The sequence below is a fragment of the Leptothrix sp. (in: b-proteobacteria) genome (assembly GCF_965250675.1).
Classification (GTDB): Bacteria; Pseudomonadota; Gammaproteobacteria; order Burkholderiales; family Burkholderiaceae_C; genus Sphaerotilus.
In genome coordinates, this window is sequence record NZ_CBDFPH010000008.1 from 55,770 (window position 1) to 168,760 (window position 112,991).

At 68.3% G+C, this 112,991-nt stretch carries 105 protein-coding genes and 1 riboswitch (2 of these 106 cut by a window edge); of the genes, 65 read left to right on the plus strand and 40 right to left on the minus strand.

The genetic code is table 11. The features are described from left to right. The 4 genes in view from AC5IG3_RS09395 to AC5IG3_RS09410 are tightly spaced (at most 17 nt apart) and all read right to left on the minus strand, a layout consistent with a single transcriptional unit that may run on beyond the window. On the minus strand, positions 1–287 hold the 5' end (the start) of the coding sequence (locus AC5IG3_RS09395; RefSeq protein ID WP_491906033.1) for a winged helix-turn-helix domain-containing protein. Its footprint begins 385 nt before the window's first position; 287 of the gene's 672 nt are visible here — the first part of the coding sequence; the start codon lies at positions 285–287; its stop codon lies off the left edge, out of view. Positions 288–304: 17 nt separating this feature from the next. Continuing rightward, positions 305–1,048, minus strand: a complete 744-nt coding sequence (locus AC5IG3_RS09400; RefSeq protein ID WP_491906034.1) for a cytochrome b/b6 domain-containing protein — start codon at positions 1,046–1,048, stop codon at positions 305–307. Then, positions 1,020–1,499, minus strand: coding sequence for a diheme cytochrome c (locus AC5IG3_RS09405; protein WP_491906035.1), 480 nt, complete (start codon positions 1,497–1,499; stop codon positions 1,020–1,022). The genes AC5IG3_RS09400 and AC5IG3_RS09405 overlap by 29 nt, the downstream gene beginning before the upstream one ends. Positions 1,500–1,503: 4 nt before the next feature. Further along, entirely contained in the window at positions 1,504–1,950 is a 447-nt protein-coding gene (locus tag AC5IG3_RS09410) for a DUF1924 domain-containing protein (RefSeq protein ID WP_491906036.1), read from the minus strand. Between the two features lie 98 nt (positions 1,951–2,048). Here AC5IG3_RS09410 and AC5IG3_RS09415 point away from each other — a divergent pair, with 98 nt between their 5' ends. Continuing rightward, positions 2,049–2,462, plus strand: coding sequence for a DUF2442 domain-containing protein (locus tag AC5IG3_RS09415; RefSeq protein WP_491906037.1), 414 nt, complete (start codon positions 2,049–2,051; stop codon positions 2,460–2,462). Here the strand turns inward: AC5IG3_RS09415 and AC5IG3_RS09420 are convergent. Beyond that, positions 2,448–3,650, minus strand: coding sequence for a multidrug effflux MFS transporter (locus AC5IG3_RS09420; protein ID WP_491906038.1), 1,203 nt, complete (start codon positions 3,648–3,650; stop codon positions 2,448–2,450). The genes AC5IG3_RS09415 and AC5IG3_RS09420 overlap by 15 nt on opposite strands. A 150-nt stretch (positions 3,651–3,800) precedes the next feature. On the opposite strand from AC5IG3_RS09420, the gene AC5IG3_RS09425 reads away from it, so the two are divergent. The 5 genes from AC5IG3_RS09425 (at position 3,801) to AC5IG3_RS09445 (ending at position 7,566) form a co-directional block, all read left to right on the plus strand. Continuing rightward, positions 3,801–4,334: a CAP domain-containing protein gene (locus AC5IG3_RS09425; RefSeq protein ID WP_491906039.1), complete on the plus strand. Its 534-nt coding sequence runs from the start codon at positions 3,801–3,803 to the stop codon at positions 4,332–4,334. 22 nt (positions 4,335–4,356) lie between these two features. Beyond that, a complete protein-coding gene (locus AC5IG3_RS09430; protein ID WP_491906040.1) occupies positions 4,357–4,740 on the plus strand; it encodes a hypothetical protein in 384 nt (127 codons plus the stop codon). Further along, positions 4,737–5,894, plus strand: coding sequence for an HD domain-containing phosphohydrolase (locus AC5IG3_RS09435; RefSeq protein WP_491906041.1), 1,158 nt, complete (start codon positions 4,737–4,739; stop codon positions 5,892–5,894). The genes AC5IG3_RS09430 and AC5IG3_RS09435 overlap by 4 nt, the downstream gene beginning before the upstream one ends. Then, on the plus strand, positions 5,891–7,108 hold the full coding sequence (locus AC5IG3_RS09440) for an HD-GYP domain-containing protein (protein ID WP_491906042.1): 1,218 nt from the start codon (positions 5,891–5,893) through the stop codon (positions 7,106–7,108). The genes AC5IG3_RS09435 and AC5IG3_RS09440 overlap by 4 nt, the downstream gene beginning before the upstream one ends. A 77-nt stretch (positions 7,109–7,185) precedes the next feature. After that, entirely contained in the window at positions 7,186–7,566 is a 381-nt protein-coding gene (locus tag AC5IG3_RS09445; RefSeq protein WP_491906043.1) for a hypothetical protein, read from the plus strand. A 74-nt stretch (positions 7,567–7,640) separates the two neighbouring features. Here AC5IG3_RS09445 and AC5IG3_RS09450 read toward each other — a convergent pair whose 3' ends face one another. Then, on the minus strand, positions 7,641–9,842 hold the full coding sequence (locus AC5IG3_RS09450; RefSeq protein WP_491906044.1) for a malate synthase G: 2,202 nt from the start codon (positions 9,840–9,842) through the stop codon (positions 7,641–7,643). 25 nt (positions 9,843–9,867) lie between these two features. Then, positions 9,868–10,272 carry a heme-binding protein gene (locus AC5IG3_RS09455; protein ID WP_491906045.1) on the minus strand — a complete coding sequence of 135 codons (405 nt, stop codon included), beginning with the start codon at positions 10,270–10,272 and terminating at the stop codon, positions 9,868–9,870. A gap of 129 nt (positions 10,273–10,401) precedes the next feature. Here AC5IG3_RS09455 and AC5IG3_RS09460 point away from each other — a divergent pair, with 129 nt between their 5' ends. Then, positions 10,402–11,337, plus strand: a complete 936-nt coding sequence (locus AC5IG3_RS09460; RefSeq protein WP_491906046.1) for a LysR family transcriptional regulator — start codon at positions 10,402–10,404, stop codon at positions 11,335–11,337. 26 nt (positions 11,338–11,363) lie between these two features. Here the strand turns inward: AC5IG3_RS09460 and AC5IG3_RS09465 are convergent, their stop codons facing one another. The 4 genes from AC5IG3_RS09465 to AC5IG3_RS09480 form a co-directional block, all read right to left on the minus strand. Further along, the gene (locus AC5IG3_RS09465) at positions 11,364–12,278 is read right to left on the minus strand and encodes a metal ABC transporter solute-binding protein, Zn/Mn family (protein ID WP_491906047.1); all 915 of its coding nucleotides are present in this window, start codon (positions 12,276–12,278) and stop codon (positions 11,364–11,366) included. A 17-nt stretch (positions 12,279–12,295) separates the two neighbouring features. Further along, on the minus strand, positions 12,296–13,171 hold the full coding sequence (locus tag AC5IG3_RS09470; RefSeq protein ID WP_491906048.1) for a metal ABC transporter permease: 876 nt from the start codon (positions 13,169–13,171) through the stop codon (positions 12,296–12,298). Between the two features lie 39 nt (positions 13,172–13,210). After that, entirely contained in the window at positions 13,211–14,065 is an 855-nt protein-coding gene (gene aztA, locus AC5IG3_RS09475) for a zinc ABC transporter ATP-binding protein AztA (protein WP_491906049.1), read from the minus strand. Positions 14,066–14,147: 82 nt separating this feature from the next. Further along, positions 14,148–14,567: a Fur family transcriptional regulator gene (locus AC5IG3_RS09480; protein ID WP_491906050.1), complete on the minus strand. Its 420-nt coding sequence runs from the start codon at positions 14,565–14,567 to the stop codon at positions 14,148–14,150. Between the two features lie 227 nt (positions 14,568–14,794). Between AC5IG3_RS09480 and AC5IG3_RS09485 the strand changes: the two genes are divergently transcribed. From AC5IG3_RS09485 to AC5IG3_RS09560, 16 genes are all read left to right on the plus strand, one after another. Further along, positions 14,795–15,955: a methyl-accepting chemotaxis protein gene (locus AC5IG3_RS09485; protein ID WP_491906051.1), complete on the plus strand. Its 1,161-nt coding sequence runs from the start codon at positions 14,795–14,797 to the stop codon at positions 15,953–15,955. A gap of 13 nt (positions 15,956–15,968) precedes the next feature. Further along, positions 15,969–16,337, plus strand: a complete 369-nt coding sequence (locus tag AC5IG3_RS09490; protein ID WP_491906052.1) for a response regulator — start codon at positions 15,969–15,971, stop codon at positions 16,335–16,337. 9 nt (positions 16,338–16,346) lie between these two features. After that, entirely contained in the window at positions 16,347–16,652 is a 306-nt protein-coding gene (locus tag AC5IG3_RS09495) for an STAS domain-containing protein (protein ID WP_491906053.1), read from the plus strand. Beyond that, on the plus strand, positions 16,649–18,886 hold the full coding sequence (locus AC5IG3_RS09500) for a chemotaxis protein CheA (protein WP_491906054.1): 2,238 nt from the start codon (positions 16,649–16,651) through the stop codon (positions 18,884–18,886). Before AC5IG3_RS09495 ends, AC5IG3_RS09500 begins: the two co-directional genes overlap by 4 nt. Further along, positions 18,883–21,405, plus strand: a complete 2,523-nt coding sequence (locus AC5IG3_RS09505) for a methyl-accepting chemotaxis protein (protein WP_491906055.1) — start codon at positions 18,883–18,885, stop codon at positions 21,403–21,405. Before AC5IG3_RS09500 ends, AC5IG3_RS09505 begins: the two co-directional genes overlap by 4 nt. A gap of 10 nt (positions 21,406–21,415) precedes the next feature. After that, positions 21,416–21,928 carry a chemotaxis protein CheW gene (locus AC5IG3_RS09510; protein ID WP_491906056.1) on the plus strand — a complete coding sequence of 171 codons (513 nt, stop codon included), beginning with the start codon at positions 21,416–21,418 and terminating at the stop codon, positions 21,926–21,928. 7 nt (positions 21,929–21,935) lie between these two features. Further along, positions 21,936–22,772 (plus strand): CheR family methyltransferase, encoded by an 837-nt coding sequence (locus tag AC5IG3_RS09515; RefSeq protein ID WP_491906057.1) that lies wholly within the window; start codon positions 21,936–21,938, stop codon positions 22,770–22,772. A 20-nt stretch (positions 22,773–22,792) separates the two neighbouring features. Beyond that, on the plus strand, positions 22,793–23,293 hold the full coding sequence (locus AC5IG3_RS09520) for a chemotaxis protein CheD (RefSeq protein ID WP_491906058.1): 501 nt from the start codon (positions 22,793–22,795) through the stop codon (positions 23,291–23,293). Between the two features lie 14 nt (positions 23,294–23,307). After that, the gene (locus tag AC5IG3_RS09525) at positions 23,308–24,378 is read left to right on the plus strand and encodes a protein-glutamate methylesterase/protein-glutamine glutaminase (RefSeq protein WP_491906059.1); all 1,071 of its coding nucleotides are present in this window, start codon (positions 23,308–23,310) and stop codon (positions 24,376–24,378) included. A gap of 55 nt (positions 24,379–24,433) precedes the next feature. Further along, entirely contained in the window at positions 24,434–25,018 is a 585-nt protein-coding gene (locus tag AC5IG3_RS09530) for an NnrU family protein (RefSeq protein ID WP_491906060.1), read from the plus strand. Between the two features lie 13 nt (positions 25,019–25,031). After that, positions 25,032–27,095: an ATP-dependent helicase gene (locus tag AC5IG3_RS09535; protein ID WP_491906061.1), complete on the plus strand. Its 2,064-nt coding sequence runs from the start codon at positions 25,032–25,034 to the stop codon at positions 27,093–27,095. Positions 27,096–27,217: 122 nt separating this feature from the next. Further along, a complete protein-coding gene (locus AC5IG3_RS09540) occupies positions 27,218–29,080 on the plus strand; it encodes a S8 family peptidase (RefSeq protein WP_491906062.1) in 1,863 nt (620 codons plus the stop codon). Positions 29,081–29,199: 119 nt separating this feature from the next. Further along, a complete protein-coding gene (gene yajC, locus AC5IG3_RS09545) occupies positions 29,200–29,523 on the plus strand; it encodes a preprotein translocase subunit YajC (protein WP_491906063.1) in 324 nt (107 codons plus the stop codon). A 102-nt stretch (positions 29,524–29,625) separates the two neighbouring features. Further along, positions 29,626–31,530 carry a protein translocase subunit SecD gene (gene secD, locus AC5IG3_RS09550; RefSeq protein WP_491906064.1) on the plus strand — a complete coding sequence of 635 codons (1,905 nt, stop codon included), beginning with the start codon at positions 29,626–29,628 and terminating at the stop codon, positions 31,528–31,530. A gap of 37 nt (positions 31,531–31,567) precedes the next feature. After that, positions 31,568–32,611, plus strand: coding sequence for a protein translocase subunit SecF (gene secF / locus AC5IG3_RS09555; protein ID WP_491906065.1), 1,044 nt, complete (start codon positions 31,568–31,570; stop codon positions 32,609–32,611). A 22-nt stretch (positions 32,612–32,633) separates the two neighbouring features. Continuing rightward, positions 32,634–35,225 (plus strand): DUF1631 family protein, encoded by a 2,592-nt coding sequence (locus AC5IG3_RS09560; RefSeq protein WP_491906066.1) that lies wholly within the window; start codon positions 32,634–32,636, stop codon positions 35,223–35,225. Between the two features lie 36 nt (positions 35,226–35,261). On the opposite strand, the gene AC5IG3_RS09565 is transcribed toward AC5IG3_RS09560, so the two are convergent. Genes AC5IG3_RS09565 through AC5IG3_RS09575 form a run of 3 tightly spaced genes read right to left on the minus strand, consistent with a single transcriptional unit; the run spans position 35,262 to position 38,131 of the window. Next, entirely contained in the window at positions 35,262–35,714 is a 453-nt protein-coding gene (locus AC5IG3_RS09565; RefSeq protein ID WP_491906067.1) for a Smg family protein, read from the minus strand. Positions 35,715–35,765: 51 nt separating this feature from the next. After that, positions 35,766–36,932 (minus strand): DNA-processing protein DprA, encoded by a 1,167-nt coding sequence (gene dprA / locus AC5IG3_RS09570; protein ID WP_491906068.1) that lies wholly within the window; start codon positions 36,930–36,932, stop codon positions 35,766–35,768. 17 nt (positions 36,933–36,949) lie between these two features. Then, complete coding sequence (locus tag AC5IG3_RS09575) at positions 36,950–38,131, minus strand: LysM peptidoglycan-binding domain-containing protein (protein ID WP_491906069.1); 1,182 nt, start codon at positions 38,129–38,131, stop codon at positions 36,950–36,952. Between the two features lie 140 nt (positions 38,132–38,271). On the opposite strand from AC5IG3_RS09575, the gene def reads away from it, so the two are divergent. The 14 genes from def to AC5IG3_RS09645 all read left to right on the plus strand — a co-directional run bounded on the left by def (position 38,272) and on the right by AC5IG3_RS09645 (position 52,288). Further along, positions 38,272–38,784, plus strand: a complete 513-nt coding sequence (gene def / locus AC5IG3_RS09580) for a peptide deformylase (protein WP_491906070.1) — start codon at positions 38,272–38,274, stop codon at positions 38,782–38,784. A 5-nt stretch (positions 38,785–38,789) separates the two neighbouring features. Then, positions 38,790–39,764, plus strand: coding sequence for a methionyl-tRNA formyltransferase (gene fmt, locus AC5IG3_RS09585; RefSeq protein WP_491906772.1), 975 nt, complete (start codon positions 38,790–38,792; stop codon positions 39,762–39,764). Between the two features lie 79 nt (positions 39,765–39,843). Beyond that, a complete protein-coding gene (locus AC5IG3_RS09590; protein WP_491906071.1) occupies positions 39,844–40,287 on the plus strand; it encodes a hypothetical protein in 444 nt (147 codons plus the stop codon). 57 nt (positions 40,288–40,344) lie between these two features. Then, the gene (locus AC5IG3_RS09595; protein WP_491906072.1) at positions 40,345–41,097 is read left to right on the plus strand and encodes an AzlC family ABC transporter permease; all 753 of its coding nucleotides are present in this window, start codon (positions 40,345–40,347) and stop codon (positions 41,095–41,097) included. Beyond that, a complete protein-coding gene (locus AC5IG3_RS09600; RefSeq protein WP_491906073.1) occupies positions 41,094–41,423 on the plus strand; it encodes an AzlD domain-containing protein in 330 nt (109 codons plus the stop codon). Before AC5IG3_RS09595 ends, AC5IG3_RS09600 begins: the two co-directional genes overlap by 4 nt. Before the next feature lie 48 nt (positions 41,424–41,471). Next, entirely contained in the window at positions 41,472–42,665 is a 1,194-nt protein-coding gene (locus AC5IG3_RS09605) for a phosphoglycerate kinase (protein ID WP_491906074.1), read from the plus strand. A gap of 194 nt (positions 42,666–42,859) precedes the next feature. Further along, a complete protein-coding gene (locus tag AC5IG3_RS09610) occupies positions 42,860–45,169 on the plus strand; it encodes an NADP-dependent malic enzyme (RefSeq protein WP_491906075.1) in 2,310 nt (769 codons plus the stop codon). Positions 45,170–45,338: 169 nt separating this feature from the next. After that, positions 45,339–46,772 (plus strand): pyruvate kinase, encoded by a 1,434-nt coding sequence (pyk, locus tag AC5IG3_RS09615; protein ID WP_491906076.1) that lies wholly within the window; start codon positions 45,339–45,341, stop codon positions 46,770–46,772. 189 nt (positions 46,773–46,961) lie between these two features. Beyond that, on the plus strand, positions 46,962–48,026 hold the full coding sequence (gene fba, locus AC5IG3_RS09620) for a class II fructose-bisphosphate aldolase (RefSeq protein WP_491906077.1): 1,065 nt from the start codon (positions 46,962–46,964) through the stop codon (positions 48,024–48,026). Between the two features lie 331 nt (positions 48,027–48,357). Further along, positions 48,358–49,260: a helix-turn-helix transcriptional regulator gene (locus AC5IG3_RS09625; RefSeq protein WP_491906078.1), complete on the plus strand. Its 903-nt coding sequence runs from the start codon at positions 48,358–48,360 to the stop codon at positions 49,258–49,260. 1 nt (position 49,261) lies between these two features. Continuing rightward, positions 49,262–49,519 carry a hypothetical protein gene (locus AC5IG3_RS09630; protein ID WP_491906079.1) on the plus strand — a complete coding sequence of 86 codons (258 nt, stop codon included), beginning with the start codon at positions 49,262–49,264 and terminating at the stop codon, positions 49,517–49,519. Positions 49,520–49,842: 323 nt separating this feature from the next. Next, on the plus strand, positions 49,843–50,166 hold the full coding sequence (locus tag AC5IG3_RS09635) for a YkvA family protein (protein WP_491906080.1): 324 nt from the start codon (positions 49,843–49,845) through the stop codon (positions 50,164–50,166). A 78-nt stretch (positions 50,167–50,244) separates the two neighbouring features. Next, the gene (locus AC5IG3_RS09640; RefSeq protein ID WP_491906081.1) at positions 50,245–50,619 is read left to right on the plus strand and encodes a hypothetical protein; all 375 of its coding nucleotides are present in this window, start codon (positions 50,245–50,247) and stop codon (positions 50,617–50,619) included. A 37-nt stretch (positions 50,620–50,656) separates the two neighbouring features. After that, a complete protein-coding gene (locus AC5IG3_RS09645; protein WP_491906082.1) occupies positions 50,657–52,288 on the plus strand; it encodes an ATP-binding domain-containing protein in 1,632 nt (543 codons plus the stop codon). 60 nt (positions 52,289–52,348) lie between these two features. Here the strand turns inward: AC5IG3_RS09645 and pap are convergent, their stop codons facing one another. Then, positions 52,349–53,896, minus strand: a complete 1,548-nt coding sequence (gene pap, locus AC5IG3_RS09650) for a polyphosphate:AMP phosphotransferase (RefSeq protein ID WP_491906083.1) — start codon at positions 53,894–53,896, stop codon at positions 52,349–52,351. 26 nt (positions 53,897–53,922) lie between these two features. After that, the gene (locus tag AC5IG3_RS09655; RefSeq protein ID WP_491906084.1) at positions 53,923–54,600 is read right to left on the minus strand and encodes a Crp/Fnr family transcriptional regulator; all 678 of its coding nucleotides are present in this window, start codon (positions 54,598–54,600) and stop codon (positions 53,923–53,925) included. Between the two features lie 143 nt (positions 54,601–54,743). Between AC5IG3_RS09655 and AC5IG3_RS09660 the strand changes: the two genes are divergently transcribed. Then, entirely contained in the window at positions 54,744–57,095 is a 2,352-nt protein-coding gene (locus AC5IG3_RS09660) for a xanthine dehydrogenase family protein molybdopterin-binding subunit (RefSeq protein WP_491906085.1), read from the plus strand. Positions 57,096–57,114: 19 nt separating this feature from the next. Then, positions 57,115–57,573, plus strand: a complete 459-nt coding sequence (locus tag AC5IG3_RS09665; protein WP_491906086.1) for a (2Fe-2S)-binding protein — start codon at positions 57,115–57,117, stop codon at positions 57,571–57,573. Here AC5IG3_RS09665 and AC5IG3_RS09670 read toward each other — a convergent pair. Continuing rightward, positions 57,545–57,856: a YkgJ family cysteine cluster protein gene (locus tag AC5IG3_RS09670; protein WP_491906087.1), complete on the minus strand. Its 312-nt coding sequence runs from the start codon at positions 57,854–57,856 to the stop codon at positions 57,545–57,547. The two genes, AC5IG3_RS09665 and AC5IG3_RS09670, sit on opposite strands and share 29 nt — an antisense overlap. 115 nt (positions 57,857–57,971) lie before the next feature. On the opposite strand from AC5IG3_RS09670, the gene AC5IG3_RS09675 reads away from it, so the two are divergent. Then, positions 57,972–58,595: a UPF0149 family protein gene (locus AC5IG3_RS09675; protein WP_491906088.1), complete on the plus strand. Its 624-nt coding sequence runs from the start codon at positions 57,972–57,974 to the stop codon at positions 58,593–58,595. 253 nt (positions 58,596–58,848) lie between these two features. Here the strand turns inward: AC5IG3_RS09675 and AC5IG3_RS09680 are convergent, their stop codons facing one another. Continuing rightward, a complete protein-coding gene (locus AC5IG3_RS09680; RefSeq protein ID WP_491906089.1) occupies positions 58,849–59,838 on the minus strand; it encodes a helix-turn-helix domain-containing protein in 990 nt (329 codons plus the stop codon). Between the two features lie 141 nt (positions 59,839–59,979). Here AC5IG3_RS09680 and AC5IG3_RS09685 point away from each other — a divergent pair, with 141 nt between their 5' ends. From AC5IG3_RS09685 to AC5IG3_RS09700, 4 genes are all read left to right on the plus strand, one after another. Next, on the plus strand, positions 59,980–60,759 hold the full coding sequence (locus AC5IG3_RS09685; RefSeq protein ID WP_491906090.1) for an SDR family oxidoreductase: 780 nt from the start codon (positions 59,980–59,982) through the stop codon (positions 60,757–60,759). 88 nt (positions 60,760–60,847) lie between these two features. Continuing rightward, on the plus strand, positions 60,848–61,159 hold the full coding sequence (locus AC5IG3_RS09690) for an ElaB/YgaM/YqjD family protein (RefSeq protein ID WP_491906091.1): 312 nt from the start codon (positions 60,848–60,850) through the stop codon (positions 61,157–61,159). Positions 61,160–61,180: 21 nt separating this feature from the next. Next, complete coding sequence (locus AC5IG3_RS09695) at positions 61,181–61,594, plus strand: phage holin family protein (RefSeq protein WP_491906092.1); 414 nt, start codon at positions 61,181–61,183, stop codon at positions 61,592–61,594. Next, on the plus strand, positions 61,578–62,045 hold the full coding sequence (locus AC5IG3_RS09700) for a hypothetical protein (protein ID WP_491906093.1): 468 nt from the start codon (positions 61,578–61,580) through the stop codon (positions 62,043–62,045). The genes AC5IG3_RS09695 and AC5IG3_RS09700 overlap by 17 nt, the downstream gene beginning before the upstream one ends. Here the strand turns inward: AC5IG3_RS09700 and AC5IG3_RS09705 are convergent. Beyond that, positions 62,023–62,310 (minus strand): iron-sulfur cluster assembly protein, encoded by a 288-nt coding sequence (locus AC5IG3_RS09705; protein WP_491906094.1) that lies wholly within the window; start codon positions 62,308–62,310, stop codon positions 62,023–62,025. The two genes, AC5IG3_RS09700 and AC5IG3_RS09705, sit on opposite strands and share 23 nt — an antisense overlap. 224 nt (positions 62,311–62,534) lie before the next feature. Here AC5IG3_RS09705 and AC5IG3_RS09710 point away from each other — a divergent pair, with 224 nt between their 5' ends. Together AC5IG3_RS09710 and AC5IG3_RS09715 are read left to right on the plus strand one after the other, a co-directional pair. Next, positions 62,535–66,626: a ribonucleotide reductase barrel domain-containing protein gene (locus tag AC5IG3_RS09710; protein WP_491906095.1), complete on the plus strand. Its 4,092-nt coding sequence runs from the start codon at positions 62,535–62,537 to the stop codon at positions 66,624–66,626. 105 nt (positions 66,627–66,731) lie between these two features. After that, complete coding sequence (locus AC5IG3_RS09715; RefSeq protein WP_491906096.1) at positions 66,732–66,863, plus strand: hypothetical protein; 132 nt, start codon at positions 66,732–66,734, stop codon at positions 66,861–66,863. Positions 66,864–66,889: 26 nt separating this feature from the next. Here AC5IG3_RS09715 and AC5IG3_RS09720 read toward each other — a convergent pair whose 3' ends face one another. After that, a complete protein-coding gene (locus AC5IG3_RS09720) occupies positions 66,890–67,897 on the minus strand; it encodes a helix-turn-helix domain-containing protein (RefSeq protein WP_491906097.1) in 1,008 nt (335 codons plus the stop codon). A gap of 104 nt (positions 67,898–68,001) precedes the next feature. Between AC5IG3_RS09720 and eat the strand changes: the two genes are divergently transcribed. The 5 genes from eat to sixA all read left to right on the plus strand — a co-directional run bounded on the left by eat (position 68,002) and on the right by sixA (position 72,906). After that, positions 68,002–69,411, plus strand: coding sequence for an ethanolamine permease (gene eat, locus AC5IG3_RS09725; protein ID WP_491906098.1), 1,410 nt, complete (start codon positions 68,002–68,004; stop codon positions 69,409–69,411). A 23-nt stretch (positions 69,412–69,434) separates the two neighbouring features. Further along, positions 69,435–70,838 (plus strand): ethanolamine ammonia-lyase subunit EutB, encoded by a 1,404-nt coding sequence (locus AC5IG3_RS09730; RefSeq protein WP_491906099.1) that lies wholly within the window; start codon positions 69,435–69,437, stop codon positions 70,836–70,838. A gap of 21 nt (positions 70,839–70,859) precedes the next feature. Beyond that, positions 70,860–71,684, plus strand: a complete 825-nt coding sequence (eutC, locus tag AC5IG3_RS09735) for an ethanolamine ammonia-lyase subunit EutC (protein ID WP_491906100.1) — start codon at positions 70,860–70,862, stop codon at positions 71,682–71,684. A gap of 146 nt (positions 71,685–71,830) precedes the next feature. Further along, complete coding sequence (locus AC5IG3_RS09740) at positions 71,831–72,382, plus strand: outer membrane beta-barrel protein (RefSeq protein WP_491906101.1); 552 nt, start codon at positions 71,831–71,833, stop codon at positions 72,380–72,382. Between the two features lie 20 nt (positions 72,383–72,402). Next, positions 72,403–72,906, plus strand: a complete 504-nt coding sequence (gene sixA, locus AC5IG3_RS09745) for a phosphohistidine phosphatase SixA (protein ID WP_491906102.1) — start codon at positions 72,403–72,405, stop codon at positions 72,904–72,906. On the opposite strand, the gene AC5IG3_RS09750 is transcribed toward sixA, so the two are convergent. The 5 genes from AC5IG3_RS09750 to AC5IG3_RS09770 all read right to left on the minus strand — a co-directional run bounded on the left by AC5IG3_RS09750 (position 72,907) and on the right by AC5IG3_RS09770 (position 77,961). After that, positions 72,907–73,710 (minus strand): enoyl-CoA hydratase/isomerase family protein, encoded by an 804-nt coding sequence (locus AC5IG3_RS09750; RefSeq protein ID WP_491906103.1) that lies wholly within the window; start codon positions 73,708–73,710, stop codon positions 72,907–72,909. After that, positions 73,707–74,183 carry a type II 3-dehydroquinate dehydratase gene (aroQ, locus tag AC5IG3_RS09755; RefSeq protein ID WP_491906104.1) on the minus strand — a complete coding sequence of 159 codons (477 nt, stop codon included), beginning with the start codon at positions 74,181–74,183 and terminating at the stop codon, positions 73,707–73,709. The genes AC5IG3_RS09750 and aroQ overlap by 4 nt, the downstream gene beginning before the upstream one ends. Positions 74,184–74,252: 69 nt before the next feature. After that, complete coding sequence (locus AC5IG3_RS09760; RefSeq protein WP_491906105.1) at positions 74,253–75,800, minus strand: methyl-accepting chemotaxis protein; 1,548 nt, start codon at positions 75,798–75,800, stop codon at positions 74,253–74,255. Positions 75,801–76,000: 200 nt separating this feature from the next. Further along, positions 76,001–76,243, minus strand: a complete 243-nt coding sequence (locus AC5IG3_RS09765) for an acyl carrier protein (protein WP_491906106.1) — start codon at positions 76,241–76,243, stop codon at positions 76,001–76,003. Between the two features lie 212 nt (positions 76,244–76,455). Continuing rightward, positions 76,456–77,961 (minus strand): bifunctional aminoglycoside phosphotransferase/ATP-binding protein, encoded by a 1,506-nt coding sequence (locus tag AC5IG3_RS09770; RefSeq protein ID WP_491906107.1) that lies wholly within the window; start codon positions 77,959–77,961, stop codon positions 76,456–76,458. Positions 77,962–78,079: 118 nt separating this feature from the next. Here AC5IG3_RS09770 and AC5IG3_RS09775 point away from each other — a divergent pair, with 118 nt between their 5' ends. Together AC5IG3_RS09775 and AC5IG3_RS09780 are read left to right on the plus strand one after the other, a co-directional pair. Further along, positions 78,080–78,685, plus strand: a complete 606-nt coding sequence (locus AC5IG3_RS09775) for a LemA family protein (protein ID WP_491906108.1) — start codon at positions 78,080–78,082, stop codon at positions 78,683–78,685. 10 nt (positions 78,686–78,695) lie between these two features. Further along, positions 78,696–79,580: a TPM domain-containing protein gene (locus AC5IG3_RS09780; protein WP_491906109.1), complete on the plus strand. Its 885-nt coding sequence runs from the start codon at positions 78,696–78,698 to the stop codon at positions 79,578–79,580. Between the two features lie 64 nt (positions 79,581–79,644). Here AC5IG3_RS09780 and AC5IG3_RS09785 read toward each other — a convergent pair whose 3' ends face one another. Beyond that, positions 79,645–80,073 carry an Hsp20/alpha crystallin family protein gene (locus tag AC5IG3_RS09785; RefSeq protein WP_491906110.1) on the minus strand — a complete coding sequence of 143 codons (429 nt, stop codon included), beginning with the start codon at positions 80,071–80,073 and terminating at the stop codon, positions 79,645–79,647. A 222-nt stretch (positions 80,074–80,295) separates the two neighbouring features. Here AC5IG3_RS09785 and AC5IG3_RS09790 point away from each other — a divergent pair, with 222 nt between their 5' ends. Both AC5IG3_RS09790 and AC5IG3_RS09795 read left to right on the plus strand, forming a co-directional pair. Further along, positions 80,296–80,997 carry a phosphoribosyltransferase gene (locus AC5IG3_RS09790; protein WP_491906111.1) on the plus strand — a complete coding sequence of 234 codons (702 nt, stop codon included), beginning with the start codon at positions 80,296–80,298 and terminating at the stop codon, positions 80,995–80,997. Positions 80,998–81,068: 71 nt separating this feature from the next. Beyond that, positions 81,069–81,536: a host attachment protein gene (locus AC5IG3_RS09795; protein WP_491906112.1), complete on the plus strand. Its 468-nt coding sequence runs from the start codon at positions 81,069–81,071 to the stop codon at positions 81,534–81,536. Positions 81,537–81,552: 16 nt separating this feature from the next. Here AC5IG3_RS09795 and ftsH read toward each other — a convergent pair whose 3' ends face one another. After that, complete coding sequence (gene ftsH / locus AC5IG3_RS09800; protein WP_491906113.1) at positions 81,553–83,406, minus strand: ATP-dependent zinc metalloprotease FtsH; 1,854 nt, start codon at positions 83,404–83,406, stop codon at positions 81,553–81,555. Positions 83,407–83,515: 109 nt separating this feature from the next. On the opposite strand from ftsH, the gene AC5IG3_RS09805 reads away from it, so the two are divergent. Beyond that, a complete protein-coding gene (locus AC5IG3_RS09805; RefSeq protein WP_491906114.1) occupies positions 83,516–84,109 on the plus strand; it encodes an IMPACT family protein in 594 nt (197 codons plus the stop codon). A 6-nt stretch (positions 84,110–84,115) separates the two neighbouring features. Here AC5IG3_RS09805 and AC5IG3_RS09810 read toward each other — a convergent pair whose 3' ends face one another. From AC5IG3_RS09810 to AC5IG3_RS09835, 6 genes are all read right to left on the minus strand, one after another. Continuing rightward, positions 84,116–85,210, minus strand: coding sequence for a GNAT family N-acetyltransferase (locus tag AC5IG3_RS09810; RefSeq protein WP_491906115.1), 1,095 nt, complete (start codon positions 85,208–85,210; stop codon positions 84,116–84,118). Between the two features lie 139 nt (positions 85,211–85,349). Then, on the minus strand, positions 85,350–86,381 hold the full coding sequence (locus AC5IG3_RS09815; protein WP_491906116.1) for a tyrosine-type recombinase/integrase: 1,032 nt from the start codon (positions 86,379–86,381) through the stop codon (positions 85,350–85,352). A 16-nt stretch (positions 86,382–86,397) separates the two neighbouring features. Next, positions 86,398–87,081: a DUF484 family protein gene (locus AC5IG3_RS09820; RefSeq protein WP_491906117.1), complete on the minus strand. Its 684-nt coding sequence runs from the start codon at positions 87,079–87,081 to the stop codon at positions 86,398–86,400. Between the two features lie 16 nt (positions 87,082–87,097). Then, positions 87,098–87,982 carry a diaminopimelate epimerase gene (gene dapF, locus AC5IG3_RS09825; protein ID WP_491906118.1) on the minus strand — a complete coding sequence of 295 codons (885 nt, stop codon included), beginning with the start codon at positions 87,980–87,982 and terminating at the stop codon, positions 87,098–87,100. A 36-nt stretch (positions 87,983–88,018) separates the two neighbouring features. After that, complete coding sequence (locus AC5IG3_RS09830) at positions 88,019–88,903, minus strand: LpxL/LpxP family acyltransferase (RefSeq protein WP_491906119.1); 885 nt, start codon at positions 88,901–88,903, stop codon at positions 88,019–88,021. Continuing rightward, positions 88,900–89,796 carry a lysophospholipid acyltransferase family protein gene (locus AC5IG3_RS09835; RefSeq protein ID WP_491906773.1) on the minus strand — a complete coding sequence of 299 codons (897 nt, stop codon included), beginning with the start codon at positions 89,794–89,796 and terminating at the stop codon, positions 88,900–88,902. Before AC5IG3_RS09835 ends, AC5IG3_RS09830 begins: the two co-directional genes overlap by 4 nt. Before the next feature lie 201 nt (positions 89,797–89,997). Between AC5IG3_RS09835 and metK the strand changes: the two genes are divergently transcribed. After that, the gene (gene metK, locus AC5IG3_RS09840; protein WP_491906120.1) at positions 89,998–91,179 is read left to right on the plus strand and encodes a methionine adenosyltransferase; all 1,182 of its coding nucleotides are present in this window, start codon (positions 89,998–90,000) and stop codon (positions 91,177–91,179) included. A gap of 62 nt (positions 91,180–91,241) precedes the next feature. On the opposite strand, the gene nosR is transcribed toward metK, so the two are convergent. The 5 genes from nosR to AC5IG3_RS09865 form a co-directional block, all read right to left on the minus strand. Next, on the minus strand, positions 91,242–92,537 hold the full coding sequence (nosR, locus tag AC5IG3_RS09845) for a response regulator c-di-GMP phosphodiesterase, NosR family (protein WP_491906121.1): 1,296 nt from the start codon (positions 92,535–92,537) through the stop codon (positions 91,242–91,244). Beyond that, on the minus strand, positions 92,534–93,496 hold the full coding sequence (locus tag AC5IG3_RS09850; RefSeq protein ID WP_491906122.1) for an ATP-binding protein: 963 nt from the start codon (positions 93,494–93,496) through the stop codon (positions 92,534–92,536). Before AC5IG3_RS09850 ends, nosR begins: the two co-directional genes overlap by 4 nt. Before the next feature lie 3 nt (positions 93,497–93,499). Beyond that, positions 93,500–94,369, minus strand: coding sequence for an HDOD domain-containing protein (locus AC5IG3_RS09855; RefSeq protein ID WP_491906123.1), 870 nt, complete (start codon positions 94,367–94,369; stop codon positions 93,500–93,502). Positions 94,370–94,393: 24 nt separating this feature from the next. Beyond that, a complete protein-coding gene (locus AC5IG3_RS09860) occupies positions 94,394–97,303 on the minus strand; it encodes an EAL domain-containing protein (protein ID WP_491906124.1) in 2,910 nt (969 codons plus the stop codon). Between the two features lie 136 nt (positions 97,304–97,439). Then, complete coding sequence (locus AC5IG3_RS09865; RefSeq protein ID WP_491906125.1) at positions 97,440–98,663, minus strand: YbfB/YjiJ family MFS transporter; 1,224 nt, start codon at positions 98,661–98,663, stop codon at positions 97,440–97,442. Positions 98,664–98,781: 118 nt separating this feature from the next. Continuing rightward, a riboswitch (S-adenosyl-L-homocysteine riboswitch) is annotated at positions 98,782–98,876 on the plus strand. A gap of 92 nt (positions 98,877–98,968) precedes the next feature. On the opposite strand from AC5IG3_RS09865, the gene ahcY reads away from it, so the two are divergent. The 4 genes from ahcY to AC5IG3_RS09885 all read left to right on the plus strand — a co-directional run bounded on the left by ahcY (position 98,969) and on the right by AC5IG3_RS09885 (position 103,061). Next, positions 98,969–100,402, plus strand: a complete 1,434-nt coding sequence (ahcY, locus tag AC5IG3_RS09870; RefSeq protein ID WP_491906126.1) for an adenosylhomocysteinase — start codon at positions 98,969–98,971, stop codon at positions 100,400–100,402. Positions 100,403–100,505: 103 nt separating this feature from the next. Beyond that, on the plus strand, positions 100,506–101,324 hold the full coding sequence (locus tag AC5IG3_RS09875; RefSeq protein WP_491906127.1) for a TlyA family RNA methyltransferase: 819 nt from the start codon (positions 100,506–100,508) through the stop codon (positions 101,322–101,324). A gap of 50 nt (positions 101,325–101,374) precedes the next feature. Beyond that, positions 101,375–102,217 (plus strand): methylenetetrahydrofolate reductase [NAD(P)H], encoded by an 843-nt coding sequence (gene metF, locus AC5IG3_RS09880; protein ID WP_491906128.1) that lies wholly within the window; start codon positions 101,375–101,377, stop codon positions 102,215–102,217. A gap of 229 nt (positions 102,218–102,446) precedes the next feature. Then, positions 102,447–103,061, plus strand: coding sequence for an OmpW/AlkL family protein (locus tag AC5IG3_RS09885; RefSeq protein ID WP_491906129.1), 615 nt, complete (start codon positions 102,447–102,449; stop codon positions 103,059–103,061). Between the two features lie 41 nt (positions 103,062–103,102). Here the strand turns inward: AC5IG3_RS09885 and AC5IG3_RS09890 are convergent, their stop codons facing one another. Together AC5IG3_RS09890 and AC5IG3_RS09895 are read right to left on the minus strand one after the other, a co-directional pair. Next, on the minus strand, positions 103,103–103,648 hold the full coding sequence (locus AC5IG3_RS09890; RefSeq protein ID WP_491906130.1) for a DsbA family protein: 546 nt from the start codon (positions 103,646–103,648) through the stop codon (positions 103,103–103,105). 17 nt (positions 103,649–103,665) lie between these two features. Further along, on the minus strand, positions 103,666–104,631 hold the full coding sequence (locus tag AC5IG3_RS09895; RefSeq protein WP_491906131.1) for a substrate binding domain-containing protein: 966 nt from the start codon (positions 104,629–104,631) through the stop codon (positions 103,666–103,668). Positions 104,632–104,897: 266 nt separating this feature from the next. Between AC5IG3_RS09895 and AC5IG3_RS09900 the strand changes: the two genes are divergently transcribed. The 4 genes from AC5IG3_RS09900 to AC5IG3_RS09915 all read left to right on the plus strand — a co-directional run. Beyond that, positions 104,898–108,233, plus strand: coding sequence for a C2 family cysteine protease (locus AC5IG3_RS09900; RefSeq protein WP_491906132.1), 3,336 nt, complete (start codon positions 104,898–104,900; stop codon positions 108,231–108,233). Positions 108,234–108,376: 143 nt separating this feature from the next. Continuing rightward, positions 108,377–110,590 (plus strand): type I secretion system permease/ATPase, encoded by a 2,214-nt coding sequence (locus tag AC5IG3_RS09905; protein WP_491906133.1) that lies wholly within the window; start codon positions 108,377–108,379, stop codon positions 110,588–110,590. Then, positions 110,587–111,930, plus strand: coding sequence for an HlyD family type I secretion periplasmic adaptor subunit (locus AC5IG3_RS09910; RefSeq protein ID WP_491906134.1), 1,344 nt, complete (start codon positions 110,587–110,589; stop codon positions 111,928–111,930). The genes AC5IG3_RS09905 and AC5IG3_RS09910 overlap by 4 nt, the downstream gene beginning before the upstream one ends. Next, on the plus strand, positions 111,920–112,991 hold the 5' portion of the coding sequence (locus tag AC5IG3_RS09915; protein WP_491906135.1) for a TolC family protein. The gene runs 350 nt beyond the window's last position; 1,072 of the gene's 1,422 nt are visible here — the first part of the coding sequence; the start codon lies at positions 111,920–111,922; its stop codon lies off the right edge, out of view. Before AC5IG3_RS09910 ends, AC5IG3_RS09915 begins: the two co-directional genes overlap by 11 nt.

Below are 112,991 nucleotides of genomic sequence, written 5' to 3' on the forward strand. Positions count from 1 at the left end.
TCCGCCCCGAGGTCCAGCCCGCGGATGCGGTCGGGCACCGCGTCGCGCGCCGTCAGCACCAGCACCGGCGTGGTCAGGCCGGCGCGGCGCACGCGGGCCAGCACGTCCAGGCCGTCGAGCAGTGGCAGACCCAGATCGAGCACCGCCGCCGCGTAGGACTCGGCGCGCAACTCGCGCTCGGCGGCCAGGCCGTCACGCACCCAGTCGACCTGGAAGCCGAGCTGGCGCAGCCCGGCGCGCAGGCCATCGCCCAGCAGGGCGTCGTCTTCAGCCAGCAGGATGCGCAAGAGGCTGTCTCCGTTGTTCAGTCATCGTCGTCATCATGCCCGCGGTCACTCAAACCGCTCATCAGTGCGGGCACCAGGCCTGGGCTTGCCTCGCCCTGCGGCGCCCCCTGCCACTGCCACCACCAGAAGGCCAGCACGGCGGCCAGCATCAGCGCGGCCAGCCAGCCCCGGTTGCGCTTGACCAGATCCGGCCCTCGACCGGCCACGCGACCGCTCACCATCGGCATGACCAGATTGCGCCGGCGCAGCACGCTCAGGCCCAGCACCAGCGCGATGTGCGCCAGCACCACGATCAGCAGGCTGTTGCCGGCCAGCTCGTGCACCTCTTCGACCCAGTCGCCGGTCAGCTCGGCATAGGTCGCATAGCCGCTGGCGGTGGTCAGCGCCACCAGCGCCAGCACGGCGACGATGACCACCGCCATGGCCAGGTTCTGCGCCAGCGTGCCCGGCCACTGGCCCTGCCGCAGCTGCCGGATCACGCCAGGCAACGCCTGCAGCTTGGCGCCCAGCACCGACCAGCGCGCCGGGCGCGGGCCGATCAGCCCCCAGACCCCCCGGAACACCAGCAGCCCGACCAGGGTGTAGCCGAGCGTGACGTGCACCAGCTGCCAGCGCTCGCTCTCCGCCGTCAGGTAGGCGCCGGCAAAGCTCAGCGCCATCAGCCAGTGGAAGGCGCGGGTCGGCGCGTCGACCGTGCGGCGCGACGGTGCCACCGTGCCCGACGGCAGCGCGTCAGCGGGGGATGCGGACATGGTCTTCATCGAAATCTCCCTTGTCGGCCTGCGTGTGGCAGGCGGTGCAGTTGGCGGCGCTCTTGATGGAGGCGCGCTTCCAGGTCGCCGCCGGGATCTCGTCGTGCTTGCGGATGAACCAGGCCGACTGCGTGATGCGGTCGTTGGGCGGCACCTCACGCACCCGCTTATAGGTGCCGGCGTTGGCGTTGAGCCAGGTCGAGATCTCCTTGATGCTGGCCGCGTCCAGCGAGGCGTCGGTGCCGAAGTGCTTGTCCAGCCCGCCCATCAGCCGCTGCCAGGACGCCGCCGGCAGCATGCCCGGCGGGTAGGCCAGATGGCAGGCGGCGCACTCTTGCTGGTACTTGGGCAGCAGCGGCACGCGCGCCGTGTTGTCATCGGCCCGCGCAGCGCCCATCAGGCCCAGACCCGCGACCCCTGCGGCCAGCACGGCGCGGTAGAAGAAGTTGTGATGTTTCATGGTGTCAGCGCTTGAGGGTGATCAACCAGGCCAGCACATCGGCCTTCTCGGCGGCGCTGCACTCGCGCGCCAGCACGTCCTTGCAATTGCGGCGGAACCACTTCTCGACCTTGGCGCTGTCGGTGAAACGCTCGGCGTTGAACGCCGGCGCCAGCGCCCCGATGGCCTTGCCGGTGGCGGCATGCTTGGCTGCACTGGTGGGCACGGCGCCGTGACAGGAAGCGCAACTCCACTCCTGGCCGTGCTTGGCGTTGAAGAACTGCTGGCCGCGCGCCGTATTGGCCGGCGCACCCGCCTCGGCCGTGTAGCCGGCCAGGAACTCGGCCGGCGTGCTGGCGGCCTGCGCCATCGACGGCGCCAGCAGCGCGGCCATGACCGTCAGCGCGCTCAGGGCGAGTGCGGTCAGAAAGGATCGGGGAATGAATGGGAAGAACAGGGAAACGGGCTTCATGGCACCTCCAAGGCCGCCATGATCCCGTGCCGGGCTTAGGGGTTTCTTAAGGCGAGCACCGGTGAGGTGCACGACCCAGGCGGCAGTACAGTGCGCACATGGCACCCACTGTGGCTCGCGTCGGTCAGTTACGCTTGTTCTTTTTTTCCCGGGAAGAACTGCGGATTCACATCCACGTCGCACATCCCGACGGCGAAGCCAAGTTCTGGCTGACACCTGACGTCGCGCTGTTGAAACCCATCTGGAGGAAATTACCCGTGCATGGAATCAACATTTCCAGCGCTGAAGTCACCCACGTCTCGAAGCATGGCCTTTGGCTGCTGTTGAATGACGAGGAACTCCTGGTGCCTTTCGAGCACTTCCCGTGGTTCCGCAAGGCCACCATCGATCAGTTGACCGAGGTGCAATGGCCCACAGCCAACCACCTCTATTGGCCGCAACTGGACATCGACCTGTCCGTGAAATCGATCCGGACGCCGTCAGCATTTCCGCTGATGTCACGTGTGGGCTGAGTTCGCCTGACGGGCGCCACCCAGCGTCACCCACGTCAAGCCTGCCGCCACCACCGCACACGCGGCGATGCCGCTGACCATCGGCACGGCGGTGCCGTCGACGAACAGCGAGATCACGGCCATCACGATGGCGCCGGTCACCATCTGGAAGGTGCCCAGCAGCGCGGACGCCGTGCCGGCGATGCGGCCGTGCTCCTCCAGCGCCAGCACCGAGGTGGTCGGCACCACCAGGCCCAGGAAGCCGAAGCTCACGAACACCAGGCCGAGCAGCAGCGGCAGCGCCTGCGCGCCGGCCATGAAGCACAGCCACAGCACGCACGCCAGCGTGCTGTAGCCGGCCACGCCCAGGCGCACCACCTGCGGCAGGCCCAGGCGCTTGACCAGCCGGCCGGTGAATTGCGCCACGCCGATGAAGGCCGCCGCGTTGGCCGAGAAGCACAGGCTGTACTGCGTGGGCGTCAGGCCGTAATGCTCGATCAGCACGAACGACGAGTTGGCCAGGTAGACGAAGAAGCTCGCCATCGCGAACGCGCCGATGAAGGTCAGCCCAAGGAAATGCCGGTCGCGCAACAGCGTGGCATAGCCGGCCAGCGCGCTGCGCAGGTCGCTGCCGTGGCGGTCGGCGCCGGGGCGGCTTTCCTGCAGCCAGAGCGCCATCATGGCCATGGCCAGCGCAGCGGCCACGGTGACGGACCAGAAGATGCCGCGCCAGTCGGCAAAGGCGATCATCACGCTGCCGGCCAGCGGCGCCAGGATGGGCGAGACGCTGAAGACCAGCATCAGCAGCGAGGTCAGCCGCGTGGCCTCGGCGCCGGTGTGCAGGTCGCGCACGATGGCACGCGGGATCACCATGCCGGCGCAGGCGCCCGCGCCGGCCAGCATGCGGAAGCCGATCAGCGACTCGATGTCCGGCGCCAGCGCGCAGCCGATGCTGCCGACCGCAAACAGCGCCAGCCCGGCGTAGAGCGGCGGCTTGCGGCCATACATGTCGCTCAGCGGCCCGTAGACCAGCTGGCCGAGGCCGAGTGCCAGGAAGAACACCATCAGGCTCATCTGCACCAGCTGGGTGTCGGCGCGCAGCGCCAGGCCGATGGCGGGCAGCGCCGGCAGGTACATGTCGATCGCAAACGGACCGATGGCAGACAGCAGGCCGAGAATCAGGGCGTGGCGCAGAAGGTTGGAGGGCATGCAGCGGGCCGGGCAGAAAAGGGCACCGATGGTAGGTGAGGCGCCTGCGGTTCGTTTCCCTTGGTATCGAATGAAACAGGCTGCACGAAGACGCCGGGCGGGGTCGGGTGAAACACTTGTCGGATGTCAAAAATCAAAAAATCCACAGGGATGCGTCACCGGTTCACCCCCGCCGCCGCACTGGCCCTCTTCCTGGCCGCCTGCGGTGGCGGCACACTGGAGGCGGCCTCCAGCGCCACGCTGCTGCAGCCCACCGCCTGCGCGGGGCTGCCGTCCACGGCGGCGATGCTCAAGGCCATCAACGACCTGCGCAGCATCGCCCGCAGTTGCGGCGGTACCGCCTACGCCGCCACCACGCCGCTGGCCTGGAACACCGCGCTGGCCCGCGCCGCCCAGGGCCACGCCGACGACATGGCGCAGCGCAACTACTTCTCGCACGACAGCGCCGATGGCCGCTCCTTCGACCAGCGCGCCCAGGCCGCTGGCTACACCGGCAGCACGCTGGGCGAAAACATCTCGGCCGGCCGGACCAGCCTGGACGCCACGCTGAGCAGCTGGCTGGCCAGCCCCGGCCACTGCGCCAACCTGATGAACCCGGCCTACCGCGACGTCGGCCTCAGCTGCGCCAGTGTCAGCGGTGCGCAGTACAGCACTTACTGGGTGCAAATGTTCGGTGCGCCCTGAACGGCGCGGACACAATTCGTCCATGACCCCGAACGTCCCCCTGAACTACCTCGATTTCGAGCTGAGCGACAACACCGAAGGTGTCGTCACCTTCGACGCCATGGCCTCGGCCACGCCGCGCCACCTGAGCGCACTGCATGCGGAAATCACCCGCGTGCTCGACTGGGCGCACGCCACCTTTCCCGACGGCCCGGCCCCCACCGACGAAGGCGCGCCCTGGGACTACGACCTGCAAGGCACGCAGGAGCGCAGCGTGCCGGACGCGCTGCACTACGACGCCCGCACCCGCCGCCTCAGCAGCACGCCCGGCGGCGCCGAAACCCTGCGCCACACCGTGACGCTGTCGATCAGCGGCACCGAGACCTTTGGCGAAGCGTTCCGGGCCGCGTTCGGGGTGAGGGAATGAACACGCTGTCGCGCCTGGCCACCGCGCTGGCCGCGCTGAACGACGCCAGCGCCAGCATGCTGCAGGCCCGCGATGAAGCCGCGCTGCTGGACGCCACGGTGCAGGGCGTGACCGCCGCCGGCCACTATCCGCTGGTGTGGATCGGCCTGGCCGAGGACGATGCCGCCTGCAGCGTGCGCGTGGCCGCGCGCGCCGGGCAGGCGCAGCATTACCTGGATGGCCTGCAGGTCCGCTGGGCCGAAGGGCCGCTGGGCAACGGGCCGACGGGCTGCGCCATCCGCAGCGGTGCGGTGCAGGTCAACAACGCCCTCGCCCTCAACGCCGCATTCCAGCCCTGGAGCGCGCGGGCGCACAGCTTCCACCTGGCCTCATCGATTGCGCTGCCGCTGATGCTGGAGGGCCGCTGCTTCGGCGCGCTGATGGTCTACGCCAGCGAGCCCGACGCCTTCCAGCAGACCGAGCAGCGCCTGTTCGAGCAGTTCGCCAACGGCCTGATGCTGGCGCTGGGCGCCTTCCGCTCGCGCGAGGCGCGCCTGGCCGAGGCACTCCAGCGCGAGGCCGCCGCGCTGCGCCTGGAACAGGTCATGGAAGAGGTGATCGAGACGCTGGCCGAAGCCCTGGCCGAGCGCGACCCCTACACCGTCGGCCACCAGCGCCGGGTGGCCGAGATCTCGCTCAGCCTCGCCCGCCACCTGGGCCTGGACGAGGAGCGCTGCCGGGTGCTGCGGCTGGCGGCGATCGTGCATGACATCGGCAAGATCCGCGTGCCGCTGGAGCTGCTCACCAAGCCCACGCCACTGCGGCCGCAGGAGTTCGCGGTGATCAAGCAGCACGCGCAGGCCAGCCTCGACATCCTCGGCAAGATCGCCTGGCCCTGGCCGCTGCGCGACATCGCCGGCCAGCACCACGAGCGGCTCGACGGCTCGGGCTACCCGGCCGGCCTGAAGGGCGACCAGATCCTGTTCGAGAGCCGCATCCTGGCGGTGGCCGACGTGCTGGAGTCGATGTCGGCCGACCGGCCCTACCGCGCGGCCGTCGGCGTCGCCCAGGCGCTGGAAGTGCTGCAGCGCGAGCGCGGCACCCGGCTCGATGCCGCCGTGGTCGACGCAGCGCTGGCGATCTACGGCCCCGCTGCCGCGCCGGGCGCCGCATGAAAGAGCAGGCCCTCAGCCATGCGCTGATCGAGCTGGTCAGCGTGCCGGTGGCGCTGTGCGTGCTGTTCCTGATGGTGCATGAATGGGCCGGACGGCTGCCCGGGCAGGCGCCGCAGCGGCGCCTGCTGCTGGGCGCGTACGCCGTCTTGCTGCTGGCGACGATGCTGCTGGGCGTGGAAGTCGTCCCCGGCGTGCACATCGACGCCCGCAACGGCGTGGTGGCCGTGGCCACCCTGGCGCTGGGCGCGGCGGGCGGCTTGGGCATCACGCTGGTCGGGGTACTGCTGCGGCTGGCACTGGGAGGCGTCGGGATGTGGCCCGGCGCCATCGGCCTGCTGGCGGCCTGGGCCCTGGCCGTGGCCTGCGGTGCCGCAGCACGGCGGCTCCAGCCAGCGCAGCAGGCCTGGGCCAAGCAGCGCACGCTGGCCCTGGCGGGCCTGGGCGCGGGACTGGCTGCCGTCGGCCCGCTGGTCTGGCTGGATCTGCAAGGCAGCCTGCCCCTGCGCTGGGACCAGATCATGCTGTGCAGCGCCTCACCCTTCATCACCACCGGGCTGCTGGGTGGCTTGATCCAATGGTCGGCCAGCCGCAGCCAGGCCATCCGCAACACCCGGCACGTCAACCACCGGCTGCGCCAGTCGCTGCGCGAGACCGTGGGCGCGCTGTCGGCCGCCATCCTGCACAGCGACCCGGCCGGGGCCGCGCAGCAGCGCCGCGTGGCCGATCTGGCGCAGGCCATCGGGCGCCGCCTGGGACTGGACGAACACCGCCTTGAAGGCCTGGAGCTGGCCGCGCTGGTGCACGACGTCGGCCAGATCGATGTGCCCGGCGAAATCCTCGCCCGCCCCGGTCCGCTCACGCCGGCCGAATACGCGCTGGTGCAGCTGCACCCGAGCATCGGCCACGACATCCTCAAGGACATCGACTTCCCCTGGCCGCTGGCCGAGATGGTCCACCAGCACCACGAGAACATGGACGGCAGCGGCTACCCGCGCGGCCTGCAGGGCGAGCAGATCTGCCTGGAAGCGCGCATCCTGCGCGTGTGCGACATCGTCGAGGCCATGAGCTCGCACCGCGTCTACCGCGCAGCCATCGGCCGGGAACAGGCGCTGCAGGAAATCGAGCGCCTGTCCGGCCGCAAGCTCGACGCCCAGGTCGTCAGCGCCTGCCTGGCGCTGTTTCGCGAGAACGACTACCAGTTGCCCCGGCACTGAGCCCCGCCCTTGCGTCACCGCAAGCCCGCGCGGCCGGGCGCACGGGAACATCGCCATTCAACCCAGGAGTGCAAGCAATGACGATGTTCCATGCCGTGGCCCAGATCGACCACCATCAGGCCCAGGTGCTGCAGTTCGATGCCAAGCAGTCGCAGACGCAGAAGATCAAGGCGCACAGCCATCACACCCGCCAGCACGGCAGCGAGGTGCGCACCGGACACGAGTTCTTCGGCGACGTCTGCACCGCGCTGCAAGGCATCCCCGAGGTGTTGATCGCCGGCTCGCACACCGCGCTGTCGGACTTCAAGCACTACGTCGACAAGCACCGCCCGCAACTCGCGCCGCACATCGTCGGCTACGAGGCCATCGACCACCCGACCGAAGCACAGCTGCTGGCGCTGGCCCGCGACTACTTCCTCAAGTACGACCGCATGGCGGGAACGCCGGTGCCGACCTGAGGCCTGGGCCTGATCCGGCCTGAACGCAAAACGGCGCCCCGCAGGGCGCCGTTTTCATTCGGTGACCGGCTCGATCAACCCGCTGCCTTCACCTTCAACCGCCACGCGTGCAGCAACGGCTCGGTGTAGCCGCTCGGCTGCGCCTTGCCCTTGAAGACCAAGTCCAGCGCCGCCTGGAAAGCCGCGCCGTCCGGGTGGGCGACCAGCGACTTGTAGAGCGCGTCGCCCGCGTTCTGGCCGTCGACCACCGCCGCCATGCGCGTGAAGGTCTCGCGCACCTGCGCCTCGCTGACCACGCCGTGGTGCAGCCAGTTGGCGATGTGCTGGCTGCTGATGCGCAGGGTGGCCCGGTCTTCCATCAGGCCGACGCCGTTGATGTCGGGCACCTTGGAGCAGCCCACGCCCTGGTCGATCCAGCGCACCACGTAGCCGAGGATGCCCTGGACGTTGTTGTCCAGCTCCTGCTGACGCTCGACCGCGCTCCAGTTCGGGTTGGCGGTGACCGGAATGGTCAGCAGGTTGTTGAGCAGGGTCTCGGTGAGGGCGGCGTTGTCGGCGTCACCGCTGGCTTCGATCTGCTGCTGCACTGCGGCCACGCTGACCTGGTGGTAGTGCAGCGCGTGCAGCGTCGCGGCGGTGGGCGACGGCACCCACGCGGTGTTGGCACCCGCCTTGGGGTGGCCGATCTTCTGTTCCAGCATGGCGGCCATCAGGTCGGGCATGGCCCACATGCCCTTGCCGATCTGGGCGCGGCCGCGCAGGCCGCAGGAGAGGCCGATCAGCACGTTGCGGCGCTCGTAGGCGGCGATCCAGGCGCTGGACTTGATGTCGCCCTTGCGCAGCATCGGGCCGGCGAGCATGGCGGTGTGCATCTCGTCGCCGGTGCGGTCGAGGAAGCCGGTGTTGATGAAGGCCACGCGGCTGCTGGCCGCGGCGATGCAGGCCTTCAGGTTGACGCTGGTGCGGCGCTCCTCGTCCATGATGCCGAGCTTGACGGTGCTGTCGGGCAGGCCGAGCAGCTGCTCGACGCGGCCGAACAGCTCGCCGGCAAACGCCACTTCGGCCGGGCCGTGCATCTTCGGCTTGACGATGTAGATGCTGCCGGTGCGCGAGTTGCGCAGGCCGTTGGCGCCGTGGCCCTGCAGGTCGTGCAGCGCGATGGTGGTGGTAACGACGGCGTCGAGGATGCCCTCCGGAATCTCGCGCTGGTCAGCACCCCACAGGATGGCCGGGTTGGTCATCAGGTGGCCAACATTGCGCAGGAACATCAGGCTGCGGCCGTGCAGCCGCACTTCGCCGCCGTTGGCGCCGGTGTAGACACGGTCGGCGTTCAGGCTGCGGGTGAAGGTCTTGCCGCCCTTGGCGACTTCCTCGGTCAGCGTGCCCAGCTGGATGCCGAGCCAGTTGCGGTAGGCCAGCACCTTGTCTTCGGCGTCCACCGCGGCGACCGAGTCTTCCAGGTCAAGGATGGTCGACAGCGCCGACTCGACGATCACGTCGCTGATGCCCGCCGCGTCGCTGGCGCCGATGGTGGTGCTGCGGTCGATCTGGATGTCGAGGTGCAAGCCGTTGTGCACCAGCAGCACCGAGGTGGGCGCGGCAGCGTCGCCGGTGTAGCCGACCAGCTGGGCCGGGTTCTCCAGGCCGGTGACGACACCACCGGGCATCGACACCACCAGCTGGCCCGCTTCCACTGCGTAGCCGGTGGCGCGGACGTGGCTGGCGTTGACCAGCGGCGCAGCGTTGTCGAGCACGGCGCGGGCGTAGGCGATGACCTTGGCGCCGCGCACGGGGTTGTAGCCACGGCCTTTTTCGGCGCCATCGGCGTCAGGGATGGCGTCGGTGCCGTAGAGCGCGTCGTACAGGCTGCCCCAGCGGGCGTTGGCGGCGTTGAGGGCGTAGCGGGCGTTCAGGATCGGCACGACCAGCTGCGGGCCGGCTTGCAACGCCAGCTCGGCATCGACGTTGGCCGTGGTGGCGCCGACCTGCGCCGGCACGGGCACGAGGTAGCCGATCTGCTCCAGAAAGGCGCGGTAGGCCGGCATGTCGCTGATCGGGCCGGGGTGCGCCGTGTGCCAGGCATCCAGCTCGGTCTGCAGGCGATCACGCTCGGCCAGCAGCGCGGCGTTCTTGGGCGCCAGGTCGGCGACGATGCTGTTGAAGCCGCTCCAGAAAGCGGCTTGGTCGACGCCGGTGCCGGGCAGCACCTGGGTGTTGATGAAATCGGCCAGCTCGGTGGCCACTTGCAGGCCGTGAATTTGAGTGCGTGCGGTCATGGTGAAGTCCTCAATGGCAATCGGTTCAGCCCAGCGCGGCAATGCCGGCGCGGGCGATCTGGGCGTCCTGGTCGGATTTGACGCCCGACACGCCCACCGCGCCGACCACATGGCCGTCGACGATCACCGGCACGCCGCCTTCCAGCATGCCCTGGATCATCGGCGCGGACAGGAAGGACATGCGGCCGCCGTTGATGACGTCCTCATAGACCTTGCTTTCGCGGCGGCCCAGCGCCGAGGTGCGGGCCTTCTCGGGCGCGATGTAGCTGCTGACCGGCGCGGCGCCGTCCAGGCGGATCTGGCCGAGCAGGTGGCCGCCGTCATCGACCACGGCAATGCTGACGGCCCAGCCATGGGCCAGCGCCTCGGCGCGGGCGGCGGCCAGGATCAGGTCGGTGTCGGCAACGGTCAGGAAGGCTTTGGTTTGCATGGTGTGTCCCATCGAAAGAAATCAGGTTTGTACTTGCTTGTACTTTGAGATGACTGTATTTGATACCCAGTCAACCATTGACAACCTGAAAATCGAATCATTGATGACTGAAATGCACATAATCAAGTCATGGACCGCCTCAAACAGCTCGAAACCCTGGTCGCCGTGGCCGCCAAAGGCAGCATGACGGCGGCGGCCCATGCCGAGGGCGTGGCGCCTGCGGTGATCGGTCGGCGCATCGACGCGCTGGAGTCGCGCCTGGGCGTCAAGCTGCTGCTGCGCACCACCCGGCGCCTGAGCCTGACGCACGAGGGCGCCGCCTTTCTGGAAGACGCCCAGCGCGTGCTGGCCGACCTGGCCAATGCCGAGGCCAGCGTCAGCGCCGGCGGCGTCAAGGCCAGCGGGCATTTGCGCATCACCGCGCCCGGCGGGTTCGGGCGGCGGCATGTGGCGCCGCTGGTGCCGCAATTCCTGGCGCTGCACCCGGAGGTGAGCCTGTCGCTCAACCTGTCGGACCGGGTGATCGATCTGGTGAATGAAAGCTACGACTGCGCCGTGCGCGTGGGCGACCTGCCCGACTCCAGCCTGATCAGCGTGCGCCTGGCGGACAACCGCCGCCGGCTGGTCGCGTCACCGGCCTATCTGGCCCGCGCCGGCACGCCCGCGCACCCTTCGGAGTTGATGCGGCACGAGTGCCTGACGCTCAGCTCCGAGGCCAGCCAGTCGCGCGGCTGGGCGTTTCTGGTGGCGGACGACAGCGGCGCCGAGGTGCAGCACTTCCGCCCGCCCGGCCGGCTCGATTGCAGCGACGGCCAGGTGCTGCACGCCTGGTGCCTGGCCGGCCTGGGGCTGGCGTGGCGCAGCACCTGGGAGGTCGACCGCGACCTGGCCGCCGGCCGGCTGGTCAGCGTGCTGGACGACTTCGCCGCGCCGCCCAACGGCATCTACGCCGTCTTTCCTCACGCCAAGCACCTGCCGCTGCGCATGCGGCTGTGGATCGATTTCCTGAAACACAGCTACGGCGCCGCCGGTTACTGGGCGGCAGAGCCGGCGGCCGCGTACTGAGGCACTGAAATCAGGCCCCGTGCCGCTCAGAGATCCGGACGCGGAGCCGGCGCGGCCCCCAGCGCATCGGCCATCGCCCAGGCGTTGTGGGCGAACAGGCGCAGGTAGCTGTCGGCCGGTCCGCCCGGCGCCGAGAGCGCATCGGCATAGAGACGCCCACCCACCCGGGCACCGCTTTCAGCGGCGATGCGGGTCATCAGCTGGGTGTCGGTGATGTTCTCGATGAACACCGCGCGCAGCTGCTGCTGGCGGATCAGCGTGATGAGGCGGGCCACGGCGGCAGCGGACGGCTCGCGCTCGGTGCTCCAGCCGCGCGGCGAGACGAACTCGACGCCGTAGGCCGCGCTGAAGTAACCGAACGCGTCGTGCGAGCTGACCACGCGGCGCTGGCCCGCCGGCACCGTGGCCAGTCGGGCGCGCACCTGGGCGTCGAGCGCGCCCAGGCGGGCGCTGTAGGCCGCAGCGCGTTCGCGCACCAGCGGGGCCTGGTCGGGGCGCGCCTGCGCCACCGCATCGCGCAGGTTGTCGACGCAGCGGCGCGCCAGCGCCAGGTCTTGCCAGACGTGCGGGTCGGCGCCGCCGCCCACCTTGCGCGCGGTCAGGCCGGCACTGGTCACCACCACCGGGCCGCGATAGCCCGAGGCTTTCACCAACCGGTCCAGCCAGCCTTCGAAACCCAGGCCGTTGACCACCACCAGGTCCGCACGGGCCACGCGCTTGACGTCGGCGGGCGATGGCGAGTAGCCGTGGGCATCGACTTCCGCACCCACCAGCGTGCTGACCTCGGTGCCGGGCGGCGCGACCTGCCGCACCCAGTCCCCCAGGATCGAGAAGCTGGCGACAATGCGCAGCGGACGCGGGCTCACGGCTTGAGCCCGCAGGTGCGCAGGCAGTGCAGCAGCGGCGAGCGCGGCCAGGTTGAAATGACGGCGTGACAACATGAACAACTCCAGGCGATTCAACCCGCCCGATGGCGCGGGTTGCGCCACCAGCGCCACAGCAGGCCGTCGATCGGCCCCAGCAGCACCGACAGCAGGTAGACCGCGCCGCTGACCAGCACGATGCTGGGGCCGGACGGCAGTTCGGCGTAGTACGACAGCAGCAGGCCGAACGCGCCGGCGCCCGCGCCGATCAGCGCAGCCACGCCGGCCATGCGCGCCAAGTCGTTGGCCCAGAAGCGTGCGGCAATCGCCGGCAGCATCATCTGGCCGACCGCCATCAGCGTGCCCAGCGCCTGGAAACCGCTGACCAGATTCGCCACCACCAGCGCCAGCAGGCCGTAATGCACCCAGGCGCCGGGGCCACCGACGCTGCGCAGGAAGCCGGGGTCGAAGCTCTCCATCACCAGCGGGCGCCAGATCAGCGCCAGCACCAGCAGCGTGACGCTCGACACACCGGCCACCAGCAGCAGCGCATCGTCATCGATGGCCAGCACGCTGCCGAACAGCACGTGCAGCAGGTCGACGCTGCTGCCCCGCAGCGACAGCAGCACCACGCCGAGCGCCAGCGCGATCAGGTAGAAGGCGGCGAAGTTGGCGTCCTCGCGCTGGCGCGTCACGCGGGTCACGGCGCCGGCCAGCAGCGCGACGCTCAGCGCGGCCACGAACGCGCCCAGGCCCATGGCCGGCAGTGACAGGCCGGCCACCAGGTAGCCGACTGCCGCGCCGGGCAGCAGCGCGTGCGCCATGACGTCGCCCATCAGGCTCATGCGGCGCAGCACCAGCAGGCAGCCCAGCGGGGCACTGGAGACAGCCAGCACCAGCGTGGCGACCAGCGCGCGCCGCATGAAGGCAAATTCGGCAAAGGGCTGGCAAACCAGGCTGTAGAGATCCACGCGGGCGAGTTCCGGGCTGGGGGAATGAATTGACGCGCGTCAGTGCGCGTGAGGGGCATGAGCGTCGTGGCGGTGGCCGTGCGAATGGACCTGTCCGGGCGCCGGGGCCGGCGGCGTGGCGGACGCTTCGCCCTGCGGCTCGACATGCACCTGGCAGGCGGGTGCGCGCTCGTCCCAGGCCTCGACCATCTGGCGCGCCTGGCGCAGCGCGTGCTCGCGCAGCACGGCCTCGGTCGGGCCCCAGGCGACGGCCTCGCGCGCCAGCAGCAGGGTCTGCTCGAAGTTCTGCCGCACCTGCTCCATGTCGTGCAGCACCGCGATCACGGTGCGGCCTTCGCGGTGCCAGGTGTGCACCACGGCCAGCAGGTCGGCGGTGGTGCGCTCGTCGACCGCGTTGAAGGGCTCGTCCAGCAGCACCACGCGGGCGTCCTGCAGCATCAGCCGCGCGAACAGCACGCGCTGGCACTGGCCGGTGGACAACTCGCCGATCAGGCGGCGTTCGAAGCCCGCCAGCCCGGTCTGCGCCAGCGCGTGGCTGATGGCGGCGCGGTCCTCGGCCCGCACACGGCGAAACGCACCCAGCCGGGGCCACAGGCCCATGGCGACGACGTCGCGCACGGTGATCGGAAACGTCCGGTCGATCTCGGCCTGCTGCGGCAGGTAGGCGATGCGGGTGCCCGCCGCGCAGTCGATACCGCCCTGCGTCGGCCGCACCCGGCCGGCCAGCACGCCCATCAGCGTGCTCTTGCCGGCGCCGTTGGGCCCGATCACGGCCGTGGAGGAGCCGGCCGCGAACTCGCCCGACAGGTGGTGAATGGCCGGGTGGCTGCGGTAGGCGACCGTCAGGTCGCGCACGATCAGGGCCGGCGTGGCCAGCGGCAGACCTGCCTTCATGCCAGTGCCCAGCCCACCGCCAGCCACAGCAGCGCCATCAGGCCCAGCGCGCCGGCCAGCCGCGCGGGAGCGCCCCAGTTCATCAAGCGTGCTCCTCGACGGCAGTCGCCACGCAATCGGCGCACAGGCCGTGCAGCGTCAGGTCATGGCGCTCGACCACGAAGCCCTGCGGCGCGAGCTGCTCGATCGAGCCCGGGCAGGCGTGGATCGGGAACATGCGGTCGCAGCGCTGGCAGTGGAAGTGGTGCAGGTGGGCGTGGTGCTCGATCTCGTAGCGCGGCGCCTGGCCGGGCAGGTCGACGGCGCGGATGTGGCCCTCGGCCTCCAGCAGCTTGAGGTTGCGGTAGACCGTGGCAATGCCCAGTCCCGGCACCTGCACCTGCGCGGCGGCCAGCACTTCGGCGGGCGTCAGCGGACGGCCGGCCTGCTCGATGCCGGCGCGGATGGCCTCGCGCTGGCGCGTGGTGCGGGCACTGGGTGAAGGGGCAGAGGAAAAATTCATTTTGATAATGATAAGCCATTATCAATTTGATGCCGTGCATCCGCGCGAATTGACTTGCATCTACGCCGCTCGCCGGGTCCGAGACCAAATCTGAAATCTGATGGCTGAACTCGGTGCTGATTCGGGTTTAGTTTCCGGACACGAGGCCGAAACTACCTAGAACACAGAAGCCGCCACACCACGGTGAGGGGGTCCTGCTTTCAATGCAGTTCTCGGGTCCATACAAAATGCGCATCTCACTGTCTACCGCCCGTCAGGCCACGCCTGGTCTGGTGTTTCTCGCCTGGGCGGCTGCCACCGTCGCCGGTCGTCCCTGGGCCGCCGGCCTGTCGGGCCTGTGTCTGGGGCTGCTGGCGCTGGGCGTGCCCGGCAAGGTGCAGCAGTGGCGGGCCCGGCCGGGGCACGGTGCGGTCGATCGCGGTGTGTCATCCAACACATCGGCCCGCACATCGTCCACCGAGGCCGAACACACCGCCCGCCTGATCGACGAAGCCACCCAGCTCTGGGCCCAGCACATCCAGACCGCGCAGACGCAGATGCGCGAGGCCACCACGCAGGTGGTGCAGGGCTTTGCGTCCATCCTGGGCCAGCTCGACCAGATCACGCAGCCGGCGGCAGGTGGCGGTGGCGCCGGCGCACTCGACCAGCGCGCCAACCTGCTGTCGGAGTGCGAGCGCGAACTGCGCACGCTGATACAGGGCTTCAACGCCTTTGTCACCTCGCGCGATCAGGTGCTGTCCACGGTGCGCTCGCTCACCCACGTTTCATCGGGCCTGCGCGACATGGCCGAGGACGTGGCCGGCCTGGCGCGCCAGACCAACCTGCTGTCGCTCAACGCCGCCATCGAGGCGGCCCGCGCCGGCACCGCCGGCCGTGGCTTTGCCGTGGTGGCGGCCGAGGTGCGCCGGCTTTCGTCGGCCTCCGGCGAGACCGGCAAGCGCATCGGCGACCAGGTCAACGCCTTCAGCGAACAGGTCAGCCAGACGCTGGCGCAGGCGACCGAGCGCATGCAGGGCGACCAGACGCTGCTGGGCCAGTCGGAGCAGACCATCACGTCGGTGATTCACCGCGTCGACAGCACGGTCGATGAGCTCAACGCCCGCGCCGCCGACCTGGCCTCGCGCAGCGACGCCGTGCGCGAGCAGGTCGAGGGCCTGATGGTGGCCTTCCAGTTCCAGGACCGCGTGCACCAGATCCTCGACCAGATCACCCAGTCGATGGGCAGCACCAGCGCGCGGCTGATCGACGCCGCCACCACCGGACATCGGCCCGAAGGCGCCGAGTGGACCGAGCTGCTCAACGCCGGCTACACCACGGCCGAGCAGAAAGACCACACCGTCGCCCCCGCCACGGCCGGCCAGGCCAGCGCCGGCGCGACCTTTTTCTAAGCCAGAGACCCGCATGAGCAAAACCATTCTTGTCGTCGACGACTCCGTCTCGCTGCGTCAGGTCGTGAGCATCGCGCTGACGCGCGCCGGCTACGACGTGCTCGAAGCCGGCGACGGCGTCGAGGCGCTGACCAAGCTCGACGGCCGCAAGATCAACCTGATCGTCAGCGACGTGAACATGCCGCGCATGGACGGCATCACCTTCGTCACCCAGGTCAAGCTGAACCCGCGCTACAAGTTCACGCCGGTGATCATGCTGACGACCGAAAACGGCGGCGACCGCATGCAGCAGGGCAAGACGGCCGGCGCCAAGGCGTGGATCGTCAAGCCCTTCAGCCCACCCGTGCTGCTGGATGCCGTCTCCAAGCTGATTCTTCCCTGAGGAGCCGCCATGACCGAGCGCTTCGACCTGCCCGGCGAGCTGACCATCTTCAGCGCCGCCGAAACCCATGCCGCGCTGCTGGCGTGGATCGCCCGCCAGCCGGGGGAGCCGGCACAGCCGCTGGAGGTGGGCGCGCAACAGGTGCTCGATCTGGACGGCGCCGGCGTACAGCTGCTGTGCGCGCTGTCGGCCCTGCTGGAACACAAGGGCTGGGAATGGCGGCTGGTGGCGCCCACGGGCACGCTGACCAAGGCGTGCAAAACGCTGGGCCTGTCGGGTTGGCTTGAACAACACACTGCGGCGGAGCCGGCATGAAAAAGAAGAATGCCGACTACGACATGAGCTTCATCGCCGAGGCGATTCCGGCCTTCATCAGCGAGGCGCGCGAGCAGACCGAGGCACTGGAGCAACTGCTGCTGCAGCTGGAAGAAAGCCCCGGCGACCGCGAACTGCTGGACGCGCTGTTCCGCTGCGCGCACACCGTCAAGGGCTCGGCCGGCATCTTCGGCCTGACCAAGGTGGTCGATTTCACCCACCACGTCGAGACGCTGCTGTCGCGCATCCGCGAAGGCCAGATCGACCTGGACCTGGGCGTGAGCACGCTGCTGCTGCAGTGCAACGACCAGATCCGCCACCTGATCGGCACCGCCGCGGACGACAGCACCGACACACCGGAGCAGATCGAAACCCGCGCCGACCTGGTGATGCAACTGCACGCGCTGCTGGGCGAGCCGGGCCATGGCGGTGCCTCCATCGCAGCGCCCGCCAGCACGGACGAGGCCCTGCCGCGCTGGCACCTGTCGGCGCACTTCGGCCCCGACACCTTCCGCAACGGCATGGACCCGCTGGCGATCCTGGGCTATCTGGAAGGCCTGGGCACGGTGGTGGCGATCGACTGCGACCGCGAGGCGGTGCCCGCGCTCGACGCCATGGACCCCGAGCAGTGCCACCTGGCCTTCGAGCTGGGCCTGGAGACCGCCGCCAGCCGCGAGGACATCGAGGCCGCCTTCAGCTTCGTGCGCGACGACTGCGTGCTCAAGCTGATCGAGCCACGCGCCTCGGCCGAGACCTACGCCAAGCTGATCGAGGACATGCCCGACCGACCGCGCCTGGGCGACATGCTGGTGGCCATCGGCGCCGTCACGCGCGATCAACTGCAGGACTGCCTGGACCATCAGCAGGCGGCCCTGTTCAGTTCGCCCGAGAACACGCCCATGCTGGGCGAGCTGCTGCACACGCAGGCCGGCGTGCCCGAGGCCGTGGTCGCCGCCGCGCTCAACAAGCAGCGCAGGCAGCGCGAGCCGGCCCCGGTCGCCCAAGCCGCCGACGAGAACCGCTACATCCGCGTGCACGCCGACCGGCTCGACGCCGTCATCAACCTGCTCGGCGAGCTGGTGATTGCCGGCGCGGGCGCGTCGATGCTGGCGCGGCAGACGCGCCAGCGCAACCTGCTCGAAGCCAACCAGAACATCGGCCGCCTGATCGAGGAAGTGCGCAACGGCACGCTGCAGCTGCGCATGGTGCCGATCGGCGAGACCTTCAGCCGCTTCCGCCGCGTGGTGCGCGACACCGCCTCGCAGCTGGGCAAGGAGGTGGCGCTGGAGATCGTCGGCGGCGAGACCGAACTCGACAAATCGATGGTCGAGCGCATCGCCGACCCGCTGATGCACCTGGTGCGCAACAGCCTCGACCATGGCCTGGAAACCCCGGCCGAGCGCGTGGCCGCCGGCAAGCCTGCCGCCGGCACGGTGGTGCTGAGTGCGCGCCACGAGTCGGGCAACATCCTGATCCGCATCGAGGACGACGGCCGCGGCATCGACCGCGACCGCGTGCTGCAGCGCGCCTGGGAGCGCGGCCTGGTCGACCGGGGCGTGACGCCGCCGGACGCCGACATCCTCAAGCTGATCTTCGAGCCCGGCTTCTCGACCGCCGCGCAAGTCACCAACCTGTCCGGGCGCGGCGTCGGCATGGATGTGGTGCGCCGCAACATCGAGGCCTTGCGCGGCAACGTTCAGCTGCACAGCACGCCGGGCGCCGGCACGCAGATCGACATCCGCCTGCCGCTGACACTGGCCATCATCGATGGCTTCCTGGTCAGCGTGGGCGCGTCCAAGTTCATCTTCCCGCTTGATGCGGTGGTCGAGGTGATCGAGAGCCAGCCCGAGGCCACCGAACTCGACGCCCGCGGCCGCGGCGTGGTCGAGTTGCGCGGCGAGGTGCTGCCGGTGGTCAGCCTGCGCACGCTCTACGGGCTCGATGCGCCGCCGCCCGAGCGCGACAGCATCGTGGTCGTCAATGCGGGCAGCGGGCCGTACGGCATTCTGGTCGACGCGCTGCTCGGCCAGTACCAGACCGTCATCAAGCCGCTGGGGCATCTGTTCAAGACGCTGCGCGGCATCTCCGGTTCTTCCATTCTCGGCAACGGCGAGGTGGCGTTGATCTGCGACGTCGCGTCCCTGGGCCAACTGGCGGCCCAGCCGTCCCACGCCTACGCCACCCGTCCGGTCCACCCGATCGCCCAAACCCTCACTGAAGGCCAAGCCTCATGAATCAGCATCAACCCTCCTGGATCGCCCGGCTCCTGATCGGCGCCGAACTCAAGCAAGCCGCCGATGAGGCGCAGAAGAACGAAAGCGCCCGCCTGGCCGCCGAGGCGGCGCTGGCGGAGCTGAAGGGCCGGCTCGCCGAGGTCGAGTCCGAGCTGAAGGTGCGCACCGACATCATGAACGTGACCAGCATCGTCTCGGAGGCCGACAAGAAGGGCGACATCCTGAGCGTGAACGCCAAGTTCTGCGAGGTCTCGAAGTACAGCCGCGACGAGCTGATCGGGCGGCCGCACAACACCACGCGCCACCCCGACATGCCCAAGGACACCTTCAAGCAGCTGTGGTCGACCATCGGCCGCGGCGAGACCTTCCGGGGCGTCATCAAGAACCGCGCCAAGGACGGTACGCCGTACTACGTCGACGCCGTGGTCGCGCCGATCCTGGGCGAGAACGGCAAGCCGATGAAGTACCTGGGCGTGCGCTACGACATCACCGAAGCCGAGATCGAGCGCCAGAACGCGCGCGGCGTGCTGGGCGCCATCGACGCCTCCTACGCCTACATCGAGTTCGACCTGCGCGGCCAGGTGCTGCACGCCAACGCCAACTTCCTGCAGCTGATGGGCTACCGGCTCGAAGAGGTCACGGGCCAGCATCACCGCCTGTTCGTCGACCCGGCGCACGCCGCCACCGCCGCCTACGACAACTTCTGGCGCGAGCTGAATGCCGGCAAGCCGCAGAGCGAGGTCTTCAAGCGCATCACCAAGGCGGGCAAGGAAGTCTGGATCCAGGCGATCTACGCGCCCGTCAACGACGAGATGGGCCGCGTGGTCAAGATCGTCAAGATCGCCACCGACGTGACCGCCGCGCGGCTGCAGTCGGCCGACTTCGAGGGCCAGCTACAGGCCATCAGCAAGGCGCAGGCGGTGATCGAGTTCAGCCTGGACGGCAAGGTGCTCCACGCCAACGACAACTTCCTGAGCGTGCTGGGTTATTCGCTCAACGAGATCAAGGGCCAGCACCATTCGATGTTCGTCGAGCCGAACCACCGCAACAGCGTCGACTACCGCCTGTTCTGGGAAAAGCTCGGTCGCGGTGAATACGACGCCGGCCAGTACATGCGCATCGGCAAGGGCGGCCGCGAAATCTGGATCCAGGCGTCCTACAACCCGATCATGGATTTGAACGGCAAGCCGTTCAAGGTGGTCAAGTACGCCACCGACATCACCGCCGAGGTCAACGCCAACACCATGCTTCGCCTGGCGGTCGAGCAGGCACAGGCCGTCACCGCCGCCGCCCGCGAAGGCAACCTGAACAAGCGCATTCCGCTCGAAGGCAAGTCCGGCCCGATCGAGGCGCTGTGCAGCGGCGTCAACTCGATGATGGAGACCACGTCCGTGATCTCAGCCGACCTGGGCCGCGTGCTGGCGGCCCTGGCTGCGGGCGACCTGTCGCAGCGCGTCATCGCCGAGTACGCCGGCACCTTCGGCCAGCTCAAGGCCGACGCCAACGCCACCAGCGAGACGCTCGCCGGCATCATCGAAGACGTCAGCCGCGTGTTCTCGGGCCTGGCCGGCGGCGACCTGTCGCAGCGCATCAGCCGCGACGCCCAGGGCATCTTCGACCAGGTCAAGCAGGACGCCAACGCCACGTGCGACAAGCTCGCCGGCATCATCGACGAGGTGCGCGGCGCCGCCGACCAGCTCACCGGCGCGGCCGGCCAGGTCAGCGCCACGGCGCAGTCGCTGTCGCAGGCGGCCAGCGAGCAGGCCGCCTCGGTGGAGGAAACCACCGCGTCGATCGAGCAGATGTCGGCCTCCATTTCGCAGAACAGCGACAACGCCAAGGTCACCGACGGCATGGCCACCAAGGCCTCCAAGGAAGCCAGCGAAGGCGGCGAGGCCGTCACCCTGACCGTCAAGGCCATGAAGCAGATCGCGGCCAAGATCAGCATCGTCAACGACATCGCCTACCAGACCAACCTGCTGGCGCTCAACGCGGCCATCGAAGCGGCACGCGCCGGCGAACACGGCAAGGGCTTCGCGGTGGTGGCGGCGGAAGTGCGCAAGCTGGCCGAGCGCAGCCAGGAAGCGGCCAAGGAGATCGGCGACCTGGCGTCCAACAGCGTCTCGACCGCAGAGCGCGCCGGCAAGCTGCTCGACGAGATCGTGCCCTCGATCAAGAAGACAAGCGACCTGGTGCAGGAAATCTCGGCGGCCTCCGAGGAGCAAAGCTCGGCGGTCAACCAGATCGGCGGCGCCATGGGCCAGCTCAGCAAGGCGACGCAGCAGAACGCGTCGGCGTCCGAGGAACTGGCCTCCACCAGCGAGGAACTGTCCGGCCAGGCCGAGCAGCTGCAGCAGGTGATCGGCTTCTTCAACGCCGGCGAAGCGCATTCGGCCGTCGTGCCGCTGCGCCGCGCGCAGGCGTCTGACAGCATGATGCGGCGGCCGGTGGCCAGCCTGCAAAAGGGCGTGGCGGCGGCGGGAACCCGGGCCAAAGAGGCCAACTTCCGCCCCTACTGAGCGCACTGCGATGAACGCCCCTTCCCCGCTCCAGGGCGCGCCCGAGTCGGCCCAGTACCTGACCTTCATGCTCGGCGAGAGCGTGTTTGCGGTCGGCATCGATTCGGTGCGCGAAATCATCCAGTACGGCCAGATGGCCACCGTGCCGCTGACGCCGCTGTTCGTGCGCGGCGTCATCAACCTGCGTGGCGCAGTCGTGCCGGTCATCGACCTGCAGGCCCGCTTTGGCCGGGGTGCGGCCCCCGTGGGCGAGAAGACCTGCATCGTGATCTTCGACGCCCGCTGCGAGACCGAGCGCATCGACCTCGGGCTGATGGTCGATGCAGTCAGCGAGGTGATCGACATCGCGCCCGGCCAGATCGAACCACCGCCGCAGTTCGGCAGCGTGGTGCGACGCGAGTACATCCGCGGCATGGCCAAGGTCCAGGGGCGCTTCGTCGTCATCCTGGAGCCCGACAGCGCGCTCGACGTCGAGGACATGGCCTTGCTGTGTCAACAGGAACAGGACAGGCTCGCTGCCTGAGCCCCACATGGTCATCTCCCCGTTTGAGCGCGAGCCACTGAGCGACCGCACCTTCCAGGCCATCAGTCGCATCATCTACGACGCGATCGGCCTGTCGCTGACGGCGTCGAAGAAGTCGCTGGTGTCGTCCAGGCTGAACTCGCGCATCCAGCGGCTCGGGCTGCGCGGCTATGACGACTACCTCGCGCTGCTGCAGGACGACAGCGAGGCGGGCGAATTCCAGATGGCGATCGACCTGCTGACCACCAACGAGACCTATTTCTTCCGCGAGCCCAAGCACTACGAGGTGCTGGAGCAGGAACTCGCCGCGCGCGGCCCCAAGGCCGGCCCGCTGAACATCTGGAGCGCCGCGTCCTCCTTCGGCGACGAGGCCTACAGCACCGCGATGCTGCTGGCCGACATGCAGCAGGCGGGCCGCATCGGGCCGGACTGGTCAATCCTGGGCACCGACATCAGCCACCGCGTGCTGCTGAGCGCCAAGGAGGCCGTCTACCCCGAGGACCGCCTGCGCCATGTCTCGCCCGAGCGGCTGCGCCGCTACTGCCTGCGCGGCGAAGGGCCGGCCGAGGGTCAGGCCATGATCCAGCCCAAGCTGCTGGAGCGCGTGCGCTTCGGCCAGCTCAACCTGTGCAAGCCGTTCAGCGGGCTGGGGCCGTTCGACGTGGTCTTTCTGCGCAACGTGCTGATCTACTTCGACCCCGAAACCAAGCGCCAGGTGGTCGACCGCGTGGTGGCCACGCTGAAGCCGGGCGGGCTGTTTTTCATGGGCACGGCCGAAGGCCGGGTTCAGGCCGATGTGCAGCTCACGACCCTCGTGCCCGGCGCGTTCCGCAAGCCGCTCTGAGCAGCGGACGCTGAACCCGCATGAGCGCCAGTCCCTTCCAGCCACCACCGTCGCACGGCTTCGTGCTGCAGCCCGGCAACGTGGCGGTGGCCACGCGCGGCGACCGGCTCGAAACCCTGCTCGGCTCCTGCGTGGCGGTGGTGCTGACCGACCCGCGCCGCACCGTGGGCGCGATGTGCCACGTCGTGCACGCCAGCGAGCCCGGGCCGGCTGCGCAGGGCAACACCGCCTACGCCAGCTGCGCCCTGCAGGCGATGTATGACGGGCTGCGCCGCATCGGCATTGCGCCGCAGCTGTGCGAAGCCCATGTCTACGGCGGCGGCAACATGTTTCCGCACCTGGTCAAGGGCAGCCACATCGGCGCCTGGAACGGCGAACGTGTGCTGGACCTGCTGACCGAGGCCGGCATCCGCGTGGTGTCGCAGTCGCTGGGCGGCCCCTTCTATCGAAAACTGGCCTGGGTCGTCGGCCCGGCCGAGCCCGAGTGCGTCCTGGTCGACGTGCCGGACCTGTCCCATTGAACGGAACTCACCCCATGGCAGTCATCAAGGTTTATGTGGTGGACGACTCCGCCGTCGTGCGGCAGACACTGGCGCAGTTGCTGGCAGGCCTGGCCGATGTCGAGCTGATCGGCAGCGCGCCCAATCCGCTCATCGCCATCGAGGCCATGCGCAAGAAACGCCCCGACGTGCTGCTGCTCGACATCGAGATGCCCGGCATGGACGGCCTGACCTTCCTGCGCCAGGTGATGTCGACCGACCCGATCCCGACCGTGATCTGCTCGACGCTGGGCACCGAAGGCGGCCGGGTGGCGCTCGACGCGCTGGCCGCGGGCGCGGTGGCGGTGCTGGCCAAGCCGCAGTTCGGGCTGAAACAGCACCTGGAGGAGTCGCGCCAGGAAATGATCCAGACGCTCAAGGCGGCGGCACGCTCCAGGCCGCGCGCCCGCACCAGCCTGCCGGCGGCAGGGGACGCGGGCGGCGTCAAGCTGGCGTCCGCGCGCCCGTCCGGCTCGTCGGTGCACGCGCTGGCGGTCAACAAGCCGGTGGTGATCGGCAGCTCCACCGGCGGCACGCAGGCGCTCGAATGCATCCTGACGGCGCTGCCGGCCGACGCGCCCGGCATCGCCATCACCCAGCACATGCCGGAGAAGTTCACCGCCATGTACGCCGCGCGCCTGGACGGCCTGTGCGCCATCAACGTGCGCGAAGCCCGCGACGGCGACCGGCTGGAGCGCGGCGTGGCGCTGATCGCCCCGGGCGGGCGCCACATGCAGCTGCGCAAGTCGGTCGGGCAGTACTACGTCAAGGTGATCGACGGCCCGCCGGTCAACCGCCACAAGCCGTCGGTGGACGTGCTGTTCCGCTCGGCGGCCGAATGCGCCGGCGGCAACGTGCTGGGCATCATCCTGACCGGCATGGGCGACGACGGCGCGCGCGGCATGAAGGTGCTGCACGACGGCGGCGCCCGCACCATCGCGCAGAACGAGGAGACCTGCGTGGTGTTCGGCATGCCGATGGAGGCGATCAAGCTGCAGGCGGTCGACGAGATCCTGCCGCTGGAGTCGATCGCCCGCGCCCTGCTGCAGTTCGACGCCCGCGCCTGACGGAGCCGCCCGGCCGGGCGCACAATCCGCCGCCTTGATCCCACAAGGAGCGGCAATGTCGATCTTGATCCTCGGTTTGATTCTGTTTCTGGGCGTGCATTCGGTGCGCATCGTGGCCGACGACTGGCGCGCGCGCCAGATCGCCCAGCGCGGCGAAGGCGTCTGGAAAGGCGTGTATGCGCTGCTGGCACTGGCCGGCTTCGTGCTGATCTGCATCGGCTACGGCCAGGCGCGGCTCAACCCCGTGCCGCTGTGGACGCCGTGGACGGGCGGGCGGCATCTGGCGGCGCTGCTGACGCTGATCGCGTTCGTGATGCTCGCGGCCACCTACGTGCCGGGCAACGCGATCAAGGCGCGACTCAAGCACCCGATGATCCTGGGCGTCAAGGTCTGGGCGCTGGCGCATCTGCTGGCCAACCACACGCTGGCCGATGTGCTGCTGTTCGGCAGCTTTCTGCTCTGGGCGGTGCTGGACTTCCGCGCCGCGCGCCGTCGTCCCGCCCCGGTCATGGCCGTGCCCGTGACGACCGTGCGCACCGTGCTGACGGTCGTGATCGGCGTGGTCGCCTGGGCGGGGTTTGCGTTCTGGGCCCACGGCGCGTGGATCGGCGTGGCGCCGTTTGCCCGGCCCGCAGGCTGAGAGGGCGCGATTCATGGCCGAAGCCCCCTCGACCCTCAATCCCGCCCAGATGGAGGCGGTCAATCATCTGCACAGCCCCTGTCTGGTGCTGGCCGGCGCGGGCTCGGGCAAGACGCGGGTGATCACGCAGAAGATTGCGCGGCTGCTGCAGGCGGGCTTGCGGCCCGAGCAGATCGGCGCCATCACCTTCACCAACAAGGCGGCGCAGGAGATGCGCGAGCGCGCCAAGTCGCTGGTGGGCGCGCGGGCGTCCAAGCACCTGCTGATCGCGACGTTCCACAGCCTGGGCGTGCGCATCCTGCGCGAGGACGGCGAGCGGGTCGGCCTGAAGCCCAAGTTCTCGATCCTCGACAGCGACGACGTGCTGAGCGTGCTGCGCGACGCCGGCGGCACCACCGACGCGCAGGTGGCGCGGCGCTGGCAGTGGACCATCAGCCTGTGGAAGAACGAAGGCATCTCCTGGGAACAGGCCGAAGGCCAGGCGCAGAACGCCGACGAGGTGCAGGCCGCGCGGGTGATGAAGCTCTACCAGGAGCGGCTGACGGCGTACCAGGCGGTGGACTTCGATGACCTGATCGGCCTGCCGCTCCAGCTGCTGCAGCAGCACGACGAGGCGCGCCAGAAGTGGCGCGACCAGCTGCGCCACGTGCTGGTCGACGAATACCAGGACACCAACGCGACACAGTACGAGTTGCTGAAAGAGATCGTCGGCCCGGACGGCGTCTTCACCGCCGTGGGCGACGACGACCAGAGCATCTACGGCTGGCGTGGCGCCACCATCGAGAACCTCAAGCGCCTGCCGCAGGACTACCCGAAGCTCAAGGTCATTCCGCTGGAGCAGAACTACCGCTCCACGGGCGCGATCCTGGAGGCGGCCAACAACGTCATTGCGCTCAACCCGAAGATCTTCCAGAAGAAGCTCTGGAGCGACCTGGGCGACGGCGAGCCGGTGCGGGTGGTCGAGTGCGACCAGGAAGAACACGAGGCCGAGCGGGCGGTGGCGCGCATCCTGGGCATCCGCGCGAACGCGACCGGCGCGTACACGGGTGTGACCGAGTGGCGCGACTTTGCCGTGCTCTACCGCGCCAACCACCAGAGCCGCAAGCTCGAAGAGGCGTTCCGGCGCGCGCAGATTCCGTACAAGGTCTCGGGCGGGCAGAGCTTTTTCGACCGCGCCGAGATCAAGGACCTGTGCGGCTGGCTGCGCCTGCTGGTCAATCAGGACGACGACCCGGCGTTTCTGCGCGCGGTGACCACGCCCAAGCGCGGCATCGGCCACACCACGCTGGGCGCTCTGGGCGAATTTGCCGGCCAGTGGAAGGTGAGCCTGTTCGAGGCGCTGTTCCAGGAGTCGCTCGGCACCCGCCTGAGCGCCAAGGCGATCGGCTCGCTGCACGAGTTCGGCCGCTACATCAACGACCTCGAATACAAGGCCCGCCACACCGTGGGCGCCGAGGCCGCCAAGCCGATGCTGCTGGAGTGGCTGACCGAGATCGGCTACGAATCGTTCCTGTACGACAACGAAGAGAACGAGAAAGTGGCGGCCGCGCGCTGGAGCAACGTGATCGACTTCATCGACTGGGTCGCCAAGCGCTGCGGCGGGCAGGTCGAGAACGATGGCGGCATTGCGACCGAGACCGAGCGCAAGAGCGTGCTCGACATCGCCCAGAGCATCAGCGTGATCCTGAGCCTGGCCGAGCGCGGCGAGGACCAGAACATGGTGACGCTGTCGACCCTGCACGCCAGCAAGGGCCTGGAGTGGCCGCACGTGGTGCTGGCCGGCGTCAACGAGGGCACGCTGCCCTTCAAGCGCGAGGAGGAGGACATGACGCCCGAGCGCCTGGAGGAAGAGCGCCGGCTGATGTACGTGGGCATCACCCGCGCGCGGCGCACGCTGCTGGTCTGCACGCTGCTGCGGCAGCGGCGCGGGCGCGAGATGAAGAAGGGCATTCCGAGCCGGTTCATCCACGAGATGAAGCTCGACGAAAAGACCGTCAAGGAAGATCCGCGCGAGAAGCTCAAGGCGCTGCGGGCCGAATTTGCGGCGCGCGCGGCAGCGGTCAAGCCGGTGGTGTGAATGCCGACGCGCCGGGCGCGTCAAGCATTTGGTAACAAAGGCCTCAAGTCGAAGCTGAAGTGGCCGAAAAAGTGTTCGAGCAGCCGTTATCCCATGGCTGAACGCCCACCAGAAAGCACGTCATGCAGACCTCGCCGACACCCCGCCACGGCCCTGAAGCCGTCCGTCAGAAACGCTCCCCGGCGCTCGCGCGCTGGCTGCTTGCCGCGCTGGCCTTGTCGGCCAGCCACGGCAGCGGGGCTGCCGAGCCAGCCGCAGCCGGAACCCCGCGCCTGATGCGCCAGGACGTCGTGCTGGAGCAGACCGACCGCATGATCGTGCGCTACCGCAACGCCACCAGCGCCACCGCGCTGGACACCGGCACGCTGACGAGCGCGCGGATTGCCGGCAACCGGGCCGGCATCGAGATGAAGCACGAGCGGCGCGGCAACGATGGCTCGCACGTGCTGCGCATGAACCGCCGCCTGGGCCTGGCCGAAGCGCGCCGGGTGGCGGAAGATATCCGCGCCGGTGACGCCAACGTCGAATACGCTGAGCCCGACCGCGTGATGCAGGCGCAACTGACGCCCACCGACGGCTCCTACGCCCAGCAATGGGCGCTGTTCGAGGCCACTGCGGGCATGAACATGCCCACCGCCTGGGACAAGTCGACCGGCGCCGGCGTGGTAGTGGCGGTGCTGGACACCGGCGTCCGCCCGCACGCCGACCTGAAGGCCAACCTGCTGGCCGGCTATGACTTCATCAACACGGCAGCCATCGCCAACGACGGCGGCGGCCGCGACGCCGACCCGACCGACACGGGTGACTGGGCCCCCGCCAGCGCCTGCTACAGCGGCAGCCCGGCCAGCAACAGCAGCTGGCACGGCACCCATGTGGCCGGCACGATTGCGGCCGTGACCAACAACGGCAGCGGCATCGCAGGCGTCGCCCCCGGCGCCAAGGTGCTGCCGCTGCGCGTGCTGGGCCGCTGCGGCGGCTACACCTCGGACATCGCCGATGCGATCGTCTGGGCTTCGGGCGGCACGGTGACCGGCCTGCCGGCCAACCCGACGCCGGCACGGGTGATCAACCTGTCGCTGGGCGGCTCGGGCGCGTGCGACATCACGACCCAGAACGCCATCAACAGCGCGCGCAGCCGTGGCACGGTGGTGGTGGTGGCGGCCGGCAACTCGAACGCCGACGCCGCCAACTTCAGCCCGGCCAGCTGCGCGGGTGTCATCACCGTGGCAGCGGTCGGTCGCACCGGCGGCAAGGCGTCGTACTCCAACTTTGGCGCCAAGGTCACGCTGGCGGCACCGGGCGGCGACAGCGGCGCGGGCATCCTGTCGACGCTGAATGCCGGCACGTCCGTGCCGGGCGCTGATTCGTATGCCAGCTACATGGGCACGTCGATGGCGACGCCGCACGTGGCCGGCGTGGTTGCGCTGATGCTGGCCAAGAACCCGGCGCTCACGCCCGACGACGTGGCCGCACGCCTGAAGTCCAGCGTGCGCGCATTCCCCGCCGCATGCAACCTGTGCGGCAGCGGGCTGATCAACGCCAGTGCAGCAGTCGACGCCGCCACCGGCACGACCACCTCGCCCACGCCCACACCTGCGCCGACACCCGCGCCGGTGACCTCCACCGTGGCAGAGGTCGAGACCAACAACACGCTGGCGAAGGCACAGCTCATCAAAGTCAACCCGGCCCTGGTCAACGGCAGCTTCAGCGCCAAGACCGATGTGGATTACTACCGCGTCGACATCGCTGCCGGCAAGGCGCTGGTGAGCACGCTCAAGCCCAACGCCACGTCCAACTACGACCTCTACCTCTACATGGCCAATGGCGCGCTGCTGGGCAGCATCCGCAATGGCACCGGCGTGGCCGATACCGTGACGATCAACAACGTCGGCAAAGCCGTGGTGCCGCTGTACCTGCGCGTGGTCTACGTCAGCGGTGGCGTGGGCGCCACGGCCGGCAAGTACACGCTCAGCCTCAAGCAGTAAACCCTGCGGCCATCCCCGCGCGCCCGAAGCGCGTGGCAAAGCCCCCGGCGCCCGATGTGGTGCGGCCCTCGCCGCCTACAATCGGGCGCTTTTTCTTACACGCTCCAGGAGCCTCCAAGGTGTTCATTTCCAACGCATACGCGCAAGCCCCCGCTGCCACCCCCGATGCCGGCTCGTCATTGATGAGCATGCTGCCGCTCGTGCTGATGTTCGTGGTGCTTTACTTCGTCATGATCCGTCCGCAGATGAAGCGCCAGAAGGAACACAAGGCCATGATGGATTCGGTCTCCAAGGGCGACGAAGTGGTCGCAGCCGGCGGCCTGCTGGGCAAGGTCACCAAGGTCGCCGAAACGATCCTGACGATCGAAGTCTCCACCGGCGTCGAAGTGCAATGCCAGCGCAGCTCGGTGGTGCAAGTGCTGCCCAAGGGCTCGATCAAGTAAGAGCTTCTCTCCCTGTGCCACCTGGGCTTCCGACGCGCAGGTGGTCTCCCGCTGCGGGCCGTCAACGGGCCGCCGGGCCCTGTTCCCTAGGACGACCTGCCCATGAACCGCTACCCCTGGTGGAAGTACCTGATCCTCGCCGTTGCGGTGCTGGTGGGTCTGCTCTACACCCTGCCCAATTTCTTCGGCGAAGCGCCGGCCGTGCAGGTCTCCAGCGCGCGCGCCACCGTCAAGGTCACGTCCGACCTGCTGCCGCAGGTGCGCCAGGCGCTCGACGCCGCCGGCCTCAAGCCGGACTTCGTCCAGCTCGAAGGCATGTCGATCCGTGCCCGGCTGGGCGACACCGACACGCAGCTCAAGGCGCGTGACGCGATCATCAAGGCCCTCAACCCCGATGCGGCCAACCCCGACTACATCGTCGCGCTGAACCTGGTGTCGCGCTCGCCGCAGTGGCTGAGCGGACTGCACGCCATGCCGATGTACCTGGGCCTGGACCTGCGCGGTGGCGTGCACTTCCTGATGCAGGTCGACATGAAGGCGGCACTGACCAAGAAGGCCGAGTCGCTCACCGGCGACATGCGCAGCCTGCTGCGCGACAAGAACATCCGCCACGCCGGCATCAACCGCAACGGCGAGACCGTCGAGCTGCGCCTGCGCGACGCCGACGGCCAGACCCGCGCGCTGCAACTGCTCAACGAGCAGCTGCCCGACCTGCAATGGACGCCCGGCGCCGATGCCACCGAGTTCAAGCTGACCGGCACCCTCAAGCCCGTGGCCGCCCGCAAGGTGCAGGAACAGGCGGTGACGCAGAACATCAACACGCTGCACAACCGCATCAACGAACTCGGCGTGGCCGAGCCGGTGATCCAGCAGCAGGGCCTCGACCGCGTGGTCGTGCAACTGCCCGGCGTGCAGGACGTGGCCAAGGCCAAGGACATCATCGGCCGCACCGCGACGCTGGAAGTGCGCCTGGTCGACGACAGCACCGAGGCGCAGGCCGCAGTGACCGGCGCCGGCCCGGTGCCTTTCGGCACCGAGAAGTACAACGAGCGCGGCGGCCGCCCCATCATCGTCAAGCGCCAGGTGCTGCTGACCGGCGAGAACCTGACCGACGCGCAGGCCGGCTTCGACGACAACCAGCAGCCCGCCGTGCACCTGACGCTCGACGCCCGCGGCGCGCGGATCTTCCGCGACATCACGCGCGAGAGCATCGGCAAGCGCATGGCCATCCTGCTGTTCGAGAAGGGCAAGGGCGAGGTCGTGACCGCGCCGGTGATCCGCAGCGAAATCGGCGGCGGCCGGGTGCAGATCTCGGGCGCGATGACGCCCACCGAGTCGGCCGACACCGCGCTGCTGCTGCGCGCGGGCTCGCTGGCCGCGCCGATGGAGATCATCGAAGAGCGCCTGATCGGCCCCAGCCTGGGCGCCGAGAACATTGCCAAGGGCTTTGACAGCGTGCTGTACGGCTTCGTCGCCATCGCGGTGTTCATGTGCGCCTACTACCTGCTGTTCGGCGTGTTCTCGACCCTGTCGCTGGGCGTGAACCTGCTGCTGCTGGTGGCGATCTTGTCGATGATGCAGGCCACGCTGACGCTGCCGGGCATTGCCGCGATCGCGCTGGTGCTGGGCATGGCGATCGACGCCAACGTGCTGATCAACGAGCGCGTGCGCGAAGAGCTGCGCGCCGGTGCCTCGCCCCAGATGGCGATCCACGCCGGCTACGAGCGCGCGTTCGCCACCATCATGGACTCCAACGTCACGACGCTGATTGCCGGCGTGGCACTGCTGGCCTTCGGCTCCGGCCCGGTGCGCGGCTTCGCGGTGGTGCACTGCCTGGGCATCATGACGTCGATGTTCTCGGCGGTGTTCTTCTCGCGCGGGTTGGTCAACCTCTGGTACGGCCGCACCAAGAAGCTGCAGAAGGTCTCGATCGGCCAAGTGTGGCGTCCCGACGCCGGCGCCCCGACCGGCACGGCCGTGCAAACCCACGTGGGCGACCAGGCCTGAGCGCCGCCCGTCCCGCACCGTAGCAAGGACTCACATCATGGAATTCTTCCGCTTCCGGCGCGACATCCCGTTCATGCGGCATGCGCTGGCCTTCAACGTCATCTCCTTCCTGACCTTTGCGGCGGCGGTGTTCTTCCTGTTCTCGCGCGGGCTGCACCTGTCGATCGAGTTCACCGGCGGCACGGTGATCGAGACCACCTACGCGCAGAGCGCCGACATCGGCAAGATCCGCTCGACCGTCGAGGCCATGAACTTCGGCGAAGTGCAGGTGCAGAAGTTCGGCACCTCGCGCGACGTGCTGATCCGCCTGCCGCTGCGCGAGGGCGTCAAGCAGGCCGAGGTGGTCGGCCGGGTCTTCACGCAGCTGTGCGCGGCCGAGGGCGGCACGGTGGCGACCCAGCAGTTCACGACCGACAAGGGCGAGGCGATCAGCCGCCAGGTCTGCGAAGCCACCGTCGACGGCAAGAGCGCCGAACCGCTGCAGCTCTCGCGCAGCGAATTCGTCGGCCCGCAGGTCGGCAAGGAACTGGCGCAGGACGGCGCCAAGGCGCTGGCCTTCGTGGTGATCGGCATCATGATCTACCTCGCCATCCGCTTCGAGTGGAAGTTCGCGGTTGCGGCCATCATCGCCAACCTGCACGACGTGATCATCATCCTGGGCTTCTTCGCCTTCTTCCAGTGGGAGTTCTCGCTCTCGGTGCTGGCGGCGGTGCTGGCGGTGCTGGGTTATTCGGTCAACGAGTCGGTGGTGATCTTCGACCGCATCCGCGAGGCCTTCCGCCGCTACCGCAAGATGAGCACCACCGAGGTGATCGACCACGCCATCACCAGCACGATGAGCCGCACCATCATCACCCACGGCAGCACGCAGATGATGGTGCTGTCGATGCTGCTGTTCGGCGGCCCGACGCTGCATTACTTCGCGCTGGCGCTGACCATCGGCATCCTGTTCGGCATCTATTCCTCGGTGTTCGTGGCGGCAGCCATCGCGATGTGGCTCGGCGTCAAGCGCGAAGACCTCATCAGCGGCCCGCGCAAGGATCACGACCCGAATGATCCGAACGCAGGCGCCGTCGTCTGACGCGGGTGTAGAGTCCACGCACATGGCCTCCGCCGTTCACTCCCCAGCCCTGGCTGCGCAGGCGCGGCGTTTCTACTTCGAGTTGCTGCAACGCGAGTTGCCCACCGTCATCAAGGCCGTGGTCAACGATTCGCGCAACCTGATGACCCGCGTCGGCTCACCCGACCAGCTCAGCAAGCGCCGCGATCTGGTGCTTGATCTGCCGCGTCTGGCCAGCCCCTGGCACCAGGGCGTGCTGCAGGCGCTGCGGCTGGCGGTGTCGCCCCCGCCCGGTGGCGCACCGGTGTCCAAGGGCGGCATGGCCACCCGGCCGAGCGAGCTGGCACTGGTCGACGACGACACGATCGAGCTGGAGATCGTCGCCTCGCGCCTGGCGCTGTCGATGATGGACAAGGCCTCGTGGGAGTTCTCCGACCTGCGCTACCGCATGTCGGCGCTGGAGCGCCGCGAGGAGATGGAGCCCAACGACGTGCTGCGTCCGCACGTGCTGGCGCGCGCCGCCGTGGACGGCTGGCGCAGCGCCGGGCTGACGCTGGAGCACTGGCGCACCGCGCAGCCCATGCTGCACGAGGAATTTGCCGCGCTGGTGCATGAAGGCTTTCACGAGACCAACCGCTGGCTGATCAGCCAGAACGTCTGCGCCGAGGTCAACCTGCGGCCCTTCATCCGCCGCAGCCGCGACACCGGCGCCACGTCCGGCACCGGTGCAACCGCTCACCCGGCAGCAGGCACGGGCACGGCATCCGGGGCGTCAGGCGCCTCCGGCAGCACGGGCTCGCACCCGGCGGCAGGCGCGACACCGGCCGCCAAGCCACCGGCCGCCGGCCCGTCGCCGCGCTACCCGACGCCCACCGGCCTGAGCCACGAACAGCTGCACCCCACCGAGCAGAACGCCCACCAGTTCGCGCCGACCGAAGTCGCCGGCCTGCCGCCGTCACGGCCCTCAGCGGCCGGCAGCCGCAGGCCGCACGAGAACGCGGCCAGCACGCTGGGTTCGGGCGCCGGCACGCTGGGCATGCGCGCCGAGGTGCAGGAAGAGACCCGGCTCATGACGCGCTCGCCGGGCTTCATGCGCACCATGGAGCGCGCCGAGGCCGTGCTCGGCCGGCTCAACCGGCTGGTGGCCGGCCAGATTCCGGACTTCAGCAGCTCGACCGCCGCCCAGCCCCACGCGGCATCGCCCGGATTGCGCGCGGCCATCAACGAGGCGCAGAGCGCCGTGCGGCTGCGCTTCGACCCGCAGCAGACGGTGGCGCAATCGCGCCCCGGTGCCGCCGGTCTGGCCAGCGGCGTCGGGGCAGGCACCGGCGCCATCAACACGCCCGCGCTGCTGCAGGAGTTGCAGCAGCGCAAGCAGGCACTGAAGGACGCGGCCACCACGCCGGTCGAGCGCGCCACGATCGAGATCGTCGCGCTGATGTTCCAGAGCGTGCTGACCGAGGACCGCATTCCCGCCTCGGTGCGCGTCTGGTTTGCGCGCCTGCAGATGCCGGTGCTGCGCGTGGCCATCGTCGAGCCTGACTTCTTCGCCACCATCGACCACCCGGCGCGCAAGCTGATCGACCGCATGGGCGCCTGCGTGATGGGCTTCGAGGCCGGTGGCAACGCCGGCGTCAGCGAGCCGATGGAGAAGGAAATCAAGCGCGTGGTGCAGGTGGTCGAGGCCTACCCCGACACCGGCCGACGCGTCTTCCAGACCGTGCTGACCGAGTACGAACGCTTCCTCGACAACTACTTCAAGACCACCCACGCCGCCGGCAGCAAGGGCGTGAGCCTGGCGCAGCAGATCGAGCAGCGCGAAACGCTGGCGATCCAGTACACCATCGAGCTGCGCAAGATGCTCAACGAGGTGCCGGTGCACGAAGGCGTGCGCGAGTTCCTGTTCCACGTCTGGGCCGACGTGCTGGCGACCACCGCCGTCAAGTCCGGCCAGGCCACCGAGGCGACCAAGCTGATGCAGAAGGCCGCCGCCGACCTGATCTGGCTGGCCAGCGCCAAGGTCACGCGCGAGGAACGCTCCGAGGCCATCCGCCGCCTGCCGCCGCTGCTCAAGAAGCTGCGCGAGGGCATGGGCCTGGCCAACGTGCCGATCGAGAAGCAGAACGAGTACATCCAGGCGCTCAACAACTCGCTGCAGGCAGCGTTCTCGGCCCGCACCGCCACCATCCCGAGCGAGCGGCTCGACGAGCTGATGATGCAGCTGGAGACGCTCGAAGAAATGCTGCCCGACGCCGAAGGGCTGGAGATCGACGAATCGATGGTGCGCGACCTCTCGGGCGAGGGCAACAGCGATCTGGAAGTCATCGCCGAGGGCGGCTCCATGCCGACGCCGGCCATCCTGGCCTGGGCCAAGAACCTGCAGGTCGGCGCCTGGTTCAAGCTCGACTACCAGGGCCGCAACGAGCCGGTCCAGCTCGCCTGGCAGGGCATGCACAAGCAGTTCAGCGTGTTCGTGACGCCGCAAGGGCGCGGCATCATGTTCCAGAACCACCGCCTGGCGGCGTTTCTGCAGGCCGGCCTGCTGGTGCCGGTGGAAGAGGAATCGCTCACCGTGCGTGCCACGCGCGACGCGCTGGCCAAGCTCGACGCCGACCCGTCCCGCCTGTTGCATTGACAGGTCACACTGACCGGCCGCGCGGACCGTGCGCGGTCAGTGGATCAGGCGGTCTTCGACGTCGACGAACAGCTCGTCGAGGATGAGCGCGTCCGGCTCCTCGCCCAGGCTCCAGAACACCATCAGCACGATGATCTTGAGGTCTTCCAGCGGCACCGGTGCGCCGGGAATGGCCATGGCACGGTCGACCACGATCTCGCGCATCGGCGGCGGCAGCACGCCGGCGGATTCCAGGAAGCTGATGAAGGCGATCGAGGCCGTGCCGAGCTGGTCCTGCTCCGCGGGCGTGTAGACGCGCATGGCCTGGGCACTCTGCTCGCCGGTGTGGGAGTCGACCACGTCGGCCAGGCCGTCGAGCCAGGTCAGCGCGTCCTCGATCTCCTCGGTCTCGAAACCGATCGCGCTCAGCTTCTTGGACAGCTGCGCGTGGTCCGGGCAGGCGTCAGGGCGCCAGTAGTTTTCGTAGAGGTAGACAAGCACGTCGAACATCAAACCACTATACCCCAGGGCCTGTGCCGGCCCCGCCGCTGAAACAGGGGCTCAGGTGGTGGCCAGACGTGCAAAAACCTGCCCCGGCTGGCGGGTGACGAGGCCCGACAACTCCAGCTCCAGCAGGCGCACGCTCAACGCCGACGCGCCCCAGCCGGTGCGCACCTGCAGTACGTCGAGCGTGGCCGGGCTCCAGCCGAGCGCCTGCAGCACCGGGTCGGTGTAGCCATCCGGCGCATCGTCGGGTGACGAGTTATCCACAGCGGCAGGCGATGGTGCGGCTTCCGCCACAGGCGCCCGCCGCGCAGTCCGCAGCGGCACCACGGGCGTTGACGGCAAGGCCAGGTGCAGCTCTTCGAGCACGTCCTGCATGCTCTCGACCAGCTTGGCGCCCTGGCGGATCAGCGCGTGGCAGCCGCGCGACTGCGGGTTGTGGATCGAGCCGGGAATGGCGAAGACCTCGCGCCCGATCTCGGCGGCCAGTCGGGCGGTGATGAGCGAGCCGGACTGCAGCGTCGCCTCCACCACCAGCGTGCCGGCGCCCTGTGCCGCGATGATGCGGTTGCGCTGCGGAAAGTTCGGCGCCAGCGGTGGCGTACCCAGCGCGTATTCGCTCAACAGCAGGCCGTGCTCGCCCAGCCGCCGCGCCAGCGCCAGGTGGCTGCGCGGGTAGACGCGGTCCAGGCCGGTGCCGATCACGGCGATGCTGCTGCCGGGGCCGTCGAGTGCGCCTTCGTGCGCCGCGCCGTCAATGCCCAGCGCCAGCCCTGACACCACGGTGATGCCCTCGCGGCTGAGCGCAGTGGCAAAGCTGCGCGCGTTTTCCAGCCCCTGCGGCGTCGGGTTGCGGCTGCCAACCATCGCCACCGCCGGACGCTGCAGCAGGTCGAGTTGGCCGATGGCGTAGACCAGCAGCGGCGGGTCGGCCAGGTTCAGCCAGCGCTCGGGGTAGGCCGCGTCGCCCAGCGCCAGCAGGTGCCGCTGCGGTGCCTCGGCCTGCCATTGCTCGGTGCGCTCGACCAGGGCGGCGTGGCCTTCGGGCGGCATGTCGAGGCGCGCGGCCACGGCGGCATCGACCACCGCCGCCCGCGCTGCCCGGCTCGCGGCCAGCACCGTGGCCGGGCTGCCGAACGCCGCGAGCAGGCGCCGTGCGGTCAGCCGGCCGACACCGGGGGTTTCGAGCAGATGAAGCCAGGCGGCGAGTTCAGCGTGCTGCATCGCCCGGCCCTGGCCGTTCAGGGCTGGGAGTAGCGGTCGCCGGCCTGCACCGGCGTCAGCGCGGTCAGGATCAGCGCGTAGGACACGCGGTCGAAGACACGGAAGACGAACATCTGCCCGTTGGTCTCGTCGGGCAGGCGCACGGGCGTGCGGGCGAGGTCTTCGCGGTCGGTCACGCTCTGGCCGGCACGCCACAGCGCCAGCACGTGGCCGCGCTCGATGCCGTCCTGCTTGCCCCGGTTGATGGCGACGATCTGGTACTGGCCGGCGTTGCGGCCCTGGCCGTAGATCGACACCACCCGGCCGTCGACCGGGTTGGCCGGCGCGTGCGGCACGTAGGCGGCGTCGTCACGAGGCGGCGCGGCAGCCAGCCGGTCGCCCACGCCGGCTTCCTGGCGCAGCGCGGTCAGGTTGAAGGTGGCGGGCACGACCTCGTCGCGGCCCTGGGCGTCGGTGTTGGTCTGGCCGGGGCGCACGTATTCGGCGCTGCCAACGTGCACGGCCTCGTAGCCGAGCACCTCGTTCGTGACCGGGTCGTGCAGCGCGGTCGGGCGGCGGAAGATCTGCCAGTCGCGCCGGGGCGGCAACTCGCCGCGCACATAGGCCACGTCGCCCTTGCCCAGCAGCACGCGGCCTTCGCGGCCGGCGATGATGCGCGGCGCGCGCTCCAGCTCGTCGCTCTCCAGCACCACGGCCTCGTTCAGGAAGGGCTGGATCAGGTGCAGCGGCACGGCGCTGATCGGGCCGCGATCCAGCCCTTCGGTGCGGGCACGCGGCGCGAGCTTGAGCGTGCTGCCGCCCACCTCGCGCGCCAGTTCCAGCCGCGCCCGGCCGTCGACCTTGACCAGCACCAGCAGCTGGCCCGGGTAGATCAGGTGCGGGTTGCGGATCTGGTCGAGGTTCATGCCCCACAGCTCGGGCCAGCGCCACGGGCTGCGCAGGAAGATCTTGGAGATGTCCCACAGCGTGTCGCCGCGCTTGACGGTGTACGAATCAGGCGCGTTGGGCGCCAGCTCCGACAGCGGCACGCCCGCTTGCGCCACCTGGCGCGCAGTGCCGCGCTGGCCTTCGGTGACGGGATAATTGGGAGCAGCGTGCGCCGCAGGCCACGTCGTCGCCAGCAGGGCCAGACCGACGGCCCAGCCCGAGAGGCGGGGAGCGCGCAAAGCCAGGGCGCGGAGGCGGTGGCACAGGATCATGGGAACAACTCCGGTCTGGGCCCGCAAGGCCTCACCGGACCTGCGCGAAAATCGTTTTTAAATTCTGCCACCGTCCACAGCCTGCCAGCCCGCATTGTTTGCGCCCGGCAGGGGTCTTACTTTTACACGCCGCTTGCATCATGAGCTTGCTCAATATCCTTCGCTATCCCGACCCCCGCCTCAACAAAGTGGCCAAACCCGTGGCGGCGGTCGACGCCCGCATCCAGCGGCTGGTCGATGACATGTTCGACACCATGTACGAAGCGCGCGGCATCGGCCTGGCTGCCACCCAGGTCGACGTGCACGAGCGCGTGCTGGTCATCGACGTCTCCGAAGACCGCAGCGACCCGCTGGTGCTGATCAACCCGCGCATCGTGCAGGCCAGCGCCGAGTTCATCGTCGGCGACGAGGGCTGCCTGTCGGTGCCCAGCATCTACGACAAGGTCGAGCGCCACGCCCGCGTCACGGTCGAAGCCCTGGACCGCAACGGCCAGCCCTACCAGTTCGAGGCCGAGGAACTGCTCGCCGTCTGCGTGCAGCACGAGATGGACCACCTGCTGGGCAAGGTCTTCGTCGAATACCTGTCGCCGCTCAAGCGCAACCGCATCCGCAGCAAGCTGCTCAAGCGCGAACGCGACGGGGACGCGGATTGACCCCGCTGCGCATCGGCTTCGCCGGCACGCCGGAATTTGCGGCTGCGGCGCTCGCGCGCATCCTGGCCGCCGGCGACCGCCTGCCCTGCACCGTACCGCTGGTGCTGACCCAGCCGGATCGCCCGGCCGGCCGCGGCATGAAGCTGCAGCCCTCGCCGGTCAAGCAGACCGCGCTGGCCGCAGGCTGCCCGGTAGCACAGCCCACCAGCCTGCGGCTTGATGGCAAATACCCCGCTGAAGCCGCCGCCGCACAGGCCGCGCTGCAAGCCGCCGACCTGGACGTGCTGGTGGTCGCCGCCTACGGCCTGATCCTGCCGCAGTGGGTGCTGGACCTGCCGCGCCACGGCTGCCTCAACATCCACGCCTCGCTGCTGCCACGCTGGCGTGGGGCGGCGCCCATCCACCGCGCCATCGAGGCCGGCGATCTTGAGACCGGCATCACCCTCATGCAGATGGACGCCGGCCTGGACACCGGCGCGATGCTGCTGCGCGAGTCGCTGCCGATCGCGCCCGACGACCGCACCGCCACGCTGCACGACAAGCTCGCTGCGCTGGGTGCCGACATGATCGTCACCGCGCTCGCGCAACTCGGCACGCTGGCGGCCACGCCCCAGCCCGCTGAAGGCGTCACCTACGCGCACAAGATCGCCAAGGCCGAGGCACCGATCGCCTGGACGCTGCCGGCCGCCGAGATCGAACGCCGCGTGCGCGCCTTCGACCCGTTTCCCGGCGCGCACTTCGAGCTGGGCGGCGAGGCCGTCAAGCTCTGGAGCGCCCGCGTGGTGAATATCGATGTCCGGGCCGATGTCACCCACACCACGCCCGGCGAGGTGCTGAGCGCCACGCCTGAAGCCTGGGTGGTCGCCTGCGGCCAAGGCGCGCTGCAACTGCTGCAGGTGCAGCGCCCGGGCGGCAAGCGCCAGGGCGCGGCGGACTTTCTGCACGCCAAACCGGTGGCGGTGGGCACGCGGCTGGGCTGAATCAGCCCTCAAGTTCCGGCGGCGCGCGCCGATACAACGCTCAGAACCTGGTTTTTCAACCCTTCCGAGCCTGACCACCATGCGCGCCCGCCCCCTGCTGATTCTGTTGTCCGTCACCGCCCTGCTCACCGGCTGCGACGTGCTGGGCATCGAAACCGGCACGGCCACCGCCGCGCGCAAGGAAGCAGAGGGCAAGGCCACCGGCAGCGCCTGCCGCCACGCCATGCGTGCCATCGAGGACTGCTACACCCTCAACACCAAGGCGTCCAAGGCCGCGGTCTACGCCGGCTGGCTGGAAATGGACCAGTACATGCGCGACAACAAGATCGAAGGCGTCGTGCCCGTGATCCCGCGCAAGAGCCCCAAGCCGCCTGCAGCGGCCGCCTCCGCCGCCGAAGGCGAAGAGGCGCCCACCACCGCCAAGCCCGAGGCCCACGCCTCCGGCGAATCGGCCGACCCCGTCGAGAAGCCCGCCGCCGGCCACGCCGCTGCCAAGCCGGCACGCGCCGCCACGACCCACTGACGTGAACTGACGCAGCAGCGGGTCGTCCCCGGCGCAGGCCGATGGGACAATCGCCCGATGCCTCCGCCCGCCCCCACCCTCCGCCAGCGCTGGCGGCACCTGCGCCGCGATCCGCACTTCCTTCGCGGCCTGCAGGACATGCTGCCCATGCTGCCGGGCATCGCCGCCTGGGGGCTGGTCACCGGCGTGGCCATGGTCAAGAGCGGCCTGAGCGTGCCGCTGGCGCTGCTGATGAGCCTGATCGTGTTTGCCGGCAGCTCGCAGCTGGCCTCGCTGCCACTGATCGCCGCCCACGCGCCGGCCTGGGTGATCTGGCTCACCGCCTTCGTCGTCAACCTGCGCTTCGTGATCTACAGCGTGCAGTGGCGCGCCTACTTCGGCGGCCAGCCGCGCCACCGGCGCGTGCTGCTGAGCTACCTGGCCGCCGACATGAACCTGGCGATGTTCACCCACGCCTGGCCCGAACCCAGGCCGCAGGCCGGCCAGCTGCAATACCTGATCGGCGGCATCGTCGTGCTGTGGCTGGGCTGGCAGGTGCCGTCGGTGGCTGGCATCGTGCTGGCCGACGCCGTGCCGCCCGCCTGGGGCCTGGGATTTGCCGGTACGCTGGCGCTGCTGGGGCTGACCTGCTCACTGCTGGTCAACCGCGCCACCTGGGTCAGCGCTGCAGTGGCGTCGCTCGCGGCAGTGGCGGCGTTTGCACTGCCGTACAAGCTCAACATCGTCGTCGCGGTGGCTGCGGCCGTGGCCGCCGGGCTGATGATGGAGAGCGTCGCCCGGCAGCGCTCGGCCCCGGAGTCGGCCCCATGAGCGAGTTGGAAACCGCCCTCGTCATCGTCGGCCTGGCGCTCATCACCGTGCTGACGCGCAGTTTCTTCCTGCTGCCCAACCGCGACTGGCCGCTGCCCGCCTGGGTCAAGCGGGCGTTGCAATACGCGCCGCTGGCCGCGCTGGCCGCGATTGTGGTTCCCGATGTGTTCTTGACCCAGGGCCGGCTGCTGCAGACACTCGCCGACGCACGTCTGGCCGGCGCCGTGGCCGCTGCGGCCTACTTCTTCTGGCAGCGCGGCATTCTGGGCACCATCGTGGTCGGCATGCTGGTGTTTCTGCCGCTGCGCATCGGCCTGGGCTGGTGAGCCGCCCTCTTTTCTTTCCCTTTTCTTGACTGCACTGGAACGATACCCATGAAGATTCTTCGCCTCCAAGACCTCATCGCCGCCGGCCAGGTGGCGGGCCAGCGTGTGTTCATCCGCGCCGACCTCAACGTGCCGCAGGACGACGCCGGCGCCATCACCGAAGACACCCGCATCCGCGCCAGCATTCCGTGCATCGAGATGGCGCTGAAGGCCGGCGCCGCCGTGATGGTCACCAGCCACCTGGGCCGCCCGACCGAAGGCGAGTTCAAGCCCGCCGACAGCCTGGCGCCGGTCGCCAAGCGCATGGGCGAACTGATGGGCCGCGAGATCCCGGTCGTCGCCCACTGGGTGGATGGCGTCACGGTCGAGCCCGGCCAGCTGGTGATGCTGGAGAACTGCCGCCTCAACAAGGGCGAGAAGAAGAACAACGAAGAACTCGCCAAGAAGATGGCCGCGCTGTGCGACATCTTCGTCAACGACGCCTTCGGCACCGCCCACCGCGCCGAGGGCACGACCTACGGCATCGCCCAGTTCGCGCCCGTGGCCTGCGCCGGCCCGCTGCTGTCGGCCGAGATCGACGCCATCAGCAAGGCCCTGGCGCACCCGAAGCGCCCGCTGGTCGCCATCGTCGCCGGCAGCAAGGTCAGCACCAAGCTGACCATCCTGAAGGCGCTGTCGGCCAACGTCGACGGCCTGATCGTCGGCGGCGGCATCGCCAACACCTTCCTGCTGGCCGCCGGCCTGAAGATCGGCAAGAGCCTGGCCGAGCCGGACCTGGTCGGTGAAGCCCGCGCCGTGATCGACGCCATGAAGGCCCGTGGCGCGGCCGTGCCGATCCCCGTCGACGTGGTCTGCGCCAAGACTTTCTCGCCCACGGCTGAAGCCACCGTCAAGGCCGCCACCGACGTGGCCGACGACGACCTGATCCTCGACATCGGCCCGCAGACCGCCGCCATCCTGGCCGCGCAGCTGAAGGCGGCCGGCACCATCGTCTGGAACGGCCCGGTCGGCGTGTTCGAGTTCGACGCCTTCGCCCACGGCACCGAAACCGTCGCCCGCGCGATTGCCGACAGCGACGCCTTCAGCATCGCCGGCGGCGGCGACACGCTGGCAGCGATTGCCAAGTACGGTATCGAAAAGGACGTGGGCTACATCTCCACCGGCGGCGGCGCCTTCCTGGAGGTGCTCGAAGGCAAGACGCTGCCGGCGTTCGAGATTCTGGAGAAGCGCGCGGCGGGTTGATCGCCGTCTGACACCAACCTGACGTCATGCCACTTGTGCATGACACCCCGGCCTCCCGTTCATGAAACCGGGGTTTTCAAGCTGGGCGCGTATTTCCCGCAACAGTGGGCCTGTACCCGGGCTGTAATCTTCGCGACCCGCACTGTGGACACCGCAGTGCGCGTCACGAATAACTGCCCAGGAGCATCCCCCGCATGTCTGCCCCCCTCACCCCCGCCGAACAGGCTTTGCGCGACGCCGCGCTGGAATACCACCGCTCGCCGGTGCGCGGCAAGATTGCCGTCACGCCGCTCAAGCCGCTGATGAACCAGCGCGACCTGTCGCTGGCGTACTCGCCCGGCGTGGCCTATGCCTGCCTGGCGATTGAAGAAGACCCGGCGTTGGCGGTGGAGTACACCTCGCGCGCCAACCTGGTCGGCGTGGTCACCAACGGCACCGCCGTGCTCGGCCTGGGCAACATCGGCCCGCTGGCCAGCAAGCCGGTGATGGAGGGCAAGGGCTGCCTGTTCAAGAAATTTGCCGGCATCGACGTGTTCGACATCGAGCTGGCCGAGAACGATCCGGACAAGCTGGTCGACATCATCGCGGCGCTGGAGCCCACGCTGGGCGGCATCAACCTCGAGGACATCAAGGCGCCCGAGTGCTTCTACATCGAGAAGAAGCTGCGCGAGCGCATGAAGATCCCCGTCTTCCATGACGACCAGCACGGCACGGCCATCATCTCGGGCGCGGCGCTGCTCAACGGCCTGGAGCTGGTGGGCAAGCCCATCGGCGACATCAAGCTGGTGGTGTCGGGCGCCGGTGCGGCGGCGATTGCCTGCCTGGACCTGATGGTCGGCCTGGGCGTGGCCATCGGCAACATCTTCGTCTGCGACTCCAAGGGCGTGATCCGCGCCGGCCGGGCCGACGTGGAAGCGGGCAAGCTCGACGAGTCCAAGCAACGCTACTGCCAGAAGACTGCCGACGTGACGCTGGCGGACGCGATCCGCGGCGCGGATGTGTTCCTGGGCTGCTCGGCCGCCGGCGTGCTGACCACCGCGATGGTCGCCACCATGGCCGACCAGCCCATCATCCTGGCGCTGGCCAACCCGGAACCCGAGATCCGCCCCGAGCTGGCGCGCGCGGCCAAGCCGGACTGCATCATCGCCACCGGCCGCTCGGACTACCCGAACCAGGTCAACAACGTCCTGTGCTTCCCGTACATCTTCCGAGGTGCGCTGGACTGTGGCGCCACCACCATCACCGAGGCGATGAAGCTGGCCTGCGTGCGCGAGATCGCCGCGCTGGCCAAGGAAGAAACCAGCGACGAAGTGGCCGCCGCCTACGCCGGCCAGGAGCTGAAGTTCGGCCCCGAGTACCTGATTCCCAAGCCGTTCGATGCCCGCCTGATCCTGCGCATCGCGCCCGCCGTGGCCCAGGCCGCGGCCGAATCCGGCGTGGCCACCCGCCCGATCACCGACCTGGACGCCTACCGCGAGTCGCTGACCCGCTACGTCTACCAGACCGGCATGTTCATGCGCCCGGTGTTTGCCGCCGCCAAGCGCGCCCCCGCCCGCGTGGTCTACGCCGAGGGTGAAGACGAGCGCGTGCTGCGCGCCGTGCAGGCGGTGCTGGCCGAAGGCCTGGCCAAGCCGATCCTGGTCGGCCGCCCGGCGGTGATCGAGATGCGCATCGACCGCGCCGGCCTGCGCCTGAAGCCGGGCGTGGACTTCGAGGTGGTCAACCCCGAGGACGATCCGCGCTTCCGCGCCTGCTGGGAGGACTACCACCGCATCATGGGCCGCGACGGCGTCTCGGTGGAGGCGGCCAAGGCGGCGGTGCGGCGCTCGACCACGCTGATCTCGGCCCTGCTGCTCAAGCGCGGCGACGCCGACGCGATGCTGTGCGGCCTGCACGGCCGCTATGACAGCCACTTCGAGCACGTCCAGGCCGTCATCGGCGCGCGCGCCGGCACCAAGGTGATGGCCACCATGAACGCGCTGATGCTGGAGGAGCACAACCTCTTCATCACCGACACCTTCATCAACGAGCAGCCCAGCGCCGAGGAACTGGCCGAGATCGCCCAGATGGCGGCCGAGGAAGTGCGCCGCTTCGGCGTGCCGCCCAAGGTGGCGTTCCTGTCGCACTCGATGTACGGCTCGTCCAGCCGCGCCTCGGCCAAGCGCATGCGCGCGGCGCGCGACCTGTTCGTGGCCCGCAACCCCGACATCGAGTGCGACGGCGAACTGCACGGCGACGCGGCCCTGTCGGAGAAGATCCGCACCGCCGTGCTGCCCGAGAGCACGCTCACCGGCGCCGCCAACGTGCTGGTGCTGCCCAACATCGACGCGGCCAACATCCTGTTCAACGTGCTCAAGGTCACGTCGGGCAAGGGCGTCACGGTCGGGCCGATGCTGCTGGGCGCGGCCGCACCGGTGCACATCCTGACGCCGTCGGCCACCATGCGCCGGGTGGTCAACATGACCGCGCTGGCGGTGGCGGACGCGGCGGCCACGCGCCGCTGACCGGCCCTCAGGCAGCGATCAAGGCGGGGGCGTCGCGCGCTACGGGTTGTTTCGTAACTGCGCTGTTCCCCCTGAGGCAGATAATCCGGCGCCCGCCCTGCAACATCGTTGCAACCTGGCCCTGACTGGGGCCTGACGCGGGCGCCTTATCAATCCAGGAGAGCACCGCATGCCCCGCCATACCAAGATCGTCGCCACCCTCGGCCCTGCTTCCTCGGACCCGGCGGTGCTGGAACGCATGATCCGCGCCGGTGTCGACGTGGTGCGGCTGAACTTCAGCCACGGCAAGGCCCAGGACCACATCGACCGCGCCAACCTCGTGCGCGAAGTGGCGCGCAAGGTCGGCAAGCCGGTCGCCATCATGGCTGACCTGCAGGGCCCCAAGATCCGCGTCGGCAAGTTCGCCGAAGGCCGTGTCATGCTGGAGAACGGCACGCACTTCGTGCTGGACGCCGCGCGCACCGAGCTGGGCGACCTGAGCGGCGTCGGCCTCGACTACAAGGAACTGCCGCGCGACGTCAAACCCGGCGACACGCTGCTGCTCAACGACGGCCTGATCGTGCTGACGGTCGACGCCGTGCGCGGCGAGGAAGTCCACACCCTCGTCAAGGTCGGCGGCGAGCTGTCCAACAACAAGGGCATCAACAAGCAGGGCGGCGGTCTGACCGCGCCGGCCCTGACCGCCAAGGACATGGACGACATCAAGACCGCGATGTCCTTCCAGTGCGAATACCTGGCCGTGTCGTTCCCGAAGAACGCCACCGACATGGAAATGGCGCGCCAGCTGGCCAACGTGGCCGGCGAGCCGTGGCGCCACAAGCCCGGCATGATCGCCAAGATCGAGCGCAGCGAGGCGATTCCGCTGCTCGACTCGATCCTGAAGGCCAGCGACGGCATCATGGTCGCGCGGGGCGACCTGGCGGTCGAGGTCGGCAACGCCGCAGTGCCGGCGCTGCAGAAACGCATGATCCGCATGGCGCGTGCGCTCGACAAGATCACCATCACCGCCACGCAGATGATGGAGTCGATGATCCTGGCGCCGGTGCCCACCCGTGCTGAAGTGTCCGACGTGGCCAACGCCGTGCTCGACGGCACCGACGCCGTCATGCTGTCGGCCGAAACCGCCGCCGGCAAGTATCCGGTCGAGACCGTCGAGCAGATGGCCGCCATCGCCATGGCCGCCGAAGCGGCCGAAGAACTGCGTCTGGACGCCGACTTCACCAGCAAGAAGGTCGTGCGCATCGACCAGTCGATCGCCATGGGCGCGCTGTTCACGGCGCACCACCTGGGCTGCAAAGCCATCCTGGCGCTGACCGAGTCCGGCTCGACCGCGCTGTGGATGAGCCGCTACCAGATCGACGTGCCGATCTACGCGCTGACCACGCAGGCGCTGTCCGAGCGTCGCATGGCGCTCTACCGCAACGTGCGCCCGGTGCTGATGGCCAAGTTCGATGACCGCGACACCGCGCTGGCCGCCGCCGAAAAGCTGCTGGTCGACTCCGGCGCGCTCAAGCCGGGCGACACCTACGCCATCACCTGCGGCGAGCCGATGGGCTATCCGGGCGGCACCAACATGCTCAAGGTCTGCCGTGTCGGAGGTTGATGCAAGTCTGTAACTCAGATGCAATACGCCTGAATAAGGGAGTCGGCGTCAGCCAACAGCCCTTCGGAGAACCCTAGAATCCGTGGAGTTACAACGCGGTTTCATCTCATCTGGCCTGACGGCAGGGCAGCGAAGGAGGGTGATGAACCGCGTGCACCGGATTCATTCACTCTCCTCTGAGGTTCTCCCATGGCTCTCGTCTCGATGCGACAACTGCTGGACCACGCAGCCGAATACGGCTACGGCATCCCGGCCTTCAACGTCAACAACCTCGAACAGGTCCAGGCCGTGATGGCCGCTGCCGACGAGGTTGGCGCGCCCGTCATCCTTCAGGCCAGCGCCGGCGCCCGCAAATACGCTGGCGAGCCCTTCATCAAGCACCTGATCCAGGCCGCCGCCGAAGCCTATCCGCACATCCCGCTGGTCATGCACCAGGACCACGGCACCAGCCCCAAGGTCTGCCAGGGCGCGATCGACCTCGGCTTCGGCTCGGTGATGATGGACGGCTCGCTGCGCGAAGACGGCAAGACGCCGGCTTCGTTCGACTACAACGTCGAAGTGACCCGCAAAGTGGTCGATATGGCCCACAAGGTCGGCGTCACCGTCGAAGGCGAACTGGGCTGCCTGGGCAACCTGGAAACCGGTGAAGCCGGCGAGGAAGACGGCATCGGCGCCGAAGGCAAGCTCGATCACAGCCAGATGCTGACCGATCCGGAAGAGGCCGCCATCTTCGTTCAGGCCACCCAGCTCGACGCACTGGCGATTGCCATCGGCACCAGCCACGGCGCCTACAAGTTCACCCGCAAGCCCACCGGCGACATCCTGGCGATCTACCGCGTCAAGGAAATCCACGCCCGCCTGCCCAACACCCACCTGGTGATGCACGGCTCGTCGAGCGTGCCGCAAGACTTGCTGGCCATCATCAACCAGTACGGCGGCCAGATGAAACAGACCTACGGCGTGCCGGTCGAGGAAATCCAGGAAGCCATCAAGCACGGCGTGCGCAAGATCAACGTCGACACCGACATCCGCCTGGCCATGACCGGCGCGGTGCGCAAGTTCATGTTCGAGAACCCCGACAAGTTCGACGCCCGCGAGTGGCTCAAGCCCGCCCGCGCCGCCGCCCAGGCGATCTGCAAGCAGCGCTACCTGGAGTTCGGCTGCGAAGGCCAGGGCAGCCGCATCCAGGGCCTGCCACTGACGGTGATCGCCCAGAAGTACGCCAGCGGCGAGCTGGCGCAGCGGGTGCGGTAAGACCACGCGACACCGCGACGCCTGCGCGTCGCCCACCCAGAAAAAGCCGACCGCCGCGTCGGCTTTTTTCTTGCCCAGCCGGTACGAACGCACGAACACACACCAGTCCCGGCCCGTCAACTAGACGCATATCAAGTCGCGGCGCGACCGTCCGTGACTTATTTAACGAATCAAAAGCCCCTACGACACCACCTGTCGTGATCGCTGTTTACTCTCCAGCATTGAAAAATTCAGCAAATGTCTGGCACCCAAAAAAATAACACAGGGCCAGATTTCGTCACCTTGTGTTGATTCTTGAACCTGCGTTCGGGGTTTCCCGCGCGGACGACTCATGCCTATTCGCGCCGATCACGACACGCTCGCCTATCGACTGACGCAGATACTCGTCCGACTCAACCAGGGCGACAAGCTGGAGCCGCACGCGCTGGCGCAAGAGTTCAACGTCAGCCTGCGCACCATCCAGCGCGACCTGAGCGACCGCTTCGCCTACCTGCCGCTGGAGAAATCCGACGGCAACTACTGGCTCGAACCCCGCTACCTGGGGAAACTCCACTACCACGACTTGGAAAGATTCGCCTGCCTCGCCGGCATTCAGCGCCTGTACCCTGCACTGAGCAACGACTTCCTGCGCGACCTGCTCGACAGCCGCATCGAATCGGCCCTGCTGGTCAAAGGCCACCATTACGAAGAACTGGGCGACAAGACCCACCTCTTCAAACAGATTGAACAGGCCATTCTGAGCCGTCAGAAAATCTGCTTCAGCTACCAGAAAAAAGAAGCCGTCAAAAGCTACACCGACGCCGAGCCCTACAAGCTCATCAACCACAGCGGCGTCTGGTATCTGGCCTGCATGGATGACGGAAAACTCAAGGCCTACACCTTCAGCAAGATGGACCGCCTGGTGCTGACCGGCAGCACCTTCGAGCGCTCGCCGCACATCGAGCAGTTGCTGCTCGACGAAGACAGCATCTGGCTCAACGAGAAAAAAACCGAAATCGTCCTGAAAGTCGCCAAGGAAGCCGCCGGCTATTTCCGCCGCCGCAAACTCATCGCCGGCCAGGTGATCGAGAAGGAACTGGCAGACGGTGGCATCCTCGTCTCCGGCAAAGTCGCCCACCCCGACCAGATCCGGCCCATCGTGCGCTACTGGATCCCCAACGTCCGCATCATCAGCCCGGAAGGCCTGCAGGCCGAAGTGGATGCGCAACTGACCAACTATCTGGAGGCACGTTGAAATGGGTTATGCACTTTTGATGCTGCTTGGCGGCGGCGTGATGTGGCTGCTCTTTCTGGGTATTCAACTCATCGCCTTGAGCTTCATCTTCACCATCGGACTGGCCATCGCCGCCATCTTCATCATCTACAGCCTGTGCTTCCTCGGGCTTTATTTCATCCTGGGTGAAGCCAACACGGGCTGGGCCATTTTCGGCGCAATGGGACTGGGGACGATGTTGCTTTCGATCATCAGGAAGCAGATTCCGGATTCCGACTGAATCCATCCAATAGAGTAAATCGATATGCCAGTTCGCCCCGTTCATCGATTCATGAAATTCACGTGTCCGACTTGTCAGTGGACGACAACGATTGAGCAGCGCAGCGATGTATTTTTTGGACCTATAAAATGTACGCGTTGCGGGAGCAAGCTGAACAGAGAGAAAATTGGAAGAATTGAATTTATTCGATCTAAATTTTTTAATACATAACCATCAGTCAATCACAAGGGCCAGCAACTAATAAAATCAGATCAAAACCCAACACAAAATTTTCCAGATTGAGCAAATTAAATTCAATCTATAAACTAGCTTGGAACAAAATTATGTCAGAATCAATTAATGACGACGGTTTTTGGGAAAAAATCAAAAGCTTCGCAAAAAAAGCAGGCGCAGAAGTCATCGAAAAAGCACTTTGTCTTTACTACACAGCCCAAGACGAAAAAACTCCTACTTGGGCCAAAACTGTAATATATGGAGCGCTGGCTTACTTCATTCTTCCAGTTGATGCAATTCCTGATGCTATCCCCGTCGCGGGATTCACTGATGACCTCGGAGCTCTCGCGGCAGCCACTGCAACCGTTGCAATACACATCACTGAAGAAATAAAGGAGCAGGCTAGACAAAAAATGAAAGTGTGGTTTGATTGAACTAGATAAATAGCTTCACCGGACAATTTTTTCCTATTTACTCAAATTAAAATCGTGAAACCGAGATTTTAACCAAAAATGACAGCAAAAGTTAAAACCGAAAAAGAACTAGCTGATGCACTCAAAAGCGAAGAGGACACCATTGAAATAACTGGCGATCTTGCAAGAAAAACCATAAAACTACGTGCAACTGGCTCTGTTGCTTGGGCAATTGCCGTAGGTGCCATTGGTGTAGCTGTTTACTCAGCATTTTTAGCGCTGCCAACTGGTGGAACATCAGGGGTAGTAGCCGGAGTTACTGCAGCCGGTGCTATTTCTATACTAGGAGCAGCAGCAACATATTCAGCCATAGCCATAGCAATAGCCGCAGGCGGCGTAGGAGTTCTAACGCGCCTTCGCGAGTACAGAGAAGTGTCACGCTCTGGCAGTCAGTTAGTCTTGAAAAGAAAATAATTAAAAATTATTTCCAACCATCACAGCCAACACCAGAATGTCCTCTACTTCAGCCGCCATCGCCAGCGGACACCGCGCTGAATCCCGAGTCACGACAGCACTCGCTCAGTTGCCTGCGCCTTGGCAATATTTCCACGCGGTTGAATGGCGTTTGCTTCAGCGTCATGGTGAGAGCGTTGGTGAGGCCGATGTGATCGTTTTTCACCCACAACATGGCTTGATCATTTTCGAGATCAAGGCCGGTGCGGTGGAAGTTCGGGATGGACAGTGGTTTTATGCCTCGGGCTTGGCGATGAAGCAATCGCCCTTGACTCAGGCTCGGCGTAATCGTTATGCCTTGCTGGAGAAATTACAGGGGCGACTGGGTTGGGAGGATGCCAACGCACTGGGGATCACGCACGCCGCATGGTTTCCGGATGTGGTGTGGCGAGGACCATTGCCGGGTTGTGAGGCTCCATCACGCGCATTTTTACTGGATCGCAATGATTTGGCAGATCCAGCGCAGGCGCTGCTGAAGTTATTGCGCGAGGCTTTTCCGGAGCATCGGCCTTGGAGTCGGCAGCATCAAAAAGTGCTCAAGGAACTGCTGGCACCCGATTGCAATCTGCTGGTGCCGCTGGGTAGCCGGGTGGACGACACCGTGGTTGCACTACAGCGCGTCACCGATCAACAGATACAGGTCTTGCGCATGCTGCGCAGCCAACCCAGACTGCTGGTGGAAGGTGGCGCAGGGTCAGGCAAAACGATGCTCGCAGTAACGCTGGCGCGTGATCACGCCGCCAGTGGTAAATCTGTACTGCTGACTTGCTTTAACCGAGCGCTGGCCGGACATCTGTCGAGCTTGCTTGCGGATGTTCCTAGCCTGAAAGTTTGTAATTTCCACGAACTGGTACGCCACTTGGCGGTGGAATCTGGCCTGGGGTTTGACGTACCAGTGGATGAGGGCGCGCGGCGACGATTTTTTCAGGAAGACTGCGCCGAGTTGTTGCTGGGCGCAGCTGAACGACTGGGCGCCCGTTTCGACACGTTAATTGTCGACGAGGCGGCCGATTTTTCGCCAACTTGGTGGGTGGCGCTAGAGGCGCTGGGCAAGGCTGAATTCTCCTGGTATTGCTTTTACGACCGGCGACAGTCGGTGTATCAGGCACAAGCGCAATGGGAGCCGCCATTTGCAGCGAAAGCCTTGGTGCTGGAGGCCAATTTACGCAACTCACGGCCGATAGGCGAGTTGGCTGCCCGACTCGGCCAGTGCGTAACACCGAATGAATTCCGCATCGAGCATGGTCCCGCCCCACTCATTCAAACCAGTACGCACTTTGCAGAAATGGCTCAGCAGTTACGCCAATTGCTACGTACGCTACTGCGCAAGGAAGACATTCGCCCTGAGCAGGTGGTCATCCTAGCTTCATATCGCCACACCAATGCCACGTCAGCGTGGTCAGAAGGATTGGATGAGGTTGAACTGAGTACGGATGTAGCCGCAGCCACGCCAGGCCAAGTCCGCATCGGCACGATTCAAGGATTCAAGGGGTTGGAAGCAGATGTCGTCATTTTGGTCGGGCTGGATGCGCAAGCAGGGCGGCATCCAGAATGGCTCTACGTCGGCGCCAGTCGGGCGCGGGCAGCGCTGTATCTGCTGGTGCTGGAAAGCGCGGGCGTGTCGAGTTGAAGTAATGGAACTGATGAGCAGGCACATCCATATTGAGCGCGCTGATTCAATTCACGGGTCTTAGCTCGATTTTCTGGATTTCTTGCCCGATTTAGGCCGCCCCCCACCGGCCTCTTCCACTTCACCCTTCCCCTTCAACTCCCGCTCCACCCGCTCGCACAGCGTCCGCAATATCTTCACCCGCGCGTAGTTCTTGTCGTTGGCCTCCACCAGCGTCCAGGGCGCGTTGCCGGTGCTGGTGCGCTCGACCATGTCGCACACCGCCTGCTGGTAGGCGTCCCATTTGTCGCGGTTGCGCCAGTCTTCGTCGGTGATCTTGAAGCGCTTGAAGGCGACGGCCTCGCGCTCCTTGAAGCGGCGCAGTTGCTCCTGCTGGCTGATCTGCAACCAGAACTTGATGACGATGACGCCGGCATCGGCCATCTCGTGCTCGAAGTCGTTGATCTCGGTGTAGGCGCGGCGCCAGTCGGGTTCGGAGCAGAAACCCTCGATGCGCTCGACCAGCACGCGGCCGTACCAGGTGCGGTCGAACAGCGTGATGTGGCCGTGGCGCGGCACGTGGCGCCAGAAGCGCCACAGGTAGGGCTGGGCGCGTTCTTCCTCGGTGGGAGCGGCCACCGGCACGACCTGGTACTGGCGCGCATCGAGCGCCGCACAGATGCGGCGGATGCTGCCGCCCTTGCCGGCGGCATCGGCCCCCTCGAAGGCACAGACCAGCGAGCGGCCGCGGAAGCGCGGATCGCGCACCAGCTCCGACAGGCGGCCCTGCCAGTGCGCGAGTTCGCGTTCGTACGGTGAATCGGCCAGCCGGTGCGTGAGGTCGAGCACCGACAGCACGCTGCGGCCGTCGGTATCGACGCGCACCATCGGGGCCGTCGGCGGCAGGGGCGGCGCGGGACGGGCCAGGCGGGCCTGCAGCGCGCTCAGCAGCACCTGGCCGACGGTGAGGGCGCGGTAGCGGTCATCCGAGCCGTCGATCACCACCCAGGGCGCGCCCGGCGTGTTGGTGATGCGCAGCAGGTGACCCGCCACGTCGACCAGTTCGTCATGGGTCTTGAGCCGCTCCCAGTTCCAGGGCGTGACGCGCCAGGCGGTGCGCGGGTCGCCCGCCAGCGCCTTGAGGCGCTTTTTCTGGCCTTCCTTGGTCAGATGGAACCAGAACTTCAGCACCAGCGCGCCCTCGTTGACCAGCATGGCCTCGAAGCGGTTGATGGCGTCGGCGCGAGCGTCCAACTCCTTGAGCGACATGTCACCTTCCAGGCGCTGGCGGATCGGCTCGGAATACCAGGAGCCGGCAAAGATGCCGAGACGCCCCTTGGGCGGCAAGGCGCGCCAGTAGCGCCACATGGGCGGGCGCTCGCGCTCCTCGTCGGTCGGCATGGCAAATGCCAGCGTGGAGATGAAGCGCGGGTCCATCCACTCGTGCAGCACATTGAGGGTCTCGCCCTTGCCCGCGCCGTCCTGGCCGCTGATCAAGACCACGACAGGCATCTTGTGGCGTTCGTAGAGGTCGATCTGCGCTTCCAGCAAGGCCGCACGCAGGGCAGGCAAGGCCTCGCGGTAGGCGGTCTTGCCGATCTTGTGGCCGATTTCAGCGGATTCGAACATCGAGGGCTCTCCCGAAAAACAGCAGCTCAGGCGCCGCAGTAACTGCGCAGCCCGGCCAGATCCAGCACGGTCACGCTGCCGAACGCCACGCGCAGCAGGCCGGCGCGCTCCAGCTCATGCAGGGCCTTGTTGGTGCGCTGGCGCGAGACGCCCGAGAGCAGGCCGATCTCGTCCTGGCTGAGCTGGACGGCGTTGCCCGCGCGCGGGTAGAGGTCGGGGTCGAACAGGCTGGCCAGGCAGCGCGCCACGCGGGCATCGGGCCCGAGCAGGCGGTCGTACTCGACCAGCCCGACAAACAGGCTGAGGCGGGCGTTCAGGTGCGTCAGCAGAAAGCGGTTGAACGGCAGGCTGGTCGAGACCAGGCGCTCGAAGGCGTAGAGCGGCACGCAGGCCAGCCGGGTGTTGCGGGTGGCGACGCCGTCGTAGCGCCAGCGGCCGGCCTTGAGCAGCGAGCCTTCGCCGGCCCAGCCCCCGGCGGTGACGCCGGTGAAGGTCGACACCCGCCCGTCGGGCTGCGACACCGACATCTTGACCAGCCCGTCGATCACGCCGATCCAGTGGTCGGCCGGCTCGCCGCAGCGCACGGCGTAGCCGCCGGCGGGAATCCAGCGTTCGTGGGCATCACGCACCACCTGATCCAGCTCGGCCTCCGTCAGGGTCTTGGCCCACAGGCTCATGCGCAACATGGTTTCCAGAGTCAACATTGCACAGCTTGATACAACCCGTTACGCGCACTTTGACGCTTTTGAAACCCCTGGAAACACTTATCGGTCTTGTCGTTCGAATGACAACCTCGGCGAAGTCATCCCGGCACCATCGGCGGCAAGCGCCAACCCAGGAGACTTCGATGACCCAGCCGAGATCAATGCCCGAGGATACCGAGGACACGGGCCTCCCGTCATCCCCGGCCGTCAGCCGACGCGGTCTGCTGACCTACCTGGTTTCGGCGCCCGTGCTGACGGTGGCGGCCGGCTTCGGCGTCAATCTGGCGACACCGTCCAACGCCCGGGCAGCGCTGCCGCTGACACCGCCCGACACCACCGACTTCTACGACCTGGGCGACGCGATCCTGCAGACCTCGCTGCCCACCATGCCGCTGGTCAAGCTGGTGATCCACGCCAACGGCCGCGTCAGCCTGGACCTGCCGCGACTGGAAAAGGGCCAGGGCATCGCAACCGCCTGCGGGATGATGGTGGCCGAGGAGCTGGACGTGCCGCTGAGCAGCGTCGACGTCACCAGCGCCGACGCCCGGCCCGAGCTGATTTTCAACCAGCTCACAGGCGGCTCGGCCAACGTGCGGGTGTTCGACGCCGCGCTGCCGATCATGGCCGCCACCGCCCGCGCCCGCCTGCTGGCAGCCGCCGCGCAGCAGTGGGGCGTGTCGGCCAGCACCTTGAGCGTGGCGGCCGGCGTGATCACGGCACCCGACGGTCGCACGGCCGCCTACGGCACGCTCAGCGTGGCCGCCAGCCTGGTGCCGCCGCCGCTGAACGTGCTGCCCAAGCACCCTGGCGACTACCAGGTGATCGGCAAGGCCGCGCGCCGGCTCGATGCGCTGGCCATCGTCACCGGCCAGAAGAAGTTCACCATGGACCTGCCGGTGCCCAACGCCAAGCCGACCCTGGTGCGGCGCCCGCCCACCATCCTGGGCACCGTCGTGTCGGTCAACAACCGCGCCACCATCCTGGCGATGCCGGGCGTGCTCGGCGTCGCAGTGCTGCCCGGCGGCGGCGCCTACACGCCGATCCCGCCCGGCGTGGCGGTGATGGCCGAGACCTTCGGCCAGGCCTGGGACGCGGTCAACGCACTGGACGTCACCTGGGGCAAGGGCACGATCGACGGCGAGAGCAACGCCACCATCACCGCCAAGCTGAAGAAGTCGATCCTGCCGTTCGCCATTCCGCCGCTGGGCGCGCTGACGGTGGAGGCCGAGTTCGAGATGGCGCCCGTCTCCCACGCGCCGATGGAGACCGACTGCGCCATCGCCGACGTGCGCCCCGGCAGCTGCGAGATCTGGGCCGGCCTGCAGAGCCCCATCGTCACCCAGCAGGCGATCGCCGCCGACCTGGGCCTGCCGGTCGACAAGGTCAAGGTGCATGTCATTCCCTCGGGCGGGTCGTTTGGCCGCCGGCTGTTCTGGGACCCGGTGCAGCAGGCCGCGCAGATCTCCCGGCTGCTGGGCCGCCCCTGCAAGCTGATGTACCACCGCGCCGACGACATGCGCCACGGCCGCATGCGCCCGCCGCAGTACCACAAGGCCCGCGCCACGATGCTGCTGGGCAACGTCGTCAGCTACCAGCACCGCATCGCCAGCCCGCGGCTGGACACCCGCCACGGCTTCGGCGAGATGCTGACGGCCGCCGCCGCCGCGCTGCCGGGCCTGCAGCAGACCATCGGCAACCTGGCCGTCGAGCAGGCGCTGTTCAAGACCATGGTGACCTCGCCGTACAACTTCGGCGTGCACTCCAAGGAACTGCTGCCGGCGCCCATCATCATGAACACCGGCAGCTACCGCTCGGTGCACATCCAGCCGACGCGCAGCGTCGAGGAAATCATGGTCGACGAGATGGCCGCCAGGCTGGGCCAGGACCCGCTGGCCTTCCGCCTGTCGCACTTGCGCCAGCCGCGCGCCCGTGCGGTGCTGCAGGCCGTGGCCAACAGCGGCCAGTGGGGCAGGAAGATGCCGGCCGGCTTTGCCCAGGGCATCGCGGTGCACACCGAGACGCGCTCCTTCACCGCCTGCCTGGTGGAGATCGACGCCCGCGCCGTCATCGCCGGCACCGGCCCGGCGCTGGTGACCCGGGCCACGATTGCCATCGACGTCGGCAAGCCCATCAACCCCAGCGGCATCGACGCGCAGCTGCAGGGCGCGCTGGCCGAGTCGATCTCGCTGGTGCTGATGTCGGGCCTGCACGTGCAGAACGGCCTGCCGCTGGAGGGCAGCTTCTCGCAGTACCACTACGGGCGCATGAAGCATTACCCGAAGGACGTGCAGGTCATCATCATGCCGGCCAACGGCGAGGCCATCGGCGGCCTGGGCGAGGTCGGCATGTCGGCCGCCTCCGGCGCCATCGCCAACGCCTGGGCGCGGGCCACCGGCCTGAAGGCGCGCAAGTTCCCGCTCTATTTCCCGGTCGACTTCACGCCCTTCCCGCCCGGAAAACTCCCCATCCCCCCCGTGCTGCCCGTGCCGCAGTAAGCCCTGCCAGGAGACCCACATGCCCCTTCAGAACTTCACCGTGAACGGCCAGGCGGTCAGCGTCGAGGCCCCGGACGACCTCGCCCTGCTCTGGGTGCTGCGCGACAAGCTCGGCCTCACCGGCCCCAAGTACGGCTGCGGCATCAACGTGTGCAAGGCCTGCACCTGCCACATCAACGGCCAGGCCAGCACCGTGTGCTCGATCCGCGTCGGCGACCTCAAAGGCGCCAGCGTCACCACCATCGAGGGCCTGGCCCAGGGCGACACGCTGCACCCCGTGCAGCAGGCCTGGCTGGACCGCGATGTGGCGCAATGCGGCTTCTGCCAGCCCGGCCAGATCATGGCGGCGGTCGACCTGCTCAACCGCACCAGAAACCCGACCGACGCCGAGATCGACGCCATCGAGAACGTCTGCCGCTGCGGCACCTACGGCCGCATCCGCGAGGCCATCAAGGCCGCTGCGGCACTGATGCCGTGAGGCCCGGCGCCGTGGCCTGCTCCAGCCGGGTGAGCCACAGCAGCGCATCGGCCCGCGTGGCGCCGCACATCTCTGCCGACGGCTGCAGGCCGCCACAGAACGCCGGCCGCTCCGGCTGGCCAAACAGGGCGCAGCGCTGGTCGGCCAGCAGCTGCACGCAGCGCACGCCCGCCGGCTTGCCCTGCGGCATGCCGGGAATCGGGCTGGTGATCGACGGTGCGGTGCAGCAGGCGCCACAGTCGGGGCGGCATTCGAGGCGGGTGGGTTCGGGCGGTGGCGTCATCACAAGCCGATGCTAGCGGGCGGTGCTGGCGGGGCGACGCCGAGGCGGGATCGGCCTCTGTCACACTGCGGCGCTCTGCATGCCCTGCGCTGCCATTCGCCCTTCGTCACCCGCCATGAACTACACCCAATACAACCCCAGCATCATCACCGAGGACCTGAGCGAAGAAGAGCAGGACCAGCTCGATGAGTTGCTGCAGGTGCTGCCCGCCGACGGCGCGATGGACCTGGAATGCCTCGACGGCTACCTGACCGCGCTGCTGATCGCGCCCGAACTGCCCGCCGTCGATGACTGGCTGCCGCCCGTCTGGGGCCTGGAGCCGGGCGAGCCCGCGCCATTTGCCAGCGGCAAGCAGCTCAAGCGCTGCGTGCAATGGATCCTGCGCCACATGGGCACGATCGACCGCCAGCTCAAGCGCAACGCCGACGCGCTGGAGCCGCTGTTCGGCGTGGCCGAAGTCCCGGGCGAGGACGAAGGCGAAGTCCTGATCGTGGTGGACGCCGAAATCTGGTGCATCGGCTTCCTGCAGGCCATGGCCCTGCAGCCCGCGCACTGGGACGCCTGGCTGAACGAGCCCGCCGTGGCCGAGCTGCTGGCCCCCATCGTGCGCCTGGGCAGCGACCCGGACAGCCTGACCGAAGCCGAGCGCACCGAGCTGGAAGACCCCGCCGTGCGCGACGCCCTGAGCCGCCAGGTGGCCGAGGCAATTGCGCCGCTGTATCAGCAGGCACGGCATTGACGCGGTCGAAGACGTCCTCGTCGTACTCGGCGATCGGGGCAAGACAGCCGCCAGCCCGACGCACCACAGCCACCGGTCACGAGCGCGGTTTTTCCTCGGAGCCCTTGATCAGCCGGTGCCGGATCCATCGGAGCCTCTCCATCGGGGTGGTGATGGAGAGCGATACCCGGCAGTGAGAGCACCGCAGCGGACGAAATCCTTGTCCCGGGCGGACATCGCCGTGCATGGGCGCAGGACGGTCAGTGAACAGCACTCAGTGCGGCACGCCGCGCAGCAACTCGCTGGGCGTCAGGCCGAAGCGCTGCTTGAAGGCGCGCGAGAAATGCGCGTGGCTCGCAAAGCCGCAGCGGTAGGCGGTTTCGGCCACGGTGGTGGCGCGCAGCTGCGGGTCGAGCAGTTCGGCGCGGGCGCGGTCCAGCCGGCGCGCCAGCAGGTGGTCGGCCACCGAGCTGTCCTGCGCGGCAAACAGCCGGCGCAGGTGGCGCTCGGAGATGCCCACGGCCAACGCAATCTGCCCGGCGCGCAGGCCATCGTCGCCCAGGTGCTCTTCCATATAGGCCTTGGCCGCCAGCAGGTGGCCGGCGCAGAGCGCGGAGGTGGCGCTCTGGCCGCTGGTCTGGCCCATCATGGCACCCAGCAGGTCGCAGACCTGGCTGTGCAGGGTGTCGACGCCCAGCTGGGGCGCGGCAGGGCCTTCGATCAGGTCCAGCAGCAACGTGCTGAGCGTGCGGTTGTAGAGCCGGTTGGTACTGGTGGTGGCGCTGATCTGGATCGGCTTCTTCAGGTCGGTGCGCACCAGCCGGGCACGGAAGATGTCGGCCGGAATGTCGATGTGCAGGATGCTGAAGGACTCGGCGCCCCCGACCAGATACGGGTAGCGGGCGTCGTAGATCAGCACGTCGCCGCGCTGCAGCTTGAAGCAGTGGCCGCGCTGGTAGACGAAGGTCTCGCCGTCGCGGATCACGTTGACGAAGATCGACTCGCGCGGCGAGGTGCGGATCATGTCCGGCGTGCGCTCGATCACGTGCGCGTTGGCCTGCGTGTGCGCCAGGCGCAACTGGCCCATGTCCAGACAGCTCTGGTGTGCCATCAGGCCTTCATCGGCGTGCGACGAGCAGCGAAAGCTGACCAGATTGGCGCGGCATTCCCGCTCCCAGTAATCGACCCGCCGTTCGGGGCTGACCTGGGTGGTGTCGATGAAGGTGCGCAAGAGCGGCGGCGAGGCGATCATTCCGATCAGCATAGGCAGGTCTGGCGACGCCGGCAGCTGGGATATCCCTAAGCCGAGATGTCTGCGCAACACACACGGCTGGGTGCGGCCGTCTCTGGGACTGGTGGCAGACTGGCTTCCTGATCGCTCTCCACTCGCCCTCTGGATCACGCCATGTCCGACCCGTCACCCACCCCCCGCATCGCACTCGTCACTGGCGCCGGCAGCGGCATCGGCCTGGCCACCACGCACGCGCTGCTGCGCGCGGGCTGGAACGTGGTGCTGGCCGGGCGGCGATGGGAGACGCTGCAGGCGGCCATCGAGCGCGCCGGGCTGGACGCCGCCGAACAGGCCGCACGCACGCTGGCCGTGGTGGCCGACGTGACCGACGAGGCCAGCGTCGACGCGCTGTTCGCCGCAGCGGCGCAGCGCTTCGGCCGGCTCGACCTGCTGTTCAACAACGCCGGCGTGTTCACGCAGGGCGTGTCGCTGGAGGACGTCAGCCTGGCCAACTGGCGCGCCAGCGTCGACACCAACCTGACGGGCGTGTTCCTGTGCACCCGCGCTGCCTTCCGCCAGATGAAGGCGCAGGTGCCGCAGGGCGGGCGCATCGTCAACAACGGCTCGATCTCGGCGCACGCGCCGCGCCCCGGCTCGGTGGCCTACACCGCCACCAAGCACGCCATCACCGGGCTGACCAGGACGGCGGCGCTCGACGGCCGGGCCTGGAACATCGCCGTGGGCCAGATCGACATCGGCAACGCCGCCTCGGACATGACGGCGGCCATGACCGCCGGCATCCTGCAGCCCGACGGCAGCCGCCGCGCCGAGCCGGTGATGGACGTGCGCCACGCCGCCGATGCCGTGGTACACATGGCCAGCCTGCCGCCGAGCGCCAACGTGCTGTTCATGACCGTGATGGCCACGCAGATGCCGTTTGTGGGCCGGGGCTAGAAACTCTCTTGATCCTGGTCATCTTGTCGCGGCGGGCGCGGCGTAAGGTCAAGCCCTGTTCCGATCATTGAAGCAAGGAGTTCCCGTCATGAACGATTTCACCGTTGCACAAAAAGACAAGCTGCTGGCCGAGTTGCGCATGGTCGTCGCCGATGCCGAAGACCTGCTGCGCGCCACCGCCGGTGACGCCAGCGAAGGCAGCGCCGAGTTGCGTGGCCGCATCCAGGCGCGGCTGCAGCAGGCGCGCGAGCGGCTGGCGCACCTGCAGGAATCGGTGGTGGCCCGTGCCAAGGAAACCGGCCAGGCGACCGACGCCTACGTGCACGACAACCCGTGGAAATCCATCGGCGTCGCGGCCGGCCTGGGGCTGCTGGTCGGCATCCTGATCGGCCGGCGTTGATGTGCGGTTGACGCCAGGCTGATGGATTTCACCGCCACCCCGCGTCGCCTGCTGGCCCGTCTGCAGCGCATGGCCGATCTGGCCTTGTCGCTGCTGCAGAACCGGCTGGAGTTGCTCGGCAACGAGTTGCAGCAGGAGTTGCTGCGCGCCTTCGACGCGCTGGTGCGCGGCGCGGCGGGCCTGCTGCTGCTGGGGTTCGGGGTGTTTTTCCTGGCGGCGTTCTTCGTCGTGCTGTTCTGGGATGGCTACCGGCTGATTGCGCTGGGCGGCGCCTCGGCGCTGTTCCTGCTGGCCGGCGTCTGGCTGCTGCGTGACGCCCGCGCCCGCCTGCAGCCCCCGGGCGGGCCGCTGGCCGCCAGCCTGGCCGAGCTGGTGCGCGACCGCGAACACCTCGCCCGCGCCAACCCGGAGTCCGGCGATGCCCCGCCGCCCTGACGCCCCGCCCGTCTCCCGACAAGATCAACTGGCCGCACGCCAGCAGGCGCTGATCGCCCGCAGCGCCGAGTTGCGCGGCGCGTTGTCCGCCGAACTGGCCGAGGGCTGGCACCAGCTGGAAACCCCGCTCGGCTGGTGGCTGAAGCTGCAGGCGACGGTGGCCACCGTCACCCAGGGCGTGCGCGATCAGGCCCGGCAGCGGCCCTGGCTGGCCGTGCTCTTGCCCATGGCGACAGCCACCCTATGGCGCTGGGTACGCCGGCCACGTCGCGCTGCACGGGCGCCGGGATCGCTGTCGAGGCTGGGCTGGCGCGCTGCGCGGCGACTGCTGGCGCTCTACGGCACCTGGCGCAGCGTGCGGCCCTGGCTGGCGCCTGTCGTGGGTCCTGTCCTGGGGCCTGTCTTGATGCCGCTCATGACTGCAGCACTCAGGCGGTGGCGGCGTCGTTGACGCAGCCCGGACCGGCGTCGTGGCGCAGGTAGAGGTCGGTGTCGGGCAGTTCTGCCCGCAGCACGTCGAACACCTGTTCAGCCACCACATGGGCGCTGTGGCACAGCCCGTGGCCCAGCAGCAAGGTCAGCGTGGCGCTGCCATCGTCGCTGATCTCCAGCGATTGCACGCGACCACTCTGCAGGATGTCGAGCGGCTCGTTCTGCTCATGAATCTGCGCCAGCCCGCGCAGCACGCGCTGCACCGCCTCGGGCGGGCCGCTCACTCTCGGGCCGCTTGCCATGGGCGACGCGACTTTCGCGGTCGGTATCTGATGCAGCCAGATCGCTTTTCTCGGGTGTTCCATGCCGCCATCATCGTGCATTGCAACGACATCCGGTTGCGTCCCAGCAAGCAGGCGTGGCCGTGGCGCAACCCGCCCCCCCGGGCTTGCCAGCGCGGCCCGACCGCGCCACAGTGAGCCCAGCGAACCGTGTGAAGGATGTTTTCATGCCTGCAACCCGCCTGCCTGCGCAGCCCATCAGCGCCGAAGTGCTGCTTGAAAAATACGCCAAGGGCACCGAGTCCAGCATCGCCGAGGTGCGCGCGCGCATCGCCCGCGCGCTGGCCGCCGTCGAGGCGCCCGAGCAGCGCGAGGCCTGGACCACGCGCTTCATCGACGCCCAGCAGCGCGGCTTCGTGCCTGCCGGGCGCATCGCCTCGGCCGCCGGCACCACGCTCAGCGCCACGCTGATCAACTGCTTCGTGCAGCCGGTCGGTGACTCGATCGCCGAGCCCGAGGACGGTTTCCCCGGCATCTACATCGCCCTGACCGAAGCGGCCGAGACCATGCGCCGCGGTGGTGGCGTCGGCTACGACTTCAGCCGCATCCGCCCTTCTGGCGCCTGGGTCGGCTCGACCCAGAGCCAGGCGTCCGGGCCGGTCAGCTACATGCGCGTGTTCGACCGCAGCTGCGAGACGGTCGAATCCGCCGGCAGCCGCCGCGGCGCGCAGATGGGCGTGCTGCGCTGCGACCACCCCGACATCGAAGCCTTCATCCACGCCAAGGACCAGGGCGACCTGAAGAACTTCAACATTTCGGTCGGCGTGACCGACGCCTTCATGCAGGCGGTCGAGGCCGACGGCGAGGTCGAACTGGTCCACAAGGCCGAACCCGGCGTGGCGCAGAAAGCGGCTGGCGCGCATCAGCGCACCGACGGCCTGTGGACCTACCGCACCGTGCCCGCCCACGACCTGTGGGACCAGATCATGCGGTCGACCTACGACCACGCCGAACCCGGCGTGCTGTTTCTGGACCGCATCAACCAGGACAACAACCTGGCGTATTGCGAGACGATTGCGGCGACGAATCCGTGCGTGACAGGCGATACGCGTCTGGCGACTCAGTTCGGCTTGATTCCAATAGGCGAACTGCATCAGGCCGGGGTGCCCTTGCAAGCCACCGTCGATCAGCGGGCACTGGGTGTGATGGAACGCGGCACCCAGGTTCGCGATGCCGCACCGGCTTTCATGACCGCCCACGAGGCCGAGGTCTTTCGTGTCGTCACCGACGACGGCTACGAGATCAAGGCCACCGCCTGGCACGACTTTTATACGCAGCGCGGCAAGATCAAGCTCGCCGAGTTGCAACCCGGCGACGAGATCTGGGTGCAGTCCGGCAAGGGCCAGTTCGGCGCACAGGGCAACGAGATGCTGGGCACCTTGCTCGGATTGATCGCTGGCGACGGCCATTTCACCCACCGCGGCAAAGGCCGGCAGGCGGCGGTGGTCAATTTCTGGCACGAGGACCGCCAACTCGCTGAAGGCGTCGCGAGGTTCGTCAACACGCTGATCGCCAGCGTGGCGGCCACGCCGCGCGCCTACCAAGTCAGGCCGGTGGCCGTGCCAGAGCGCGATCACGTCTTCATCCGCTCGACCTTGCTGGCACGGGTGCTGGCCGAGCACGGCTTCACCGGCGAAACCAAGCTCAAGGTGCCCGAGATCGTCTGGCGCGGCCGCGAGGACTGCGTGCGTGGCTACCTGCGCGGCCTGTTCCAGACCGACGGCACGGTCAACGTGTCCGAGGGCAGCCAGACCTGCTCGGTGCGCTTGAGCTCGGTGCACCGACCGCTGCTGCAGGAGGTGCAGCAGCTGCTGACCAACTTCGGCGTATTCAGCCGCATCCATCAGCGCCGCGCAGCCGGCTCGCGTCTTCTTCCCGACGGCCATGGCGGCCAGCGCGAGTACGCCTGCCAAACCCTGCATGAGCTGATCATCGACGGCGAGTCCCGCGAGGTCTTCATGCGCGAGATCGGTTTCCTGCTGCCGCGCAAGAACCAGCTTTATCTCGACTGGGTTGCCGGCAAGCAGCTGCGCAAGCGTCAGCGCTTTGCCACCCGCGTCCGCGCCATCGAGACCTGCGGCGTCGAGGCGGTGTACGACACCACCCAGGCCGATCACAACACCGTCATCTTCAACGGCCTGGTCACCGGGCAGTGCGCCGAACAGCCCTTGCCGCCCTACGGCTGCTGCTGCCTCGGCTCCATCGACCTGACCCACTTCGTGCAGCGCCCGTTCGAGGCCGATGCGGCGTTCGATGCCGCCGGCTTTGCCGAGGTCTGCGCGGTGGCCACGCGCATGCTCGACAACGTGCTGGACGCCACCGTCTGGCCGCTGCCGGCGCAGGCGCAGGAGGCCGCCCACAAACGCCGCATCGGGCTGGGGTTCACCGGGCTGGGCGACGCGCTGATCATGCTCGGGCTGCGCTACGACACGCCGCAGGCCCGCGGCATGGCCAGCCACATCAGCGCCGTGATGCGCGACGCGGCCTACGGCGCATCCGCCGATCTGGCGACCGAGCGCGGCGCGTTCCCGCTGTTCGACGCCGAGCGCTACCTGAGCGGCGGCAACTTCGCCTCGCGCCTGCCCGACGCGCTGAAGGCGCGCATCCGGGCGCAGGGCCTGCGCAACTCGCACCTGCTGTCGATCGCACCCACCGGCACCATCAGCCTGGCGTTTGCCGACAACGCCAGCAACGGCATCGAGCCGCCGTTCAGCTGGACCTACACGCGCAAGAAGCGCGAGGCCGACGGCAGTTTCAAGCAGTTCGCGGTGGAAGACCACGCCTGGCGCCTGTATCGCCACCTGAAGGGCGCCCGTCCGGGCGAGGACATCGCGCTGCCCGACGCCTTCGTCACCGCGCTGGAGATGAGCGCCGAGGCCCACGAGGCCATGGTCGCGGCGGTGGCGCCCTACATCGACACCTCCATCAGCAAGACCGTCAACGTGCCGGCCGACTACCCCTATGCGGATTTCCAGGGCCTGTACCTGGCGGCATGGAAATCCGGGCTGAAGGGGCTGGCGACCTACCGGCCCAACAGCGTGCTGGGCGCGGTGCTGAGCGTGGAGCCGGCGGTGCCGTCACAAGCACCAGCATCGGCCACCACGCCCCGGCCGCTGCAGGTCGACGCCGCTTCCGCCGACGGGGCCGGCGCCAACCAGCGCCTGCGGCTCGACCGCCTGCCGCAGCCGGTGCTGGCGAGCCTGCGTTGGCCGAGCCGGCCGGAGATGAGCGCCGGCAACCCGGCCTGGAGTTACATGATCCAGCACCCGCACGGCGAATTCGCGCTGTTCGTGGGCGAGATGCCGGCCGAAGCCGGCCCGGACGCCGGGCTGTTCGGCCAGACGCTGCCGTTCGAGGTCTGGGTCAACGGCGCCGAGCAGCCACGCGGGCTGGCCGCACTCGCCAAGACGCTGTCGATGGACATGCGTGCCAATGACGCGCAGTGGCTCAAGCTCAAGCTCGACGCGCTGGCCACCGTGGCCGAGGAACGCGCCTTCGAGATGCCCTTCCCGCCCCACGGCGAGCGGCGCCTGTTCCCCGGCGTGGTGGCCGCCACGGCAGCGGTGATCCGCTGGCGCTGCGAGGCGCTCGGCGCGCTGCAGGACGGCGGCCCGACCCCCGTGCTGGACGCCATGTTCAGCCGCAGCGAGCCGCGCACCGGCCCGGACGGCACGCTGGCCTGGGCGGTCGACATCCACAACCCCGCCACCGGCGAGGAGTTCACGCTGACGCTGAAGGAAGTGACGCTGCCCGGCCATGAGCCTGGAAAGACGGGCACCCACGTCACCCGCCCCTGCGCGATCGGCTTTGCCGGCAACTACCCGCGCGCGCTCGACGGCTTGGCGCGGCTGCTGTCGCTCGACATGCGCGTGATCGACCCGGCCTGGATCGGCATGAAGCTGCGCAAGCTGCTCAACGTGGGCGAGCCGCTCGGGCACTTCATGGCGCCCGTTCCGGGTCAACGTCGCCAGCAGGTCTGGCCCAGCACCGTGGCCTATGTGGCGCGGCTGGTGACCCACCGCTACGCGATGCTGGGCGTGCTCGATGCCGAGGGCTACCCCGTCAGCGACATGGGCGTGCTGGCCGCGCCGGCGGCGGCCTTTGCCCACGACACACCCGCCGGCAGCCCACCCAGCGGCAGCACCACCCTCGCCCGGATCGCCGGCCAGCCCTGCCCGGAATGCGGCAACGCCACGCTGATCCACAAGGACGGCTGCGACTTCTGCACCAGCTGCGGCTATGTCGGCGCCTGTGGATAAAGATCACTTCCTGCGCGCACAATGTCGACAGCCGTCGGGCGTTGCGTGCCGTTCGGTCGCGATGCGCGACGAGTCCACTCCAACCGTTTGAATGAAGGAACCGCCATGAAGGGTCAACGCAGCACCAAGGAAGCGAAGAAGCCGAAGAAGGATTCCGCGCCGTCCAAGCCGGTCTCGTCCGAAGCCGTGATGCCCACCAAGGTCACGGTGGTGCCGGATCGCAGCAAGAAGAAGTAAACCGGTCGACCGCTGACGCCCGGCGGTCACTGAAGGCGCTGCGGTGCAACGTGAGGCCCGGATGGCTCACGATGCATGCGCCGCCAGGCCTCTGACGGCAACTCGCCGAACATGCGCCGGAAGTCCTGCGCAAAGTGGCTGAAGTGCCAGAAACCCCACTGCGCCGCCGCCTCGGTGACCGTGGGTGCCACGCGCAGCGCCCGCCGCGCGCCGGCCAGCCGCACCGCGCGCAGGAATGCAGCGGGCGGCATGCCCAACACCTCCTGGAACGCGCTCTGCAAGGTGCGGCGGCTGACGCGCAGCGCCTGGCACAGCGCGGCCACGGTCATGGGCGTCTCAGGATCGCGCTGCAGGTGCTCGCGCGCCTGCGCCACCAGCTTCCATTGCCGCTGCGGGCTGAGGTCGGCCGCCGCCGGCGTACCACCGCACAGCGGCTGGGCCAGCGTTTCCAGCACCTGCGACAGCGCCGCCTGCCGCAGCGTGTGACGCACCGCGCCGTTACCGAGCAGGCCGGGTTCGCGGCGCAGCAGGTCGAAGGCGCCGTGCATGAAATTGCGCAGGCTGGCCACGGCTTGCGGCTCGGCGTGGTGCAGGCCGGCATGGAGGCCGATCTGCTCGATCGCGGCCTGCTCGGCGTCGCTGGCCAGGCCGAGGAGTTCGGCGCGATCGAGCTCGATGCCCGCCATCACCAGCCCTTCAGGCGTGAAGAACTCGAAGCCTTCCGGACCCGAGAAGGTGCAATAGCCCGTCGCGCTGTCCGGGGAGCCGCCGCAAAACAGCGCCTGGCCCGTGCCGCGCACCAGCGGCAGGCCGATGGCGAGCCGGTCGCGGGCGAGTTCGCCGCGCTGCATCAGGCGCCGGCTGGTGCTCTCGACGAACAGGTGCACGCCGTCGAGCCAGGCGTCTTCGATGCGGCCCTCGAACGGCCCGGCCGACAGCTGGGCGTAGGACTGGTTCCAGCCGCGCAGCAGGGCGGCCTGCTCGTCGACATCGCCGGTGGCACAAGAGGTAAGGCGGGTAAGGCGGGCGTTCATGCCGGTGCCTTATGCAAAAGCCGCGCCGTGATTTCCTGCACGAATGGGGGCGCCCGCCACGGATTGCCGAAACTGGATAGCCGCCCAGCCCGCCGCCCTTCAGCATGAAGCATTCACACCCTTCACTGGAGCGCATGCACATGACGCAACAACTCAAGCCCACGCTCAACACGTGGCACCTCTGGGGCCTGGCCGTCGGCCTGGTGATCTCGGGCGAGTACTTCGGCTGGAGCTTCGGCTGGGGCAGTGCCGGCACGCTCGGCTTCATGGTGGTCGCGCTGATGGTGGCGCTGATGTACACCTGCTTCATCTTCAGCTTCACCGAGCTGACCACCGCCATTCCGCACGCCGGTGGCCCCTACGCCTACGCGCGCCGTGCTTTCGGGCCGAAGGCCGGTTTCATCGCCGGCTTTGCCACGCTGGTGGAGTTCGTCTTTGCGCCGCCGGCCATCGCGATGGCGATCGGCGCCTACCTGCAGGTGCAGTTTCCGGGCGCCAACGCCAAGGCGATGGCCGTGGGCGCCTATGTGGTGTTCATGACGCTCAACATCGTCGGCGTGCGCACGGCGGCCACCTTCGAGCTGGTCGTCACGGTGCTGGCGATCTTCGAGCTGCTGGTGTTCATGGGCGTGGTCGCGCCGAGCTTCTCGGTGGCCAACTTCGCCGCCAAGGGCTGGGCCGGGCAGGACGAGTTCAGCCTGATCGCGCTGGGCGGCATGTTCGCGTCGATTCCGTTCGCGATCTGGTTCTTCCTGGCCATCGAAGGCGTGGCCATGGCCGCCGAGGAAGCCAAGGACCCCAGGCGCACCATTCCGGTGGCCTACATCAGCGGCATCATCACCCTGGTGATCCTGGCCATCGGCGTGATGGTGTTTGCCGGCGGCGTGGGCGACTGGACCAAACTGAGCAACGTCAACGACCCGCTGCCGCAGGCCATGAAGTCGGTGGTGGGCGAGAACAGCGGCTGGCTGCACATGCTGGTGTGGATCGGCCTGTTCGGGCTGGTGGCGTCCTTCCACGGCATCATCCTGGGCTACTCGCGGCAGATCTTCGCGCTGGCGCGCGACGGCTATCTGCCGGGCTGGCTGGCCGACGTCCACCCCCGGTTCGGCACGCCCTACAAGGCGATCCTGGCCGGCGGCGTGATCGGCATGGCCGCCATCTTCAGCGACGAGCTGATCCGCTTCGGCGGCCAGACGCTCACGGCCAACATCGTCACCATGAGCGTGTTCGGCGCCATCGTGATGTACATCGTCTCGATGTTGTCGCTGTTCCGCCTGCGCCAGAGCGAGCCCGGCCTGGAGCGCCCGTTCCCGGCCATCGGCTACCCGGTCATGCCCGCCATTGCACTGGCGCTGGCCTGCGTTTGCCTGGCGGCGATGGTCTGGTACAACACCCTGCTGGCAGGCGTGTTTGCCGGCCTGATGGCGCTGGCCTACGGCTACTTCCTGACCACCACCCAGCAGCGCGCCGCGCGGTTGCCACAAGCGCCGGCCACTGCGGCCACCCCCTGACGCCCTGATCACCCGCTGCCGCCATGCCCTACCAGCACACCATCGCCGGCCACACCTGGCAGTTCCGTGACCTGAAGGACGTGATGGCGCGGGCCACGCCGCACCGCAGCGGCGACGCGCTGGCCGGCATCGCCGCCGGCAGCGCGGTCGAGCGCATGGCCGCGCGCCTGTGCCTGGCCGACCTGCCGCTGCAACGCTTTCTGGACGAGGCGCTGATCCCCTACGAGGACGACGAGGTCACGCGCCTGATCTTCGACCGCCACGACCGCGCCGCCTACGCGCCCATCGCGCACCTGACCGTCGGCGGACTGCGCGACTGGCTGCTGAGCGACGCCGCCGACGCGGCCACCCTCACCGCCCTGCGCCCGGGCCTGACGCCCGAGATGGTGGCCGCCGTCAGCAAGCTGATGCGCCATCAGGACCTGATCCTGGTGGCGCGCAAATGCCGCGTCGTCACGCGTTTCCGCAACACCATCGGCCTGCCCGGCCACCTGGCGGTGCGGCTGCAGCCCAACCACCCGGCGGACTCGCTCACCGGCATTGCCGCGTCGATGCTCGACGGCCTGCTCTACGGCGCGGGCGACGCCGTCATCGGCATCAACCCGGTCAGCGACAGCCTGCCGCTGCTGACCGATCTGGTGAAGATGCTCGACGAGGTCATCCAGCGCTTCGAGGTGCCGACGCAGAGCTGCGTGCTCACGCATGTGACCAACACGCTGCAGATGATCGAGGCCGGCGCGCCGGTCGACCTGGTCTTCCAGTCGGTGGCCGGCAGCGAGGCCGCCAACAGCAGCTTCGGCATCAACCTGGCGCTGCTGAAAGAGGCCCATGAGGCGGCGCTGTCGCTCAGGCGCGGCACGCTGGGCGACAACGTCATGTACTTCGAGACCGGCCAGGGCAGCGCGTTGTCGGCCAACGCCCACCACGGCGTCGACCAGCAGACCTGCGAGGCCCGTGCCTATGCCGTGGCGCGCGAATTCGCGCCGCTGCTGACCAACACCGTGGTCGGCTTCATCGGGCCGGAATACCTCTACGACGGCAAGCAGATCATCCGCGCCGGCCTGGAAGACCACTTCTGCGGCAAGCTGCTGGGCCTGCCGCTGGGCTGCGACGTCTGCTACACCAACCATGCCGAGGCCGACAGCGACGACATGGACACGCTCATGACGCTGCTCGGCACGGCGGGTCTGAGCTTCATCATGGGCATTCCGGGCGCGGACGACATCATGCTTAACTACCAGAGCACCTCCTTCCACGACGCGCTCTACCTGCGCCGCGTGCTGGGCTTGAAGCGCGCACCCGAGTTCGAAGCCTGGCTGCAGAAGATGGCCATCACCGACGCCGCCGGCGACCTGCGCGCCGTATCCGCCAACCACACGCTGCTGGCGCAGATGGCGCGGCAGCCGCAGCTGGGCCTGCTGACATGAGCCTGCCGGGCTGAAGCCGCCATGACCGACCGCACCGACCTGACCGACCCCACCACCCCCGTCACCCCCGACCCGTGGACCGCGCTGCGCCGCCACACCCAGGCGCGCATCGCGCTGGGCCGCAGCGGCGTCAGCCTGCCGACGGCCGAGCTGCTCCACTTCGGCCTGGCCCACGCCCGGGCGCGCGACGCCGTGCACCTGGCGCTGGACGCCACCGCGCTGTGCGAGGCGCTGCAGGCCGAAGGCTTTGCCACGCAACGCACCGCCAGCGCCGCACCCGACCGCGCCACCTACCTGCTGCGCCCGGACCTGGGCCGCCAGCTGGGCGACGCGGCCGCCGCCGGGCTGCGCGCCAGCCGCCCGGCCGATGCACCCGCGATCGACCTGCTGATCGTCATCGGCGATGGCCTCTCGTCGCTGGCCGTCGCCCGCCAGGCGTTGCCGCTGCTGCGCGCCGTGCGCCAGCTGACGCCGCAGGGCGAAGCGCTCATCGGCACCGCAGCGGCGCCCATCGTGGTGGCCACGCAGGCGCGCGTTGCGCTGGGCGACGACATCGGCCAGGCGCTGGGCGCGCGCACGGTGGCGATGCTGATCGGCGAGCGGCCCGGCCTCAGCTCGCCCGACAGCCTCGGCCTCTACCTGACCGCCGCGCCGCGCCGGGGCCGCACCGACGCCGAGCGCAACTGCATCAGCAACATCCGCCCCGAAGGCCTGAGCCCCGCGCGCGCCGCCTACAAGCTCTGGTGGCACGTGCTGCAGTCGCGCACGCTGCAGGCCACCGGCGTGGCCCTCAAGGACCTGAGCGACACCCAGCCGCTGCCGCGCCTGGGCGCACCACCCGGGTGAGGTGTTTGAGTTGAGGCGCCTGGGTTGATGCGCGTGAGCCGCAGCTTGTTTCGTTTTGTTTGCGCTGCCGCAATTCCGGCTGCGCCTGCTCACATGCGCCGGGTTTGCTTACGTCTTACGCTCAAAGCCGTGAGGCAATGCCAACCATGGTTACAAACACCCTTCCCCGCACTTTTCCCCGCATCTCCACCTCGGCCTGCCAGGCCATGCTGCTGATGGTCAGCCTGAGCCTGGGCGCCGCCGCGCAGGCTCAGTTGCGGGCGCCATCGGCCAGCACCTTCGGGCCGAGCCTCACGGCGGCCGTGGGCGACTCCGACTACGGCACGGCCGTCAAGCTGCAATACGGCCAGCCCATCAGCCCGCACGTCGGCTGGGAGTTGCAGGCCGCGACACTGGGTTCGGAGCGCTACCGCCGTTTCGGCTTCGACTACAGCGATTCGGCCTGGACGGTGGGCGGCTCGGCGCTGGCCGGCTTCGGCCTGAGCAATACGGTCAGCCTCTACGGCAAACTGGGGGCGCACTACCTGCGCGTGCAAAGCCCGGGCGGGCTGCGCGTGGACGGCAGCTCGTTCGAGCTGGGCGTGGGCGGCGGGCTGAACTGGCAGTTCACGCCGGGCACGTCCTTGCGCTTCGAGCTGGAAAACATCGGCGGCTACGGCGGCGACCTCGTCACCGTGGGCCTGCAGTTCCGGCTCTAAAACCCATCCGTCCAGCCCTGATGACGCAGCAGCGCCAGAAGCTCTACCTGCTGCGTCACGCCACCGCCCAGGATCGCCACCTGGGCCTGCCGGACGCCGAACGCCAGCTCATCGCCAAGGGTGAGCGCCAATCCCGCCGTGTGGCCACCTGGTGCCAACGCCACGGGCTGCGCCCGGGCCGGCTGCTCTGCAGCCCCTTGCCACGCGCGCAACAGACCGCCGCCTTGCTGGCCCAGCATCTGCACGCCTGTCCCACGCCCGAGACGGCGAACTGGCTGTGCATCCACACCCCCACGGCGCAGGCGCTGGCGCAGATCGGCCCGCTGCTGGACGCCGCTCAGCCCGAGGCCTGGCTGGTGGGGCACGAACCGGATCTGTCGGCGCTGATCGCCGCGCTGCTGTGCCAGACCGAGCCGGTGCTGGCGCCCAAGAAAGCCTCGCTGACGTGTCTGGCGCTCGACGCCCATTCATCCGCGCCCGGCCAGTTGCTCTGGCATCTGCCGTGCGAGTTGATGGACGTCTGATCAGCGCCCCGTGAACACCGGCGCACGCTTCTCGGCGAACGCGAGCAGGCCTTCCTGAATGTCCGCGCTGGCGGCGCACTGCGCTTCACGCTCGCGCAGCTGCGCCAGATCGAGCCGGCCGGCGGCGATGTCATTGAGCGCGAGCTTCATGCCCTGCATCGCCAGCGGCGCGCCCTGTGCCAGCATGGCGGCCAGGGCGTCGACGGCATCGTCCAGCGCGTCAGGCGCGACGCACTGGTCGAGGTAGCCCAGCCGCAGCAACTCATCGGCTGGCAGCGTCTCGGCGCACATGAACAGCCGCTTGGCGGTGGCCAGCCCGAGGCGCGACACATAGCGCTGCAGGCCGCTCGGGTAGTAGTGCAGGCCGAAGCGCACCGCCGGCATGCGCAACTCGGTGGCGTGGACGCCGACGCGGAAATCGCACGCCAGCGCCAGGTCGGTGGCGCCGCCGTAGACGCCGCCCTGCAGGCGGCAGACGGTGGGCAGGGCGAGCTGCTCCAGCGCGTCGACCGTTTCCTCGAACAGGCGCGGCGTGTGCGGGCCGTGGTCGCTGAGTTCGGTCAGATTAGCCCCGGCACAGAAGGCGCGGCCCTCGGCCTGCAGCACCAGCACGCGCACGGCGGGCCAGTCGCCGCCGGCGTGGGCCTGCGCGGCCAGCAGGCCGATCAGGCGCTGCAGCTCATGCAGGTCTTCCAGGTGCAGCCGGTTCATGCGGCCGGGGCGCTGGAGCGTGATGCGCGCCACCGCGCCCGCCACCGTCAGCTGCGGCAGGCCTTCAGGCACCGGCGCCGGGGCGCGGCTCATGCCGCTTTGGCAACTGCAGCAGCGCGGGCCTTGCGGGCCAGGCCTTCGAGCGCCAGCTCGTAGCCGTCCACGCCGAAACCGACCACGATGCCGGCGGCGGCGGGCGAGATGTAGGAGTGGTGGCGGAACGCTTCGCGGGCGTGCACGTTGGAGATGTGCACCTCGATCACCGGCAGCGGGCCGACGCCCTTGATCGCGTCGTGCAGCGCCACCGAGCTGTGCGTGTACGCACCGGCGTTGAAGACGATGCCGGCCAGCTCACCGGCGCGGAAACGACGACCGGCGTCATGGATGGCATCCAGCAGCACGCCTTCGTGGTTGCTCTGCAGGCACTCGATCTCGAAGCCGAGCTTCTGGCCGTGGGCGCGGCAGAGGTCTTCCACATCGGCGAGCGTGGTCGAGCCGTAGACGGCCGGCTCACGCGTGCCGAGCAGGTTGAGGTTGGGGCCGTTGAGGATCAGGACGGTGGACATGGCGTGACGGGTCATCAGTGATGGGGCGCCAATTATTGACGCACCGGCCCGCCCGCCGTCCGTACGGCATCAAGCCATCTCGAACACCGCCACCGTCTGCACCAGGCGGTTGGCCTGGTCCTTGAGGCTCTCGGCGGCGGCCGCGCTTTCTTCCACCAGCGCGGCGTTCTGCTGCGTGACGCGGTCGAGCTGCGCCACTGCCTCGCCGATCTGGCCGATGCCGCGGCTCTGCTCGACGCTGGCGGTGCTGATCTCGCCCACCAGGTCATTGACGCGGCCGACCTGGCTGATGATGTTCTCGATCGCCCGGCCCGCCTGGCTGACCTGGCTGCTGCCGGCCTCCACGCGGTCGACGCTGGCGCCGATCAGGCTCTTGATCTCGCGCGCGGCATCGGCCGAGCGCTGCGCCAGGCTGCGCACTTCGCTGGCCACCACGGCAAAGCCCCGGCCTTGCTCGCCGGCGCGGGCGGCTTCCACCGCAGCGTTGAGCGCCAGGATGTTGGTCTGGAAGGCGATGCCGTCGATCACGCCGATGATGTCGCCGATGCGGCGCGAGTTCTCGCTGATCTGGCCCATCGTCGTCACCACGTCGGCCACCACCTGCCCGCCCTGGGCAGCGGCCGCGGACGCGGCCTGCGCCATCTGGCTGGCCTGGCGCGCGGTGTCGGTGTTGTGCTGCACGGTGGTGGTGAGTTCCTCCATCGAGGCGGCGGTCTCTTCCAGGTTGGCGGCCTGCTCTTCGGTGCGCTGACTCAGGTCGGCGTTGCCCACGGCGATCTGCGCGCTGGCCGTCGAGACCGACTCCACGCCCGAGCGCACCTGGCCGACGATGCGGCGCAGGCTGACCTGCATGGTCTGCATGGCCGCCAGCAGGCTGCCGATTTCATCGTGCCCGGTCGCGGCAATGTCACGGCGCAGGTTGCCGGCGGCCACGCGCTCGGCGGCGTCCAGCGCCTGCTGCATCGGCACGGTGATGGAGCGGGCCATCAGCACGCCCAGCGTCAGCGCGATCCCCACCGCCACCGCGCCAAGCGCGGTCATCCAGATCTGTCCGGCCTGATGCGAGGCTTCGATGTCATGACCCGAGGTTTCGATCACCTGCCGCTCCAGCGCCACCAGCTTGTCGATGGCCGTGCGCACCGGCTCCAGCAGCGGCAGCGTTTCCTCGACCATCTTGGTGCGGGCGGCCTCTTGCTGACCGCTGCGGACCAGTTCCAGACTTGCGTTCGCCGAGGCGACATAGCCGTTCCGGGTTGCCACGATCTCGGCCAGCAGGGCCTTGCCTTGCGGCAGCTCCAGCAACTTGTCGAGCGTCGCCAGTTCGGCGTCAACCTCCTGGCGCTGCCTGTCGATGATGGCAAAGACACGTTGCTGCGCCTGCACATCCGGCGTCAACGTGGCTTCCAGCACGCGTGAGGCGTTGCCCCGCGTCAGCGCAGAAATATTCAGCGCCGCGTTCAGCTTGACCACGTCTTCGCTGATGAGTTGCTGCGCGACGTCGTTGACATCGTTCAGGCGCACGACACCCACCGCAATCGTGACCAGCAGCAGCGCCATCAGCGTCGCGAAGGCCAGCATCAGGCGCGGACCGATCTTCAGGCGGGACAGGAAATTCATGGCACGACTCACTTTGGTGTTCTCAGCCCAATCCAGGCGCCAGCCACATGGCATGGCGCACACCATTCGACCGAATGGCAGTGGTCAATGCTAGAGATCACGGCGAAGTCCGTGGCGTCGAATAGCGTGGTCGTGATGGACCATTTCGTTGCACCGCACCATCAAGGTGCCACTTCAGGGCGTCCGCAAATCAGGCGCCTCTAGGCGTGGGCGGCGCAGTACTCGACCAGCTGATCCAGCGTGTGCAGCCGCGCGGCTTCGGCATACGGAATGTCCACGCCCAGCAGGTGGTCGATCTCGATGAGAAAGTTGTGCCAGTCGTCCGAGTCCAGATCGATCTGGCGGCGCAGCGGCTCGGCAGGCGCAATGGCCGCAGCATCAACCTCAGGCGCCACGCTGGTCAGCGCCTTCAGCAAGGTGGCCTGAATGCCGGGTGGGTTCATCGTGTGACTCCTCGGGTGGGACGGCGTCGTCGCGCGAGCCTTCGACGATAGGTACGCCCGCGCTCCCTCCCATTGATGCGGCGCAAGAGGGCGAGCGTAAATCCCCCTCGGTCCCCCTTTGTCAAAGGGGAAAGGAATACAAGGCAAGGCGGTGCGATGCGAAGAGGGTCTTCCTCCCCCTTTGAAAAAGGGGGCCGGGGGGATTTGCGATCTCACCACACCACCCCGCCCACCGCTGCCGCGTCCAGCGTCACGCCCCGTTCAGCCTCCCCCAGCGGCTCCACCCAGCTCTGCTGCCGCTGCAGCACCGCCAGATCCGCCTCCGACGCATCGTCGCCGCGCCCGCTGCGCGCCTGCACGCGCTGCGCCAGCACCGCAGGGTCGGCGTGGCAGTGCAGTATCGTGAAGGGCACGCCGCATTCCAACGCCAGGGCCGCAAAGCGGTCACGCTCGGCGCGCTTCAGAAAGGCCGCATCGACGAGGGTCGGCCAGCCCGATTGCAGGCTGATGCGCGTCAGCTCGGCCAACCGCTCGAAGGTGCGCCTGCCCGCCTCGGTGCCGTAGATGCCACCGGGCACCGCCGCCGAACGCTGCAGCGCCGCCAGCCCGAACAGCCGCTTGCGCTCCACGTCCGAACGCAAGCGCACCGCGCCCGCCGTTTCCAGCAGCCCCTGCGTCACCCAGGTCTTGCCGCTGCCCGACAGTCCATGGGTGATCAGCAGGCGCGGTGCAGCGGACTGGATCAGGTGCCGAGCCAGCGCCAGATAGTCCGGACCGACCGTTGAGGCATCAGGCCGCAGGGTCTGCACCATCGCCCGGACCAGCGCGCGGTAGACCAGATAAAAACGCAACCCTGGCAGGCCGGCGTAGTCGCCGCTGGCCTGCAGGTAGGCATCCAGAAAAGCCCAGGCCAGGTCGTGCCGCTGATGGGCGAGCAAATCCATCATCAGGAAGGCGATGTCGCTGAGTACGTCGATCCAGCGCAGCGCGGGGTTGAACTCGATGCAGTCGAAGGCGGTGGCCGCGCCATCCAGCAGCACGGCATTGGCCAGGTGCAGGTCGCCGTGGACCTCGCGTACCGCGCCTTGTGCCCGCCGCGCCTGCCAGTGCGTTTGCAGCACGGGCGTCTGTTGGTCGATCCAGGCGCTCAGGTCAGTCACCTCGACGCCTTGTTCTTTCAGCTGTCTCAGCACCTGAGCCACGGCCTCGCCCACCACCTGCGGCGTACCGCAGGGGTCTTCGACGCGAGCGCGCGGCGCTGCCGCATGAAAGACGGCCAGCCGTTGCGCCAGGCCCTGCAAGTGGCCGCGCTGCAGCGTTCCAGCGGCGAGTTGCTCGCTCAGCAGCGCACCGGCGGGAAAGCGCCGCATCTCGACGGCGTGGTCGATCACGCTGGTGGCGCCCATCGGGTCGTGGCTCAGTTCAGGCGCCTCGGCGCTGCCAGTGATCGCGACCACGCCCAGATACAGCGCCGGCGCCAGACGGCGGTTCAGGCGCACTTCTTCCAGGCAGTCGAGCCGGCGCGCTTCGGCGGTGCTGAAGTCCAGAAAGCCCAGCTGCACCGGCTTGCGCAGCTTGTAGACCCGCTCGGGCGTGAGCAGCAGCCAGGAGATGTGGGTCTCGATCAACTCGGCACCACCCAGCCGCCGCCGCAGCGTCTCCACCAGCACCTGGCCGGTGGCAAGAGGATGGGATGAGGGCAGAGCCAGGTCGGACATGCCGCCCAGTGTGCCGCCGCGATCCACGGTGCTCCTTGACCCGCGACAAGCCGAGCGCCGCCGCGCGCTTTAGCATCGCCCTGCGGCGGACTGCGCCGCAGCTTCAAGGATTTCCACCATGCGACGCCTACTCTCCACGCTGCTGTTCCTGCTCGCCATGAGCCTGACGGGCTGCGGCTACAACCAGTTGCAGGCCGGCGACGAGCAGGTCAAGGCGCAATGGGCCGAGGTGCTCAACCAGTACCAGCGCCGCGCCGATCTGGTGCCCAACCTGGTCAGCACCGTGCAAGGCGCAGCCAACTTCGAGCGCAGCACGCTCGAAGCGGTGATCAAGGCCCGCGCGCAGGCCACGTCCATCAATGCCACGCCCGAGCTGATCAACGACCCGCAGGCCTTCGCCAAGTTCGAGGCGGCGCAGCGCGAGTTGTCGGGCTCGCTGGGCCGGCTGCTGGTCACGGTCGAGAAGTACCCTGACCTGCAATCCATCGCCGGCTTCCGCGACCTGCAGGCGCAGCTCGAAGGCACCGAGAACCGCATCGCCGTGGCCCGCAAGCGCTACATCGAAGCGGTGCAGGCCTACAACCTCACGGTGCGGTCCTTCCCCAGCAACCTGACGGCGATGATGTTCGGCCATCAGGTCAAGCCCAGCTTCACCGTGGCTGATGAGCGTGCGATTGCGGTGCCGCCGGCGGTCAACTTCTCAACCCCGGCCAGCAAGCCCTGAGGCCGGCGCGATGAGCACCTTGCGCTGGTGGGCGTGGCTCGCGTTGATGTGCTGGCTGCCGCTGACGTGGGCAGCCAATGCCGCCAGCGCGGCCAGCGACCTGATTCCGGTGCCGCCGCTGCGCGCGCTGGTCACCGACCTGACGCAGACACTGACGGCCGAGCAGCAGGCGGCGCTCGAGCAGCGACTGCGCGCCTTCGAGACCGAGAAGGGCTCGCAGATTGCCGTGCTGATCGTGCCGACCACGCAGCCCGAGGCGATCGAGGCCTATGCGCTGCGCGTGGCCGAGCAGTGGAAGCTCGGCCGCAAGAAGGTCGACGACGGCGTGCTGCTGCTGGTGGCCAAGGACGACCGCAGCCTGCGCATCGAGGTCGGCTACGGGCTCGAAGGCGCGGTCAACGACGCCACCGCCAAACGCATCATCGAAGAACGCATCACACCGCGCTTCAAGGCCGGTGACTTTGCGGGGGGCATCAATGCAGGCACCGATGCGCTGCAGCGCCTGATCACCGGCGAGGCCTTGCCTGCGCCCGAAGCCCCTGCAGCCGGGAGTGAAGAAGTGTGGCCCATGCTGCCGGTGCTGGCCGTGTTCACGCTGGTGATCGGGGGCATCTTGCGCGGCCTGCTCGGACGCGGACTGGCCGCACTGGCGAGCGCCGGCGTGATCGGCATGCTGGCGTGGTGGATGGCGGGGGCGCTGTGGATTGCGCTGCTGGCCGCCGCGGCCGCCTTTGTCTTCACGCTGGTCGGGCGCATGCCGCGCGGCGGCGGAGGTGGCGGAGGTGGCGGCGGCTGGGGTGGGGGTGGCCGAGGCGGTGGAAGTGGCGGTGGCGGAGGTTTCGGCGGCGGGGGCGGTGGCGGCTTCGGCGGCGGCGGCGCCTCGGGGCGCTGGTAGGCGCAGACCGAAAGGGTGACGGGCGGAAACCCTCTGCCCGTCACCCTGAAACCCCCAGCAGCGCTTACTTGATCGCCAGTCGCTTGGCTTCCGACGACGCCTTCTTGGGCAGCTTGAGTTCCAGCACGCCGTTGCTGTAGGAGGCTTCGGCCTTGTTCTGGTCGACCTCGCTGCCGAGCGTGAAGCTACGGCTGGCCCAGCCGTAGCTGCGCTCGGAACGCAGCACGCGCTCGCCTTCCTTCTCTTCCTTTTCTTTCTTGATCTCGGCGCTCAGCGAGACCATCGGCCCGTCGATGCGGATGTCGATGTCCTCCTTGCGCACGCCGGGGATTTCGGCCTTGACGATGTACTGGCCATCGATCTCGCTCACGTCGAGCTTGATTTGCGGTGCAGTCGCTTCGGGCGCATCCCATTGCAGCGGTCGCAGCAGGCTGCGGAACGCGCCGTTCCAGGGATCGCCAGCCAGCAGATCGGGGATTCGCAGTTGAGCCATGACGTTGTCCTTTCGTGTGAATTGACCAGGTGGGGTGAGTGGACCGGAGCCCATCACATCCACCATGTTGGCGTGGTCCGTTTTCACGCTTTTGCGGCGCGTCAATTCGGTGCAAGCACTGCCCGTTGCCCTGTGTGCAGTTGATGCGCCGCAAGGCAGGTCCATCCGGCTTGAACGAAGGTGAGGACTCGATCAATATCCACAGGAACCGGGAGCCACACCATGAACCGCAGCTTCAAGGATCGTTCAGAGGCGGGTCAACTGCTGGCCCAGGCGGTGATGGCTCGCCATTTGAGCCAGCCGGTGGTGCTGGCCTTGCCAAGGGGTGGTGTGCCGGTGGCGCTGGAAGTGGCGCGGGCGCTGCGGGCGCCGCTGGACCTGTTGCTGGTGCGCAAGATCGGAGCGCCTGACCAGCCCGAACTGGCGATCGCTGCGGTGGCAGAACTGGCCGCACCGCCAGCGGGCGTCACACATGAACTGGCGGTCGATGCTGAAACGCTGCACTACAGCGGCGCCACGCGGGCAGACATCGATCAGCGCGTGCCGCAGGCGCTGCAGGAAATCGCACGCCGCCGGGCGCTCTACCTGCATGGGCGTGCGTCGCCCACCCTGGCCGGCAAAACTGTCGTGGTGGTGGATGACGGCATTGCCACCGGTACCACCTTGCGCGCGGCGCTGCAGGCGGTGGCACAGGCACGGCCCGCGCGGCTGGTGGTCGCCGTGCCGGTGGCACCTGCAGACACGGTGGCCGCGTTGCGCCTGCAGGCCCAGCCTCACATCGATGAGGTGATCTGCCTGCGAGAGCCAAACTTCTTCCAGGCTGTGGGCGCGTACTACCGCTACTTCGATCAGGTCGAAGACCAGGAGGTGATCGCCTTACTGGACAAGGCGAACGGGGTGACGCACTCATTGCCATCGGCTTGACATGACGCAGGGCGGTCAGCGTGGAGACTTCCATGATCGACAGGATCTGATCACTGCCGATGGAGTTGCACATGAAGCCCAAGCCCGAATGGATCGTCGTTGCCAATGCGTCGCTGGCGCGCTTTTTCAGCCGTGACCAGCCGGACGCTCCGTTGGTGCCTGTGGCGACGCTGCAGCACGACGAAAGCCGCATGAAGGTGAGCGAGCTGGTCGCCGACCGCACCGGCCATGAAGACAACGACTCGCACCGTGGCGGCGCCATGTACGAGCCGCGCACCGACCCGCGCCGCAAGGAACACCAGCGTTTTGCGCATGAGGTCGCCCAACGCATCGATCAGGGCCTGGCGGCGGGCGACTTTGAAGGCCTCACGATCCTGGCCTCGGCCTCTTTTCTGGGCGATCTGAAGGCGCAGTTGAGCGATGCAGCCACCAAGGCCCTACGGGCCAGCCACGATGTCGATCTGACAAGCGAGACCCCCCTCGAACTGGTGGCGCACCTGGCACAACTGGCTCACCCGACGAGCCCGTCATCGCGCTAGTTCTCCAAGGGTTTATTCAGGAGCTGTCTTTCACGGTCTGAAGATCGGCCGTGAGCGCACCCAGTTCACCTTCATCGAGCGTCTCACGCTCCAGCAAGGCGATGACGCACCGGTCCAGCACCGCGCGATTGGCCTGCAGCAGCGCCGTGGCCTGGGCGCTGGCCTGCAGCAGCAGCATGCGCACCGCATCGTCAATGGCCTGGGCCGTCTGCGCGCCCGTGGGCTCAGCCTGCGGTGCAATGGCATCCCGCAGGAAGAGCGACCTTTCGCGGGCGAAGGCGACCGGGCCGAGTGCGGCGTCCATGCCCCAGCGCAGCACCATGTCGCGCGCCTGGTCGGTGGCCTTGGCCAGGTCGTCGGCGGCGCCGGTCGACGGCTCGCCGAACACCAGCTGCTCGGCAGCGCGCCCACCCAGCAGTACGGCCAGGCGGTCCATCAACTCGGTGCGGCGCAGCACGTGGCGGTCGTCGCTGGGGCGCTGCAGGGTGTAGCCCAGCGCGCCCACACCGCGCGGCACGATCGAGACCTTGTGCACCTTGTCCGTCCCCGGCAGCGACAGCGCCACCAACGCGTGGCCCAGCTCATGGCAGGCCACCAGCCGGCGCTCGGATTCGCCCAGCAGGCGATGGCGTTTCTCGATGCCCGCGACGATGCGCTCGATCGCCTGGGTGAAGTCGGCCAGCGTCACCGCGTCGGCATTGCGCCGGGTGGCCACCAGCGCGGCCTCGTTGACGACGTTGGCCAGGTCCGCACCGGCAAAGCCGACCGTGATGCCCGCCACCTGCTCCAGGTCGAGGCCGGGCAGCAGCGTGATCTTGCGGGCGTGCACGCGCAGGATGGCGAGCCGGCCCAGCCGGTCGGGCCGGTCGACCAGCACCTGGCGGTCGAAGCGGCCGGCGCGCAGCAGCGCGGGGTCGAGGATCTCGGGCCGGTTGGTCGCCGCCAGCAGCACCACGCCGACACTGGGGTCGAAGCCGTCCAGCTCGACCAGCAGCTGATTGAGCGTCTGCTCGCGCTCGTCGTGCCCGCCGGTTGTGAAGGCGCCGCGCGCCTTGCCGAGCGCATCCAGCTCGTCGATGAAGATGATGGCCGGCGCGGCGGCGCGCGCCTGCTCGAACAGGTCACGCACGCGGGCGGCGCCGACGCCGACGAACATCTCGATGAACTCCGAGCCGCTGATCGAGAAGAACGCCACGCCCGCTTCGCCCGCCACCGCGCGCGCCAGCAGGGTCTTGCCGGTGCCCGTCGGCCCCATCAGCAGCACGCCCTTGGGAATGCGCCCGCCCAGGCGGCCGTGGGCCTGCGGGTTCTTGAGGAAATCGACGATCTCCTGCAACTCGGCCTTGGCTTCATCGACGCCGGCGACGTCCTCGAAGCGCACGCCGGTCTGCTTTTCCATGTAGACCTTGGCGCGGCTGCGGCCGATGCCAAGCAGCCCACCGCCCAGGCCGCCCCCCAGCCCGCCACCGGCCATCTTGCGCGACAGAAAGCTCCAGACGCCAAAGAACACCAGTGTCGGCAATATCCACGACATCAACTCGCTCAGCCAGGTCGGCTCGTAGGCGTGCGAGTAGGTCACGCCGAACGGCGCCAGCCGCGCGGCCACTGCCGGGTCGACCAGTTCGGCGATCACCACCTGACGGCCCTCGGCATCCGGCGTCTTGAGCTTGCCGGTGATGAGCTTGCTGCCGACGCTGACCTCGCTGAGGCGGCCTTCGCGCAGGTACTGCTCGAAGGTGCTGTAGGGCAGCACCTCGACCGTGCCGCGCTGGTTCCACCAGGTGCTGAGGGCCAACATCGCCATCAGCGCAACCAGCAGCCAAGCGAGGTCGTAGCGGGTGGATCGAGGCGGGCGGACAGGGGTTTCCATGCTGCAGCCCACTCTAGGCCTGTGCCGCCGCGCGGGCTTGATCTCCGGCAAGCAGGCCCCAGGCGGGTGGCGGGCGTAGCATGCGGCGCCCGACCTTGCACTGTCCCCCATGCCCTACACGCTGGCCGCCCCCGTTCACAGCGAGCTGCTGATCCGCAAGAGCCGCTTCATCGGCTGCGTCATGCCCATGGCCGACCGCGCCGGTGCCGTCGCCCAGGTGGCGGCGCTGCGGGCGCTGCACCCCGGCGCAGCGCACGTCTGCTGGGCGCTGCTGGCGGGCGGGCAGTCGGCGGCGGTCGATGACGGCGAGCCCAGTGGCACCGCCGGCCGGCCGATGCTCGACGTGCTGCGCCACCAGGACCTGGAAGGCGTGCTGGCCACCGTGGTGCGCTACTTCGGCGGCGTCAAGCTCGGCGCCGGCGGCCTGGTGCGCGCCTACACCGACTGCGTCGCCCAGGCGCTACTCGCCGCCACCAAGATCCCCCGCCAGCGCCTGCGCACGCTGCACTGCGTGGTGCCTTATGCGTTGGAAGGCTGGCTGCGCCGGCAGATCGAGGCCGCAGGCGCGACGCTGCTGCAGGTCGAGCACGGCGCGCTGGTCGAGTTGCGCCTGAGCCTGCCGGAGGATGCCGCGCCGGGCTTCATGCAGCAGGTCAATGACGGCGGGCAGGGAAGGGTGGGGTGGGTGGACGCAACCGGTTGAGGCGCATCAGGAGGCGAAAGGCACCTGATGAAAAACGTCACCTGAACGGTTCAGGAGGCGCATGCCGAAAATACCGTCCGCGCCATATTTCTTTTTCAAATCGACGGGAGTCAACCCCACGTCCGGCGCATCCGGCAGGTGTGAGCCATACGCAACCAGACCATCGTCCGAATATCCGATCATGGGATAGCGCGCGAGAAATTCCTGCAGCGCAGAGCCCCGGCCCATCTGCATGGCATAGATCACATCGTCGTCGCCCTTGACGTCCGACACCACGGCGCCCCAGTTGCGCTTGTGGCGATACACGCCGTCATCGAAGAAAGGACGGCTCATGCCCAGATCCAGATACCCCAGATTGCGGCTCTTGGCGTGGAGCATCATGTGGACGTAAAGCGCAGACTGGACGCCCTCCCGGACCCAGTTCTGATCGCCATTCAGGATTCCGACGCGGTGGTAGTGCAGGCCGTTGTCACGCTCGATGCAAAGGGTGGCCGCCACGTCCAGCCCGTTCGCGCTGGCGATCATGAGAAAACCCTGCTCGAACGCCGCCTTCAGTGACTCGTACGGATCCAGGGCCACAAAGCCGGAAAACTGCCGTTGAACATGGGGAACAAACATGTCCCTGTAAAACGCATCGAAATCAGGCACCGATCGAGAGATACGCACAGAGTAGGTATCCCCTTTGGCGTATTTGTTGAAAACCGTCTTGTTCCGGTCGCGGAATTTTCTTTTGACCATCTCCAGCGGTTCCGACAGATCAATATGCTGGCGCACCAGCTTGGGGGACGAAACCAGCTTGCAGCCGTCCACGCCCTGCCACCCAGGCTTCATTTCCAGAATGCAGAAATCTGCGCCAACCTTCCTGATGAAGCGATCCAGCAAGGGAAGAAAAACTCGACGCGACAGGAGACGGGTGTGAGGACCATCGAAGGTCTTGTCCAGGAAATACCCTTCTGTCACTGATTTTCTTTGAACACCGAGCAGAACCAGCAGCGGTTCGCCGTCGGCTGAAATGCGGCCCCTGACAAGAACGACATCCAGAAAAACTCGGGTGTAGAGCGTGTACAGCACACGTTTCAGCGGATGGAAAATAGATTTCACGGTCGGACTCCCTGCAGACAGGACCGTTTCTTCGGCATCTCTCCCGTTTTATTGAGGCGTACCGCTGCAGGCCGGGGCAAAACGCAAAAAACTGCTCGGAATTGACCGTTCGTTGACGCCGAAGGCAGCAACTCGGCGTTTATTCGTCAGCTTCTGGCGCAGAAGAATTTTTTTTATCAACAGCATTATCAATAGACTTGTCAACAGATTGACTGCGTGCCCGCGGGTGCGTGGCGTCGTAGACCTTGGCCAGGTGCTGGAAGTCGAGCCGGGTGTAGATCTGCGTGGTGCTGATGCGGGCGTGGCCCATCAGTTCCTGCACGGCGCGCAGGTCGCCGCTGGACTGCAGCAGGTGGCTGGCGTAGCTGTGGCGAAGCATGTGGGGGTGGATGTGGCTGCTCAGGCCGGCCTGGCTGGCGCGCTGGCTCAGGCGGCGGCGCAGCTGGCCGTCGGTGAGGCGCTGTCCTTGCTGGCTGACGAAGAGGGCGGGCTCGCCGGCATCGGCCAGCTGCTCGCGCACCGCCAGCCAGGCACGCAGCGCGGCCAGTGCGGGCGCGCCCACCGGCAGCACGCGGCGCTTGCTGGCCTTGCCGAGCACGTGGGCGTCGGCGCTGTCCAGGTCGATCCAGCCGCGCGCGGCGGGGTGGTAACGGTGGTCCAGCCCGGTCAGCTCGGCCATGCGCAGGCCGCAGCTGTAGAGCAGCTCGGTGATGGCGTGGTCGCGCACGTCAAGCACCTGCTGGTGCGCGCTGAGGTCGCGGTCGGGCGTCGCATGGTGCTCGAAAGAGGCCAGCGCCACCGCCTGGTCGACCGGCAGCGCCTTGGGCAGCGGGCGGGCGCCGCGCGGCGGGCGCAGGCCATCGACCGGGTTCATCGCCACATGGCCTTGCTGGCCGAGCCAGCGGTACAGGCCGCGCCACGCGGCCAGGTGGATGGCGATGCTGCGCGGCCCGAGGCCTTGCGCATGCAGCCGGGCCGACCAGTAGCGCACGTGCTGCGGGCGCACGGCCAGCAGGTCGACCGCCTTGGCCGCAGCGCCAGCCTCCAGCCGCTGCAGCGCCTGGGTGTACATGACCAGTGTGCGGTCGGCCAGGCGGCGCTGCACGCGCAGGTAGGTCAGGAACTCGCGGGGCAGCTCGCCCAGCGGGGCCGGGGTGTCGGGCTCGGCCACGGCGACCTGCGGCGGGTCAGTCCGCTGCCGGCAGCAGGCGGGTCAGCGCGGCGCTGGCGAGTTCGCTGACGCGGACCAGGAATTCGGTGCCCATCTCGGCGCTGTAGCGGGTCGGGTCGGGCGAGGCCAGCACGAGCAGGCCGAAGGCCGGCGCCGACAGCGCACGGCGCAGCGGCACCAGCGCGATGGAGGTGATGTGCTGCGGCTCGGGCAGCCACTGCACCGCCTCGAACGCGGCGTTGGCGCCGCAGTAGGGCACGGTCAGGCCGGCGGTGAAGTGGCGGGCCTCGGCGCTCACGGCGGCGGCAAACGGCTCGTTGGCGAATTCGGGCGCCACGTCCCACAGCCGGATCGCCACCTGAGGGATGAGGAACTGCTCCTGCAGGTCGAGCACCAGCGCGTCGGGCAGGTCGCGCGCGTCGGGCACCAGCATCAGCGAGCGGGTCCACTGGTGCAGGCGGTCGGTGAAGCCGGCGTTCTCCTGGCCATGGCGGATCATGTCCATGATGCGGCGCTCCAGCCCGCGGATGCGCTCGCGCAGCATCTCCATCTGGCGCTGCTGCAGCGAGATGGCGCGCGCGCCGTGCGGGTTGGCCAGCTCGACGCTGGCCAGCAGTTCGGCGTGGCGCTCGAAGAAGCCCGGCGTGTTGGCCAGGTAGTTGGCGATGTCGTCTTCGGTGATGCCGTCGATGGGGGTCATGTCGGTTCCGGGGTTCTCAGGCATCGGAGGCCAGGGCGGGAGCGGGCAATTCCACCTCGCCGGTGTAGACGGTCTGCGCCGGCCCGGTCATCAGCACCGGCTGGCCAAGACCCGCCCAGCGGATGGTGAGCCGGCCGCCGCGCGTGTGCACGTCGACCGTGTCATCGAGCCAGCCGGCGCGGATGCCCGCCACCACCGCCGCGCAGGCGCCGGTGCCGCAGGCCAGGGTTTCGCCAGCACCGCGCTCGTAGACGCGCAAGCGCACCTCGCCGCGCGAGACCACCTGCAGGAAGCCGGCGTTGACGCGGCGCGGAAAGCGCGCATGGCCTTCGATCAGCGGCCCGAGGCGCTCGACCGGCGCGGCGTCGGCATCGGCCACGCGCAGCACGGCGTGTGGGTTGCCCATCGAGACCACAGCCACATCCACGCTGCCTTCAGCGCCCAGGTCCAGCGGCCACAGCTCGAAGCCGTTCTGCAGCTGCGGCGTCAGGCCGCTGGCGTCGAACGGAATCTGCGCGGGCGTGAACACCGGCTGGTTCATGTCGACGGTGACGCGGCCGTCGGGCTGCATCGTCAGTTCGAGCTGGGTGGTGACGGTTTCGACCCGCACCGTGTCGGCGTCGGTCAGGCCCTGCTCGCGCACGAAGCGCACGAAGCAGCGCGCGCCGTTGCCGCACTGCTCGACCTCTTCGCCGCTGCCGCCGTTGAAGATGCGGTAGCGGAAGTCGACGCCCGGCGTGGCGCTGCGCTCGACCACCAGGATCTGGTCGGCGCCGACACCGAAGCGCCGGTCGCCCAGGAAACGGTAGTCCGCCGGCGTCAGGGCCAGCGGCGTGGCGGTGGCGTCGAGCACGACAAAGTCGTTGCCCGCGCCTTGCATCTTGGTGAAACGCAGCTTCATGGCGGGATTATCAGCAGGTGTTTCGCGCGTCAAGGCTCAATAAAGCGGGGCTTCGCCGGCCGGCCGGGTCTTGAAGCGCTTGTGGACCCAGAGGTACTGGCTCGGGTTGCGGCGGATTTCGCTCTCGATCCAGCGGTTCATGTGCTCAGTGTCGGCCACCGCGTCGGCGCTGGGGAAATCGTGCCAGGCGGGCAGGAAGCGCACCTTGTAGCCGGCGCCGCCGGGCAGCATCTCGGCCACCACCGGCTGCACCACCATGCCGAGTGCACGCGCCATGCGCGACGGTGCCAGCAGCGTGGCCGCAGGCACGCCGAAGAAGGGCACGAAGGCGGCGTCACGCGCACCGAAGTCCATGTCGGGCAGGTTGAAGAAGGCGTCGCCGCGCTTGATGGCGCGCATCAGCGGCTTGGCGCTGTCGCTGCGCGGGTAGATCTCGGCGTTGCCGAAGCGCAGCCGGCCGGCCTTCATGGCGGCGTCGAACACGTCGCTGCTCTGCTGCTGGTAGATCGAGCCGACGCGGCGGCTCTGGAACAGCTGGGTGGCAACGCCGGCCACATCCAGCGCCAGGAAGTGCGGCACCAGCCACATCACCGGACGCTCGCTGCGCTCGGCCAGGCCGACGTCGCCCTCGACCTGGATCAGCCGCCTGAGCCGCGCCGGCGACGCATACCAGAGCACGCCACGCTCGACAAAGCTGCGGCCGACCCAGCCGAAGTGCTCGCGGGCGGTTGCCGTGCGCTCGGCCTCGGTCTGCTCGGGAAAGCAGAGTTCGAGGTTGCGCAGCGCGATGCGGCGACGCGAGCCGGCCAGGCGCCACATCAGCGCACCGATGCCCCGGCCCAGCGCGGCTTGCACGTTCAGCGGCAGCCAGTGCAGCAGCCAGATCAGGCCCAGCAGGGCACGGGAGAAGAAGGCGCTCATGTCTCGTTTTTGGGCGTGGTTTTTGTTGTGGTGTCGATCGCGGCAGGCAGGGGGCGGGGCTGCTTGTAGCGGTGGTAGCCCCAGAGGTACTCGCCCGGCTGCGCCAGGATCAGGCCTTCCATGGCGCGGTTGATGACGCCGGCGGCGGCTTCGGCGCCAGCCTCGGGCGCGGGCAGCGTTTCGGGCGGCGGGCTGACGCGGATGACGTAGCCGCGCCCGCCGGGCAGGCGCTCGCAGGCCAGCAGCAGCCAGGCCGCGCCGGTCTGCTGCACCAGCCGCGCGGCCAGCGTCATGGTGTAGGCCGGCTGGCCGAAGAAGGGCGCCCAGACGCCCAGGCCTTCGGGCGGCACCTGGTCGGGCAGCAGGCCGATGGTGCCGCCGGCGCGCAGCGCGCGGATCATCTGCCGCACGCCGGCCAGGGTGGCCGGCGCGGTGAGCAGGCCGGGGCGGTCGCGCGCGCTCGTCATCAGCTCGCGCAGCCAGGGCTGGCGGGCCGGGCGGTAGAGCGCGGTCATGGGCTGGACGTGGCCCCAGCGCTCGGCATAGGCCTGCGCAATGATCTCGAAGCAGCCCAGGTGCGGCGTCAGCATCACCAGCCCGCGACCGGCGGCCAGGGCCGCATCCAGATGCTCGGCGCCCTGCCACTGCACCAGCAGGCCGAGCGGGCGGTGCGGCGGACGACACCACAGCCACGGCAGCTCCGCCACCATGCGGCCGGCCGAGGCCACCGCCGGACGCGCCACGCGCCACGGCAGGCCGGCCTGTGCGGCGGTCTGGTGCATGCGGTGACGGTAGGTGGGCGACGCGGCATACGCCAGCCAGCCCAGAAAAGCACCGATGCGCTGCAATAAGCCCAGCGGAAGGCGGGCTGTTAGACGGAACAGGGTTGATATCACGGCATTAAAATGAGATTTCGCCGAGTTAAAGAACAACTTGCGGGGCGACGGGCCGGAGACCCAGGCATGACTTCATGCACGGATTGTCCGACACGCATCACCGGGTGGTGATGAACAAGAACCGCTAAAGCGTTCGCCGCGAACTCCGCAAGAGGACCCAAGGCGAACCGCCCCACCTCAACCACACTGGAGTTTTCCGTGGCGAACGACTTTCTCTTCACCTCCGAATCGGTCTCCGAAGGCCATCCCGACAAGGTCGCCGACCAGATCTCGGACGCGATCCTCGACGCGATCTTCGAACAGGACCCGCGCAGCCGCGTCGCCGCCGAGACGCTGTGCAACACCGGCCTGGTGGTGCTGGCCGGCGAGATCACGACCAACGCGCATGTCGACTACATCCAGGTCGCGCGCGACACCATCAAGCGCATCGGCTACGACAACACCGAGTACGGCATCGACTACAAGGGCTGCGCGGTGCTGGTCGCCTATGACAAGCAGTCGAACGACATCGCCCAGGGCGTCGACCATGCCTCCGACGACCACCTCAACATCGGCGCCGGCGACCAGGGCCTGATGTTCGGCTACGCCTGCGACGAGACGCCCGAGCTGATGCCCGCGCCGATCTACTACGCCCACCGCCTGGTCGAGCGCCAGGCCCAGCTGCGCAAGGACGGCCGCCTGCCCTTCCTGCGCCCCGACGCCAAGAGCCAGGTGACGATGCGCTACGTCGACGGCAAGCCGCACAGCATCGACACCGTCGTGCTGAGCACCCAGCACAGCCCCGAGCAGAGCCTGGGCGACCGCATGACGGACTCGTTCTACGAGGCCATCCGCGAGGAACTCATCAAGCCGGTGCTGCCCAAGGAATGGCTGACCGAGAACACCAAGTACCTGATCAACCCGACCGGCCGTTTCGTCATCGGCGGCCCGCAGGGTGACTGTGGCCTGACCGGCCGCAAGATCATCGTCGACACCTACGGCGGCGCCTGCCCGCACGGCGGTGGCGCGTTCTCGGGCAAGGACCCGAGCAAGGTCGACCGCTCGGCCGCCTACGCCGCCCGCTACGTGGCCAAGAACATCGTCGCCGCCGGCATCGCCAAGCAGTGCCAGATCCAGGTGGCCTACGCCATCGGCGTGGCCAAGCCCATGAACGTGACGGTCTACACCGAAGGCACCGGCGTGATCCCCGACGAGCGCATTGCGCAGATCGTGGGCGAGGTGTTCGACCTGCGACCGAAGGGCATCATCCAGATGCTCGACCTGCTGCGCCCGATCTACACCAAGACCGCGGCTTATGGCCACTTCGGCCGCGAAGAGCCCGAGTTCACCTGGGAGCGCACCGACAAGGTCGCCGTGCTGCGCGACCTGGCCGGGCTGTGAGGAACGGACCGGCCTTCAGGGGCAGGCCCATACCCTGAGCCAGGCTTGATGCCGCTGCCGCCTCATGGCGGCGGCGGCTCGATGAAGAACTCCAGCGGCTCACCCTGGCGGGCCTCGAAATCGCGCAGCCGCTCGATCAGGCTGGCGGTCAGCTCATGCCCGGCCGACAGCATCAGCATGCCGTTGCTGGACAACAGGTCGGCGGACAGCACCATGCCGGACTGGAGCGCCACCGAGGGCAGCGGTGCCATCGCCGGCCGCGCAGGCTCGGTCAGCGACGCGAAGGCCGCCAGCACCACCGGGTCGAAGCGCGTGCCCCGGCCGAGCTTCAGCGCCTTGCGGGCCTCGACCGCCGTCAGTCGGGCGGCGGCGCTGTGGCTGTTCTGCAGGTCATCGAAAGCGTCCGCCACCGCCAGGATGCGCGCGCCCAGCGGAATCATCTCGCCGATCAGCTTGTCCGGGAATCCGCTGCCATCGAAGCACTCATGGTGGCTGCGGATGATGGGCATCAGCGGCTGCATGTCCTCCAGCGCCATCAGTGACTGCTCGGCCTGCAGGGTGTGCTTGCGGTAGCTCGACATTTCCTCGAAGTTGTAGCGGTCCACCGACTTGAAGAGCGTGGCCTCGCTCATGCCGATCATGCCGATGTCATGCAGCAGGCTGGCGACGAAGATCTGCAGCACCTGCTCCTCCGACAGCGCCATCTTGCGGGCAATGTCCCGGGCGGTTTCCGCCACGCGCCGGCCGTGGCCGGCGAACTTGGCACCGCGCAGTTCCAGCAGGTTGGAGAAGACCTTGATGGACTTCAGGTAGTGGCGATTGAGCTTCTCGTTGGCCTCGGCCAGGTCCGCGGTGCGGGCCTGCACGCGCGTCTCCAGTTCGGCGTTGAGGTGCTTGAGCTCCTCGTTCTGCTGGTGGGCCAGCGCCTCCAGGCGCTCCTTGTCGCGCTGCAGCGTGAGCCGGCTCAGGCCTTCGCGCACGCAGGCGAGCAGCTCCTGCTCGTCCCAGGGCTTGTTGACGTAGCGGAAGATGCGGCCGCGGTTGATGGCGGCGATGGTCGAGCTCATGTCGGCAAAGCCTGTCAACAGGATGCGCACCACCGACGGCCAGCGCAGGTGGACCTGCTCCAGCAGCTGGGCTCCGTCCATGCCGGGCATGCGCATGTCGGAGATGACCAGATCGATCGGCAGGCGCTCCAGCATCTCGAGCGCCTCGGCGCCGCTGGTGGCCGTCAGCACGATGTGGCCGTCGCTGCGCAGCACGCGCTTGAGGGCGGCCAGGATATTGACCTCATCGTCGACGCACAGCACGGTCGACGCCGCCGCCTTGTCCGGACCGGTCACCGGGAGCGTGTTCATGGCTGGGCCGCCGCGCTGCGCCTGACCGGCAGCGTCAAGCGAAAACAGGTGCCGCGGCCGACCTCGCTTTGCACGCTCAGCAGGCCGCCATGCTTCTTGGCGATGCCGTAGGACAGCGACAGTCCCAGGCCCGTGCCCTTGCCCACCGGCTTGGTGGTGAAGAAGGGGTCGAAGATACGCGTCAGGTTGTCCCTGGGCACGCCACAGCCATCGTCCTCGACCTCGATCCACACCCAGTCGCCCTCGGTGCCGGTGCGGATAGTGATGGTGCCGCGCTCCTTGTCGATGGCGTGCGCAGCGTTGACCAGCAGGTTCATGAAGACCTGGTTCACCTCGGAGGCCAGGCACTGCACCTCGGGCAGCGCACCGTAGTGGCGCCGCACCTCGGCCTTGTACTTGATCTCGTTGTTGACGATGTTGAGCGTCGAGTCGATGCCCTTGTGCAGATCCGTCCACTGCCATTCCTGGCGCGCATCGACGTGCGAGAAATCCTTCAGGTCCTGCACGATCTTGCGCACCCGCGTGATGCCCTCGCGCGACTCGGCCATCAGCGTGGGCACATCGTCCTTGAGGTAGTCGAGCTCGACCTCCTCGCGCAGCGCGGCCAACTGCGCCGCCACCGGCGTGCCGACCAGCAGCGGCTCGGCCTGCTCGTAGGCTGCCAGCATGCGGAACAGGTCACCCAGGTAGCGCTCCAGCGTGCCGAAGTTGGAGAACACATAGCCCACCGGGTTGTTGATCTCGTGCGCCACGCCGGCCGCAAGCTGGCCGATCGAGGCCATCTTCTCGGACTGCACCAGCTGGTCCTGCGCGAACTGCAGCTTGCGGTTGAGGCTCGTCAGCTCGTCGTTGGTGCGCATCAGGCGGTCGATCTGATCGGCATACGGGCAGCTGGGGCAGCGCGCCGAGGCTACCGTATCAGCGCCTGCAGCAGGGGCGCAAGTGTCGGACAGACCCATGAATCAATTCCTCAACTGGACGGCCAGGGCCTCGGACAGGGCGATGACGCCCGCCTCGGTGTGTTTGAAAATACGCAGCACCTGCGCAGGCGACAAGGCCAGGGTCGCCCAGGTCGCGGGCTCGATGGCGGAAACCTGTTCAAGCGCCGTGCCACCAGCATCCAGCGCGTGCGACAGGGCGTTCGCCAGGTGCACCAGATGCGCGAGCGAGTCCGGCGGGCTCAAAACCTCGGTCGCCGTGATCGTGTGGTGACACTGGATGGCCACGACCACCGCCGCCGGAAAGCGCCAGTGCTCGGCAATCATGGCGCCGACCTGGGCGTGGTCGATGCCCAGCACCTCACGCTCGACCTCTGGCAGCGGGCGGTCCTGGGCCTGTGCCAGCGTCAGCGTCACGCCTGTCTCGTTCGGAAAGTAGGCCGCCAGCGCCAGATGGCCGATGTCGTGCACCAGCCCGCCGATGAAGGCCATCTCGCCGTGGCGCCCGAGTTCGTCGGCCAACAACTGGGCCGCCATGGCCGCGCCGATGCTGTGGCGCCAGAAGGCGTTGAAGTCAAAGCCGGCACAGTGGGTGTGGCCGAACTGGTCGGACACCGCCGCTGTGGCGATCAGGTCGCGCAGCGTGCGACGGCCCAGCATGCACATGGCGTCCCGGATGGTGGAGACCCGGCCCGGCACGCCATAGAAAGCCGAATTGGCCAGGCGCAGCGTCCGGGCGGTGATGGCCTGGTCACGGGCGATGCAGGTGGCGCACTCGTCGTCGCTGGCGTCATCACGGCGCAGCATGACCAGCGCATCCATCACGGCACGGGACAATGCGGGCAGGGCCTGGACGCGATGGCGCAGATCGGCCAGGCTGAGGGTGGTTCTCATGATGTGAGGAAGCTCGCTGGCATGTCAGACGCTGCTGGGCAAGGGTTGGGGAGTGAGGACCAGCAGCTGGCCGCGCGGACCACCACCAGTGACGAGCTCGCTTTTGTGGATCTGGTAGCGCCGGTCGTCGATGTCGAGGGAATCGGGCATTGGTATGGCCCCCAGGCACGGCAGCACGTCGCAGGCCGGGTGTCCGAGCAGGCTCGGATGATGAGCCAGCGAACGCGCTGCCAGCGAATTGGCATAGGCCACGAAGCCATCGGAATCGAGGCCCAGCACCAGGACCGGCAGGTCGTCCAGGATGCCTCGCGTGCCTTCGACACTGGCGCCGAGCAGCTCGGTCTGGTCGCGCTGCTGGACCAGCAGCCGACCCAGCCGCTCGTTGAGCTCGCCCAGGTCGGCATTGGCGGTCTGCACCTGGCGTGCCAGGCGGCGGTTCTCATCGGTCAGTTCCTTCTGCCGGAAGGCCTCGGCCACATGGTCCCGCAGCAACTGGTCGTCCCAGGGTTTGGTCAGGAACTTGTAGATCGCGCCTTCGTTGACGGCATCGATGATCGACTGCAGCTCGGTGTAGCCCGACAGCACCATGCGCACCGTGTGCGGGTAGAGCGCCTTGGCGCGGCGCAGGAACTCGACGCCGGTCATGCCGGGCATGCGCTGGTCGGAGACGATCACATCGACCTCATGCTCGGCCAGGCGCAACAGGCCTTCGGCGGCGCTGGTGGCGGTGATGATGTGATAACCGTCGCGCCGCAGCAGGCGCTTGAGCGAGGAGACGATGTTGTCCTCGTCATCGACCAGCAGCAGCGTGCGCGTGCGGTGCATGCGCGTCACGAAACGCTCGGGCAGGCGCCGGCCCTCGCGCAGCAGGGCCTCGAAGGCCTCGACCGGCACGGGTGGGCTGAACCAGAAGCCCTGGAATTCATCGCAGCCGTGCGAGGCCAGCAGGCTGAGCTGGCCGTCCGTCTCGACGCCCTCGGCCAGCACCCGCATCTGCAGGTCGTGCGCCATGTTGATGATGGCGCGCGTGACCGAGACCTGCTGCGTCGCCGCCGTCACGTCCTGCACGAAGGATCGGTCGATCTTGACCACGTCGATCGGCAGGCGGCTCAGGCTGCTGAGGCTGGAGTAGCCGGTGCCGAAGTCATCGAGCGCGATCTCCACGCCGATGGCCTTGATGGCACACAGCGTGGTCATGGCCTGCTCCAGATCGGCCATCAGCATGCTTTCGGTGAGCTCGACGCCCAGGCTCCCGGCGCGTGCGCCCGTCTCCAGCAGCAGGGTCTGAATGTGGCGTGCCAAATCGGGGCGCTGCAGCTGGGCAGGTGACAGGTTGACAGCCAGGCGTACCGCTGGCAGTCCGGCACGGCGCCAGGTCGCGAGCTGTTCGCAGGCGCGGCGCAGCACCCAGTCGCCGATGGCGCCGATCTGACCCGAGCGCTCGGCAATCGGGATGAACTCGGCCGGGCTGACGAAGCCGAGCTGCGCTGAATTCCAGCGCAGCAGCGCCTCCGCACCGCAGATGGCACCGGTGGCCAGGTTGACCTGCGGCTGGTAGTGCAGCGTCAGCTCCTGCTGGTCGATGGCGTGGCGCAACGCAGACTCGATCGCCATGTCACGCCGGACACGGGCCGAGACTTCCTGGCGAAACTGAGCAATGCCGGTGGCACCTTTGACGTCCAGCCGCGCAGTCTGCGCCGCCTCCAGCAAGCCGTTGGGCGTGTCGCTGTCGAGCGGAAACGCAGCCAGGCCGATGACGCCCTGCGGAAAGACATCCGTCAGGCCCAGGCGGACCGGCGCCTGCAGCAGACGCTGCAGCGCCTCGGCGCGCACGAACACGTCGATAGGCACGCCGTCCGGGCCAGCCTCCAGCAGCAGCGCGAACTCGGTGTCGCCCAGTTGCGCGACCGTCTCGCCCGGGCCGCAGGCCTCCTGCAGCCGCGCCGCCAGCGCCATGGCCAGCGTGTCGCCCGCGCCGAAGCCCATGCTGGACTTGATCTCGGCGATGCGCGACACGTCGATCGTCAGCAGCGAGAAGCCGCGCGACTCCCAGCGCGCGGCATGCATGGCGGCGTCGAGCTGATCCAGCAGCGCAGTGCGGTTGGGCAGGCCGGTGACTTCGGTGTGGCTGGCGAGGTCGACGATGCGCTGCTCGGCCTCACGCTGCGCGGTGATGTCCTGCAGCAGCGCCACGCCTTGCATGCGGCGCAGGCCACTGGCGCGCAGCATGCCGCGATGCAGAACCACCAGACGCTGGCCGTCGGCACACTGCACGCGGTGCTGGAATTCGAACGCTTCGTTCGGCGTTGCGTTGCGCCAGATGCCAGCCACGTAGGCGCGCTCCTCGGGGGGCACCCAGGCCAGCGCGTCCAGGCTCATCAGCGTGCCAGATTCTGCGGTCAGGCCCACCAGCGCGCGCAAGCCGCTGGAGGGCTTGACGGTGCCGGACGGCCACTCGACCTCGAACGATCCCGAGCGGCACAGCGCCTCGGTGTGAGCCAGCATGCCGGCATTCCACTCGACTCGACGCAGCGCGTCATGCAGTTCGGTGATGTCGAGCAGCGTGATCAGCACGGCCGGGTGGCCATGGAAATCGATGCGGCGGGCGAAGACCCGCGCCTCGAAGGTGCTGCCATCCTGGCGCTGGCAGCGCATCTGGCCGGGACGGCCGATCTTGCCCATCAGCCGCCGCTGCACCGTGGCCTGGGCATGCTCGCGGAATGCCGGAGCGGTGGTGACCAGATACGACTGACCGATCAACGCTCCGTGCGACCAGCCCAGCAATTCGGTCAGCGCCGGGTTGGCATAGCGGATCACATCGTCCTGGACCACGAACAAGCCGGTCTGGGCCTGTTCGGCGAGCGTCTGCTCCTGATCGATCAGGAGCGGTACGCCGTCAGCGGGCGTCGGGGTAGCGGGAAGGACGATGGACATGCCGACGCAGTAGGTGACAAGGATCGGCCCGGGCCCTCAATCGGGGGCCAGGCACAGGTCGTCCAAGCTTAGCCACGCCGGCGCGGCGCGATCGGCAGAAGTGCGGCGGGTTGGCCAGCCTTCTTGAAGCCGCCCGTCAGCCCAGCGCCCGCTGCCGGCTCGACAGCACCGAGCCCAGCGCCAGCACCCCCGCCGAAATCGCCAGGCCGCGCGTCAACCCGAGTGTGCCGCCGCCAGCCGCATCGGCCACCCAGCCGGTGATGCTGGGGCCGATGATCTGGCCGGCGGCAAACACGATGGTGAAGGCGGTGATGCCCGAGGCCCATGCCGCCGGCGCGTGGTTGTGGCGCACGAACGCGGTGGTGGCCGCCACCACCGACAGGAACACCGCGCCGAACAGCACGCCCGAGACCAGCACCACCAGCGGCTGGCGGCTCAGCACCGGCAGCAGCGTGGCCACCGCCAGCAGGCCGTTGAGCAGCATCAGCGCCCTGCCGTTGCGATGCCGCTGCAGCAGCCCGGCCCACAGCCACGACGACGCCACCACGCCCGCGCCCAGCAGGCTGTAGAAGCCGATGATCTGCGCCGTGCTCTGGCCCTGCTCGCGCAGCAGCGTCACCACGAAGGTCATGTAGCCGATGTAGCCCAGCCCGAAGCACAGGTAGCCCGCCAGCGCCCAGCCCATCGGCACCCAGGCCACGGCGGTGCGCGCGCTGGCGGCGGTGGGGGGCGCGCTCAGGGCGCGGGTGCCGCGGGCGGTCAGCCGGGTGAAGAGCGCGGCGCAGCCGGCCACCGCGAGCCAGGCGGTCGGCCAGTCAGGCGGGCTGCCTGCGGGCGCGCCCGACATGAATCCCGGCACCAGCAGCGCCGAGGCGATCACGCCCAGGCCGACGCCACCGTAATAGATGCCCAGTACCAGCCCGGCGCTGTGGCTGCGCTCGGCGGTTTGCTGGCCGGCCAGCCGGGCGGCCAGCAGCCCGCCGCAGACGAAGCTGGCCGCGCTGGCCACGCCGGTGATCAGACGCAGCAGCAGCAAGACCGAGTCCGAGCGCGTCAGCGCGTGCGCCGCCAGCAGCAGCGCCGCGCTGTAGCCGCCCCACAGCAGCAGGCGGCGGGCGTCGAAGCGCGCCAGCAGGCTCGGCATCAGCAGCGCGCCCAGCAGGTAGCCGGCCGCGTTGGCGGTGTTCATGGCCCCGGCCAGGAAGTAGCTCCAGCCCAGGTCGGCGCGCATGGCAGGCAGCAGCAGGCCGTAGGCAAAGCGCGCCAGCCCGAGCGACACCGCAGACGCCAGCGCCAGGGCGGCGGCCATCAGCAGAACGGGCGGCGGGCGCGAAGCGGCAGGGGACGAAGAGGGCGTCATGGCGGGCGATGGGCAGGTGCCGGTTGACTGGGGTGGCGCAGTCTCCCACGCAAGCCGTGCACGATGCCGCGACAAGTGCCGTACCCGGCATGCAGCGGGTTGGCTAGAATCGCGCCCTGCTTCCGAGGAGCGTTGCGAGGTCGGTCCTTCACCTTGAGGTGATGCACCCGCCCCAGGCTCGGAACCCACATCTGGCAACGGCGCTCACCCGCTCGCACACCACCGGCGAGTCTCAGGGTGAGCTGCATCCGGCAGTTCCCCCTTGAAACTCATCCGGCGCGGCGGACTCTGACCGAGTAAACGCAATGAACGCTGCTGTCAAAACCCTGCATGCCCAGGACTATTACGTCGCCGACCTGACCCTCGCGCCCTGGGGCCGCAAGGAAATCAAGGTCGCCGAGACCGAGATGCCCGGCCTGATGGCCATCCGCTCGGAATTCGCCGCCAGCCAGCCGCTCAAGGGCGCACGCGTGACCGGTTCGCTGCACATGACGATCCAGACCGCCGTGCTGGTCGAGACGCTGCAAGCCCTGGGCGCCGAAGTGCGCTGGGCCTCGTGCAACATCTTCAGCACGCAGGACCACGCCGCCGCCGCGCTGGTCGCCGCCGGCACGCCGGTGTTCGCCTACAAGGGCGAGACGCTGGCCGATTACTGGGACTACACCCACCGCATCTTCGAGTTCGGCGCCAAGGGTGCTGAAGGCGAAGGCCCGAACATGATCCTCGACGACGGCGGCGACGCGACGCTGCTGATGCACCTGGGCAAGAAGGCCGAGACCGATCCGTCGGTGCTGGCCAACCCGGGCAGCGAAGAAGAAACCTGCCTGTTCAACGCCATCAAGGCCAAGCTGGCACAGGACGGCACCTGGTACAGCCGCAAGGGCGCGCAGATCATCGGCGTGACCGAAGAGACCACCACCGGCGTGCTGCGCCTGAACGAGATGTCGGCCAAGGGCACGCTGATGTTCCGCGCCATCAACGTCAACGACTCGGTCACCAAGAGCAAGTTCGACAACCTGTACGGCTGCCGCGAGTCGCTGGTCGACTCGATCAAGCGCGCCACCGACGTGATGATCGCCGGCAAGGTGGCCTGCGTGGCCGGCTACGGCGACGTCGGCAAGGGCTCGGCCCAGGCGCTGCGCGCCCTGTCGGCCCAGGTGTGGGTGACCGAGATCGACCCGATCAACGCGCTGCAGGCGGCGATGGAAGGCTACAAGGTCGTGACGATGGAGTACGCCGCCGACAAGTGCGACATCTTCGTCAGCGCCACCGGCAACAAGAACGTCATCCGCTACGAGCACATGGCGGCGATGAAGGACGAGGCCATCGTCTGCAACATCGGCCACTTCGACAACGAGATCGACGTCGCCTCGCTCGAAAAGCTCGAATGGGACGAGATCAAGCCCCAGGTCGACCACATCACCTTCCCGGACGGCAAGAAGATCACGCTGCTGGCCAAGGGCCGCCTGGTCAACCTCGGCTGCGCCACCGGCCACCCGAGCTTCGTCATGAGCTCGTCGTTCGCCAACCAGACCATCGCCCAGATCGAGCTGTTCACCAAGCCCGATGCCTATGAAGCCGGCAAGGTCTATGTGCTGCCCAAGCACCTGGACGAGAAGGTCGCGCGCCTGCACCTGAAGAAGGTCGGCGCGATGCTGACCGAGCTGAGCGACGAGCAGGCCGCCTACATCGGCGTGAGCAAGCAAGGCCCTTACAAGGCCGATACGTACCGCTACTAAGCAGGTCGGGGCGCGCGGTTCTGCCGCGCGTCACCTGCCCTGTATTTCTTTTCTTTTGACCGAGCCAGAATTTTCAATGCGCATTGACCAACTCATCGTCCAAATGGGCCTCGCCCCCACCCGTTCCGCGGCCCAGCGGTTGATCGAGACCAAGGCAGTGCGCTGGCTCGGCCCCAAGGGCTGGACCGTACCGGCCAAGGCCGGCGAAGACGTGCCCGAGGGCGCGCAGATCGAAGTCACCAACAGCGATGAGCTGCGCTTCGTCTCGCGCGGCGGGCTCAAGCTCGAAGGCGCGATGGCCCAGTGCGACATCGACGTCACCGGCCGCACCTGCCTGGACGTGGGCCAGAGCACCGGCGGCTTCACCGACCTGCTGCTGCAGCAGGGCGCGGTCAAGGTGGTCGGCCTGGACGTCGGCCGCGACCAGCTCGCCGCCAAGCTGCGCGCCGATGAGCGTGTGGTCTGCTACGAGGGCATCAACGCCCGCGACGTCGAGGGCAGCGACTTCGCCGCCGACTGGCCAGAAGCGAGCTTCGGCTTCATCACGGCCGATGTGTCGTTCATCTCGCTGTCGCACGTGCTGCCGACCCTGTTCAAGTACCTGGCGCCGGGCGGCGACCTGCTGGTGCTGGTCAAGCCGCAGTTCGAACTGCAGCCGGCACAGATCGGCAAGGGCGGCATCGTGCGCGACAAGGCGCTGTTCACCGACGTCGAGACCCGCACGCGCCAGACCTGCCGCGCCTGGCCGATGAAGGTCAACGCCTACTTCAAGAGCCCCATCACCGGCGGCAACGGCAACACCGAATTCTTCATGTGGGTGCGCCACCCCGAGGCCGGCGACAAGCCGATCGCCGAGTCGACGCCCAAGAAGAGGGCCGACAAGCCCAAGAAGGCGGCGAAGTCCACGAAGCCCACGACCTGAATCCCGCCTCTGGCCGCACGCCGGCCACGCCCGACCCCACCGGACCTGTCATGACCACCACGACCGCCCTCCCGCCGCTGAGCCTGGAATTCTTCCCTCCCAAGACGCCCGAGGGCGCCGCCAAGCTCGCCACCACGCGGCAGGAGTTGTACGCGCTCAAGCCGCAGTTCTGCTCGGTGACCTACGGCGCGGGCGGCAGCACGCAGGACGGCACGATGAGCACCGTGCAGGCCATCCTGAATGAAGGCCAGGACGGTGCCTCGCACTTCACCTGCGTCGGCGCGACGCGTGAATCGGTGCGCGAGAAGCTGGCGCAGTTCCAGGCCATGGGCATGAAGCGCATCGTCGCGCTGCGCGGCGACCTGCCCAGCGGCTACGGCAACATGGGCGAGTTCCGCTACGCCAGCGATCTGGTCGCCTTCATCCGCGCCGAGACCGGCAACCACTTCCACATCGAGGTGGGCGCCTATCCGGAAATGCACCCGCAGGCCAAATCGCCGCAGGCGGATCTGGACGCTTATGTGGCCAAGGTGAAGGCCGGCGCCGATTCGGCCATCACCCAGTTCTTCTACAACAGCGACGCCTACTTCCGCTTCGTCGAGGACGCGCAGGCGCTGGGCGCCGACATTCCGGTGGTGCCGGGCATCATGCCCATCAGCAACGCCAGCGGCATCATCCGCTTCGCCGACGGCTGCGGCGCCGAGATCCCGCGCTGGATCCGCCTGCGCCTGCAGGGCTTCGGCGACGACACCGCGTCCATCAAGGCCTTCGGCCTCGACGTGGTCACCGACCTGTGCGACCAGCTGCGCAGCGCCGGCGTGCCTGCGCTGCACTTCTACACCATGAACGCCAGCCCCACGGTGCTGGAAATCTGTCGCCGCCTGGGCCTCTGAAGAGGGGCATCACGCTGATTCGCCCGGCCCGCCTGTGGCGCGGGCGCATCAGCGGCGAGCGCATCGGCTGACCTGCATCAAGCAGGCGGGCGCGGCAGCTCACAGCTTGAGCCACCCTTGAGGGGCCACAAGCCGCCCAAGCAGATCGGCACCTGAAATGGCATGGCACGGACAGACACCGGCGTGATCCGGGGTCCGTGCCGTTCCCTACCCACAGGAGTTCCGATCCATGAACAAGCTTTGTTTTGCCCTGCTCGCCGCCGTTGCCACCACCGCCGCCATCGCGCCGGCGGCCCAGGCCCAATCGGCCGGTGATGTCGTGATGCGCCTGCGCGCCGTCAACCTCGACCCCGCCAACAAGGACTCGGTCGTGCTGGGCGGCACCGACGTGGCCGTGACCATCAACAGCAAGGTCATCCCCGAGATCGACTTCACCTACTACCTGACGCCCAACTTCGCCGCCGAGCTGGTGCTGACCTACCCGCAGAAGCAGGACGTCTCGGTCGACGGCGCCCAGGTCGGCACGCTCAAGCACCTGCCGCCCACGCTGTCGGCGCAGTACCACTTCACCCACCTCGGCCCGTTCAAGCCCTATCTGGGCGCGGGCGTGAACTACACGCGCTTCTCCAGCGTGCACCTGCCGACCGGGCTGGACGTCGAGAAGGACAGCGTCGGCCTGTCGCTGCAAGCCGGCGTCGACTACGCCATCGACAGCAAGTGGTCACTCAACTTCGACATCAAGAAGGTTCAGATCCGCACCGACTTGCTCAGCGGCGGCGTCAGCCAGGGCACGATCAAGATCGACCCGACGCTGGTGGGCGTGGGCGTGGGCTACAAGTTCTGATCGAGCCGGCCTTGCGGGAGTTTTTTCGCAGGGATTCAGGCTCAACTGCCCAGCCTGGCCAGCCAGGCGTCCACCGGGTCGCCGCTGCCCATGTCGGGCACGACCAGGCCATCAATCATGAAGGTGGGCGTGACGTGGATGCCGTTCTGGCGGGCGTATCTGGCCTGCCATTTCATCTCCTGGGTGAGTGCCGGGTGCTCGAAGGCCGCAGCGACCGGGACGGCGCTGTACTGCTCGATCAGCGCCAGCACCTCGCGTGGCGAGCGGTCCAGCACCGGGCCTGTGCAGTGGTCGGCCGGCTCGAACGCCTCGCGGTGACTGAAGACCGCCGCCAACACGGCCTTGGCCGACGATTGGCCGCCGGCAGTGGTCAGGGCCGCCAGCACCGCGCGCACGATGGTCGGCGAGAAGCAGTGCCAGGGCTGGGCCAGCAGCCGGATGCGCAGGGTCAGGCGGTCTTCACCCGCGCGGGCCAACAACTCATCGAGCTTGCCGAAGGCCCGCGCCGAGAACGGGCAGGTCGGCTCAAGAAAGACTTCCAACGTGCGGGGGCCGTGGCCCCAGGTCAGCAGGTGGTGGGAAGACAAGACAGCAGCGGCGTGGATCATGGCGTTCCGGTGGTCGTGAGCAAGATGTCGGAGCAATCAGCGGGCTGGGCCAGGCGTTCATCGGTCGCCAGCAGGGCCGTGAAGCGCTCGACCAGAAACTCGTGCAGCGTCCGGATGGCAGGGCGCAGGTGCTGGCGGCCTGGGCTGATCAGGTTGAGCGGGGCCAGTTCGCCCTGCCAGTCAGGACACAGGCGCACCAGTCGCCCGCTGCGCAAGTCGGCCGCCACGTCCAGATAGGACTTGTACACAATCCCTTCGCCCATCAACGCCATGCGGCGCACCGTGTCGCCGTTGTCGCTCTGCATGCTGCCCTGCACGTCGACCTCGACGATCTCGGCACCGCGCATGAAAGTCCAGTGGTTGTGGGACCGGTCGCTGAGCATGAAGCACAGGCAGTCGTGCCGTGGCAGTTCGCGCGGGGAAGCCGGCATGCCGTGCCGGGCGATGTAGTCAGGCGAAGCGCAGAGCGCACGCCGATTGCTCGCGGCGACCGACAGGCTGACCATGGACGAGTCAGGTGGCTCACCGTAGCGCAGCGCAATATCGACAGGATGGCGGGTCAGATCGAGCACACGATCCGACACCGACAGGCGCAGCTTGACGCGCGGATGGCGCTGGCGGAACTCGTTGAGCCAAGGCAGCACCACGTGGTTGCCCAAGTCGGAGGGCATCGAGAGTTGCACCACGCCGCTCACCTGGCCTTGGTGGGTGGACAGGCGCTCACTGGCCTGCAGCAGCAGATCCAGGCCGGTGCGGCAGTCGTCCAGAAACTGCTCGCCCTCCTGGGTGAGCCGCAAGGCGCGGGTCGAGCGCACGAACAGCGGCACCCCCAGTTCGGCCTCCAGGCGCTTGATGACGGCGCTGGCAGCTGCCGGCGTCATGTCCATCGTACGGGCCGCAGCCGACAGGCTAGCGGCCTGCGCTGCGCGGACAAACAACTGAAGATCGCTGAGTGCTTTCATCGGGACTGTTGCAAATCGATCATCAATTTTTCCTTGAAACAGTTTCGCTGCAATGGGCATGAACACCGCCACGAACGCCCAGGGGCGTGACATCTGTTTACAGAACCATGGTTTACCCCCAAGAAATACAGGACTTTCAAGGAAGCGTTGAAGCTATTTCCTGACAAGACGTCTTGGTTTTGTCAGTTGCGGTGCTGACAATTGACGCGAAGCAAGCCAGATCACGCAGATCCGGCGACGCCCCCACGCAATCAGGATCCACCGCCATGGCCTCGACCTCCACCCTTTCCACCTGGACCAAGTCCGACTACCAGAGCGCCACGGCCAGCCAAATCACCTCGCTGACGATCGATCAGGTCAAGCTGATGGCGCATCCGGACTGGCTGTTGCCGGCGGCCGTCAGCGGCTTCACGGCAGCGCAGATGCCGTCCATCAGCATCAGCTGGACCTACATGAACGCCAGCTGGCTGAACGCCCTGTCGGCCAGTGCCTTCGCGGCCATCCCGGCGGCCGGCGTCGCCCAGTTCGCCTCCGCCGCCGTCAAGGGGCTGGACGCGGCGCATGCCAGCGCCTTCACGGCCACCCAACTCGCCAGCCTGGGCTCGCCGCAGTCGCTGAGCACCACCGCCGTGGCGGCCCTGAACGCCACGCAACTGGCCGCCATCCCGACGGCCAAGTGGAGCTCGATGAGCGCCGCCTGGCTCAACGCCGTGCCCCCCAGCGTGTTCGCGACCCTGCCGGCCACCAGCGTTGCCAAGTTCTCCAGCGCCGCCTGTGCCGGGCTCGACGTGGCGCACATCCAGGCGCTGACCCCCACCCAGATGGCGGGCCTGTACTACCCCGAGTCGCTCAGCCTCGCGGCGGTGGCTGCGCTGGCACCGGCCCAGGTGGCCGCCATCAGCACCAGCTTCTACTGGATGAAGCCGGCCTGGCTCAATGCGCTGACACCCGCCGCCCTGGCTGCCATCACGCCCAAGGGCATCGGCCAGCTGGCCAGCGCCACCATCGCGGGCCTGGATGTGGCCCACACCCAGGCCCTGACGCCCACCCAGCTCAACGCGCTGAGCGTCGGCAACCTGAGCACGGCCTCGGTCGCTGCGCTGACCACCGCCCAGCTCACCGGCATGAGCGCGGCCAAATGGGGCAGCTTCAGCGCCGCCCAGCTCAATGCGATCGCGCTGGACAAGTTCGCAACCATCCCGGCCGCCAGCGTGGGCAAGTTCAGCAGTGCCGCCTGTGCCGGCCTGGACGTGGCCCATGTGCAGGCGCTGACCACCACCCAGATCGGCTCGCTCAGCCTGGACTCGCTCAGCACCGCCGCCATCGGCGCGCTGTCGCCCACCCAAGTCGCGGCCATGACGCAGAACTTCTACTGGCGCACGCCCGCCTGGATGAACGCGCTGTCGCTGGAGGCTTTCGCGGCGATTCCGGCCAACGGCATCGGCCAGCTCTCCGGCACCACCATCGCCGGGCTGGACGTCGCGCATGTGCGGGCGCTGACCACCACCCAGATCGGCTCGCTCAGCCTGGACTCGCTCAGCACCGCCGCCATCGGCGCGCTGCAGCCGGCCCAGGTCGCGGCCATGACGCAGAACTTCTACTGGCGCACACCGGCTTGGCTGAATGCGCTGTCGCCCGAGGCCTTCGCCGCCATCCCGCCGGCGGGCATCACGCAGATGAAGAGTGCCACCGTGGCCGCGCTGGACGCCACCCGCATCGGTGCGATGACCGCCGCGCAAGTGGCCGCGCTGGACTACTGGCAGACCGTCACCTTGCAAAGCGCCCAGCTGGGCTGGCTGTCCAAGGCGGCCGTCGCCGGCCTGAGCATCGACCAGCTCGATGACCTGACCCCCGCCCAGATCGCCGGCTTCACCGCCACGCAGACCGCCGGCCTGAGCGCGGCCCAACTCGTCAGCCTGAGCCAGGCGCAGCTGGCCGCCCTGTCCGCGTCGGCCGCCTCGGGCTTCAACGCCGCGCAGCTGGCCGCACTGGGCACCAACCTCTGCGTGCTGGCACCCGCGGCCATCGCCGCGCTGCCGGTGTCGACCTTCAGCCAGCTGTCGCTGATGCAGCTCAGCAGCCTGCAGGGCGACCAGGTGGCGACGCTCACCTCGCAGCAGCTGGCCTCGCTCAACGCCACCCAGGTCAACTACCTGACCCCGGGCCAGCTCGACGTGCTGGGCACCCGGGTCCAGGCGCTGAGCGCCAGCGCGCTGGCCGGGCTCAGCAACGTCAACCTGATGTATGTCTACGCCTCGCTGACGCCGGCCCAGCAGGCCGCGCTGACGCCCACCCAGACTGCTGCAGTGCAAAAGGCGGGCGCCGCCCTCGGCACGCTGCTGGGCTCGCTGACCGATGCCGGCGTGCGGGCGCAGATCGAGGCGGTGATCAACTCGGGCGAATCGCTGTTCAGCTACAACTCGCTGGTGCAGGTGCTGGGCGGCGTGGCATCGAGCCTGGGCAGCAGCGGCCTGAACCAGGCGCAGATGAACGACCTGAAGGCGCTGTCGAACGCGGTCGGCCAGACGCTGGGCACGAACTCCTACCTGCACAAGATCACCAGCAACGTCGTCAACGGCGACCTGTCCAACATCCGCTGGACCGGCGGCGCGGCAACCAGCATCGCGCTGGGCAACCTGGCGGTGGGCAGCTCGACCGACCAGATGTCCAAGCTGGTCAGCAAGTGGTTTCTGGGCGGCGACCTGCCGACCTGGACCGGCTCGTCGGCCTACACCGCCTACGACGCACCACTGTTCTCGGCCAGCGGCCCGCTCTCCTCCGAAGTCAGCCAGGGCAGCATCGGCGACTGCTACCTGCTGGCCGCCATGATCGGTGTGGCCGACGACTACGCCTCGGTGCTGGAGTCGATGTTCACCGACAACGGCAACGGCACCTGGGGCGTGCGCTTCTACGCGCCCAACGACGAGCCGCTGTACGTCACCGTCAGCAACGTGCTGCCCGGCTCGGGTCTGGGCGACGCCACCTCCGGCGCGCTGTGGGTCTCGCTGATCGAGAAGGCCTACGTCGAATGGGAAGTGCACTACAAGGCCGAGACCAACGCCTACGACAGCATCGACGGCGGCGATTCGCGCGGCCTGCAGGCCATCATGGGGCGCAGTTCCAACTACTACAGCGTGCAGCGCTACACCCTTGACGCCTGGTCGACCACGGTCAAGAGCACCGTCATCAACGCACTCGACAGTGGCCAGGTGGTCATGTACGGCAGCAACTCGGTCGGCAACGTCGATGCCGACAACGGCAAGACCAACCTGGTGGGTTCGCACATGTTCGCGGTGCTGGGTTTCGACGCGGTCAAGGACGAGTTCATCCTGCAGAACCCTTGGGGCAGCGCCGGCGGCGACAGCTGGAACGGCGTGTTCGACATGAGCATCACCGAGCTCTGGACCAGCAACAACGACTTCATCGTCACCAACGAGGCCTCGCCGACCGGTGTGATGGACAGCAAGTACGCGCTGAACTCGGTCAACCAGCTGATGCAGGCGATGGCCACGGCGGACACCTCGGCCGGCGCCGCCGCCACGACCACGCTGCTGGCAGGCGCGGTCGACCACCGCCCGATCACCCTGGTTGCCGCCGCCTGACCGCCCCCCGAGCGGGGCCGCGAGGCATCCAGCACCGTCAGGGGCTGGATGCCTTTGTCATTTGGCATCATCCTCCGCCCCCTGGCACCTGCCACTCCTGTCTGCCACTCCTGCTGCTCCCGCCGACCGTGTCCGTCCCTGCCATGCCCGCCGCCGCCGCGGCCCCACCGGTGTCCCCTGCCGGGCCCGATTCCGGCCTGTGGGCCGTGTTGTCGATGGCCGCGCTGCACGGCATTGCCGCCGACGAGCCGCAGCTGCGCCACCAATGGGGCGGCGATCGCTTCGGCGTGCAGGAGATCCTGCTGGCGGCGCGGTCGCTGGGGCTGACAGCGCGGTCGCTGCGCCAGGACCCCGGGCGCCTGAACACGGCGCCGCTGCCTGCGGTGGCGCGTGATGGCCGCGGGCGCTTCTTCATCGTCGCCCGCATCGACGCCGGCCCGGCGGCAGGCTCAGGCCCGAGCACGGGCAGCGCCAAGGTGCTGATCCAGCACGCGGGCGAGCCGCCCTCGGTCATCACGCTCGATGAGCTGCTGGCGCGCTGGACTGGCGAGCTGCTGTTCTTCACCAGCAAGGCCAGCTTCAGCGGCCAGATGGCGAAGTTCGACTTCACCTGGTTCATCCCCGCCATCGTCAAGTACCGCCGCCTGCTGGGCGAGATCCTGCTGGTCTCGCTGGTGCTGCAGCTGATCGGCCTGGTCACACCGCTGTTCTTCCAGGTGGTGATGGACAAGGTGCTGGTCAACCAGGCCATGAAGACGCTCAACGTCATCGCGGTCGGCCTGGTCTGCGCGATGGTGTTCGAGGCCCTGCTCTCGGGCATCCGCACCTGGGTGTTCGCGCACGCCAGCAGCAAGATCGACGTGGAGCTGGGCGCGCGGCTGTTCCGCCACCTGCTGGCCCTGCCGCTGGCCTACTTCCAGTCGCGCCGCGTGGGCGACTCGGTGGCGCGCATCCGCGAGCTGGAGAACATCCGCAGCTTCCTCACCGGCAACGTCATGACGGTGCTGCTGGACCTGCTGTTTTCCTTCGTCTTCATCGGCGTGATGCTCTGGTACAGCGTCACGCTGACGCTGATCGTGCTGGCATCGATTCCCGTCTACCTCGGGCTGTCGCTGCTGTTCACGCCGGTGATCCGCCACCGGCTGGACGACAAGTTCAACAAGGGCGCGGAGAACCAGTCCTTCCTGGTCGAGACCATCAGCGGCATCGACACCGTCAAGTCCCTGGCGGTGGAGCCGCGCTGGATCCAGAAGTGGGACCAGCAGCTGGCCGCCTACGTGACCTCCGGGCTGGCGGTGACGAACGTGGCCACCATCGCCAGCGGCGGCGTCACGCTGGTGAGCAAGCTGGTGACGGCGGCCATCATGTGGGTGGGCGCCACGCTGGTGATCGACAACCAGCTCACCGTGGGCGCGCTGGTGGCCTTCAACATGCTGGCCGGCCAGGTATCAAGCCCGATCCTGCGGCTGGCCCAGCTGTGGAACGACTTCCAGCAGGTCGGCATCTCGATGAGCCGGCTGGGCGACATCCTCAACACCCACCCCGAGGTCAGCGGTCAGAAGACCCGCCTGCCACGCCTGCAGGGCGCGATCGAGTTCGACCAGGTTTCCTTCCGCTACCGGCCCGACGCGGCCGACGTGCTGCGTCAGGTGTCGCTGAAGATCCAGCCGGGCGAGGTGATCGGCATCGTCGGCCGCTCCGGCTCGGGCAAGAGCACGCTGACCCGGCTGGTGCAGCGCCTGTACGTGCCCGACCGCGGCCGGGTGCTGGTCGACGGCCAGGACATCGCCATCATCGACACCACCAGCCTGCGCCAGCAGATCGGCGTGGTGCTGCAGGAGAACATGCTCTTCAACCGCTCGATCCGCGACAACATCGCGCTGACCCAGCCGGCCGCGCCGATTGAAGCGGTGATGCAGGCGGCCCGGCTGGCCGGTGCGCACGAGTTCATCTGCGAGCTGGCCGAGGGCTACGACACCCTCGTGGGCGAGCACGGCACCGGGCTGTCGGGCGGGCAGCGCCAGCGCATCGCCATCGCCCGGGCGCTGATCACCAACCCGCGCATCCTGATCTTCGACGAGGCCACCAGCGCGCTGGACTACGAGAGTGAAAAAGTCATCCAGGACAACATGCGCAGCATCTGCCAGGGCCGCACCGTGCTGATCATTGCCCACCGGCTCTCGGCCGTGCGCGAGGCGCACCGCATCGTCGTGATGGAGCGCGGCCAGGTGGTCGAACTCGGCAGCCACGACGAGCTGCTGCGCAACCCGACCGGCATCTACACCCACCTGCACCAGCTGCAGCAGGGCACCGCACCGCCTGCGGCAGCCCGGCCGGGTGAAGGAGAGCGCGCATGAGCCTGCGCCATCGTTGGGAGGCCTGGGGCGAGCTGCTGGGCCGCTACGGCCAGGTCTGGACGCAGGCCTGGGGGCGCCGCAAGGAGCTCACGCCGCCGGACTTCAGCGCCGACGAGGCCGAGTTCCTGCCGGCAGCACTGTCGCTGCAGGCGACACCGGTGTCCCCCGCCGCCCGCTGGGTGGCCCGCCTGCTGATCGCGATGGTGCTGGCGCTGCTGGCCTGGTCGATCCTGGGCCAGGCCGATATCGTCGTCATGGCCCAGGGCAAGGTCGGCACGCGCGGCCAGAACAAGACGCTGGCGGCGCTGGAGACCGCGCGGGTGCACGCCCTGCATGTAGAGGAAGGCCAGCGGGTGCGGGCGGGCGACTTGCTGATCGAGCTGGACCCCCGGCTGGTGGACACCGACCGCCAGCGCGCCGAGCGCGAGCAGGGCAGCGCACGCCTGCAGATCGGCCGTGCCGATGCGCTGCTGGCGGCGCTGGACGCCAGCCGTGCTCCGCAGCTGGCGCCCATGCCCGAGGTCGACGCCACCCGCTGGCAAGCCGCCATGCGGCACCTGCAGGACCAGTGGCGCGACCACAGCGCCCGGCTGGCGCGGCTGGACGGCGAGATCCAGCGCATCGGCCTGGAACTGCCACTGGCCGAGCAGCGTGCGCAGGACTACGCCGAGCTGCTGCAGACCCGCGATGTCTCCCGCCACGCCTGGATGGAGCGTGAGCAGGCGCGCCTGGACCTGCAGGGCCAGCTGGCCGACCTGCGCCACCAGAAAGTCATGCTGCGCACGGAACTGCGCAAGTCCGCCCAGGAACAACGCAGCGAGGCCCAGCGCCAGGCCGATACCGCCGAGCAGCAGGCCCAGCAGTCGCGCACGCGCGGCGAGCTGCTGCGCCTCACCGCGCCAGTGGACGGCACGGTGCAGCAGCTGGCGGTGCACACCGTCGGCGGCGTGGTGCCGGCCGCCCAGCCGCTGATGCAGATCGTGCCGGCCGAGTCGCGTGTGGTCATGGAGGCGTGGGTCGAGAACCGCGACATCGGCTTCGTGCGCGAGGGCCAGGTCGCACAGGTCAAGATCGACACCTTCGAATACACCAAGTACGGCACCGTGCCGGCCACCATCGAGCAGGTCTCGCGTGACGCGATCCAGGACGAGAAGCGCGGGCCGGTCTATGCCGTGCGCGTGAGCCTGTCGCGCAGCGATATCCCGGTCGACGGCCGCACGGCCCCGATCACCCCCGGCATGACCGGCAGCGTCGAGATCAAGACCGGCAGCCGCCGCTTCATCGAATACCTGCTGTCGCCATTGCTGCAGCACACCCGGGAGAGCCTGCGTGAGCGCTGATCGTGTCACCCGCCTGAGGCAGGTGGCACTCGCTGCCCTTGTGGTGGCCGCGCTACCGGCTGCGGCCGCCGACTGGCTCGACAACCCGCTGGCCGTGCCGCAGCTGGATCCGCCAGCGCCCACCCGGCCGGCGGCGTCCTGCGAGGCGGACGTGGCCGGTGACCGCCAGGCGCTGACGCTGTCGGCCGCGATCCAGACCGCGCTGTGCAGCAACGTGCAGCTCCGGGCGACCTGGGCTGCCATCCGCCTGCAGGCCGCTGCGCAGGGCGAGGCCCGCGCCGCCTACCTGCCTCGGCTGAACGCAAGCCTGAACCGGCTGCAGAGCCGCACCCTGTATCCGGGCAGCGGCATGCCGGCCGACACGGTGTACGGCACGGCCCGGAACGTGACGCTGAACTGGCGCGTGTTCGACTTCGGTGTCCGCGAGTCCAGCCTGAACCAGGCCAACCAGCTGCTGGCCGCAGCGATCGCCTCGCGGCATGCCGCCCTCCAGCGCCTGCTGGCCGATGTGGTCGGGGCCTATTTCGACGCGGTCACCACACAGGCCGTGCGCGCCGCGCGCGAGCAGGCCGCCGCGCTGGCGCAGAACACCCTGGACGCCGCCGCCCGCCGCGAATCGCGCGGCGCCGCCGCCGGGGTCGATGTGCTGCAAGCCCGCACCCACCAGGCCCGGGCCCGGCTGGCAGCACAGCGCGCACTGGCGGATGAGCGCAAGGCGCGCGCCACACTGGCATTCCTGATGGGCGGGTCCGCCGACATGGCGCCCGCCACGCTGGTGCTGCCCAGCGACCTGGAGGCGCCCGAGGCGCAACAGCTCGACGCACTGACGCACTGGCTCGACGAGGCCCGGCAACGCCACCCCCAGATCGCCGTCGCGCGGGCTCAACTCGAAGCCGCCCGGGCCCGCGTGGCCAGCACCCGCAACGAAGGCCTGCCCTCGCTGGACCTGAACTACTCGTACTACGCCAACGGCTACCCCAACCAGGGGCTCAGTTCGGTCAGCAGCAAGGTCGGCAACCTGGGGTTGATGCTGTCGATCCCGCTGTTCGAGGGCTTTGCCC

Bases quoted from the DNA above. Each gene is read 5' to 3' on its own strand.
- AC5IG3_RS09400 (WP_491906034.1), bottom strand. From the start codon at position 1,048: ATGAAGACCATGTCCGCATCCCCCGCTGACGCGCTGCCGTCGGGCACG.
- AC5IG3_RS09405 (WP_491906035.1), bottom strand. From the start codon at position 1,499: ATGAAACATCACAACTTCTTCTACCGCGCCGTGCTGGCCGCAGGGGTC.
- AC5IG3_RS09410 (WP_491906036.1), bottom strand. From the start codon at position 1,950: ATGAAGCCCGTTTCCCTGTTCTTCCCATTCATTCCCCGATCCTTTCTG.
- AC5IG3_RS09415 (WP_491906037.1), top strand. From the start codon at position 2,049: ATGGCACCCACTGTGGCTCGCGTCGGTCAGTTACGCTTGTTCTTTTTT.
- AC5IG3_RS09420 (WP_491906038.1), bottom strand. From the start codon at position 3,650: ATGCCCTCCAACCTTCTGCGCCACGCCCTGATTCTCGGCCTGCTGTCT.
- AC5IG3_RS09425 (WP_491906039.1), top strand. From the start codon at position 3,801: ATGCGTCACCGGTTCACCCCCGCCGCCGCACTGGCCCTCTTCCTGGCC.
- AC5IG3_RS09430 (WP_491906040.1), top strand. From the start codon at position 4,357: ATGACCCCGAACGTCCCCCTGAACTACCTCGATTTCGAGCTGAGCGAC.
- AC5IG3_RS09435 (WP_491906041.1), top strand. From the start codon at position 4,737: ATGAACACGCTGTCGCGCCTGGCCACCGCGCTGGCCGCGCTGAACGAC.
- AC5IG3_RS09440 (WP_491906042.1), top strand. From the start codon at position 5,891: ATGAAAGAGCAGGCCCTCAGCCATGCGCTGATCGAGCTGGTCAGCGTG.
- AC5IG3_RS09445 (WP_491906043.1), top strand. From the start codon at position 7,186: ATGACGATGTTCCATGCCGTGGCCCAGATCGACCACCATCAGGCCCAG.
- AC5IG3_RS09450 (WP_491906044.1), bottom strand. From the start codon at position 9,842: ATGACCGCACGCACTCAAATTCACGGCCTGCAAGTGGCCACCGAGCTG.
- AC5IG3_RS09455 (WP_491906045.1), bottom strand. From the start codon at position 10,272: ATGCAAACCAAAGCCTTCCTGACCGTTGCCGACACCGACCTGATCCTG.
- AC5IG3_RS09460 (WP_491906046.1), top strand. From the start codon at position 10,402: ATGGACCGCCTCAAACAGCTCGAAACCCTGGTCGCCGTGGCCGCCAAA.
- AC5IG3_RS09465 (WP_491906047.1), bottom strand. From the start codon at position 12,278: ATGTTGTCACGCCGTCATTTCAACCTGGCCGCGCTCGCCGCTGCTGCA.
- aztA (WP_491906049.1), bottom strand. From the start codon at position 14,065: ATGAAGGCAGGTCTGCCGCTGGCCACGCCGGCCCTGATCGTGCGCGAC.
- AC5IG3_RS09480 (WP_491906050.1), bottom strand. From the start codon at position 14,567: ATGAATTTTTCCTCTGCCCCTTCACCCAGTGCCCGCACCACGCGCCAG.
- AC5IG3_RS09485 (WP_491906051.1), top strand. From the start codon at position 14,795: ATGCGCATCTCACTGTCTACCGCCCGTCAGGCCACGCCTGGTCTGGTG.
- AC5IG3_RS09490 (WP_491906052.1), top strand. From the start codon at position 15,969: ATGAGCAAAACCATTCTTGTCGTCGACGACTCCGTCTCGCTGCGTCAG.
- AC5IG3_RS09495 (WP_491906053.1), top strand. From the start codon at position 16,347: ATGACCGAGCGCTTCGACCTGCCCGGCGAGCTGACCATCTTCAGCGCC.
- AC5IG3_RS09500 (WP_491906054.1), top strand. From the start codon at position 16,649: ATGAAAAAGAAGAATGCCGACTACGACATGAGCTTCATCGCCGAGGCG.
- AC5IG3_RS09505 (WP_491906055.1), top strand. From the start codon at position 18,883: ATGAATCAGCATCAACCCTCCTGGATCGCCCGGCTCCTGATCGGCGCC.
- AC5IG3_RS09510 (WP_491906056.1), top strand. From the start codon at position 21,416: ATGAACGCCCCTTCCCCGCTCCAGGGCGCGCCCGAGTCGGCCCAGTAC.
- AC5IG3_RS09515 (WP_491906057.1), top strand. From the start codon at position 21,936: ATGGTCATCTCCCCGTTTGAGCGCGAGCCACTGAGCGACCGCACCTTC.
- AC5IG3_RS09520 (WP_491906058.1), top strand. From the start codon at position 22,793: ATGAGCGCCAGTCCCTTCCAGCCACCACCGTCGCACGGCTTCGTGCTG.
- AC5IG3_RS09525 (WP_491906059.1), top strand. From the start codon at position 23,308: ATGGCAGTCATCAAGGTTTATGTGGTGGACGACTCCGCCGTCGTGCGG.
- AC5IG3_RS09530 (WP_491906060.1), top strand. From the start codon at position 24,434: ATGTCGATCTTGATCCTCGGTTTGATTCTGTTTCTGGGCGTGCATTCG.
- AC5IG3_RS09535 (WP_491906061.1), top strand. From the start codon at position 25,032: ATGGCCGAAGCCCCCTCGACCCTCAATCCCGCCCAGATGGAGGCGGTC.
- AC5IG3_RS09540 (WP_491906062.1), top strand. From the start codon at position 27,218: ATGCAGACCTCGCCGACACCCCGCCACGGCCCTGAAGCCGTCCGTCAG.
- secD (WP_491906064.1), top strand. From the start codon at position 29,626: ATGAACCGCTACCCCTGGTGGAAGTACCTGATCCTCGCCGTTGCGGTG.
- secF (WP_491906065.1), top strand. From the start codon at position 31,568: ATGGAATTCTTCCGCTTCCGGCGCGACATCCCGTTCATGCGGCATGCG.
- AC5IG3_RS09560 (WP_491906066.1), top strand. From the start codon at position 32,634: ATGGCCTCCGCCGTTCACTCCCCAGCCCTGGCTGCGCAGGCGCGGCGT.
- AC5IG3_RS09565 (WP_491906067.1), bottom strand. From the start codon at position 35,714: ATGTTCGACGTGCTTGTCTACCTCTACGAAAACTACTGGCGCCCTGAC.
- dprA (WP_491906068.1), bottom strand. From the start codon at position 36,932: ATGCAGCACGCTGAACTCGCCGCCTGGCTTCATCTGCTCGAAACCCCC.
- AC5IG3_RS09575 (WP_491906069.1), bottom strand. From the start codon at position 38,131: ATGATCCTGTGCCACCGCCTCCGCGCCCTGGCTTTGCGCGCTCCCCGC.
- def (WP_491906070.1), top strand. From the start codon at position 38,272: ATGAGCTTGCTCAATATCCTTCGCTATCCCGACCCCCGCCTCAACAAA.
- AC5IG3_RS09590 (WP_491906071.1), top strand. From the start codon at position 39,844: ATGCGCGCCCGCCCCCTGCTGATTCTGTTGTCCGTCACCGCCCTGCTC.
- AC5IG3_RS09595 (WP_491906072.1), top strand. From the start codon at position 40,345: ATGCCTCCGCCCGCCCCCACCCTCCGCCAGCGCTGGCGGCACCTGCGC.
- AC5IG3_RS09600 (WP_491906073.1), top strand. From the start codon at position 41,094: ATGAGCGAGTTGGAAACCGCCCTCGTCATCGTCGGCCTGGCGCTCATC.
- AC5IG3_RS09605 (WP_491906074.1), top strand. From the start codon at position 41,472: ATGAAGATTCTTCGCCTCCAAGACCTCATCGCCGCCGGCCAGGTGGCG.
- AC5IG3_RS09610 (WP_491906075.1), top strand. From the start codon at position 42,860: ATGTCTGCCCCCCTCACCCCCGCCGAACAGGCTTTGCGCGACGCCGCG.
- pyk (WP_491906076.1), top strand. From the start codon at position 45,339: ATGCCCCGCCATACCAAGATCGTCGCCACCCTCGGCCCTGCTTCCTCG.
- fba (WP_491906077.1), top strand. From the start codon at position 46,962: ATGGCTCTCGTCTCGATGCGACAACTGCTGGACCACGCAGCCGAATAC.
- AC5IG3_RS09625 (WP_491906078.1), top strand. From the start codon at position 48,358: ATGCCTATTCGCGCCGATCACGACACGCTCGCCTATCGACTGACGCAG.
- AC5IG3_RS09630 (WP_491906079.1), top strand. From the start codon at position 49,262: ATGGGTTATGCACTTTTGATGCTGCTTGGCGGCGGCGTGATGTGGCTG.
- AC5IG3_RS09635 (WP_491906080.1), top strand. From the start codon at position 49,843: ATGTCAGAATCAATTAATGACGACGGTTTTTGGGAAAAAATCAAAAGC.
- AC5IG3_RS09640 (WP_491906081.1), top strand. From the start codon at position 50,245: ATGACAGCAAAAGTTAAAACCGAAAAAGAACTAGCTGATGCACTCAAA.
- AC5IG3_RS09645 (WP_491906082.1), top strand. From the start codon at position 50,657: ATGTCCTCTACTTCAGCCGCCATCGCCAGCGGACACCGCGCTGAATCC.
- pap (WP_491906083.1), bottom strand. From the start codon at position 53,896: ATGTTCGAATCCGCTGAAATCGGCCACAAGATCGGCAAGACCGCCTAC.
- AC5IG3_RS09655 (WP_491906084.1), bottom strand. From the start codon at position 54,600: ATGTTGACTCTGGAAACCATGTTGCGCATGAGCCTGTGGGCCAAGACC.
- AC5IG3_RS09660 (WP_491906085.1), top strand. From the start codon at position 54,744: ATGACCCAGCCGAGATCAATGCCCGAGGATACCGAGGACACGGGCCTC.
- AC5IG3_RS09665 (WP_491906086.1), top strand. From the start codon at position 57,115: ATGCCCCTTCAGAACTTCACCGTGAACGGCCAGGCGGTCAGCGTCGAG.
- AC5IG3_RS09670 (WP_491906087.1), bottom strand. From the start codon at position 57,856: ATGACGCCACCGCCCGAACCCACCCGCCTCGAATGCCGCCCCGACTGT.
- AC5IG3_RS09675 (WP_491906088.1), top strand. From the start codon at position 57,972: ATGAACTACACCCAATACAACCCCAGCATCATCACCGAGGACCTGAGC.
- AC5IG3_RS09680 (WP_491906089.1), bottom strand. From the start codon at position 59,838: ATGCTGATCGGAATGATCGCCTCGCCGCCGCTCTTGCGCACCTTCATC.
- AC5IG3_RS09685 (WP_491906090.1), top strand. From the start codon at position 59,980: ATGTCCGACCCGTCACCCACCCCCCGCATCGCACTCGTCACTGGCGCC.
- AC5IG3_RS09690 (WP_491906091.1), top strand. From the start codon at position 60,848: ATGAACGATTTCACCGTTGCACAAAAAGACAAGCTGCTGGCCGAGTTG.
- AC5IG3_RS09695 (WP_491906092.1), top strand. From the start codon at position 61,181: ATGGATTTCACCGCCACCCCGCGTCGCCTGCTGGCCCGTCTGCAGCGC.
- AC5IG3_RS09700 (WP_491906093.1), top strand. From the start codon at position 61,578: ATGCCCCGCCGCCCTGACGCCCCGCCCGTCTCCCGACAAGATCAACTG.
- AC5IG3_RS09710 (WP_491906095.1), top strand. From the start codon at position 62,535: ATGCCTGCAACCCGCCTGCCTGCGCAGCCCATCAGCGCCGAAGTGCTG.
- AC5IG3_RS09715 (WP_491906096.1), top strand. From the start codon at position 66,732: ATGAAGGGTCAACGCAGCACCAAGGAAGCGAAGAAGCCGAAGAAGGAT.
- AC5IG3_RS09720 (WP_491906097.1), bottom strand. From the start codon at position 67,897: ATGAACGCCCGCCTTACCCGCCTTACCTCTTGTGCCACCGGCGATGTC.
- eat (WP_491906098.1), top strand. From the start codon at position 68,002: ATGAAGCATTCACACCCTTCACTGGAGCGCATGCACATGACGCAACAA.
- AC5IG3_RS09730 (WP_491906099.1), top strand. From the start codon at position 69,435: ATGCCCTACCAGCACACCATCGCCGGCCACACCTGGCAGTTCCGTGAC.
- eutC (WP_491906100.1), top strand. From the start codon at position 70,860: ATGACCGACCGCACCGACCTGACCGACCCCACCACCCCCGTCACCCCC.
- AC5IG3_RS09740 (WP_491906101.1), top strand. From the start codon at position 71,831: ATGGTTACAAACACCCTTCCCCGCACTTTTCCCCGCATCTCCACCTCG.
- sixA (WP_491906102.1), top strand. From the start codon at position 72,403: ATGACGCAGCAGCGCCAGAAGCTCTACCTGCTGCGTCACGCCACCGCC.
- AC5IG3_RS09750 (WP_491906103.1), bottom strand. From the start codon at position 73,710: ATGAGCCGCGCCCCGGCGCCGGTGCCTGAAGGCCTGCCGCAGCTGACG.
- aroQ (WP_491906104.1), bottom strand. From the start codon at position 74,183: ATGTCCACCGTCCTGATCCTCAACGGCCCCAACCTCAACCTGCTCGGC.
- AC5IG3_RS09760 (WP_491906105.1), bottom strand. From the start codon at position 75,800: ATGAATTTCCTGTCCCGCCTGAAGATCGGTCCGCGCCTGATGCTGGCC.
- AC5IG3_RS09765 (WP_491906106.1), bottom strand. From the start codon at position 76,243: ATGAACCCACCCGGCATTCAGGCCACCTTGCTGAAGGCGCTGACCAGC.
- AC5IG3_RS09770 (WP_491906107.1), bottom strand. From the start codon at position 77,961: ATGTCCGACCTGGCTCTGCCCTCATCCCATCCTCTTGCCACCGGCCAG.
- AC5IG3_RS09775 (WP_491906108.1), top strand. From the start codon at position 78,080: ATGCGACGCCTACTCTCCACGCTGCTGTTCCTGCTCGCCATGAGCCTG.
- AC5IG3_RS09780 (WP_491906109.1), top strand. From the start codon at position 78,696: ATGAGCACCTTGCGCTGGTGGGCGTGGCTCGCGTTGATGTGCTGGCTG.
- AC5IG3_RS09785 (WP_491906110.1), bottom strand. From the start codon at position 80,073: ATGGCTCAACTGCGAATCCCCGATCTGCTGGCTGGCGATCCCTGGAAC.
- AC5IG3_RS09790 (WP_491906111.1), top strand. From the start codon at position 80,296: ATGAACCGCAGCTTCAAGGATCGTTCAGAGGCGGGTCAACTGCTGGCC.
- AC5IG3_RS09795 (WP_491906112.1), top strand. From the start codon at position 81,069: ATGAAGCCCAAGCCCGAATGGATCGTCGTTGCCAATGCGTCGCTGGCG.
- ftsH (WP_491906113.1), bottom strand. From the start codon at position 83,406: ATGGAAACCCCTGTCCGCCCGCCTCGATCCACCCGCTACGACCTCGCT.
- AC5IG3_RS09805 (WP_491906114.1), top strand. From the start codon at position 83,516: ATGCCCTACACGCTGGCCGCCCCCGTTCACAGCGAGCTGCTGATCCGC.
- AC5IG3_RS09820 (WP_491906117.1), bottom strand. From the start codon at position 87,081: ATGACCCCCATCGACGGCATCACCGAAGACGACATCGCCAACTACCTG.
- dapF (WP_491906118.1), bottom strand. From the start codon at position 87,982: ATGAAGCTGCGTTTCACCAAGATGCAAGGCGCGGGCAACGACTTTGTC.
- AC5IG3_RS09830 (WP_491906119.1), bottom strand. From the start codon at position 88,903: ATGAGCGCCTTCTTCTCCCGTGCCCTGCTGGGCCTGATCTGGCTGCTG.
- nosR (WP_491906121.1), bottom strand. From the start codon at position 92,537: ATGAACACGCTCCCGGTGACCGGTCCGGACAAGGCGGCGGCGTCGACC.
- AC5IG3_RS09850 (WP_491906122.1), bottom strand. From the start codon at position 93,496: ATGGGTCTGTCCGACACTTGCGCCCCTGCTGCAGGCGCTGATACGGTA.
- AC5IG3_RS09855 (WP_491906123.1), bottom strand. From the start codon at position 94,369: ATGAGAACCACCCTCAGCCTGGCCGATCTGCGCCATCGCGTCCAGGCC.
- AC5IG3_RS09860 (WP_491906124.1), bottom strand. From the start codon at position 97,303: ATGTCCATCGTCCTTCCCGCTACCCCGACGCCCGCTGACGGCGTACCG.
- AC5IG3_RS09865 (WP_491906125.1), bottom strand. From the start codon at position 98,663: ATGACGCCCTCTTCGTCCCCTGCCGCTTCGCGCCCGCCGCCCGTTCTG.
- ahcY (WP_491906126.1), top strand. From the start codon at position 98,969: ATGAACGCTGCTGTCAAAACCCTGCATGCCCAGGACTATTACGTCGCC.
- AC5IG3_RS09875 (WP_491906127.1), top strand. From the start codon at position 100,506: ATGGGCCTCGCCCCCACCCGTTCCGCGGCCCAGCGGTTGATCGAGACC.
- metF (WP_491906128.1), top strand. From the start codon at position 101,375: ATGACCACCACGACCGCCCTCCCGCCGCTGAGCCTGGAATTCTTCCCT.
- AC5IG3_RS09885 (WP_491906129.1), top strand. From the start codon at position 102,447: ATGAACAAGCTTTGTTTTGCCCTGCTCGCCGCCGTTGCCACCACCGCC.
- AC5IG3_RS09895 (WP_491906131.1), bottom strand. From the start codon at position 104,631: ATGAAAGCACTCAGCGATCTTCAGTTGTTTGTCCGCGCAGCGCAGGCC.
- AC5IG3_RS09900 (WP_491906132.1), top strand. From the start codon at position 104,898: ATGGCCTCGACCTCCACCCTTTCCACCTGGACCAAGTCCGACTACCAG.
- AC5IG3_RS09905 (WP_491906133.1), top strand. From the start codon at position 108,377: ATGCCCGCCGCCGCCGCGGCCCCACCGGTGTCCCCTGCCGGGCCCGAT.
- AC5IG3_RS09910 (WP_491906134.1), top strand. From the start codon at position 110,587: ATGAGCCTGCGCCATCGTTGGGAGGCCTGGGGCGAGCTGCTGGGCCGC.